The organism is Paenibacillus sp. FSL R7-0312, from assembly GCF_038004445.1.
In the GTDB taxonomy this organism is placed as follows: domain Bacteria; phylum Bacillota; class Bacilli; order Paenibacillales; family Paenibacillaceae; genus Paenibacillus_AQ.
Window position 1 is genome coordinate 4,206,706 of record NZ_JBBORE010000001.1, and the last position, 115,343, is coordinate 4,322,048.

The 115,343-nt window shown below is 51.4% G+C and carries 95 protein-coding genes and 3 pseudogenes; 79 read left to right on the forward strand and 19 right to left on the reverse strand.

Features of this window, described 5'->3' with window-relative positions; translation table 11 throughout:
- The first annotated feature begins 12 nt into the window (after nucleotides 1-12).
- Together MKX70_RS18375 and MKX70_RS18380 are read left to right on the forward strand one after the other, a co-directional pair.
- Nucleotides 13-1,998, forward strand: a complete 1,986-nt coding sequence (locus MKX70_RS18375) for a chemotaxis protein CheW (protein WP_445323709.1) — start codon at nucleotides 13-15, stop codon at nucleotides 1,996-1,998.
- Between the two features lie 79 nt (nucleotides 1,999-2,077).
- A complete protein-coding gene (locus MKX70_RS18380) occupies nucleotides 2,078-2,251 on the forward strand; it encodes a hypothetical protein (RefSeq protein ID WP_197072946.1) in 174 nt (57 codons plus the stop codon).
- Nucleotides 2,252-2,334: 83 nt separating this feature from the next.
- On the opposite strand, the gene MKX70_RS18385 is transcribed toward MKX70_RS18380, so the two are convergent.
- Nucleotides 2,335-2,703 carry a hypothetical protein gene (locus tag MKX70_RS18385; RefSeq protein WP_340784959.1) on the reverse strand — a complete coding sequence of 123 codons (369 nt, stop codon included), beginning with the start codon at nucleotides 2,701-2,703 and terminating at the stop codon, nucleotides 2,335-2,337.
- A 179-nt stretch (nucleotides 2,704-2,882) separates the two neighbouring features.
- On the opposite strand from MKX70_RS18385, the gene MKX70_RS18390 reads away from it, so the two are divergent.
- Nucleotides 2,883-3,098 (forward strand): hypothetical protein, encoded by a 216-nt coding sequence (locus MKX70_RS18390; protein ID WP_340840462.1) that lies wholly within the window; start codon nucleotides 2,883-2,885, stop codon nucleotides 3,096-3,098.
- Nucleotides 3,099-3,259: 161 nt separating this feature from the next.
- A complete protein-coding gene (locus MKX70_RS18395; RefSeq protein ID WP_042237423.1) occupies nucleotides 3,260-4,018 on the forward strand; it encodes a CPBP family intramembrane glutamic endopeptidase in 759 nt (252 codons plus the stop codon).
- Nucleotides 4,019-4,926: 908 nt separating this feature from the next.
- Here the strand turns inward: MKX70_RS18395 and MKX70_RS18400 are convergent.
- The 4 genes from MKX70_RS18400 to MKX70_RS18415 form a co-directional block, all read right to left on the reverse strand.
- Complete coding sequence (locus MKX70_RS18400) at nucleotides 4,927-5,883, reverse strand: serine hydrolase domain-containing protein (protein ID WP_340840463.1); 957 nt, start codon at nucleotides 5,881-5,883, stop codon at nucleotides 4,927-4,929.
- Between the two features lie 57 nt (nucleotides 5,884-5,940).
- A complete protein-coding gene (locus MKX70_RS18405; protein ID WP_231637681.1) occupies nucleotides 5,941-6,501 on the reverse strand; it encodes a hypothetical protein in 561 nt (186 codons plus the stop codon).
- Nucleotides 6,502-6,740: 239 nt separating this feature from the next.
- Nucleotides 6,741-7,733: an anti sigma factor C-terminal domain-containing protein gene (locus tag MKX70_RS18410; protein WP_340784964.1), complete on the reverse strand. Its 993-nt coding sequence runs from the start codon at nucleotides 7,731-7,733 to the stop codon at nucleotides 6,741-6,743.
- Nucleotides 7,734-8,228, reverse strand: a complete 495-nt coding sequence (locus MKX70_RS18415) for an RNA polymerase sigma factor (RefSeq protein ID WP_042237418.1) — start codon at nucleotides 8,226-8,228, stop codon at nucleotides 7,734-7,736.
- A gap of 164 nt (nucleotides 8,229-8,392) precedes the next feature.
- Between MKX70_RS18415 and MKX70_RS18420 the strand changes: the two genes are divergently transcribed.
- From MKX70_RS18420 to MKX70_RS18435, 4 genes are all read left to right on the forward strand, one after another.
- On the forward strand, nucleotides 8,393-8,974 hold the full coding sequence (locus MKX70_RS18420) for a GNAT family N-acetyltransferase (protein ID WP_042237416.1): 582 nt from the start codon (nucleotides 8,393-8,395) through the stop codon (nucleotides 8,972-8,974).
- Between the two features lie 146 nt (nucleotides 8,975-9,120).
- The gene (locus MKX70_RS18425; RefSeq protein ID WP_042237415.1) at nucleotides 9,121-9,678 is read left to right on the forward strand and encodes a polymer-forming cytoskeletal protein; all 558 of its coding nucleotides are present in this window, start codon (nucleotides 9,121-9,123) and stop codon (nucleotides 9,676-9,678) included.
- A gap of 169 nt (nucleotides 9,679-9,847) precedes the next feature.
- On the forward strand, nucleotides 9,848-10,528 hold the full coding sequence (locus MKX70_RS18430) for a hypothetical protein (protein ID WP_340784971.1): 681 nt from the start codon (nucleotides 9,848-9,850) through the stop codon (nucleotides 10,526-10,528).
- Nucleotides 10,518-12,278, forward strand: a complete 1,761-nt coding sequence (locus MKX70_RS18435) for a transposase (RefSeq protein ID WP_340840464.1) — start codon at nucleotides 10,518-10,520, stop codon at nucleotides 12,276-12,278. The genes MKX70_RS18430 and MKX70_RS18435 overlap by 11 nt, the downstream gene beginning before the upstream one ends.
- 303 nt (nucleotides 12,279-12,581) lie before the next feature.
- Here MKX70_RS18435 and MKX70_RS18440 read toward each other — a convergent pair whose 3' ends face one another.
- Genes MKX70_RS18440 through MKX70_RS18450 form a run of 3 tightly spaced genes read right to left on the reverse strand, consistent with a single transcriptional unit; the run spans nucleotide 12,582 to nucleotide 17,431 of the window.
- The gene (locus MKX70_RS18440; protein WP_340784973.1) at nucleotides 12,582-14,450 is read right to left on the reverse strand and encodes an ABC transporter ATP-binding protein; all 1,869 of its coding nucleotides are present in this window, start codon (nucleotides 14,448-14,450) and stop codon (nucleotides 12,582-12,584) included.
- Complete coding sequence (locus tag MKX70_RS18445; protein ID WP_340840465.1) at nucleotides 14,440-16,287, reverse strand: ABC transporter ATP-binding protein; 1,848 nt, start codon at nucleotides 16,285-16,287, stop codon at nucleotides 14,440-14,442. Before MKX70_RS18445 ends, MKX70_RS18440 begins: the two co-directional genes overlap by 11 nt.
- Nucleotides 16,288-16,306: 19 nt before the next feature.
- Nucleotides 16,307-17,431, reverse strand: coding sequence for an ArsR/SmtB family transcription factor (locus MKX70_RS18450; protein WP_042237410.1), 1,125 nt, complete (start codon nucleotides 17,429-17,431; stop codon nucleotides 16,307-16,309).
- Nucleotides 17,432-17,669: 238 nt separating this feature from the next.
- Here MKX70_RS18450 and MKX70_RS18455 point away from each other — a divergent pair, with 238 nt between their 5' ends.
- Nucleotides 17,670-18,935, forward strand: a complete 1,266-nt coding sequence (locus tag MKX70_RS18455; protein WP_340840466.1) for a DUF5050 domain-containing protein — start codon at nucleotides 17,670-17,672, stop codon at nucleotides 18,933-18,935.
- Nucleotides 18,936-19,114: 179 nt separating this feature from the next.
- Here MKX70_RS18455 and MKX70_RS18460 read toward each other — a convergent pair whose 3' ends face one another.
- Complete coding sequence (locus tag MKX70_RS18460) at nucleotides 19,115-19,888, reverse strand: AraC family transcriptional regulator (protein WP_340840467.1); 774 nt, start codon at nucleotides 19,886-19,888, stop codon at nucleotides 19,115-19,117.
- Between the two features lie 15 nt (nucleotides 19,889-19,903).
- A complete protein-coding gene (locus MKX70_RS18465; RefSeq protein WP_340784982.1) occupies nucleotides 19,904-20,485 on the reverse strand; it encodes a LysE family translocator in 582 nt (193 codons plus the stop codon).
- 159 nt (nucleotides 20,486-20,644) lie between these two features.
- Here MKX70_RS18465 and MKX70_RS18470 point away from each other — a divergent pair, with 159 nt between their 5' ends.
- Nucleotides 20,645-21,205, forward strand: a complete 561-nt coding sequence (locus MKX70_RS18470; RefSeq protein WP_340840468.1) for a hypothetical protein — start codon at nucleotides 20,645-20,647, stop codon at nucleotides 21,203-21,205.
- Between the two features lie 133 nt (nucleotides 21,206-21,338).
- On the opposite strand, the gene MKX70_RS18475 is transcribed toward MKX70_RS18470, so the two are convergent.
- Entirely contained in the window at nucleotides 21,339-22,217 is an 879-nt protein-coding gene (locus tag MKX70_RS18475) for a stalk domain-containing protein (RefSeq protein WP_340784986.1), read from the reverse strand.
- A 304-nt stretch (nucleotides 22,218-22,521) separates the two neighbouring features.
- On the opposite strand from MKX70_RS18475, the gene MKX70_RS18480 reads away from it, so the two are divergent.
- The gene (locus MKX70_RS18480) at nucleotides 22,522-22,971 is read left to right on the forward strand and encodes an HIT family protein (RefSeq protein WP_042237403.1); all 450 of its coding nucleotides are present in this window, start codon (nucleotides 22,522-22,524) and stop codon (nucleotides 22,969-22,971) included.
- 83 nt (nucleotides 22,972-23,054) lie between these two features.
- Here the strand turns inward: MKX70_RS18480 and MKX70_RS18485 are convergent, their stop codons facing one another.
- A complete protein-coding gene (locus MKX70_RS18485) occupies nucleotides 23,055-23,639 on the reverse strand; it encodes a TetR/AcrR family transcriptional regulator (RefSeq protein WP_042138394.1) in 585 nt (194 codons plus the stop codon).
- 160 nt (nucleotides 23,640-23,799) lie between these two features.
- On the opposite strand from MKX70_RS18485, the gene MKX70_RS18490 reads away from it, so the two are divergent.
- Together MKX70_RS18490 and MKX70_RS18495 are read left to right on the forward strand one after the other, a co-directional pair.
- A complete protein-coding gene (locus tag MKX70_RS18490) occupies nucleotides 23,800-24,540 on the forward strand; it encodes an SDR family oxidoreductase (RefSeq protein WP_340840469.1) in 741 nt (246 codons plus the stop codon).
- Nucleotides 24,541-24,716: 176 nt separating this feature from the next.
- Entirely contained in the window at nucleotides 24,717-25,163 is a 447-nt protein-coding gene (locus tag MKX70_RS18495) for a DUF1801 domain-containing protein (protein WP_340840470.1), read from the forward strand.
- Between the two features lie 59 nt (nucleotides 25,164-25,222).
- Here MKX70_RS18495 and MKX70_RS18500 read toward each other — a convergent pair whose 3' ends face one another.
- On the reverse strand, nucleotides 25,223-25,720 hold the full coding sequence (locus MKX70_RS18500) for a DUF5677 domain-containing protein (protein WP_042237398.1): 498 nt from the start codon (nucleotides 25,718-25,720) through the stop codon (nucleotides 25,223-25,225).
- Between the two features lie 184 nt (nucleotides 25,721-25,904).
- On the opposite strand from MKX70_RS18500, the gene MKX70_RS18505 reads away from it, so the two are divergent.
- The 26 genes and pseudogenes from MKX70_RS18505 to MKX70_RS18630 all read left to right on the forward strand — a co-directional run bounded on the left by MKX70_RS18505 (nucleotide 25,905) and on the right by MKX70_RS18630 (nucleotide 55,345).
- A complete protein-coding gene (locus MKX70_RS18505; RefSeq protein WP_042242829.1) occupies nucleotides 25,905-26,864 on the forward strand; it encodes a LacI family DNA-binding transcriptional regulator in 960 nt (319 codons plus the stop codon).
- A 92-nt stretch (nucleotides 26,865-26,956) separates the two neighbouring features.
- On the forward strand, nucleotides 26,957-27,565 hold the full coding sequence (locus tag MKX70_RS18510; protein WP_340785003.1) for a hypothetical protein: 609 nt from the start codon (nucleotides 26,957-26,959) through the stop codon (nucleotides 27,563-27,565).
- Between the two features lie 32 nt (nucleotides 27,566-27,597).
- Nucleotides 27,598-28,287, forward strand: coding sequence for a response regulator transcription factor (locus MKX70_RS18515; protein WP_340840471.1), 690 nt, complete (start codon nucleotides 27,598-27,600; stop codon nucleotides 28,285-28,287).
- Entirely contained in the window at nucleotides 28,284-29,288 is a 1,005-nt protein-coding gene (locus MKX70_RS18520) for a sensor histidine kinase (protein ID WP_340840472.1), read from the forward strand. Before MKX70_RS18515 ends, MKX70_RS18520 begins: the two co-directional genes overlap by 4 nt.
- Before the next feature lie 98 nt (nucleotides 29,289-29,386).
- Nucleotides 29,387-30,142 (forward strand): ABC transporter ATP-binding protein, encoded by a 756-nt coding sequence (locus tag MKX70_RS18525; protein WP_042237395.1) that lies wholly within the window; start codon nucleotides 29,387-29,389, stop codon nucleotides 30,140-30,142.
- Entirely contained in the window at nucleotides 30,139-32,085 is a 1,947-nt protein-coding gene (locus MKX70_RS18530; RefSeq protein WP_042237394.1) for an FtsX-like permease family protein, read from the forward strand. Before MKX70_RS18525 ends, MKX70_RS18530 begins: the two co-directional genes overlap by 4 nt.
- Nucleotides 32,086-32,676: 591 nt before the next feature.
- Nucleotides 32,677-36,783: an EndoU domain-containing protein gene (locus tag MKX70_RS18535; RefSeq protein ID WP_340840473.1), complete on the forward strand. Its 4,107-nt coding sequence runs from the start codon at nucleotides 32,677-32,679 to the stop codon at nucleotides 36,781-36,783.
- Nucleotides 36,784-36,796: 13 nt separating this feature from the next.
- Nucleotides 36,797-37,087, forward strand: coding sequence for a hypothetical protein (locus MKX70_RS18540; protein ID WP_042237393.1), 291 nt, complete (start codon nucleotides 36,797-36,799; stop codon nucleotides 37,085-37,087).
- A 686-nt stretch (nucleotides 37,088-37,773) separates the two neighbouring features.
- Nucleotides 37,774-38,301, forward strand: a pseudogene (locus tag MKX70_RS18545) (recombinase family protein); the annotation flags it as partial.
- Nucleotides 38,302-38,437: 136 nt separating this feature from the next.
- Nucleotides 38,438-38,728: pseudogene (locus MKX70_RS18550) on the forward strand (IS110 family transposase); the annotation flags it as partial.
- A 20-nt stretch (nucleotides 38,729-38,748) separates the two neighbouring features.
- On the forward strand, nucleotides 38,749-39,420 hold the full coding sequence (locus MKX70_RS18555) for a transposase (protein ID WP_340840474.1): 672 nt from the start codon (nucleotides 38,749-38,751) through the stop codon (nucleotides 39,418-39,420).
- A 132-nt stretch (nucleotides 39,421-39,552) separates the two neighbouring features.
- Nucleotides 39,553-39,921: pseudogene (locus MKX70_RS18560) on the forward strand (polymorphic toxin type 15 domain-containing protein); the annotation flags it as partial.
- An 85-nt stretch (nucleotides 39,922-40,006) separates the two neighbouring features.
- A complete protein-coding gene (locus MKX70_RS18565) occupies nucleotides 40,007-40,186 on the forward strand; it encodes a GAD-like domain-containing protein (RefSeq protein WP_340840475.1) in 180 nt (59 codons plus the stop codon).
- A 95-nt stretch (nucleotides 40,187-40,281) separates the two neighbouring features.
- Nucleotides 40,282-40,554 carry a T6SS immunity protein Tdi1 domain-containing protein gene (locus MKX70_RS18570; protein ID WP_340840476.1) on the forward strand — a complete coding sequence of 91 codons (273 nt, stop codon included), beginning with the start codon at nucleotides 40,282-40,284 and terminating at the stop codon, nucleotides 40,552-40,554.
- A 16-nt stretch (nucleotides 40,555-40,570) separates the two neighbouring features.
- Complete coding sequence (locus tag MKX70_RS18575; RefSeq protein ID WP_340840477.1) at nucleotides 40,571-40,765, forward strand: hypothetical protein; 195 nt, start codon at nucleotides 40,571-40,573, stop codon at nucleotides 40,763-40,765.
- A 31-nt stretch (nucleotides 40,766-40,796) separates the two neighbouring features.
- On the forward strand, nucleotides 40,797-40,952 hold the full coding sequence (locus MKX70_RS18580) for a hypothetical protein (protein WP_340840478.1): 156 nt from the start codon (nucleotides 40,797-40,799) through the stop codon (nucleotides 40,950-40,952).
- Nucleotides 40,953-41,246: 294 nt separating this feature from the next.
- Entirely contained in the window at nucleotides 41,247-41,987 is a 741-nt protein-coding gene (locus MKX70_RS18585) for an MOSC domain-containing protein (RefSeq protein WP_156123216.1), read from the forward strand.
- Nucleotides 41,988-42,100: 113 nt separating this feature from the next.
- Nucleotides 42,101-43,021, forward strand: a complete 921-nt coding sequence (locus MKX70_RS18590) for an ArsR/SmtB family transcription factor (RefSeq protein WP_340840479.1) — start codon at nucleotides 42,101-42,103, stop codon at nucleotides 43,019-43,021.
- A 146-nt stretch (nucleotides 43,022-43,167) separates the two neighbouring features.
- Nucleotides 43,168-44,937: a glycoside hydrolase family 2 protein gene (locus MKX70_RS18595; protein ID WP_340840480.1), complete on the forward strand. Its 1,770-nt coding sequence runs from the start codon at nucleotides 43,168-43,170 to the stop codon at nucleotides 44,935-44,937.
- Nucleotides 44,938-45,075: 138 nt separating this feature from the next.
- On the forward strand, nucleotides 45,076-46,719 hold the full coding sequence (locus tag MKX70_RS18600; protein WP_042237383.1) for a family 16 glycoside hydrolase: 1,644 nt from the start codon (nucleotides 45,076-45,078) through the stop codon (nucleotides 46,717-46,719).
- 622 nt (nucleotides 46,720-47,341) lie between these two features.
- A complete protein-coding gene (locus MKX70_RS18605) occupies nucleotides 47,342-48,652 on the forward strand; it encodes an ABC transporter substrate-binding protein (protein ID WP_340840481.1) in 1,311 nt (436 codons plus the stop codon).
- 97 nt (nucleotides 48,653-48,749) lie between these two features.
- Complete coding sequence (locus MKX70_RS18610) at nucleotides 48,750-49,673, forward strand: carbohydrate ABC transporter permease (protein WP_340840482.1); 924 nt, start codon at nucleotides 48,750-48,752, stop codon at nucleotides 49,671-49,673.
- A gap of 13 nt (nucleotides 49,674-49,686) precedes the next feature.
- Nucleotides 49,687-50,499 (forward strand): carbohydrate ABC transporter permease, encoded by an 813-nt coding sequence (locus tag MKX70_RS18615; protein WP_042138366.1) that lies wholly within the window; start codon nucleotides 49,687-49,689, stop codon nucleotides 50,497-50,499.
- A 105-nt stretch (nucleotides 50,500-50,604) separates the two neighbouring features.
- Nucleotides 50,605-52,392, forward strand: coding sequence for a cache domain-containing sensor histidine kinase (locus MKX70_RS18620; protein ID WP_340785041.1), 1,788 nt, complete (start codon nucleotides 50,605-50,607; stop codon nucleotides 52,390-52,392).
- A 1-nt stretch (nucleotide 52,393) separates the two neighbouring features.
- Nucleotides 52,394-53,995, forward strand: a complete 1,602-nt coding sequence (locus MKX70_RS18625; protein WP_042237379.1) for a response regulator — start codon at nucleotides 52,394-52,396, stop codon at nucleotides 53,993-53,995.
- Between the two features lie 78 nt (nucleotides 53,996-54,073).
- Nucleotides 54,074-55,345, forward strand: a complete 1,272-nt coding sequence (locus MKX70_RS18630) for an ABC transporter substrate-binding protein (protein ID WP_340840483.1) — start codon at nucleotides 54,074-54,076, stop codon at nucleotides 55,343-55,345.
- 30 nt (nucleotides 55,346-55,375) lie between these two features.
- Here the strand turns inward: MKX70_RS18630 and MKX70_RS18635 are convergent, their stop codons facing one another.
- Both MKX70_RS18635 and MKX70_RS18640 read right to left on the reverse strand, forming a co-directional pair.
- Nucleotides 55,376-56,173: a lipase family protein gene (locus MKX70_RS18635; RefSeq protein ID WP_340840484.1), complete on the reverse strand. Its 798-nt coding sequence runs from the start codon at nucleotides 56,171-56,173 to the stop codon at nucleotides 55,376-55,378.
- Between the two features lie 65 nt (nucleotides 56,174-56,238).
- Nucleotides 56,239-57,180 carry an SDR family oxidoreductase gene (locus MKX70_RS18640; RefSeq protein ID WP_340840485.1) on the reverse strand — a complete coding sequence of 314 codons (942 nt, stop codon included), beginning with the start codon at nucleotides 57,178-57,180 and terminating at the stop codon, nucleotides 56,239-56,241.
- A 164-nt stretch (nucleotides 57,181-57,344) separates the two neighbouring features.
- Here MKX70_RS18640 and MKX70_RS18645 point away from each other — a divergent pair, with 164 nt between their 5' ends.
- Both MKX70_RS18645 and MKX70_RS18650 read left to right on the forward strand, forming a co-directional pair.
- Entirely contained in the window at nucleotides 57,345-57,719 is a 375-nt protein-coding gene (locus tag MKX70_RS18645) for a MerR family transcriptional regulator (protein ID WP_039293820.1), read from the forward strand.
- Between the two features lie 108 nt (nucleotides 57,720-57,827).
- Nucleotides 57,828-58,703, forward strand: a complete 876-nt coding sequence (locus MKX70_RS18650; protein ID WP_052416544.1) for an alpha/beta fold hydrolase — start codon at nucleotides 57,828-57,830, stop codon at nucleotides 58,701-58,703.
- Between the two features lie 64 nt (nucleotides 58,704-58,767).
- On the opposite strand, the gene MKX70_RS18655 is transcribed toward MKX70_RS18650, so the two are convergent.
- Complete coding sequence (locus MKX70_RS18655) at nucleotides 58,768-60,648, reverse strand: LTA synthase family protein (protein ID WP_042237370.1); 1,881 nt, start codon at nucleotides 60,646-60,648, stop codon at nucleotides 58,768-58,770.
- 181 nt (nucleotides 60,649-60,829) lie between these two features.
- Between MKX70_RS18655 and MKX70_RS18660 the strand changes: the two genes are divergently transcribed.
- The 7 genes from MKX70_RS18660 (at nucleotide 60,830) to MKX70_RS18690 (ending at nucleotide 65,564) form a co-directional block, all read left to right on the forward strand.
- Nucleotides 60,830-61,084, forward strand: coding sequence for a hypothetical protein (locus MKX70_RS18660; protein ID WP_042237369.1), 255 nt, complete (start codon nucleotides 60,830-60,832; stop codon nucleotides 61,082-61,084).
- Entirely contained in the window at nucleotides 61,081-62,211 is a 1,131-nt protein-coding gene (locus MKX70_RS18665; protein WP_042237367.1) for an SGNH/GDSL hydrolase family protein, read from the forward strand. Before MKX70_RS18660 ends, MKX70_RS18665 begins: the two co-directional genes overlap by 4 nt.
- 656 nt (nucleotides 62,212-62,867) lie before the next feature.
- Complete coding sequence (locus MKX70_RS18670; RefSeq protein ID WP_340840486.1) at nucleotides 62,868-63,401, forward strand: TetR/AcrR family transcriptional regulator; 534 nt, start codon at nucleotides 62,868-62,870, stop codon at nucleotides 63,399-63,401.
- A 12-nt stretch (nucleotides 63,402-63,413) separates the two neighbouring features.
- On the forward strand, nucleotides 63,414-63,737 hold the full coding sequence (locus tag MKX70_RS18675; RefSeq protein WP_042138348.1) for a DMT family transporter: 324 nt from the start codon (nucleotides 63,414-63,416) through the stop codon (nucleotides 63,735-63,737).
- A 3-nt stretch (nucleotides 63,738-63,740) separates the two neighbouring features.
- Entirely contained in the window at nucleotides 63,741-64,094 is a 354-nt protein-coding gene (locus tag MKX70_RS18680) for a DMT family transporter (protein ID WP_042237363.1), read from the forward strand.
- Nucleotides 64,095-64,257: 163 nt separating this feature from the next.
- Nucleotides 64,258-65,001, forward strand: a complete 744-nt coding sequence (locus MKX70_RS18685) for an N-acetylmuramoyl-L-alanine amidase family protein (RefSeq protein ID WP_340840487.1) — start codon at nucleotides 64,258-64,260, stop codon at nucleotides 64,999-65,001.
- A 38-nt stretch (nucleotides 65,002-65,039) separates the two neighbouring features.
- Nucleotides 65,040-65,564 carry a DNA topology modulation protein gene (locus MKX70_RS18690; RefSeq protein ID WP_340840488.1) on the forward strand — a complete coding sequence of 175 codons (525 nt, stop codon included), beginning with the start codon at nucleotides 65,040-65,042 and terminating at the stop codon, nucleotides 65,562-65,564.
- Nucleotides 65,565-65,659: 95 nt separating this feature from the next.
- Here the strand turns inward: MKX70_RS18690 and MKX70_RS18695 are convergent, their stop codons facing one another.
- Complete coding sequence (locus MKX70_RS18695; protein ID WP_042237358.1) at nucleotides 65,660-66,193, reverse strand: CDP-alcohol phosphatidyltransferase family protein; 534 nt, start codon at nucleotides 66,191-66,193, stop codon at nucleotides 65,660-65,662.
- A gap of 240 nt (nucleotides 66,194-66,433) precedes the next feature.
- Here MKX70_RS18695 and MKX70_RS18700 point away from each other — a divergent pair, with 240 nt between their 5' ends.
- From MKX70_RS18700 to MKX70_RS18755, 12 genes are all read left to right on the forward strand, one after another.
- Nucleotides 66,434-66,736 carry a hypothetical protein gene (locus MKX70_RS18700; RefSeq protein ID WP_156123212.1) on the forward strand — a complete coding sequence of 101 codons (303 nt, stop codon included), beginning with the start codon at nucleotides 66,434-66,436 and terminating at the stop codon, nucleotides 66,734-66,736.
- 370 nt (nucleotides 66,737-67,106) lie between these two features.
- Nucleotides 67,107-69,275, forward strand: coding sequence for a peptidase domain-containing ABC transporter (locus tag MKX70_RS18705; protein WP_340840489.1), 2,169 nt, complete (start codon nucleotides 67,107-67,109; stop codon nucleotides 69,273-69,275).
- Nucleotide 69,276: 1 nt separating this feature from the next.
- Nucleotides 69,277-70,605, forward strand: a complete 1,329-nt coding sequence (locus MKX70_RS18710) for an HlyD family type I secretion periplasmic adaptor subunit (RefSeq protein ID WP_340840490.1) — start codon at nucleotides 69,277-69,279, stop codon at nucleotides 70,603-70,605.
- An 18-nt stretch (nucleotides 70,606-70,623) separates the two neighbouring features.
- Entirely contained in the window at nucleotides 70,624-73,479 is a 2,856-nt protein-coding gene (locus tag MKX70_RS18715; RefSeq protein ID WP_340840491.1) for a hypothetical protein, read from the forward strand.
- Between the two features lie 83 nt (nucleotides 73,480-73,562).
- Complete coding sequence (locus MKX70_RS18720) at nucleotides 73,563-74,012, forward strand: hypothetical protein (protein ID WP_340840492.1); 450 nt, start codon at nucleotides 73,563-73,565, stop codon at nucleotides 74,010-74,012.
- On the forward strand, nucleotides 74,009-91,399 hold the full coding sequence (locus tag MKX70_RS18725) for a calcium-binding protein (RefSeq protein ID WP_340840493.1): 17,391 nt from the start codon (nucleotides 74,009-74,011) through the stop codon (nucleotides 91,397-91,399). Before MKX70_RS18720 ends, MKX70_RS18725 begins: the two co-directional genes overlap by 4 nt.
- Before the next feature lie 804 nt (nucleotides 91,400-92,203).
- Nucleotides 92,204-93,085: an AraC family transcriptional regulator gene (locus MKX70_RS18730; RefSeq protein ID WP_042237349.1), complete on the forward strand. Its 882-nt coding sequence runs from the start codon at nucleotides 92,204-92,206 to the stop codon at nucleotides 93,083-93,085.
- 168 nt (nucleotides 93,086-93,253) lie between these two features.
- Nucleotides 93,254-94,096: a GNAT family N-acetyltransferase gene (locus MKX70_RS18735; RefSeq protein WP_042237347.1), complete on the forward strand. Its 843-nt coding sequence runs from the start codon at nucleotides 93,254-93,256 to the stop codon at nucleotides 94,094-94,096.
- Between the two features lie 95 nt (nucleotides 94,097-94,191).
- On the forward strand, nucleotides 94,192-94,716 hold the full coding sequence (locus MKX70_RS18740; RefSeq protein WP_042237345.1) for a hypothetical protein: 525 nt from the start codon (nucleotides 94,192-94,194) through the stop codon (nucleotides 94,714-94,716).
- Nucleotides 94,717-94,897: 181 nt separating this feature from the next.
- Nucleotides 94,898-95,929, forward strand: coding sequence for a daunorubicin resistance protein DrrA family ABC transporter ATP-binding protein (locus tag MKX70_RS18745; protein ID WP_042237344.1), 1,032 nt, complete (start codon nucleotides 94,898-94,900; stop codon nucleotides 95,927-95,929).
- Nucleotides 95,926-96,738, forward strand: a complete 813-nt coding sequence (locus tag MKX70_RS18750) for an ABC transporter permease (RefSeq protein WP_340840494.1) — start codon at nucleotides 95,926-95,928, stop codon at nucleotides 96,736-96,738. The genes MKX70_RS18745 and MKX70_RS18750 overlap by 4 nt, the downstream gene beginning before the upstream one ends.
- 992 nt (nucleotides 96,739-97,730) lie before the next feature.
- Complete coding sequence (locus MKX70_RS18755) at nucleotides 97,731-98,255, forward strand: GNAT family N-acetyltransferase (RefSeq protein ID WP_340840495.1); 525 nt, start codon at nucleotides 97,731-97,733, stop codon at nucleotides 98,253-98,255.
- Nucleotides 98,256-98,296: 41 nt separating this feature from the next.
- Here MKX70_RS18755 and MKX70_RS18760 read toward each other — a convergent pair whose 3' ends face one another.
- Nucleotides 98,297-99,274, reverse strand: a complete 978-nt coding sequence (locus MKX70_RS18760) for a biotin--[acetyl-CoA-carboxylase] ligase (RefSeq protein WP_340840496.1) — start codon at nucleotides 99,272-99,274, stop codon at nucleotides 98,297-98,299.
- 219 nt (nucleotides 99,275-99,493) lie between these two features.
- Here MKX70_RS18760 and MKX70_RS18765 point away from each other — a divergent pair, with 219 nt between their 5' ends.
- The 13 genes from MKX70_RS18765 to MKX70_RS18825 all read left to right on the forward strand — a co-directional run bounded on the left by MKX70_RS18765 (nucleotide 99,494) and on the right by MKX70_RS18825 (nucleotide 111,214).
- Nucleotides 99,494-100,045: a biotin transporter BioY gene (locus MKX70_RS18765; protein ID WP_340785089.1), complete on the forward strand. Its 552-nt coding sequence runs from the start codon at nucleotides 99,494-99,496 to the stop codon at nucleotides 100,043-100,045.
- Nucleotides 100,046-100,052: 7 nt separating this feature from the next.
- Nucleotides 100,053-101,543, forward strand: coding sequence for a class I adenylate-forming enzyme family protein (locus MKX70_RS18770; RefSeq protein ID WP_340785091.1), 1,491 nt, complete (start codon nucleotides 100,053-100,055; stop codon nucleotides 101,541-101,543).
- A complete protein-coding gene (locus MKX70_RS18775; RefSeq protein WP_042237329.1) occupies nucleotides 101,540-102,691 on the forward strand; it encodes a thiolase family protein in 1,152 nt (383 codons plus the stop codon). The genes MKX70_RS18770 and MKX70_RS18775 overlap by 4 nt, the downstream gene beginning before the upstream one ends.
- Nucleotides 102,688-103,068 carry an FAS1-like dehydratase domain-containing protein gene (locus tag MKX70_RS18780; RefSeq protein WP_042237327.1) on the forward strand — a complete coding sequence of 127 codons (381 nt, stop codon included), beginning with the start codon at nucleotides 102,688-102,690 and terminating at the stop codon, nucleotides 103,066-103,068. Before MKX70_RS18775 ends, MKX70_RS18780 begins: the two co-directional genes overlap by 4 nt.
- Nucleotides 103,065-103,418, forward strand: a complete 354-nt coding sequence (locus MKX70_RS18785) for a MaoC family dehydratase (RefSeq protein WP_042237325.1) — start codon at nucleotides 103,065-103,067, stop codon at nucleotides 103,416-103,418. Before MKX70_RS18780 ends, MKX70_RS18785 begins: the two co-directional genes overlap by 4 nt.
- Nucleotides 103,415-104,257 (forward strand): SDR family NAD(P)-dependent oxidoreductase, encoded by an 843-nt coding sequence (locus MKX70_RS18790; RefSeq protein ID WP_340785097.1) that lies wholly within the window; start codon nucleotides 103,415-103,417, stop codon nucleotides 104,255-104,257. The genes MKX70_RS18785 and MKX70_RS18790 overlap by 4 nt, the downstream gene beginning before the upstream one ends.
- Complete coding sequence (locus MKX70_RS18795; protein WP_340840497.1) at nucleotides 104,244-105,044, forward strand: ATP-binding cassette domain-containing protein; 801 nt, start codon at nucleotides 104,244-104,246, stop codon at nucleotides 105,042-105,044. The genes MKX70_RS18790 and MKX70_RS18795 overlap by 14 nt, the downstream gene beginning before the upstream one ends.
- A complete protein-coding gene (locus tag MKX70_RS18800) occupies nucleotides 105,029-105,889 on the forward strand; it encodes an ATP-binding cassette domain-containing protein (protein WP_340785101.1) in 861 nt (286 codons plus the stop codon). The genes MKX70_RS18795 and MKX70_RS18800 overlap by 16 nt, the downstream gene beginning before the upstream one ends.
- Nucleotides 105,879-106,667, forward strand: coding sequence for an energy-coupling factor transporter transmembrane component T family protein (locus tag MKX70_RS18805; protein ID WP_340785103.1), 789 nt, complete (start codon nucleotides 105,879-105,881; stop codon nucleotides 106,665-106,667). The genes MKX70_RS18800 and MKX70_RS18805 overlap by 11 nt, the downstream gene beginning before the upstream one ends.
- An 85-nt stretch (nucleotides 106,668-106,752) precedes the next feature.
- Nucleotides 106,753-107,664 (forward strand): aminoglycoside phosphotransferase family protein, encoded by a 912-nt coding sequence (locus MKX70_RS18810; protein ID WP_340785106.1) that lies wholly within the window; start codon nucleotides 106,753-106,755, stop codon nucleotides 107,662-107,664.
- Nucleotides 107,665-107,826: 162 nt separating this feature from the next.
- Complete coding sequence (locus MKX70_RS18815) at nucleotides 107,827-109,383, forward strand: ABC-F family ATP-binding cassette domain-containing protein (protein ID WP_042237318.1); 1,557 nt, start codon at nucleotides 107,827-107,829, stop codon at nucleotides 109,381-109,383.
- A gap of 114 nt (nucleotides 109,384-109,497) precedes the next feature.
- A complete protein-coding gene (locus MKX70_RS18820) occupies nucleotides 109,498-110,619 on the forward strand; it encodes a PTS transporter subunit EIIC (protein ID WP_340785109.1) in 1,122 nt (373 codons plus the stop codon).
- 97 nt (nucleotides 110,620-110,716) lie between these two features.
- Nucleotides 110,717-111,214: a YcxB family protein gene (locus MKX70_RS18825; protein WP_042237314.1), complete on the forward strand. Its 498-nt coding sequence runs from the start codon at nucleotides 110,717-110,719 to the stop codon at nucleotides 111,212-111,214.
- A 78-nt stretch (nucleotides 111,215-111,292) separates the two neighbouring features.
- On the opposite strand, the gene MKX70_RS18830 is transcribed toward MKX70_RS18825, so the two are convergent.
- On the reverse strand, nucleotides 111,293-111,664 hold the full coding sequence (locus MKX70_RS18830; RefSeq protein ID WP_042237312.1) for an iron chaperone: 372 nt from the start codon (nucleotides 111,662-111,664) through the stop codon (nucleotides 111,293-111,295).
- A gap of 202 nt (nucleotides 111,665-111,866) precedes the next feature.
- On the opposite strand from MKX70_RS18830, the gene MKX70_RS18835 reads away from it, so the two are divergent.
- From MKX70_RS18835 to MKX70_RS18860, 6 genes are all read left to right on the forward strand, one after another.
- Complete coding sequence (locus MKX70_RS18835) at nucleotides 111,867-112,331, forward strand: hypothetical protein (RefSeq protein WP_042237311.1); 465 nt, start codon at nucleotides 111,867-111,869, stop codon at nucleotides 112,329-112,331.
- Between the two features lie 46 nt (nucleotides 112,332-112,377).
- Nucleotides 112,378-112,827: a hypothetical protein gene (locus MKX70_RS18840; protein WP_042237308.1), complete on the forward strand. Its 450-nt coding sequence runs from the start codon at nucleotides 112,378-112,380 to the stop codon at nucleotides 112,825-112,827.
- Nucleotides 112,824-113,216 (forward strand): VOC family protein, encoded by a 393-nt coding sequence (locus tag MKX70_RS18845; protein WP_042237306.1) that lies wholly within the window; start codon nucleotides 112,824-112,826, stop codon nucleotides 113,214-113,216. Before MKX70_RS18840 ends, MKX70_RS18845 begins: the two co-directional genes overlap by 4 nt.
- Nucleotides 113,217-113,281: 65 nt before the next feature.
- The gene (locus MKX70_RS18850) at nucleotides 113,282-113,914 is read left to right on the forward strand and encodes a pyridoxamine 5'-phosphate oxidase family protein (RefSeq protein WP_042237303.1); all 633 of its coding nucleotides are present in this window, start codon (nucleotides 113,282-113,284) and stop codon (nucleotides 113,912-113,914) included.
- A gap of 21 nt (nucleotides 113,915-113,935) precedes the next feature.
- Nucleotides 113,936-114,559 carry a class I SAM-dependent methyltransferase gene (locus tag MKX70_RS18855; protein WP_042237302.1) on the forward strand — a complete coding sequence of 208 codons (624 nt, stop codon included), beginning with the start codon at nucleotides 113,936-113,938 and terminating at the stop codon, nucleotides 114,557-114,559.
- A 10-nt stretch (nucleotides 114,560-114,569) separates the two neighbouring features.
- The gene (locus tag MKX70_RS18860; protein WP_042237301.1) at nucleotides 114,570-115,211 is read left to right on the forward strand and encodes an HAD family hydrolase; all 642 of its coding nucleotides are present in this window, start codon (nucleotides 114,570-114,572) and stop codon (nucleotides 115,209-115,211) included.
- The last annotated feature ends 132 nt before the right edge of the window (nucleotides 115,212-115,343 follow it).

Genomic DNA, 115,343 nt, shown 5'->3' on the forward strand with positions numbered 1-115,343 from the left:
GAACAAGTAATGATGATGGAACTATCTGCCTACCGCGATATTTTCATAGAAGAGCTGAATGAGCAACTGGAGCGGATCGACCAATCCCTGCTCACGCTGGAGCATGCACCGGCACCTGAGCTAGTCCAGACAATATTCCGCGCAGCCCACACCATCAAGGGCTCAGCCTCAACCATGGGCTTCCGTGAAATGAGCGATCTGACGCATGAGGTTGAATATGCCCTTGAATGGGTCCGGGAGAAGAAACCGGAGATTACCGGAAAGCTGATTGATACGCTCTTCCGGGCGCTCGACGCCATGAAGCTGCTTCGCACCCAATATATCAGCGGCGGTGATTACGCCGACTGCAGCGCCGTCGTTGCGGAGATTAAGGCATTGATTAATATGCCGGATGAACCACAGCCGGTCCGGTTGCCCGTCTTAAGTCCGGCGGAGAGGCTCCTGGCCGAAGAAGCCGTGGTTGCCGGGTACTCGCTGCTGTCCGTTGCGGTAACGCTCAAAGAGGAGTGCCTGATGAAGGCGGCACGGCATTATATGCTGCTGCAGCGTATCGAAGATGTATGCGGTAAGGTCGTTGCTGTCGCGCTGTCGGCAGCAGCGGCCATCGGAGCAGATGAAGACTCGCGTTACATCCGGTTTGCTGTAGTGGCCGCTGCCGGCAAAGATATTCAGCAGATATCAGAACAGCTGGCGGGTGATTCTGACGTCCAGAGTATTGCCGTCACTCCATTCGTGCCCGGTCCCGAAACGGTTACTGGCGCGGCGGCGGTTGAACCGTCACTGGCGGGGCCTCCGTCTTCCCCGAACATGGAAAGGGGGAACAGTACCCAGCCGACGGTAAGGGTAAGTGTGGAACGTCTGGACCATCTGATGAATCTGGTAGGCGAACTGCTGATCGAGCAGACCTCGCTGGCCGATCTGAGTGCAGCCGGCCTGCGGAATGATCCGGCTAAGGTATTGCCGGGTATAGGCGGAGTGTCGGATCATATGGGCACTATTATCAAGGAGCTGCAGGAAGGTGTAATGAAGACCCGGATGCTTCCGATAGATCAATTGTTCAACCGGTTTCCGCGTCTGGTCCGGGATCTGGCCCATAAGCTGGGGAAGGAGATTGAACTCCTGATCCAGGGAGGCGAGACCGAGCTCGACCGGATGATTATCGAAGAGCTGAGTGATCCGTTGATCCATTTGATCCGCAACAGCACCGATCACGGGATTGAAAGTCCGGAAGCCCGCGTAGAACGCGGGAAATCCCCCAAGGGTATGATTACACTCACCTCTTTTCATGAGGAGAATCAGGTGGTTATCCGCCTGGAGGACGACGGGCAGGGCATAGATGCCGGCAGAATTAAAGCCTCCGCACTTAGCAAAGGCATCATCACTGAAGAACAGGCCGGGTTCTTAACGGCTCAAGAAGCCATCCACCTGATCTTTGAGCCCGGCTTCTCAACGGCTGCCGAAGTAAGTGAGGTGTCGGGCCGGGGGGTGGGGATGGATATCGTACGCAGCCAGATTGGACGGCTTAACGGCATCATTGATATCGAAACGGTACCGGGCCAAGGGACTGTGTTCATAATCCGTCTGCCGCTTACACTGGCCATCATTAAGGGGCTGCTGGTGAATGTATCCGGCCGGGTGCTGATCCTTCCCATGTATAATGTAGCGGAAATAGTGCGTATCGCCCCCGAAGACATTCAGATCATTCAAGGTGAACAGGCGATTATTAACCACGGGCGGATTGTGCCGCTTTCCTGGCTTCGAGACAAGCTGCATTACCCGCGGACCGAGCGCAGCTCCAAGACCATCCCGCTGGTGATTGTCCGGTCCGTGGACCGGATCGCCGCCTTTGCCGTCGATGAGATCATTGGTAATCAGGAGGTGGTCATTAAGTCGCTGGGTGTGTATTTGGGGACGATGAATCATCTCTCCGGGGCAACAATTCTGGGGAATGGGCGGGTTGCGCTGATTCTGGATGCCTCCTATCTGGTCAGCCATTAATTTCATTGCTGCAGGATTTGTATAGAAAACGCTGTAGTTGTGAAAAATATGGAAAGACGTACCAGAAAGGGGTGGAGAGTTGGATATTACGCTGGCTTCAGATGAAGTTATCAGTCGGATCAAGCAGCTTCAGTCTGGTGGAGGTACCGTAAACAAGAAACAGGTCAAGCAGCAGGATCCGGAGTTAATGCGCAGTGCGCTGCATTATTTTCCGAGCTGGGAACATGCCTTGAAGAACGCCGGATTGCTGTAATTGAATCAGATGCGCAAAAAACCGGAAGCTCCGCAGCACACTGCGATTCTTCCGGTTTTTTGCGTGCCGCCAGCTGAATAGGGTTACTTCTTGTGCGGTACAGCCTTGGGGCTCTTGATCTGCAGCTCGATGGCCTGCTGATTCAGCTGCAGCTCATCCATATAGGCTTTGACCTTCATTTGCAGCTTGTGCAGCATTAGGATATGCATATCATGAATACGGTCTTCGATACAGAATGCCGAACAAGCCAGATATCCATCTGTATAGGATTTGGTATCATCCACTACCGTATTCAATTTTTCTTTGTAAATCCGCTTTACAGGGCCGCTTTCGGGTTTGATTTCATAGTAGCGGTTCGTTTCCGTCAGCAGTCTCCAATGAGTGACATCGACATCATATTCATCCTTCTCCAGCTGGACGGTTACTTTAAAGATTTTAATAGGACTGTTCATGTTGAGCGAAACCTCCTGCAACCCCCATACGTATGTTCAATTCTCACTATAGGACTCAGAGATTATAGCATGCGTCAGCCGTATTTCCCACTGGAATATTAGGTAAAGTGATGTGATATATTGCAGTAGCTATTACAATGTAGGATATGACAATACGGTTATTTTAAGGAGAGATTGTATTGAAAGAGCTCATCATCGTAAACGGTACAATGGGCGTTGGCAAGAGTTCATCAGCACTCAGGCAGCGGATGCAGGAAGATCATAGAACGGAGGAGCAGATCAATCGGAGTCTGGAACGGATAAGAACTTATGCAGGAATGCATTCACATACGGTGGATACAAGTGAGATGGGGCTGGATGAAGCAGTTCTGCTGATTAAAAACAGATTGTTGTAGAAGGCGGCAAGTCAGCGGATGAATCCATTCATGTGTTCGCTAGTAGAGGAATGAGAACTGCAGTGAAAATTGTAGTATATTTCCAAGGGATCGTTTACAATAAATCCATTATTGTCCTTGGATGACAATGATGAAACCAACTACATAAAAGGAGATAAGAGATGAAGAACACCGCTGCCAAAGGACACCCTGTTATTTTCTCGCTGATGCTGGGAGTCGTCCTGACCTTTCTAGTTTCAGTAGCATCTGCAGTAGCATCCATTCAGGAGTTTGGAGACATGGGGATAAGGAATGCCCAGGCCTGTGCTTTCCTGGTTATGGCCATCATCGTTACTGTATATATGAAGCGGAAGGATTCCTCACTAGTGAGATTCGGCTTCCGCAAGCTTGACGCCAAGCAGGCCAAACCTGTGCTGTTCTACATCCCCCTGCTGATTCTTGCGGTAGCCCAGCCGGTTATGGCTGGAATCAATGTGAAGATGACGGCGGCTGAAGTGATCAGTATCGTGATCATGACGATGATTGTGGGGTATACTGAGGAATCCATTTTCCGGGGAATCATCAGAGATAAGCTGAAGCATAAGGGCCCTGTATTTTATATTATTTTCTCGTCCGTATTCTTTGGTGTTCTACATATGGTCAATGCGTTTGGCGGAAAAGATATCATAAGCACACTTCTCCAGGTTGCCAATGCACTGCTGCTGGGCTGCGTCCTCGCCTTACTGATTGAGGCAGGCAACAATATCATTCCGCTGATCGCCTTTCATTTCATTTATGATGCTCTGGCGATGGTCAGCAATGACAATGTGGAGAATGAGGTTCTGTTTGTGGGTATTCTGAATATCATGTACTTAATTTATGGTATCTATCTGTTAGTGGTCTTGACCCGGCGGAATGAAAATAATAGTCTGTCCATGTAAATAAACCGGCCGGCATTCTGAAATTTATCCCGAATGCCGGCCGGAAATCTGTTCAATGATAACGCATACATGACATGGATACAGCATGCGGGAGCAAATAATCTTTACAAAGAGTAATCGTTAGACATGGGCATTCTGCTCATAAAGAGTGGGGAATATCAAGGATAATGACGGGATATGCAGTTTTTTGAAGTTTTAAATTTTATCGATCCCAGTGTATAATGTAGACATCACCAAAGGAACCACAAGCAACAATATACAGGTGGTAACCACAGGTGATTGCCTCATTCCTAAATTTAGCAATGAATGAAGGAAAGGAGAGAATCCCGATGTACTAGCGTTAGCGAAGCGTGCCGGAATCGGCTGCTGATAGGGAAGGTGGATGATAACATCTTCTGGCAGATCGTGGGTATGCGGGAACCCAAGAGCAAATCTTTGAAGATGAACCAAAGCTATTCATTCAAGCAAGAGTAATCTTGCGGAAGAAAGAGCGTGATTCCGTTGAAAAAGGTTAGCGAAGCGTACTAAAACGATTCTTCACAGCAGGAAAAGCGTCCGTGAAAACGTTTTTCGTGAAATCGTGTACGCGGGAATCCACCCCATATGCAGGACATGGAGCAACACTCCGAATAGGAGCGAACGGGCAACACGGTAATATGAAATTAGAACAATCACCATGTCAGGGATATGGCTTTGTTACCAGGAGGAAATGATTGAAGTGAATACAGGAATTAACACATAAATCCCCGTGCCTCAAGCAATCAGGCAGCGGGGATTTATGCGTATATACATAAGCTGCTCCATTTCGCCCTTCCGGCTGAAATGGAGTTTTTTGAATTTCTTCAGCGTACAGGAAGAAGGCGGGGAGCTGCTTGGTTTCACCGGAGAGGCAGCTTATTTGCAAGCTGCTAAAGTCCGCTTGGATTCATAAGCTGCGGTGCGATATACTCGCCGAATACGTCAGGCGGCGGATTGTTGCGGCCCCGCATATTGTCCCGGGTCAGCACGACCACCGTCTCAAGCTCCGGCAGTACATATACAAACTGCCCTGCATAGCCCCGTGCATAATAATAATCCACCGCAGCAGACTCTCCGGTTCTGGTATCACCTGCTATTGAGTCTGTCCACCAGTGCCAGCCGTATCCGCCATGGCGGGGCGGCTCAGTCTGCATAGCGGGCTGTGCCGAACGTGCTACCCATTCGCTGGAAATAATCTGCGAATTCTCCCAGACTCCCTGCTGTAAATACAGCTGTCCGAAATTCAGCAGGCTGGCAGGCCCCAGTTTCAACCCGTATCCGCCCGTATGGATGCCTTGGGGATCACTCTCCCACTCATACTCCGTAATTCCGAGAGGTCCGAAGAGATATTGCTCGGCGAATCTTGCTGTGCTCATTCCTGAAGCCTGCACCACAATAGACGACAGTAATTGCGATATCCCTGAGTTGTACTCCATCCGGGTACCCGGTTCATCCGCAAGCGGCTGCTCCAGTACATAGTTCACCCAATGGGGGGAACGGGTCATCTTGGGGAAGGAATTCGCGCCGCCGAATTCGGTCCAGCGAAAGCCGGCAGACATGGTGAGCAGCTGTCCGATTGTAATTTGCTGCTTGCGTGTATCAGCGTCACGGCTGAGCTGCGGGAAGAATTCGCTGATAGGAGCCGAAGGACCGGAAAGCTGGCCTTGGTCCATCGCGATGCAGACCAGCGCGGAGAGTATGCTCTTGGTGCAGGAGTTGATCTTGGCAATCTCGGAAGAAGTGCACTGATCTCTATAATGTTCAAAGATCAGACGGCCCTGCTGCTGGATCAGACAGCTCCGCAGGTTCAGCGGCTCAAGGGAGTCGGAAAGTGCTGACAGGTTCATAGTTGTGTCCTTTCGTGAAACACACCCGGCCACCGTATGAACGGTGGCCGGGTGGTTCTAATGTAATCCGAAATGCGCCTCAATTCTGGACAGCATCTCTTCTTTGGTAGTATGGGCATTTCTTATATAGTGCTGCACGTGATGCTGTCTTGCCTGCTGCAGAGAACGATGTGTATTCTCAATGATACCATCCAGCGTCTCACGCTTAGCCCGTTCCGGATCGGATAGATCAGGGAAGAGATCCAGCATTCCCCGCAGATGATCACGGTTGAAGTAGTCCCTGCGGATCAGCTCGTCCTCCGCATACACATATACGATCCGCTCGTCACCAGCTATAGCCCGCAGAAATTCCGGTGCAATATCCGTGTCCACCACAATAGGCTTGGCATTACCCATCTGCAGCAGCTCGAGAATGATAAATTCTACGCTTTCTTCCGCAGCAGACACCAGCCACTGGTTCCTGTCGTTATCCGGTCCAAGGAAATACCATTCCCAGTCAACGAAATACCTGAGAATCGCCGGATGGTCCTGCGGATTAGCCAGCTGCTTATATTCAAACGAATGATCATCGGAAGAATAATAATTCATTCCCCACTTGGCGGATATCAATTCGGCCATGGTGCTTTTACCCCCGCACGGCCCTCCGCAAATCCAATACACATGCTTCAGATATTGTTTCAATAAACGGTCTGAAATTTTCAACTTTCATTCCCCCTGTAAATGATTACTGAAGAGCGGGGGATACTCTGATTCTGCTTGCATGAAATGTCCAGGTCGCCGGCATCTGCTTACACCACCTTTGAAGGATTCCTTTGTATTATCTCAGTCTGCTGTATAGATGTCCAATCCAAGGCAGCTTAGTCAGGAAGCGAGGTGGTATCAGAGACAACACCGAAGGTTGATCCTTTGATATAAGCCTGGTTCTGCAGAGCTTCCAGCTGTTTAGCGGTGCCGGTTACGACTGCGCCAATGATTGTGATATCCTCCGGCTCCAGAATATCATTATCCCCGGCCAGGCTCTGATGAACCTGATCTGCTTCCCAGGTGAAGTTCCTGCCGTGCTTGCGCAGCTGCTCGACACTGTTAATGAAGGAGTCCACACCGCCGTAAGGAGCGAACTGCTCGCCGTGAAATCCGTAGATAATCATCGAATCAGCCGCGATGGTTTGCCGCGTTTCCTTCAGGTATTTTTTATAAGAGGGGGTATATGCATCCGTCCAGAACCAGACAGGCTGCACCCCGGCAGGGATAAGCTTCCGGGTCTCTTCCAGCGTATAGGCTTGGTCAAAAGACAAAGCCAGCTCCACAAGTGTATCGTCTTCCAGCTGCTTCAGCAGACTGATGCTGTCCTCGTACGTTTCATAAGCGATCTCCGGATGGTAAAAGATCATTTCCCGGTCCCCTGTGGCAGAGTTGTAACGGTGTGTGGATGCTGTGCTCAGCTGTTCCGGCAGAGAAATCGCTCCGAATGCGCCATACCTGCCGGTGGAGCGGCCCAGCAGATTATAGGATTCCTCGATGGGCTGCCAGATATAAGGCTTATTTCCCAGCCATTTGTAAGTCTGATTGTAGGTTTCGCCGCCAAAGCTATCTAATTTCACCGACTGGTTGCTGATGTGCACATTGGGGGCGCTGATCTCATTTTTCCAGAGAATCTCTGATTGTACCTTGCTGCCCTGATACAGCCTCAAATGGTAGAGGCCATACCAGATAACGGCGAGAATAATGGGGGTTACGATAACAATGATGCCAATGGTCTTCAGGGTGGAGCGGAGTCTGGCTTTGTGAATGAGCTGCTGAGCCTGCTTCCCTCCGAAAATAAACTGGTCCTGTTCTTGATTCTGTTCCATTTATTGACCCTCCCTATAGTGTTTGATGAATTGGTTTTTGGCGCGCGTAACATGAGTCTTGAGCGTATTCTCATTCATACCGTACAGGGATGAGAGCTCCTTGTAGGTCAGGTTCAGCTCATATTTGAGAATCAGCAGCTCCTGATGCTGCTCAGAGAGCAGAGACAGTGTGTCGCGGATATTCTGTGCGGTTTCCCGCCTCAGCAGCTGAATCTCCGGCAGATGGGTCAAAGAAAGAAGCTGAATGTCGTCAACATCGACCGTGGGATGGCGTTTATCTTTCCTCTTAAGATCATAGAATTGATTAGTCGCTACCCGGAACATCCAGCCCATGACTTGTTTCGGGCCGATGCCATCCTGATAGATTAAGTATTTATAACAGGTGTCCTGAACGATATCTTCAGCATCCTCGCGGGCGAGTCCGCGTTTTCTCAAGTACCGGTATAGCAAAGTTCCGGCTTGCTGCAGAAAGTGATGAATGGTTTCTTTGGCCATGTCCTGCCCCCTTCCCCTATACAACGCTAAGCTCCGTGAAAAGTTTACAGCAGCCGTTACATCCAGTATTCCTTAATTATAAATGTTCACTACCGGCAACCGCCTCACCTATTCAGTTAATATAATATCAGTATGTAAAATATTAGCTGCATCGGAGGGTATCTATGTATCAGGATAAGGAATTGGTGATTCGGCCCATAGCTGAAGGGGATCTGTTCAGACTGTGGGAGCTCTCACATAAAGAGGAAGCACCGGAGTGGAAGAAATGGGATGCGCCTTACTACGAACACAAGCGGATTCCGTGGGAAGAGTATTATGGGAACAGAGCGGAGATTGTTGGATGCGGAAATAATTGGGTAATAGAAGTAGAGGGCGAGGTTATAGGCGACGTCAGTTACTATTGGGAGCATAAGCCATCCTTATGGCTGGAAATGGGCATTATCATCTATGATCCGGCATATTGGAGCAGTGGTTACGGGACAAAAGCTCTCAGGCTATGGATCGGTCATCTGTTCAATGCTTATCCGCTGGTCCGTGTAGGCTATACCACATGGTCCGGGAATGTGCGGATGATTAGGACCGGGGTGAAATTAGGCATGACGATGGAAGCAAGACTCCGGAAATGCCGGTACTACGACGGGCAATTCTATGATTCTATTCGAATGGGACTGCTTAGAGAGGAGTGGGAGGCCTTAGAATTGAAAGGATCAGCCGCTGAAGGTTCGCGTACAAAATTAGACAAATAAGCATGAAATGCCTGCATTTTGCACGATATGAAACAATCAAAATGCTTGTTTGTGAAAAAAGACACAAATTCGTGAAAACTATCACTTTGTTATCATAAAATTTTAATATATAATAAAGTTAATTAAAAGAAACAGGGGGAATAAAAATGAAATTATTCAAAGTTTTAGTAGTAGCAGGGGTATCCGCAGCATTGTTGTCGGGTTGTGGATCGAATAATAATGCAGCTAATGATGCAGGGGCAGCAGCAACTACAGCTCCAGCCACAGAGCAGACTGATGCAAAAAGCACGGCTTCGATCGTTAACCAGGCAGATGCCTTCACTGCTGCTGTAAGCGAAAGCGGCAACTGGATTATAGCGGTTCTGAACGATCTGACCGTGGACAAGGATGTTGTTGTAGCCGGTGAATTCCATGACAAAGGCGATGCAAGTGCAGCAATCTATCGTAAGCTTGCCCTGTATGCACAAGATGCAGACCACAAGGTTACAGCTACCTATACTCTGACAGCACCTAAAGTAACTGTGCAGAGCGAGAACTTCCGCGTTCAAGGCGGTACAATCAAAGGTGACGTATATGTAGAAGCTAACGGATTCAACCTGTACAAAGATGCTACCATCGACGGCAACCTGTACTATGCAAGTGAAGATGTGAAGGCTACTGCTGTGATCGAAGGCAAAGTAACCGGAGCAAATGAAGTTAAATAATTCAATCCTAATACAGCAGCTACATTAGTATATTGTATTGCAAACAGCCTGTAGACAGGCCCTCTGGGGCTGGCTCTATGGGCTTTTTTGTATTCTGTCCGGAAATATTCTATAGTATTATGGAAGGTATTGTAAGCGTAAACACATGGGACAGGGGATGCAATTATTCATGAAGAATAGCCGGAGATTGGGGATGGCTGCCGGAGTGATTCTAGTTTCCGTAGCCGTACTCTATTTACTTTTGTATATGTATGAAAGACCTGGCGGATGGTCTGACCAGCGGATGTCCCGCTTACTCGGAATGGAGCAGACCCTCCAAATTCCACTTGGCAAAAGTCCGGAAGAAGCTGTCCGGCTGTTCCGCGGCTCCGACTCGATGACAGTAATTCATCAGGAGCCTGCAGCCAGAGGGGAGCTGGTATTTCTTACCCGGGCGGGCCAGCAAGATAGCAATAATCTTCAAGTAGAGTATGTCCGCAAAACCTGGCTCGGATGGAAGTGGGTATGGGGAGGCGGCTACGGAATGGGCGGAGATCCGGACAGCTCTGCATTAAACTATATGTGTTTTCCTGAACTGGAGCATATTTCGACTCCATTTCCCATGGTGATCGGAGAAGTTCTGAACCCGTCCATTCAGCATATTACAGTCGAGCAGAAGGAGGCAGGGACGGATAAATCTGAGGCGAAGCTTATTAAAGTCGGATCAGACCGGACGATTTGGTTCGCTTTTCAGCCGGCTACGGCGGGTGTCCCGTTTGAGATTGAAGGACTTGATGAAGCGGAGGGAATGATTGCATCCAAAATAATAACAGACGCAAGAGACAGCGGAGCGATTCCGCTTGGTAAATGAAAATAAAAGTGTGGGGGCACTCTCACCCCCTTCGATGATGGAAGTGTTGCACAAAGTACAACAATTTCCTTGTAATATCAGCCGTAATCGCAAATTGTTGTACGAAATGCAGTATTCCTCCGTCATCAAGCCGATAAATGGGATAATTGTTGTATTTCAGAGTCAATTTCATAATTCCAAACCCTTGCTGGGACTGTTTTTTTTAGGCATAAAAAAAGGAGTACCTCCCCAAGTTCTCGAAGATATAGGCGACCAAACCAACACCCGAGAACGAAAAGAGGTAATCCCTATCTATTCCATTCGACAAGAAGAACTGTTTTCCTTCAAGGAATTGTTCCTGATGCGCCCGGAAGATAAATACAGCCAAATCTTTGAACACTTAGATCTCGCCAAGGTTCTGCACGTTCTTCGGAAAAAGAACAACCGGGGCCGGCCCGAACAACTGAATGTACCTGCCATGATCTATTCCTTGCTCATCGCTAAAATGGAGAACATCGAGTTTGTTTCTTCCCTGGTCTGGCGTCTTACCCATAGCGAAGAGTTTCGGGCGCAGTGCCGATTTACCGGCTCCGATAATATCCCGAGCGAATCTTCGTATTCCCGTTTGATTCATGCGCTGGAGCACACGGGGATGCTTGAAAAACTGCAGGATACCTTGGTGACCTCTGCCCTAGAAGAAGGCTTTGTAACCGGCACACATATTGCCGTGGATTCCTCCATGGTCGAGGCTTGGGATTGCCAATTTAGCGAATCGGCCGCCAAGCGCCGTGCGGCTCGCCGAGGGCAAAAGCCAAATGAGGCTCCAGGAGCCCAGCAACTTCAGTTCAAACTTCCCGAGCCTGAGCCTGAGGCGGCTGTGAACGAACCACCGAAGAAACCCGTCTACGACAAGCGTGGACGTCCAACGAATGCGGCAAGGGAACGCCGGCGTCAGGAACAGGAAGCATATGACCAAAGTCTCGGACCGTTTCAGAAAACCATTGAAGCGATGTTACCTTACACGTATGACGAACTGCTGGCCGCGCTGCCCCGGCATGCCGCGCGTTGTGACAAGAAAAATACGAAGGGTCGAATGACGAGCTACTACGGTTTCAAGGCGAATCTGCTCGTCGATACGGACTGCCAGTATATCTTGAGCGGCCTCTTTAGTTCGGCGAATCTGAATGACCAGCGCATGGCCGTTATTCTTCTCAAAGGCCTGCCCCTGAAGTTTCCCACACTGAAGGTAAAGCATATCTTGGGCGACAAAGGGTACGACTGCGCGTCTATCTACCAGTTGATTCATTCGTTAGGTGCCTATCCGGCGATTCCCATGATTCACCGCAAAGATCCGCCCGAGGGAATGAACGTGGACTACACGCCGGTATGCTCCCAAGGACATGCCTACCGCTACGACAGTTTTGATGCCAAGTACGAAACGCTGAAGTATACCCAGCCGAGCGAGTGCAAAGGCTGCCCACTACTGGGTTCCGGATGCCAAAAGGTGTTTAAAATCCGCATCCAAACGGATTTGCGTAAGCATACCTATCCCGCAAGAGGGAGCGAAAGCTTTACAGAGCTGTACAAAAAGCGTACGGCAGTGGAACGTGTTTTTGCCTATCTCAAAGAGTATTTTGGCATGAAACGCACACGTCACCGCGGCGTACGGGCAAGTGTCGATTTCCAGCTCAGTACACTAGCTTACAATCTTAGTAAGTTTGCATTGGACAAGTTGAACAAACAGTTGAGCAAATCCCAGCAAGTAGCCTAATTTTCTAAAAAATGACCTCAGATCTGGGGCCGAGTCTAACTATTCAGCAAACTGAATTATGAAATTGACTCTTTCATACAACATTCCGCCCAAATACCCAGTTATCAATGATCCCGAGTTGCAAAACGTACAACATTTCTCTATTGGCCTATTGATGAAGGTGAGCTTACTTAAGAATCTTTATTATAAGTTGCCTGATAAGTTGCCTGAAAAGAGGACGAAGACTCCGGCGCCGTGCGGACACGGACTGCCAGGGTCTTCGTCTGTATTTGTGATCTATTCCCAAGGATAACTAATGTTATGTTATGCCGGTAATACTGAAGTAAGGGATTTCGCATAGGATGCGGATTCCAATTCTTCAGCCGGTGATGTTCTAAACTGTAAATGATACAGCTCCGCATAGAGCCCATCCTGTTCAATGAGCGCATCATGTGTGCCTTCTTCAACAATTCTCCCATGATCCAGAACAATGATCCGCGAAGCCTCCCTTACCGTTGAGAGCCTGTGGGCAATCACGAGGGTGGTCCGGTCTTTCATCAGCAGATCAAGCGATTGCTGAACCAGCCGTTCGGACTCGTTGTCGAGTGCTGAAGTAGCTTCATCCAGCAGCAGGAGCGGCGCATTACGCAGAAAAGCTCTGGCGATGGCGAGGCGCTGCCGTTGACCGCCTGATAAAGTAGAGCCGTGTTCACCGATCTGCGTGTCGTATCCTTCAGGCAGCCGCATAATAAATTCATCTGCACCTGCCAGGCGGGCAGCTTCCCGGATTTCTTCATCGCTGGCATGTTCAGCACTGAACGCGATATTATCCCGGATGCTGCCGGAGAACAGGTAAGGATTCTGCGGTACATAGGAGATCCTCCGGCGCGCCGCCTCAAGGTGATCATGTACACCATAACCGCACACGGTAATACTGCCGGCCTCCGGTTCATAGAGTCCGCAGCACAACCGTACAAGTGTCGTCTTGCCCGAGCCGCTGGGGCCGACAACGGCAACCGTCTCGCCATGCTTCAGCTCAAGACGGATCCCGCTCAGACAGCTTCCCTCCCTGGACTGGGGTCCCTCGAAGCTGTAGTGCAGCCCCTGTATGCTTAGTGCAGCAGCTTCCGCCAAGGCGGTTGCTTCAGCGGCGGCTACCGCTGCGGATACGGCAGTATCCTGTCCAATGCCAGATGCTGCCCCTTCCCGGGGAGCATCAAGAATCTCAAATACACGGTCAGCCGCCCCGAGTGATTCCTGTACCCCGCCCCAAGTCTGCGACATGTGGACGAATGGCCACTGAACACGTCCCATCAGGATGATGAAGGCAAGCACTTCACCCGCCGAGGTCTCACCCCGCAGCGCTGACCTGGCAATAAGGATAGCGCAGCTGATCATTACAACATTATTAATGAATGCAGAAGAATGCCAGAGCAGCGCGTTCAGCAGCGTTTTTTGCTTCTGCAGCCGGTTCAGCTGCTCGCGTTCAGCTGCATACCTGCCCAGCAGCGTATTCTCCAGTGAAAATGAACGGATAACCTTCATCCCCTGGAGGGTCTCCTGCAGGATTCCCCGCAGCAAGGCTTCCTGGGCATAGATTTGTGTGTACAGCTTGCGCAGTCTGCGGTCAAAGAAACGCCCGGACAGAAAGACAACGGGGCCCGTTCCAAGTGCAAGGAGTGCAAGCCAGACATCCATACTGGCCAAATACAGAAATGCAACCAGGCAGAGCAGAAGATTATAACCCAGATCGTAGACCAGACTGCTAATCATCCCCATGGCCGCTCCGGCATCCTTGGTATTCCGGGAGGTCAAATCTCCGGAATGCATGGCTTCCAGCTGGCGGTAAGTCAGCCGGTGGCTGGCATCAAACAGCTTCGTCCGGAAATCCCAGGCCATCCGGCTGTGTACGGTGAAGCGGAGATAATGCTGCAGCATAAGACAGAGAATAATCAGGAAGCAGGCCAGCGAACAAATTAGGGTTATCCGTGTCAGGGACTGCATATTGGTACTGTTAATTGTATCAATGAAAACCTGCTGAACCGTAGCAAATCCGACATCCAGGGCAAGCCTGGCCATTAGCAGCACTATGGCTGCCAGAAAGCCGATCTGGTATGGCTTGACATAAGGAAGCAGCCGCTGGAGGGCTTCCCGGAGCCGGATTCGGCCGGATGAAGATGATTTAGTATTCATTTTGCAGTCCTCCTCCGGCAGCAGCCTCTGTCTGAATGCCCGCCTGGGCCATAGCATGATATTTGCCTTGCAGTGCCATTAACTCCATATGGGTCCCTTGTTCAACAATTGCTCCGGCCTCCATGAAGTAGATATGATCAGCGTACTTAATAGTTGAGAGCCGGTGGGCGACTACAACCGTTGTCCGGTTCGTCATCAGGGCCTTCAAGGCCTGCTGGACAATCTCCTCATTATGGCTGTCAAGCGCAGCCGTAGGTTCATCCAGCAGCAGCAGTCCCGGCTCGCGGACGAATGCCCGGGCAATGGAGAGCCGCTGGCGTTCACCTCCCGACAACGTAAGCCCTCTTTCTCCGATGACCGTCTCATACTGCTGTGGAGTCTGCATAATGAAATCGTGGATGCCTGCATTCTGTGCGGCAGCGATCACCTCTTCACGGGAGGCTTCCTGCCGCCCCCAGGCAATATTCTCGTATAGTGTTCCTGAGAATAGATAAGGCTCCTGCGATACATAGGCGATACGGCTGCGCCAGCTACGCGGCGGAATGGTTTGTAAGGGCATACTGCCATGATGAATGCTTCCTCCGTCAGGCACATAAGCGGCAAGCATTAGCTGAAGAATTGTGCTCTTGCCGCTCCCGCTGGCTCCGGCGAAAGCGGTAACCTTACCTGGCTCAATCCGCAGCTGAGTTTCAGTTAATACCTTCGTTTGTCCGTACCCGAAGCTGACATTGTTGAATATGAGCGGCTCCTGTCCGGCAAGTGGCAGATTAACGGTATCCCATGCTTCAGCCAGATGCCCTGCGGTACCGGGATTAGCAGGGCTGATGCCTTCTTCGGTTAAATCCATGATTTCAAATAAACGCTTCCCCTGTGCCAGCGAAGCCTGCAGTTCTGTCCACAGGTTGGCAAGCCGCGATACCGGATTCGAAATTTGTTCAAAGCAAATGAGAAAAGCAGCAACGGCGCCTACATCAATCCGCCCTCCAATTACAAGATAGCCGCCGTAGGAGAGTACATACAGCAATCCGCCCAGAATAACGGCCAACGGCATATTGTAACCTACAGCCTCTATCCGTGAGACCGGCAGGTGGACTGTGTTAAATTGCCGGACTCTGCTGGTGAATTGCCCGAGTAGACGGGGAGCAAGGGAGAAGGCGCGCACCACCTCAGCGCCTTGTATCGAATCCTGAACGAATGCCTGTTGAGCGCTCTCAATGCTCTGGCGCTGTTCATTCATGGTGCGGAGCCGTGAGGTGAAGGGGAGCATAACCAGAGGAACCAGTGCACAGATGATGACTGTCCCCAGTGTCAGAGCAAATTGCAGAGACAGCAGATAAGTGAGCAGAAATGTGATTTGCAGCAGATTGCTGATCAGGTCAATCGTCTTCCGGTTTATTCCCTGCTGTGCGGCTGGAGCGGAGTCATTCATCCGGCTGATCAGATCGGCGGAATGATAACGGTCCAGATCCTTCATCTGAACATTCAGTAATCTTGTCAGCATGGAGATCTGAACCTTAGAGGTGGATTTGATCTCCAGCAGCCCTGAGAGATATGTATTCAGAAAGTGGACTCCGGCATCCGTAATGACGATGACAGCAGCGAAGGTCATTCCCGCTGTAAGACCGGACGTATTGTGGTTAGTTGCCGCATTGATAATCCGCCGCAGCGACTCAGCCAGACCTACAGTTGTGAGTGAGATAACCGCTGCCAGAACACAAAGAATGATGTACCAGCCTGTATAGGGTTTGCCGAGCTTCAGCAACCGGATAAATGTATTCTGGGCAGCGGCGGGCTGTTCATTCAGCGGCGTTGCCCCGGTATTCGTGATCCCGTTCAAGTGGACCCCTCCCGAGCTATCAATTTATGAAATGGTCTTTGTCCAGCATAACTTTAGCCGTCAAGGCCAGCAGACTGCGCAAAGTATCGGTTCTAAGTACATAATACAGCCGGTGATCCATCCGCTGGATGTCCAGCAAATCCAGGAAGAACAGGAAATTGGAATGATATTTCACAGCAGCAGGTGTAATACCGAGGGCTTCGGCAATTTCCTGGCCATAGTGTGGACGCTGCTTCAATAACATCAGGAAGTCCAGCCGCCGTTTATCCGAGAAGGTTTTGAGGAATAATTCAGTTTTCTCCCTGTCTGCTGCAGGTCCATATACCCGGTCATTATGTACGCCGAAAATGACCCAGCCGACCTGTCCGGCATCCGTATGGAACTGTAAGAAGCTGTTGTTGACCTGAGAGACAAAGCTGACATGGAAAGTGGTCGGGATGTCGAACAGTGAAGGCTCATTCTTGTGGACTTCACGAATGAAAACCTCCGGATTGCTGAGGAACTGGGCCTCATACTTGCGGGAGGCCTGCTCGGAAAGCTCGCGGATCCGTTCTTTCCAGTGAACAAATACATCCTGGTTGAATTGACGCAAAAGCTGCAGATACCGCAGCTTGGTCTCCTCAGGATGAGCAAGACATTCAAGCAGCGGCGCATGAGCTTCTGCAACCTCCGGCTGGGGTTTTGTATTGGACACCAATTCTGTAAGCGCCGCAAGATCCTTTTTAACAATCTCCCAATCGTTGCCTTTCAATAATGCCTCCATATTATCGTTGTAGACGCCGTAGACCATCTCTGAAACGATATGCTCCGCAGAGCTGTTCTCCAGCCGGTTGATCAACTCCTCTGCAGTCAGCGTTTCCCGGTGAGTGAAGACCGATTCGAATAAGGGGAAATCCAGGGCATTATGAAAGAAGTCATACCGGAAGAAAAACATCAGCTCACGGGTGAAGTGAGGTGACAATAATCTGCGTGCATCATCGAAGTAGGTTCCCAGCAGCTCATCGGTTTCGATTTTGTAATCCTTGGCCAACTCCGCCACCTGGTCTTCACATGCAAGCATTGCCATGGAAACCACAAGCTCGACAGCTTCGTTGTACTCAAAACGGATATTCTTCAGTAAGGTCTCCTGCAAAGTATCCTTCATAAGGTCCTCCAGTTCAGCATTTAAATTTGATATTAAATATTGGGTTGAATATCACAACATTTAATGACGACTTAATGTTAAAATAAACCATATGCTAGAAATTGTAAAGTGAATATTGTGTGTGCGGACGCTAATCTACCGGATGGAGATTTATTGATATTGTGGAAGAATGATGAACGGAGGTGTAGAATACATAGGAGCTGTCCGTTCAGAAATAAATAACTGAGAGGTGTTCTCCTTGAGGAAATGGATCATTATTGCCCCGCTGCTCTTTAGCTTAACGGGTATGGCAACAAGCTTCGCAGCTCCGGCGGATCAGCCGGCGGTTACAGTTACAGTCAATGGTAAGCTGGTGAATTTCGATGTACAGCCTGTGAATGATCAAGGTACGGTATATGTTCCCCTCCGCTTCGTGGCGGATGAACTGGGCGGGATGATTGTTCCGGGGAATAATAAAGCAATCCTAATTTCCAAAGGAACCATTACACTGAGTATAACGGCGGGGTCTACCGCAGCCTACAAGAACCAGCAGCCCTTCACACTGGCAGCTGCTCCGAGGCTGGTGAATGGAAGGATGCTGGTGCCGCTCCGGGTGCTTTCTGAGGTTTTTGAAGCCTCGGTTACTTATGCAGACGGGCAGGTCGCGATCACACAGGAAGAATCCGTACAACCCGCAGGTCCTGGTGTAATGGGGAATTCGATAGGCAATCTGAACAATTGGGGCTTGTATGCGGCCGACAATGAATGGGTCTATTTCAATAATCCGCTAGACTCGGGGAGACTCTATAAACAGAAGAAGGACGGTACTGAACTTCAGAAGCTTAGCGATGACGAATTTGCGGCTTATATTAATCTTGTAGGCGGAAAGCTGTATTATACGGGCGACAACAACAAGCTGTTCAGCATGAATACGGACGGGTCGGCGCGGACGATGATTCGAGATTTTGCCGTCGGGAAGAACCTCGTGTCGGTTGTTGATGACTGGATCTACTTCACGCAGGGGAACTCGTCGATGAATAAGCCGCTCTACCGGATGAAGACCGACGGCAGCTCCAGAACGGTGCTTGAACAGTACGGGGTATCCAGCCTGGCGGTGTATGGCGGCAAGATCTACTATACGATTGACTTCAGCAAGCTGTTTGTTATGGACCTTGACGGCAGCCGCAAGAAGAAGCTGCTGGATGGCGGATACATCACTAATATAGTGATGAAAGACGATATTATGTACCTCAATTTCAAAGAGCATTTATATACGATGAATATAGATGGAACCGGATTAACCCAAATTTCCGCTTTGAATGGCAGAGAGATGAATCTTAGCGGAAACTATTTGTACTTCAGCAATTACTCCGAGTACAGCAAGAAGCTGTTCCGGCTCAATCTTAGCGATTATACCAGCGAGAAGCAGGGCGATGACAAGACCTTATATATCCATATCGTGGATAACAAGCTGTATTATATGAATGCAACAACCAACCGTTTCGTAGAAGTTGACATCGAATAGAGGGAGGGATGATTCGAGACAAGGCATGAGGGCCAACGTTACCCGCATTACGGGCGGTTTCTGAGCCTTGAGCAGGACCGTCTGGTGGATAAGGTGCTGGCACCAGAGTAATAGAGTGGATTCCGCAGCATAAGAAGTAGATAAAGGTACAGAGCTATGCTGGCGCAGAAGAATATGGATTAAGCCAGCTGTGACATGTATTCATAGGCTGTAAGGCCGAAGACACTTTTGAAATGCCGGTTCAGGTGAGTCAGGTCTGTGAAGCCGTATTCGGCTACTGCGGAATAGATATCCTTGTTCTTCTCGATCGATTGTCTGGCATGTTCAACCTTGCAGTTCAGGAAGAATTGGTAAGGCGAGATGCCTGTATGTGATTTGAACTCGCGGATGAACTGATATTTGGACAGGCCTAACTCCTGTGAGATGTGATCAAGCTTAAGCACTTGGCCGAGGCTGTAGTACATCATTTCCTTGGCTTGTTGAACAAAGGCATTATCGGTCCGCATGGCGGCTTCGATTTCGGTATGGGCGGCCAGATGGGCCAGCTGAAGCAGCAATTCACTGCAAAGTGCGTTGTCAGCGCCGTTCTGGACCGCTTGGTTCAAGGAATAGACGGATTTTGCCAGTTCCCTGTCATAGACGATAGGCGAGGTGAACCGCAGCTCCTGCTTGCCCAGAATCTCTGCAAACTTGGCCGGCTTAATATAGAGCATGACATAATCAATACCTGCTCTATCATAGGAATTGCCGTCGTGGTACTGTTCGGGGTTAAACAACATGACACCGCCCGGATGGGAGGAGTGCAGGCTGCCAGCCAGATGATATTGCTGGATACCGCGCAGTGTTACGCCCAGGGCATATTCTTCGTGACAATGCTTTTTGTAAGTGAAATCCGTCATGCTGGCCGATAAGGCGAGAATCTCTGCAGACTTTCTATAATTGAATTGTTCCACCTTAATCACCGCCCTCTATAAAATTCCGGATACCATTACAGCAGAGTATACTAGAAAAAGTGCCATGATACTATTCATCACCCGCTGATGCCGCTGCAGAAAGCTCTTGAATATGGAGCCGAATACGACCCAGGTAGTGAATGCCAGAAAACCGATCACAGTAATTACCAGAACGAAGATGAAGGCTGCTGCGGGTGAACTATAATAAGGCATAACATAACCCGGGATAACGGTCAGCGTGAACAGCAGCACCTTCGGATTGGCGAATTGCATCAGCAGCCCGGAGACGAAGCCGGAGGAGTGGCGGGAATTGTCCTCGGTACGGCCCATCCTGTAGACCTGGTAAGCCAGGTAGAGCATGTACAAGCTGCCGATGATCTGCATGACGCCGAGAATATGCGGGATGATGTTCGCAAGCATGCGGTTCAGCAGGGTGGAGGCGGCAAGCAGCAGTCCAAACGCCAGAGTGGCTCCGCCGACGTATCCCATTGTTTTTTTGGCCCCGTGATGCTGCACGGAAGATAGAATCACAATATTGGTAGGGCCGGGTGTGAAGGTTACCACAATACAATAGATGATGAAAGAAACGATATTCATGATGGCCTCCAGGTGAAGTAGTCACATGAATATACACCCGGCAGGGAAATGGCTATAGTACATTATTGCAGCTTCCCGCGTGGGAGGCATTGTAATCCGGAGCTCCTGTATACTAGTCAGTGCAAACTTGGCGGCTTGCGTTAAAGGGGGAGAACACAGATGACTTTATTTTATTATATTGCCGCTGACCGTGAGCTTCCTACCGGCTCCTTCGGACAGCGGGGGACCATGATGAAGCTCAAGGATTATTTGATGCAGAATGATCCTGCTGCTCTGGACAAATATCCAGTGAAGGGTATGAGGGAGAGAGGTACGCTGGAAGGGAAAATGATTGAGGTCTTTGAGACGGCGGAGGATGCTGCCGGTCTGTATGTATACGGCCCGCTGACACAGGAGGAATCGTCGCATCTGTTCAAGAAACCTCTGGTCTATCAGGTGAATCCTGAAGGGGGAGGCTTCCAAATGTTCCCCGTAGTGGCTGAGCCCTATCCCGGTGCTTCTGTAACAGGCAGGAAATGCGTTGCGGAGTTATTCCGTTATCTGCAGGATAACCTGCTTCCTGGTGAGCAATTCGAGCTGTATTCCTGCTTTGCAGATGATACAGGACGATTCGGGCAGCTGCCCCGCAAGGAGCTTAACCGGCAGATCAGCCTCTCCGTGTTCCAGGCGGAGCCGGATTTCGAATGGAAGAATCGCCAGTTCATCGTTGTCAGCGAATAAGAGCGAGCTATTTAGACATTCATTTGGTGCGGCATCATCCTCCAAACTTTTGAGAAGCTCTATTTCTTTTGGGTATATCCAAAAAAGGTGTGCAAGCCATCATGGGCCCGCACACCTTCTATTCATTTGGAAGTTAGATATTGACTGCTACAAGATAATAAGTGTTCGTTTCTTTATCCATATCAAATTCAAAAAAGACACTGAATGAAGATATGAAGAAACCGGGTAATTCTACTTTGTAGCACAATGTAGTAGAGGTTGAATATTTTTCAGACCAGGTTGTGTCTAATTTCACATCACTAAGTGTGGCACTCTTTAAAATGCCCGCATATTTCGTAATAACTGCACTTTCATTCAATTTTACTACCCCGGAGATCGATTTAGCTGCATTGTCCTTCGATGTTTTTTTGTAGCCCATGTCGTAGTCATTTAAATCGTCAATCACATATTTATCGATTAAAGCATTATAGCTTGAGTTGGATCCGGAAGTTAAGGCATTTCCGTAAGCTTGGATAAAAGCTAATGCTACAGATTTGTTGTTTTCGCCTACTGCAGTGAGATCATGATTATAAGGCAGGGTGAGCAGTCCACTTGGAAGGCTGCTTGACTGAGAGGCAGGGGCGGTAGCTGCTGGAGCAGTTGTTACTGGTACATTGGTGACTGGTGTAGTCGTAGCTGATGATGAATCATTATAAGGTTCTCCGGCGTTGGCACTTCCAGTAGTTGTAATGGCGACGGTTTTAGTACCTGCATTCCAAAGAACGGATGCATTCATTGCTTCACCGACTGCCTTGGCAGGAAGGTAGGTTGAACCATTGTATACTAGAGGGGAGAGTTTATTTCCATTTGCATCTTTAGGAGTCCACGAAACGCCATTCACAGTAAACTTAATAGTACTATTAAGGTAAGCTTGTACTAACGAAACCCCGTCTGCAGCGTAAACCCCTACAGCCCCGCATAACAACCCGGTAGCCAAAATGGAAGAGATAAATACTTTTTTTGTAATATTCATACTAAATAATTCCTCCTACTCACTATATGATATTTGTCCTATGTATTAAAATCTCAATAATATATTTATTTTCCTTTCTAAGGAATTTATATTGCTTTAGTATTATCGACATCTGTAATGTTATTATTTAGGGGATTTCATAAATAATTATTGCTATACAGAGTCAACTTAAGAATCTGACTTGTTGCATGGACCATGCCCTGCTCCGAAAGAGGTTTGTCTATCGGCTGGCCATCATTTTTAAGTTCAGCTTATATAAGTGGTGATAATGGACTGTTACTTATCTTATGGGAGGTTTCACAATATGGAAGAATGTTTGATTTGCAGCCGCATTAATATGATCAAAGATGGCACGAATAAGTACTTTGTAGCCGAGCTCGAGACAGGGTATGTGGTACTTGGAGACCATCAATATTTCGAAGGCTACACTTTATTTTTGGGTAAGGAACATAAACGCGAGCTGCATGAACTGGACAGCGGCTACAAACAGAAATTTCTGGTCGAAATGAGCATCGCAGCAGAAGCGGTGTATAAGGCATTCAAGCCGTACAAATTAAATTATGAGCTGCTGGGAAACGGCGATTCGCATATGCACTGGCATATTTTCCCGAGACAGCTGACAGAACCGAATCCGGCACATCCCGTCTGGTTGACACCCAGAGAAACGATGTATTCAGACAGCTGCAGACCCAGTGAGGAGAGACTGGCCGAATTGAAGCAGGCATTATTAACCGAACTCAATAAGTTAATCTAATTCAGCGTACCTAGTGGTTAACCCGGAAGCCCTGATCCCCGGCTGCGAATCCCGCATCTTTCCTAAGTGGAAGGGGTGCGGGATTATTGATGTCCCCTATACATTGTATTACCCTCAAACAAGCTCCGCACCTGCTGCGCCATCTCTTCCGGAGCATGCGGCATCCGGTTCTGAATCCACCACTCTACAGTGCCCACGAAGGCCGAGGCCATGAAATGGGCAATGAGCTGCTTATCCATTCCTTCAGGAACAGACTTCTCCATCTCCAGCTTATGAATTACATTCGCCGAGACAATCTCCAGCAGGCGTTCACGGAAGATTGTGGTTCTCTGGTTGGCAAGCATAGCGGAGAAGAACAGGAAGTTCTGTTCGAAATAGAGAAATACCGGCTTCATTTCGCTGATGAGTCCAACATCTCCGTCCGGAGTGCGGGTCATATTGCAGGATAGGAACATTCTGCCCAGGTGATCCTCGATGCATCTGTTGAGCAGATCATATTTGTCGGTGTAGTGCAGATAGACGGTCCCCCGGTTTACATTTGCCCGTTCCGCGATATCGTTAATCGTGATTTGTTCCAGCTCCTTCTCCCCAAAAAGCTCCAGAAAAGCTCTGTTAATCGCTTCTCTTGTTCTCAGAATCCGTCTGTCTGTCTTGATTCCGGTACCCATGATGATGAACCTCCTTCAGTTAATGAACACATGGCCTGCGCATGTTGCATATAGGACATTTCCGCTTACATTAGCGATTGAATTGCCATCTCATCTCTATATAATAATAATCAACACCAGTCAGATAATCAACACAAGTTGAATAAAGGAGAGGTCACACGTGGAAAATAAACCATCCAAAGTAATCATCATTACGGGAGCTTCAAGCGGTATAGGCGAAGCTGCAGCCCGGCTGCTGGCTCAAACCGGCGCAAAGCTCGTCTTGGCAGCCAGAAGAACCGAGCGCCTGCAGACCATCGTCAGTGAAATTGTGCAGGAAGGCGGTAATGCCGTTTATCTGCAGACCGATGTAACTTCTGCGGAGGAGCTGGAGAAGCTGGCAAGGTTCGCCCTGCAGCAATACGGACGGATCGATGTACTGGTGAATAATGCCGGGGTAATGCCCGCATCCATGCTGCAGGAGCTGAAGGTACATGAATGGGATCAGATGATCGATGTCAATATCAAAGGCGTACTGTATGGCATCGCAGCCGTTCTGCCGATTATGAGGGAGCAGCAGTCGGGGCATATCATCAACCTGTCCTCAGTAGCAGGTTATAGCGTAAGTCCGTCATCAGCGGTATACAGCGCCACCAAATATGCCGTCCGCGCCATCTCCGAGGGATTAAGGCAGGAAGAATCCCCTGCCTCACATATCCGCTCGACCATTATCTCGCCGGGGATGACGGATACAGAGCTGACCCACACGATCAGCAGTCCGGAAATCCGGGCAATTGCGGGCCAGATGAATAGCATGGCAATATCTCCTTACAGTATTGCCAGAGCGATCGTATATGCGATTAATGAACCTGGGGATACGAGTGTGAATGAGATTGTGATCAGACCGACGATCCTGCCTTAAGGCTGCGCTGAGACAATCAGTAGAGCCGGCCCGTGGGGGAATGATACAAGCAGCGCAGCTCCTGTTAGCGGGAGGCGCTGCTTTTTGCTATATTTACAGGGTGAGTTCTATAAAGGAATTATTGGGTGTGAAGCGAATTGTTTCAGGGTAACCATTATGAAAGGGTGAGTCTAACCATGGCCTCAAGCTCTAAAGTACCCGCAGCTGGGCGCAGCAAGACCGTGAAACTGACCGGACCGGAACAGGTATCCCTATTTCTGAAGGAGCTGGAGCATCCGCTTAAAGATGAGATCGAAGAAGTGCGGAAGATAATCCTGAGTGCGGATGAAGACATCACGGAGCAGATAAAGTGGAACGCGCCGAGTTTCTGCTACAACCAGCAAGACCGTGTAACCATGAACTTGCAGGGGAAAGGCTTCTTCCGGCTGATCTTCCATACCGGTGCGAAGGTGAAGGAGGAGGCTACAACGGTACCCTTGTTCACGGATACTTCCGGACTGCTGGAGTGGATCACGGGAGATAGGGCCGTTGTGAAGATTACGGATAGTACGGATTTGGAGTTCAAGCGGGCGGAATTGCCTGCACTAGTCGCCAGATGGATGAAAGAGACTGTTCAAAGCTGACTACACTTCTTGTACGGACATACAGAGGGAAATGTGAACATCGACAATCTTTTTTTATCTTATCTATTCCGGCAGGTTTCCAGCATCAGGGCTGTCAGCTCACAGGATTTCGCCAGCACATCACCGGCTTCTAGCGGGCTGGAGCAGCCGGAAAGAGGGTGTTCAATGACAGGTAGCCACTCCTGCATATTGGTTTCGTCTGCCATCAGCGGAATGTCGAAATCAAACGGCCGGGAAGCTGCGGCGGTGTCATCCAAATAGCGCACAGCCCTTTCATCGGGCTGGAGCAGAATGAATTTCAAGGTAATCGTATATTCGAGCATCAGGCGCAGTATGCAATAAGCCTCATGGCAGAAACCTGAGTTCAGCAGCAGGCGTTCTGCCAGCAATGACGTATGGAATTTGGTCATCAGCTCAAGCGAAACAAGAGACCCCATAGTCTGCGGAAAAGGGTGCCCGATCAGCTGCGCACCCATGAATCCAGCCAGAGCCTCATATGTATTCCATAATTCCCGGTGGTGATTCTTTGGATCAGCTCCGTCATCCTCGTTGTACATCTTCTACTCACCTCTTTTACAATACTTAGCCCGGATTAAGCCTTATTACAGAACCACTGTAATTTATGAAACGCCTTCCATGTCAAATGCTTTATTTGTGGTCTGAATGTAACGCATTCCGGCGGTTTGAGGTAAAATTAAGAGGAGTACAGGCTGTATGCAGCAAGCATGGGAAGGTGGAATTATGGCGAATATCAAAGATATTGCGAAGCTGGCCGGAGTCTCGGTCACAACGGTATCCCGTGTTCTTAACGGTCATCCTTATGTAAGCAAGGCGAAGAGGGAAGCCGTTCTGCAGGCCATGGAGACGGCTGATTATGAACGTAATATTAATGCAGTCCATCTAAGCAGGGGCAGGACGAACCTGATTGGGGTGGTCGTTCCCTATATCACGCGGCCGTATTTCGGGATGGTCGTTGAAGGAATAGCGGATGAGGCTATCAAGGATAATTATAAGCTGGTGCTGATTCAGTCCAACTATGAAGTGGAGCGGGAGCTGGATGCACTGATGATGCTGAAGCTGAAACAAATTGATGCGCTGATTATCTGTTCGCGGACCTGCAGCTGGGAGATTGTTGACGAGTATACGCAGTACGGGCCTATTATTGTGCTGGAGGATGGCAGGGGACATCATGTGTCATCCATATTTATGGATCATTATCAGAGCTTCACCCGTGCGCTTACCTATTTGAGGGGCAAAGGCCATGACAAGGTCGGCTATTGCCTGGCCAGACAGTCCAGTCCTAACAGCAATTTAAGAGAGGCGGCCTACCGGGACTTCTATATGAACCGGAATGAAGCCTATAACCATGACTATATGTTCTATGATTGTGTACAGCTGGAAGACGGGGAATGGATTATGCAGCGGATTCTGAAGATGGACGACCCTCCAACTGCCCTGCTGGTTACCAGTGATCAGGTGGCGGCGGGAATTCTGTCCTTTTGCCGGGAGAATGGGATAGAGGTGCCGGGTCAGCTTGCCATTGTAGGGTTCGACAATCAGCCGATCGCCAGAATGATGCACATCACGACCTTCGAGATACCGCTGGTGGAGATCGGCCGGAGGGCTTTGCTGCAGGCGGTGGACGGGGGCCAGGCCCATGAAGAGATTCAATTGAACATGATTGAGCGGCAGACCGTATGAGTGAAGGCTACAACTTGCCCAAGCCTTTGTCAATTCATCAATGTGAAGTATAATTATCCAATAATTACAATTTCCAGCGGGGAGTAATGGGGATGAAGAGACTTAAGATGATGACAAGTGTGCTGGCGGTCATATGTGCTGCGGGTTTGCTGGCAGGCTGCAAGAATGAGGGGAATACCGTTAATAATGCTGCGGGTGAAACTGCCGGTCATACAGTTGCCCAGATGCTGGATATGAGAGGTTTCTATACAGGGTTCACAGGACTGCCCGGAGATTATACAATGATGGATGCCGCAGCCCGCGGTTATGTGGTTAAGCACAATTTAGAGGTGGTTGCAGGCGGGGCAGTATGGGACCGGTTTGTTAAAGCGTCTGCGCAAGGTTTGGATAACGGGATTCGGCTGGCCGCTTTTTATGACAATGAAGAGGGCATTTCTTCTTCTTATTCTGACTTATTCTTTCAAGGTGGCAAATATTGTATATTTGAGAGTGCTAATGAGAGCGGTGAACCAGCACCCTTTTCTTATTTATTAACCTTGAGGGGCAAATCCGGAAATCCTTCAAGAGACACAACAGTTACTTTATTGACGAATGACAGCACGTTAACCTTCGACAAGTATATGACGGCGCTGTACTCCAGTAACTCTGAGGTTATCAAAAGTGTTTTGCCGAATCAGCTAATCAGTTTCCAATTGGATTAATGAATAGCATTATTACAGAAGGAGAGTCTCTATTGTTTAAAATTATGCTGATTGAAGACGACATCACCCTGTTCGGGGAGATTAAGGAAAGACTGTCCCAGTGGTCGTATGAGGTATACGGAATCACGAATTTCGGCAAGGTCCTGCAGGAATTTACGGAGGTGAAGCCGGATCTGGTGGTGATTGATATTCAGCTGCCGCAGTTCGACGGATTCCACTGGTGCCGGATTCTGCGGTCTCACTCCAACGTGCCGATTATCTTCCTCTCCTCCCGCGATCATCCGAGTGATATGGTGATGTCCATGCAGCTGGGAGCGGATGACTTCATTCAGAAGCCGTTTCACTTCGAAGTGCTGATTGCCAAAATCCAGGCCACACTCCGCCGGGTCTACAATTATAACTCCGAACGTACAGAGCTAAAGACCTGGCGCGGGGCGGCGATTGAATTCGTGAAGAATACGGTAACTAACAGCCAGGGAGCGGCTCTTCTGACCAAGAACGAGATGCTGATCCTGAAAATACTCATCGAACGCAAAGATCAGATTGTGGACCGCGAAGAGATGATTAAGAGCTTATGGGACAATGAGCATTTCGTGAGTGACAATACCCTGACCGTAAATGTAAACCGGCTGCGCAAAAAGCTCGAACCGCTGGGACTGGATTCATTCATTGAGACCAAGGTCGGGCAAGGGTATATGGCGACCGAAGAGGCGGCAGAATGATAAGGAAATACATAACCGAGAAGCGGAGCTGGCTGCTGCTGCTTGCCGCCTTGCAGCTGATCATTATTTTCGTGGCCTATGTTGATTCTGCCATTCCCCTGCTGCCAGTGCTGTACATTGTGCTGCTGAATACACTGCTCTGTCTGGGCTTCGTATTTCTGCGGTATTCCAAGGAGACGAGGTTCTACAGAAGCCTGGAAGCCTGGGATCAGATCTATGACCTTCATGCTGTGATGGAGCCCGGCAGTCCGCTGGAGTGGATCGTCCATGAGGCGGTTATCGCCCAGACTGACAGGTACAAGCGGGAATCCTCCGTCAATTACCACCTGCTGGAGTCTGAGAAGGATGAGCTGCTGTCCTGGATTCATGAGGTCAAAACACCACTCACTGCCATGCAGCTGATGATTGAGCGGCTGCCGGATGAAACCCTGCAAAGACAGCTGATGTACGAATGGCTGCGGATTCATCATCTGCTCGACCAGCAGCTTCATCAGAAACGGATTCCTTTCATGCGCAATGATCTGTTCATTGAGAATGTAAGACTGGAGCCGATTCTGAATCAGGAGATCCGGGCGCTGAAATCATGGTGTATCTCCAAAGGAATCGGATTTGATGTAGACCTTGAGGTGGAAGACGTGCTGACCGACGGTAAATGGCTGGTCTTCATGCTCAGACAGCTGCTGACGAATGCGGTGAAATACAGCGCAGCCTCGGATATCCTGATCAGGAGCGGTGAAACGGACGGTCATATCGTGCTTACCATCGAAGACAGCGGCCAGGGCATTGATCCCAGGGATCTGCCGCGGATTTATGACAAAGGCTTCACGTCATCGCGCGAGCGTCAGGATAGCGCAGCCACCGGTATGGGCCTCTATCTGACCCGGCAGGTGGCGGAGCCGCTGCTGATTAGCATTCATGCAGCATCCGTACCCGGGGAAGGGAGTATATTTACGCTGACTTTCCCCCGGGAGAACGACTTTCAGAGAGTGACTGGCATGTGACAATAATGTCACATGCTTCTTCACATTGTTCGGCGAAGCGCAGGAAAAGGAGCATCAGCCCGCTTATGATAGATCTATAGAAAAGGAGTGGGTTACAGATGATTATCATGCAGGCTAACAAAATCCATAAAACCTATGGCAACAAATTTAATAAGCAGGAAGTATTAAAGGGAATCGATCTTCAGGTAAATAAAGGTGAGTTCGTGGGGATCATGGGTCCTTCCGGTTCCGGCAAAACGACACTGCTGAATGTCCTGTCCTCCATCGACCGGGTGAGCCAGGGGACCATTGAGATTGAGGGCAAGATGTTCACGGGAATGAAGGAGAAGCAGCTGGCGGAGTTCCGCAAATCTCATCTCGGGTTTATTTTTCAGGACTACAATCTGCTGGATACGCTGACCGTGAAGGAGAATGTGATGCTGCCGCTCTCCATCACAGGCATGTCCAAGAAAGAGGCGCATCAGAAATTCGAGCAGGTGTCCGGCGAGCTGGGAATCTATGAGCTGAAGGACAAATATCCGGCGGAAATCTCCGGCGGGCAGAAGCAGCGTACGTCGGCAGCGCGGGCGTTTGTGCATGATCCTAGTATTATTTTTGCCGATGAGCCTACGGGCGCACTGGATTCCAAATCAGCTTCCGACCTGCTGAACAAGCTCTCTGCTATGAACAGTAAACGTGAGGCCACTATAGTGATGGTCACGCATGATGCGGCTGCCGCAAGCTATTGCACCCGGGTGGTGTTCATCCGTGACGGGCAAATTTACACCCAGCTGAATAAAGGCGATGAATCACGGCAGTCCTTCTTCAACGATATTATCAATACTCAAGGGGTGCTTGGCGGTGCTGCCGAGTGAGCCTGAATTACATCATCCTGCGCAATTTGAAGAAGAATATTAAAAACTATTATCTGTACGTCTTCGCGCTTATTTTCAGTGTTGCTCTATATTTCTCGTTCGTAACGCTGCAATTTGATCCGGCAATGGACGAGGTTGGTGCTTCGATCAAAGGCGGTGCAGCTATCGGAGCCTCTTCTGTCCTGCTGATTGCTATTGTCGCCATTTTCCTGCTCTATGCGAATACGATTTTCATCAAGCGGCGCAGTAAGGAGATCGGGCTGTTCCAGCTGATTGGGCTGACGAAGGGGAAGATCTTCACGCTGCTGAGTGCGGAGAATCTGATTCTGTATTTCGGGTCCATGTTTATCGGTATTGGTGCAGGGTTCATCATGTCCCGGCTGGTTCTGATGATTCTGTTTAAAATTCTAGCCATCCAGAATCTAGCCAAGCTGCGGTTCTCCCCGGAGGCGCTGGAGCGGACGATTCTGGTGTTTGCCGCCGTGTATGTGCTGATTATGATCATGAACTACACCTTCATCAAAGCGCAAAGTATCCTGTCCCTCTTCAAGGCGACATCCACGACCCAGCAGCGTATCCGTAAAATGCCGCTGTGGGAAATTGTTATGGGACTGCTCGGCATTGCCTGCATCGGCGGTGGATATTATATTTCCAGCCAGCTGTTTGGCGGGAAATATACAGATATGACTGAGCTTATGATCGCGATGATCGTGATCCTGGCACTGGTCATCATCGGTACTTATCTATTCTATAAAGGTTCGGTAAGCTTTATTTTTAATATGATCCGTAAGAGCAAGAAAGGTTACCTGTCAATCAATGAGGTGCTGTCACTCTCATCGATTATGTTCCGCATGAAGTCAAATGCCCTGCTGCTTACCATTATTACGACGGTGTCCGCACTCGCGATCGGCCTGTTGTCACTGAGCTACATTTCTTATTATTCGGTGGAAACCTCAGCAAGGGAAAGCTCGCCGCATGATTTCGGCTTTATCCGGCAGGAGGCTGAGGCTAAGTTCCTTCAGGCACTGGATAAGGAGAAGATAGGTTATGAAGTGCTGGAGATTCCTAACATCGCAGTCTTTCTAAATGTTGAGGATATTATTGAGAGATATAATTTTAAGGAAGACGCATTAACGAACATCACTGCTACCGTAATCAGTGACAGCAGCTTGAAGGGAATGGATTTGCACCCGGGTGAGGTACTGATGACGGGTTACAACAATACGCTCAAAAGCATGGTAACCTTTAAAGACAGTGGTGAAATCGGGTTTATTACCAAAGACAGCACCATCACGCAGCAGCTCACCGGTTTATCTGACAAATCTGTCCTTCCTTATTATTATGGCGCCGGGCTAATGGGAGTGGTTGTGGTCGATGATACGGTCTTTACTGAACTGGTTAAGCATAAAGATCCGAAAGCTCAGAGGAAAACATCGGACAGCGATTTATATTACGGGATTAATCTGACCGATCAATCACAGGCCAAACAGGCCCATGAGATCTATCTGGACCAGAAGCCGGAATTTCCGAGCTTCTCGCAATATGAATTTGAGCTCAACCAACGGACCAGCATGGGCTTAATTATGTTCATTGTCGGGTTCCTCGGTTTGACCTTCCTGATCACCTCCGGCTGTATTCTCTATTTCAAGCAGATGGATGAAGGCGAGGAGGAGAAGGACGGATATACCATTCTGCGCAAGCTGGGCTTCACTCAGGGAGATCTGCTGCGCGGCATCCAGTTCAAGCAGCTGTTCAATTTCGGCATTCCGCTGGTTGTCGGTCTCTGCCACAGCTACTTCGCGGTAAAGTCGGGCTGGTTCCTGTTCGGTACGGAAATGCTTACTCCGATGTTTGTGGTTATGGCGGTCTATACCGTGCTGTATTCAATCTTCGGCCTGCTGTCCGTGCTGTATTACAAGCGCGTGATCCGGGAATCATTATAAAGACATAGAATACAAAGGGATAGCTAGAAGGCACTGTCATTAAGTTAAGGCAGAGGGCCAATATTTAAGAAAAAGAGCAGGTTATGTAAAAAATAGCCTGCTCTTTTTTGCGTGGAATAATAGAAAGAAACGCTGACAGCCCACACTTTTATGCCCAGTCTTGTCTTTGTGCTTACCTAGTACAGCATCAGATTTAAACTAGTGAAAACCACTTTGGTAAATCGCTTGCTGAGGGTTTGCAGTAACCCGATTACGGGATACGCCGTATGCTTAAGTGCACGTTGTACAACTAAAAGATAAGATTCCCAACCTACGATTCGGCCTTGGTTCTCACCCATTTGGGCAAATTTAGTTGTATAGAATACAGTTAAAAGACGCAAGCCTACCTTTTCGCTATTTTTAATTGTACAGTTTACAACTATTACTGAAATTCCACTTGGAACTCAGTCCATCATTTGCTGCAGGGTTGAATGAATTCACTTCTTTAGTTCTGATGCTGTACTAGTAATAAATTAATTCACCCAAAAGGCTGTAATTCAACCCCTGAAATTGCCATTACTTGTATACGGAATATTCAGGGAGTGACCCTCAATGCCTAGCAAGATTGCTGTACACAAGCCGGCAGAGCCGCAGGCCGGGACGAGAAAGAGTTCTGCACAAGTCCCACTAGCTGACAAAGCGGCATTGAAGCCGCAGCTGCGAACGCCCCTTGAGCTCAAACAGCTAACCAACCGTCTGTTAACAGCCCCTGAAACAGTGACCTCCGGTGAGTTCACGATGCTCACTAGTGCCATTGGCCTGCGGAGTGCTCTTATGCTGCTTGACCAAGGTAACCGGAACAAGGGGAAGGCAGAGCCCCGCCCGAAAGCTGAAACAAACAACCGAAACACACTAGGCCTCAAAAGAGCTGCTGAAGGCAAGCCATTGCCGCTTGCAGAAAAACCGGCTCCGGCCCGGGCTATCCATGCCACCAGAAAAACCTCTCAGCTTGAAGCCGGGCAGCAGCGGGAGTCAGAGGAGAAGCCTGCGATAGTTAAAGCCGAAGCGAAATCGGAAAGAAAAGCGGAGCCTGCCGTAAATGCCCAGCAAGAAGTTGAATCGAAACCTCAGGCGAAAGTGAGGTCCGGTGCGAAGCCGGAAGGCAAAACGGAAGCGAAGACGGACAAGAAGTCCGCAGCCATACCAGCTGCACCCGGACAGAGATCCGCTGCAACAAGTCCGATGACTGCCGGTCAACCGGTGCAAGCCTCAAAAGCACCTGCCAAAGCACCTGCCAAAGCTCCGGTTGTACATATTAAAGGTGATAATCCGGGCAGCGTGATCCAGCAGCTCGGCAGCATTGCTCCGGCAGAAATTACTCAGGCTTACACCCAGGCGGTGGGTGTCTCCGGTGAGGCACTGGGGCAGCAAAGACAGCAGGCTGAGAAGGTGCTTCCTGCCATTCCGACTCCCACCGGCATCGCGCCCGGCAAAGCTGCCGATCCTTCGAAGCGGACAGGGGCAGATCCGGTGCCTGCTTTCGAGCTGCCTGCTTTTCAGAGCGGCAAGCAAGGCGGCAATGCGTCAGCGGAGATGAACAGCTTTCCCCAAATCTCAGAGGAAGCTGATCCGGACCGGATGATGGAGGAAGCAAGCAGGTATGCAGCGAATCCGCCGGAGATTGGCCTGACAGGTGAAGCCGATCCTTCTCAGGTAGAGAGCTTTCAGGCAGAGGCCAAGCAGCATATGCAGACTGTACAGGCTTCTGAGCTGGAGCAGACCCGGCAGGATTTCGGGGAGGACCGGATTCAGCCTAAGCCGGACCCTGGCATTCTCCGGTCTGGGCATGCTATCCGCTCCGTGGCGCCGCCAGCTTTTCAGGTGAAATCCAACGGTGTAATCCCGCCCGATGTTGCCGGCTACCTCAACCCTCATCTGGAGGGCCCGCTCCAGGCCTACATGCAGAATAGTCAGGCGGAGTATCAGAAAGGCAAAGAACCGTTTGACAGTGGACTCACTACTGCCCAAAGCGATACGAAGGCAGAAGTGGAACGGCTGAAAACCGAAGCATCCGAGAAGCAGCGAAACGAGCAGACTGCGGCCAAGGCGGAGGTCTCGGGGTATCGGACCCAGTGGCAGGAAGAGATCAAGACCACCAGCGGGGAGTACGACCGCGAAGCAGGGGCAGCCGCTGCAGAGAAGAATAAGGAAATTACCGGGATCAGGGAGGAGAAGGAAGGCGAGGTCAAGCGCAAGCTGTCTGATGCCGAAACCGAATCCCGGCAGGAATACAAGAACACGAAGACCCAGGCAGAGGAGAAGCAAAAGCAAGGCGAGGCTGAGGGCGAACAAAAGAAAAAAGCCAAAAACCCCTGGGAATGGATCAAGGAAAAGGGCAAGCAGCTCGGCGAGGCTATCCAAAAAGGCATGAACTTCCTCTTCACCCAGCTGCGCAAGGCCGTCAAAACCATTTTCGATAAAGTGAGGCAAGCGGTTGTAGGGCTGATTGAAGCAGGCCGGAAGCTGATTGTCAGCGCCATTAAAGGCTTCGGGAACGTGCTGAAGGGAATTGCCAATACAATATTCGCCCGTTTTCCGGGCATTGCCAAGAAGATCAACGGCTGGATCGACCGTGCGGTGAACAAGGCGGTTCAAGCCGTCAATACTGCCGCAAGCGGCTTGAAGAAGGGGGTCAGCGCCGCCCTGGATTTCATGGGGAAAACGGTGGATAAGCTGTTCGCTGGTGTCCAGTCGCTGTATAACGGCATCTTCTCGGGAATCGGGAAATTCCTAAGCGGTGAGTTCAAAATAAATTTCGGCAAGGCTCTGGAGGTTGCCCAGATTGCTGCGGAGATTGCCGCCGCTTTTGCTACGGGTGGAGGCAGCGTTCTGGTGCAAATTGTCACTTGGCTGACCTCGACCCTCCCTAAGCTTCTGCGTCAGGCAAACACAGTCATGACTGTGGTCAACACCCTGCGGAATTTCAAAGTGCAGAATCTGAAGCAGTTCCTGAATCCGGCGGGATTGGGCGGCTTTCTGGTCAAGGGGCTGTTCGGTGAACTTCAGCCTTTGCAGACGGCCGAGGGAGATGACAAGGAGAAGGACAAGGATGGGGGCAAGGCCCCGAAAGGCGGAAGCCAGGAAAAAGGGCTGATGAAGGTGCTGCAGCTTCTTCAGGGCGTGTTCGAAATTCTGCAAAAGACAGTCGGCAAGGTTGCCGGCGCGATTAACAAGGCACTGCCGGTGATCAACATCTCGGGCAAGTCGTGGTTCAACCCGTTCAGCATGGTGTATGCCGGTATGGTTCAGGGTCTGGAGGTAATGAAGAACCCTGCCGAGGCTCTGAGTGAGGGGGCGGGCAAGCTGAAGGAAGCGGCTGGAGGCTTGTTCAAGGGAATTCGTGAGAAGGTAACCGAGGCCGCAGGCGGCATTAAAGCAAAGGTCCAGCTGCTCGGAAAACCGGCCCAGCTGATGTCAGTCTTGGCTAACAAAGGTGTCGATATGGTACTGAATTTTATCATCACCAATCCGCCGTCAGCACTGATTAAGGCCGTATTCAAAGGGATGGAAGCCGTGTCGGGCCAATCACTGGTTGACCTGATCCGCCAGCATATTCCGTTCGCAGACAAGCTGATTAACAAAATTGCCGCGTCCAGCCCGGTCCAGGGCCTGCTGCAGCCGCTTCAGGAGCCTGTGGAAAAGGTAGGCGGATTGATCGACGAAGCCACGGAAGGAGCAACGGGGCTTGTGGATGAAGCCCAGTCGCAGACCAATCAGGTATTCGGCAACGGCACGAAGCTGATGGCCAATCTGTCCGGGATCACCGGCGGTGCAGGCAAAGACAGCTCAGGCAAAAACAGCTCAGGCAAAAAAGAAGAACCCAAAGCCGGCGGAAAAGCGGGCGCTGCCAAAAAAGAGACCACCGGTGACTTCCTCGGCACCGTCAAGGGAGGCGTGCATACCCGCCTGTTAGCCCTCGGCAAGCAGCTTTTGAAGTCAGGGGTTGATCTTGCGGCGGCTGGTGCCAGCAAGCTCAAGAACGCCATTGCCGGTCTGCTGGTCAAGTTCAAAATCGGCCAGGAAAGCCACCAGCTCTGGGTCGAGAAGCGCGGCAGCGGGCATGTAGTGATGATGGCTAGTGAGAATAAACGACCCGTACCCAAAATTATAGAGGGATTTACGACACGGATAGGGAATTTAGACAAGGTTAAAGTTGGAAATAAAGATTCTAAAATTCACGAGCGAATCAAGCAATTAAAAGAACACAATACCAAGATAGAAGCAACACCACGAGAAAAACTAGTGAATTCAGATCTTGAAACTATCGCGCCTGTGATCAGTGAGGTTGAACAGTATTTGGAGCAAAAAGAGGGTGGGGCTGAGGGGACGGGTAATTCTCTAACAAAAATTGATAACTATGTTGATTTAACTGGTCACAGAAAAGACCATATTCTTAATCGACATAGAGCAGGAGCAGGAAAGCCTGAGAAAACAGAGTTCCCTGCTAGTTGGAGTGATGATAGAATTTTGCATCAGGTTTCTGACGTGGCTTCTGACCCTAATGCAATAAGAGGCGTTGGTAAGTATGACTCTCCTTATGCCATTGGTGTGCGTGATGGCATTGAAATTCGTGTTGATTTTTATCCAAACAATCATAAATATGCAGGTCAAATATCGACAGCATACCCTACTAATGTCCCTGCAAACCCATCCAAGTAAGTGAGGTGTTTCTATGCATGAAGAACTGGAAAATAGCTTAATTGAACTTATTAAAATGTCGGAGAGCGTACTTTCTTCAGATGATTTAGAAGGTGTTCTGCACTACCTTGAACATGGAGAGTACGAAATGTCGTTTGAAGGATTGGTAATAGAATTCTACTCGACTGATAAGTACCCGACCAACTTTAATTTCGAGCAGTGGAAGAAACTGGCGGTGTCATTTGGATTAGATAAAGAGTCGGTATTTGACGAAAACTTTTGGGACAAATTTATTAAGTGGGGGAGCGCATACTCCCATAAATGACGATGCTAACATACAGAACCTTGATTGGCTTCATGCCTTTCAAGGTTTCTTCTTTTGAAGGGGGTGGGTGACGAATGAACCTACCATTAAATGAATAACACATATAACCCATGTGATACCCGTGTAAAGATTTTGTCATTCCGGTTGTACGCACGCAAAGGCTTGAATTTTATACCCTAAGTAACGCTATTCCGTTACATCTATTAGGTTGATTATGGTCAGATACCACCATGATTGACCTGTTTTTTGTTATCTTCGTTTTCTTGCGGTTTTTTCAAATCAATCGCAACTTTGCGAATAGATACCCCGATGGATATAGTGTCGAGAGCATCGCAACTAATTCATAGGATACCCCGACAACTATATTGTCAGGACTTAACTGAACATTTAACAACGGGAAGGTCATGTGTTAAAGGCTAGCCACCTGCCCTCTAATTAAGCCCGAAATTCATGAAAAAATTCGGGAGGGGGCGGCACATGAAAGGGGGCGCTTTATCCATCGACCGTATTGTCATTGACTTTACAGTCGTATATTGGGACTTCTTCAATGAGTTCCATAAACGCATCTGTCACTATTACGGGGTCAGGATGACGGTGGGGAAAAGAGGATTTAATACCGTATCAGAATCAATACGGGAGAACACTTCCTGCATATCTCCTACAAGTTAGTCTTTGCTCCGAAAACCAACACAAGCCGTTTGTGGCGGTCTGACATTGTGAAAGTGTTGGTACATCGTGAGTTTAAGAAGCATGGGGTGGACGTTCGGAGCATTGAACAGCCAACCTATAGTATTTACAAGAAAGACCCGAACGACTTCTTAATTAACGGATTAATGGAACTGCTTGACCAGTATCAACGGCTCGAAATCGCCCTCAAGCTAGGCAGGGGGCGGTATAAGAAGGCGGAGCAGGGGGGCTATGCCGGAGGGAGAGCCACCTTCGGCTACAAGGCAAAGAAAGGTCAGAAGTACATCCAAATGGACGAGAAGCAAGCAATAACCGTCCGCAGAGTATTTCAGCTAAAGGAAGAACATCCGGCATGGTCATTGACCCAAATTGCAGAAGCGATGAATGAAGAAGGCTTTACTACGCAACAAGGCAGACTGTTTACGAAAGTGCAAATCAAAAGAATCTTGGACAAACGTGATTTTTATAACGGCACATACCGCTATGGAAATATAGAAGCTGATGGCTTGCATGAAGCCATACTGTGACAAGTATTGAGTGGTGAGGCTTGCATCCCGTTGCGAACCGAAAGGTTAACGCTTGAACTGAGGTTGCCCCCATTCTTTACCCATCACGACAACTAACAATCCGTACACAGGGGTGATTTCTTTTATGCACTAAAAAATGCGTCATGTTTTCGTTGGTTTAGACCTGCATAAAGCCCACCATACAGCAGTTATCATCGACTGTTGGAATAAACGGCTTGGCGAAATCCAAATCGAGAATAAGCCATCTGCCTTTGACGAGTTGATGAAGTTCGTCAAGAAGCATACGCCAAAAGGAATGACCCCTGTCTATGGATTAGAGGATACGGGCGGCAATGGCAGAGCGTTAGCCGTTCACCTTGTTGAGAAGAAACAAATCGTCAAGGAAGTTAACTCCGCTCTATCCTACAATGAACGTAAAAGCTACGCTACGACCCAAAAGAGCGATAGTTGGGATGCGTACTGCATCGCCAAAGTGTCGCTTCCAGGCTTGATGAACTGCCTGATGCGAATCCGCAGGATATGTATTGGACAATCGGGCAACTGGTGGCAAGGCGGAACGCTATTGTCAAACATGCCGCTACGGTCAAGAACCAACTTCATCAGCAGTTAAGCTATCACTATCCATCTTACAAGAAATTCTTCTGTGATATTGACGGGAAAGCCGCTCTTGCCTTTTGGGAAAAGTACCCTGCTCCGTATCACTTGGAATCGGTGGGGGCGGAGGAACTAGCGGCATACCTCCGCAAAGCAAGCCATAACACCTGTTCTACCCGTAAAGCAGAGGAAATCTTGGAACTGGTGAAGAAAGACGGAGAAACAAAGCGAAACTACCAAGCATCAAGAGACTTTCTTGTTGTAAATATGGTACAGGACATGAAGGGGAGCAGAGAACTGATTAAAGAGACAGAAGCACAGCTACGTCAGGTACTGTCTGAGACAGATTACAAACTGGATTCGATGGACGGTATTAGCACCGTTACAGCGGCGGAACTGATTGCTGAAATCGGAGATATTCGCCGCTTCTCTAGTGCTGATAAGCTAGCCCGTTTTGCCGGAATCGCTCCTGTCCGCTTTAGTTCGGGCGGCAACTCTATTAGAGCGTCAGGCAAGCTGATATAATGGTGGTAATTGGAAGGACCAGTTGCCACCTTCTTTATTCCCCAGTTTAAGATTACAACTTAGGGGACGGGTGATGTTCTAAGGCTTCCTGAAACTGAAGTTAAGTTTAACCAGAATGTAAAGCATGATTCTGCTGAATTTACAAGGCAACTGAAAGCTCAGGAACAGGGCATGAACAAACTTACGGTTTACGATTATTTGAAAAATAGACAAAAATATATAGACGAAGGCAGAGCATTAGAAGGTGATTTAGCTCAACAAGCCGCTAGAGAACAAGCGCATACTGACAAAGTTATAGAATTAAGAGAAAAGGGACTAACTTCTGAAGCAGCTGAGAAAGAAGCGTCGAAATGGATGGATACTCAAGCTGTTCTTCACAATCCTGATCAAATAGCAGGAGGAAATGCTTCGTCAATTGGTGGAATGGGTGACAGAAGAGTAAATTCATCATTGGGCGCACAATGGAAGTATAGAATTGATGCTGTTGATGAGCAAATTTAAAAGGCTGCTGTGGGAATGTCCGAAGCCCAGAAGAAGACTAGATATATAAATGTAAAATTAACACAGTAAATTGGAGGTTATGTAGATGATCAATATTTTTTCAAGTGACTTTATCCCATATGGCGAAATTCAAGCTAGTACTATAGAAAAATATCGAGGCAAAGTACCAATTGATTTATTGAATATATGGGATAAATTTGGAAAGGGTAGTATTAAAAATGGTTATTTAAAATTAATAGACCCAGATGATTTTGTGGATTTGTAAATATCTCGTATTTCCGAAGTGAAGTTTCTATTCCGATATTTACGACGTCTATGTGTGATATTATTACATTTGAGGAAAATAAATATTTAAGATTAGTGAAATACAGAAAAGGAAACTTTTCAATAATTCCTACAAGTTTTAATTTGTTTTTTTCTGATTTGTTGGATGAGGCTTTTTGCAGCAGGCATCTGGATTGGACTCCATATGGAGAAGCTGTAGATAAACTAGGGATACCTACTTATGATGATGGTTTTGGCTATGTTCCTTTACTGGGCATGGGTGGATTGGAAGAAGAAGGGTATTTACAAAAAGTAAGGATTTTCGAACATATTCAAATGATTACTGAACTGATGGGAGCAATTGAATAATGACGGCAGAGATTGAGTGATCGTAAAGGATAGGGGAACAGGAGAAATCTATGAGAAGCTTGTCAGCAAAGAACTTCATCATGCCAATGGAAATCGTGGGATTCCCGGGTTTGATGAGCCGATAAATCTTCGAGAAGTATGGCCATGGGATCATGAAGAACTTTTACCGCCAGGAAGAAAAATTAATTATGATTTTATTAGGTTTAAATAATATTTTATTGATAAAGCTGGAGGCGACATAAATGAGTGAATATGTAGATGATTTTACATCGGAGATACCTTTGGATAAAATGGAAATCTTATTACAGTTGGGAAAAGAGTATTCTTTTGATCCTCTTTCTTGTATAGAAAGTGAAAAATACTTTATGGGTTCAAAATCCAGATTGGCAATTCAATAATGATAGACCCATGATATTTGTTGGACAGCTAGAAAAAAAGTATGATCAACAAAACCTTCAGCATGCTTATATATTTTATGTATTTTGGGATAGAGAAAGCGGCCTAACAAAAACCACTATTCAGTAAAAATTAAAATTATACGATATAGACTTTATTATTCAAACACGAGTTCTAATTCTTGATGGTACACCGGATGTGATAAACTTATTCATGATGACAGGAAATGTGCCGGTGTTTGTCGAATCGGAGAATAGTCAGAGCTTCAAATTATAGACAGATGAGGTGCAGACATAGTGTCCATTACAGTTGGTGAAATTACGGCGATTAACCGCTATCCGGTCAAATCCTTTGCGGGCGAAGAGCTGGAAGCGTGTCAGATAGAATCTTACGGGGTGCAGGGGGACCGGTATTGTGCTTTTTATGATATGACGAAGAAGGATTGGTGGCAGTATGTTACAGCCAGAAAGCTCCCCAATATGCTTAGTTATCAAGCGCAATTTATCCACGGGGATATCCGGGTGACGGCGGCTGACGGCAGAGTCTTCGGCTGGGATACGGATCTGCTGAATGAAATCCAGAGCCTGACCTCCACGCCAATTACGATGTCTGAGTTCAAAGCCCCTCACCCGGAGGCTAAACACCCGCAGCTGTTATCTGTGGACGGGGCCAGTATCCTGCTCGTGACCGATAAGAGCCTGAAGAAGCTGGAGGCGTTATGGGGCAAGCCGGTTGATCAGCGCCGTTTCCGGGGTAACTTTGTCGTGGAAGTAAGTGAGGATTCGCCCGGGGAAGAGGCGTGGCTCGGCCGGCGTTTATCGATAGGCGGTGCGGAGCTGCAGGTGGACAGCTATTGTGAACGCTGTGTTATGATTACGACGGACCCTGATACGCTGGAGCGGGACAGCTCGCTGCTCAAACAAGTGAATAAGGAGCTTAATCTGAACTTTGGCGTATATGCTTCTGTAATCCGGACCGGGGAGATCCGGTTGGGTGATCCGGTGGTTTTGCTGCCGGAAGCGTCCGCAGCGGAGTGAGTTTGTTAAGTTGACGCTTTTTATACAACAATTTTCGCTTTGGGCTGATTTATTGAGGGGAATGTTGAAGTTAATATGACAGCAAAGCGGTGATCGATATTCTGGAATTATCCATGGAACATCCTGATGAACTGGTTAGAGTGACGCATGCGCTGTCTACGGAGCTTAGACTAAGAATGCTGGAGCTGCTCAACAGCCGGAGAATGAATGTAATGGAATTAGCCGAGGCGCTGGAGATACCGGTGTCTACTGCGGCCTCGAATGTGAAGGTGCTGGAGCAGGCGGGGCTGATTGAGACTGAGCTGCTGCCGGCTTCGCGCGGCTCCATGAAGGTCTGCAGCCGCATCTATGATGATATCAAGATCATCATTAATGTCCCTGATCGCCGCGCACAGGCGGACCAAGGAGACTATTGCTACGAAATCGAGATGCCGATTGGCAATTTCACAGCCTGTGAAGTGGCGCCTACCTGCGGCATGGTCAGTGAGGCAGGGCCGATTATTGTGGAGGACTCACCGGCGGGCTTTTTCCATCCGGACCGTGTTCATGCCCAGCTGCTCTGGCTGCGTAAGGGGTATCTCGAATACCGCTATCCGCTGGAGATTCCGCAGGGGGCAGCGGTCGGCCTGATCCAGTTCTCGATGGAGATCTGCTCCGAGGCGCCAAATTATGAGAATGACTGGCCTTCGGATATTACCTTGTGGATCAACAATGTGGAGGTTGGCACCTGGACCTCGCCCGGCGACTTCGGCGGCAGACGAGGGAAGCTGAATCCTTCCTGGTGGATTGATACGGGTACCCAGTTCGGCTCGCTCAAGACCTGGAGCGTAGACAATACCCGCAGCACGATCGACCACCAAGAGTTATCCGCCGTCAATCTGAGCCAGCTGAAGCTTACAGAGCAGAACCATGTGGATCTGCGGCTGGGTGTGAAGGAGAATGCGGTCTTCAAGGGCGGAATGAATCTGTTCGGGCGGAAGTTCGGCGATTATGAGCAGGATCTGGTGATGAAGATCTTTTATACCGTCAAGTGACGGACCAGCGAAGAACCTGATGCCTTAGGCGCAGGTTCTTTTTGCTGTACAATCGGTGATTGACATTTCAGCAGATTCTGCAATAATTAATACATATTTATTGTAATTAAACAAAAATATTGTTCTTAAGGAGCGTGTGCAATACAATGGCAACTGAGCATTATATTAAGGATTATCCGCGTCCGCAGTTCGTCCGTAAGGAATGGCAGAGCTTAAACGGGGAATGGAGCTTCCGGTTTGACGATGGCAACGTTGGTGAACGGGAGCGGTGGAATGAGCAGCTGAACGGGGATTTGAAAATTCAGGTGCCTTTTACGTATGAGACGAAGGCCAGCGGAATCGGCGAGACGACCTTTCATCCTTATGTATGGTATGAGCGGGAACTGCAGCTACCTGCGGACTTGAACGGTAAGCGGGTGATGCTCAACTTCCAGGCGGTGGATTATACCGCCAAGGTGTGGGTTAACGGCAGCTATGCCGGAGGTCATCAAGGCGGCTATGCGGCCTTTTCGCTGGATATTACGGATTATGTGAATACGGATGCGGGAGCGGCCAACCGGCTGGTCGTCAAAGCGGAAGACAGCCAGAGCTGTACTCAGCCGCGGGGCAAGCAGCGCTGGGTGGATGAGAATTTCGAGTGCTTCTATGTGCAGACAACGGGGATCTGGCAAAGTGTGTGGGTAGAGTATGTGTCGCCCTCTTATCTCAAGGCTGTCAAAATCACTCCGGATCTCGATAACCGCTCTGTCCGTTTCGAATATCAGACACAGGCAGCGGACGACAATCTCCGCCTGGAGACTAAGATCAGCACGGGGCAGAAGACATTTAAGCAGGTCTCGCTCCATGTAGATAGGACCTGGCTGCAGCTGGATGTGGAGCTGACTCACGAAGCGAATGGACCGTGGAAGCTGCAGTCCTGGTCACCTGCTGCGCCGACCCTGTACGAAGTAGAATTTATTCTCTACAAAGATAATCAGGTCATTGACCGGGTATATTCCTATTTCGGACTCCGCAAAATTGCAATCGAACAAGGCAAGGTGCTGCTTAACAATACACCGGTGTATCAGCGCCTCATTCTGGATCAGGGCTACTGGCCGGAGAGCCATCTGACCCCGCCGTCCGAAGAAGCGCTGATTGCCGATATCGACGCGATTCTGGCGATGGGCTACAACGGTGTGCGCAAGCATATGAAGATCGAGGATGCCAGGTTCCTGTACTGGTGCGATGTAAAGGGGCTGCTGGTCTGGTCGGAGATGGCGGCGACCTTTGAGTTCAACGATGAGGCAGTGGAGAACTTCACGAACGAATGGACGGAGATTGTCCGGCAGCAGTATAATCATCCTTCGATTATCACCTGGGTGCCTTTTAACGAATCTTGGGGCATTCCGCAGGTCTACACGAACAAGCTGCAGCAGAAATTCACCGAGGGGATCTATCACCTGACCAAATCCATCGATCCGAATCGTCCGGTCATTGTGAATGACGGCTGGGAGCATACCATCAGCGACATCATCACCCTGCATGATTATGAAGAGAGCGGAGATGTCTTGCTTGAGCGTTATGCAGACTCCACCAACATTCTTGGCAGGGCATCCTCATTCAACACCTGGAAATATGCCATGGCTCAGGGCTATGAATACCGCGGCCAGCCGGTGATAGTTAGCGAATTCGGGGGCATTGCCTTTGATTCCGGCGAAGGCTGGGGGTATGGAGAGCAGGTAAGCAGCACCGATGCCTTCATTGAGCGGTTCAGCAAGATTACGCAGGCCATCAAGGACACCCCTTATATTTGCGGATACTGCTATACGCAGATTACGGATGTCCAGCAAGAAGTGAACGGGCTGCTTACTGCGGACCGGACACCGAAGATTCCGCTGGAAGTGATCCGGAAGGCCAATTTGCAGCTGAAGGAATAATCGTAACATTGGTACCCAAAAAACGGTGAATTATCGGTTCAATGACAAGAGAAAGCCCTTTAGAATCTTCAGTGAAAGCACTTACATGTAGGTGCGGTCAACAGGTTTCATAATTGAAGATGAAGAGGAGGGGCTTATTTGTTAAAAAAACTATTCACCTCGCTGTCGGCTTCCCTGTGTCTGCTTCTGATCCTTACCGCCATTCCGGCATTTGCCGCGAATGGCCCGGTGGTGTGGGGTACCTCATCCACGATTACCGATATTAACACCTTCACCGATGCGGGTACTGATGCCCGCGGGCTCAGACCCGGAACCTTCGGGGCGGAATATGCCCGGATGATCAAGCTGGCGAACGGGGATTGGCTGGCGGTCGCCGCTATCTACGATAACAACGGCTATACCAAGGTCTCCTGGGGCGGCACCCGGCTGCAAGTCTTCCGCAGCACAGACAACTGCCGCACCTGGTCGCTAATGTCCACCCTGTGGGAAGACGGCCGTGACCTCGACAACGGGCAGTTCGTGCAGCTGGCCAATGGCGATATTCTGCTGGCCATGCGCTCGGTCCGCTGGCAGGAGTCGTATAAGCTCAGAGTGTATAAGAGTGTGAATGGAGGCGCGAATTGGAGCTTCCTGAGTACAATTGATGAGAACAACGGCACCGCTGGTTCCCTGGGGAACCCGGATAAAGGGGTATATGAGCCGCATATGCAGCTGCTGAATGACGGCTCGGTAGCTGTCATGTATGCGAGTGAGAAGCATGTGACCGAGAACCCTTCCTACAGCCAGATCATCTCCGAGAAAATCTCTACCAACGGCGGAGCCAGCTGGGGGAATGAGCTTTATGTGGCCTGGGACCCGTCTAACGCCGGGGCACGTCCGGGGATGCCGGTCTGGAGCAAGATGACGAACGGACAGTATATTGTCGCCTTTGAGGTGTGCGGAACGCAGAACTGCCGGATTTTCACCAAAAAAAGTACAGATGGCAAGACGTGGTCCAGCGGTATCGGCACCCAGGTATCGACCAATCAGCAGGGCGGGCCATATCTGCTCTCCTTAACCGACGGCCGATTGCTGCTCAGCTCCAACTCCAATGTATTGTCTCTAAGTAACGATTACGGGACAACATGGGTGGACAACGATGTTCCCGCGTTCGGGAATTCGTGGTGGACGGCGATGTACCAGACCGGGGTGAATGAGATTGCTTTTGTGGATTCGGTCGAGCGGAGTGTTGGCGGGCATAATGTGCAGGTCCGGTTCGGCACACTCAGCGGTGCATACAGCAATGATTTTGCGGCGAATGACAACGGATGGGTTCGTTATGGGGGAACCTGGGCCGTGAGCGGCGGAGCCTATAACCTCAGTTCGGTCAATGCGGACAAATCCGTGCTTACCCCGTATCCATCTAAAATGAACTATACGCTGGAAGGCGACATCAGGCTGAATAATGCCGGCCAGGGCAGTCTGGTCTTCAATCTGACGGGTCCGGGTACCGGTGCAGATTCACAAAAAGGCTATGCTGCGGGCATTGACTCCGCCGGCGAGGTCTGGCTGGGACGCTTCAACAACAACTGGACCCCGCTCCAGACAGTGGCTACACCCATTGCGGTAAACAGCTGGTATCATATGAAGGTGGTTGTGGGCAGCGGCAATATCAAGGTATATGTTGGTGATATGGCTGTGCCTAAGATTAACCTGAATGACGCGTTGTATACCTCGGGCACCATCGGGGTGCGGGGCGGCTTCAATAACAGCGTAAGCTTCGATAATATAACAGTGAACTAATCTGCGATTCCTTTCTGGAGCCCTTCGGGGCTCTTTTTTATTGATCCAAATGCAATCTACGTAGTTGGATTTTCTCCACTTGCTTATGAACGGAGGCGCCCTTGCCGGGCAACAGGTGGATAAACAGCACTTAATAGGCCGGGAATAATTCACAGTAGGGTGAAGGCATGTAATTAAATGACGTTTATCCATCTAATTACCTCAAAACCGCCAAAACCTTCGAATTAAGATACATTTATCCAACTGCTATGCAGAGCCAGAGCCAGAGTCGGAGTAGGAGCCAGAGTCGGAGTCGGAGTCGGAGTCGGAGTCAGAGCCAGAGCCGGAGCCAGGTCCGAGAGATGTGGCAGATGCGAGGATGATCGCCATTTCCAGCAGTTGCTAATTTCAATGGGGACTGGAAGTCCCGTTTCCGCACCTTACGATTCTCCACCCTCCTTAAGATCGTCTACCTTTGCGTCAGCCCCGCGCCAATAACATCTGTCGTTTGTTCACCAAGGAGCAGCGGTTTGTCGGTTCAACAGTTGCCTCATCCCCTGTAGAGTGAGAGATAAGAAAGCCCTTACATGAATGTATGAGAGGGCTCTCGCACACAAACTTTTTTGACGAGAGGGTTGTTCAAATGAGGATGAATAAGAAGTTCACAGGTTTGGTAACGGCCGGGCTGACACTGGCCCTGATTCTGCCGGGTTGCTCATCCGGAAACAAAGAGAACGGTGAGCCTGCCAAGGCGAATGAACCGGCAAAGACAGAGAGTGCAGGCGGCAGTCCGGTAGAGATATCGTTCTGGAACATGTTCGGCGGCGGGGAAGGGGAATTCGTAGACCAGATTATCAAGGATTTCAATGACTCGCAGAAAGAGGTGACCGTGAAGCCGCTCCGCCTCGAATCCAATGAGTATTACGCGAAGCTTAGCACGGCGCTGTCTTCCTCCAAAGGCCCGGATATTGCCATTGCCCATGTGGACCGGATCTCCCCGTTCGTGAAGGCACAGCAGATTGTACCTGTAGATGAGCTGGCGTCCAAGGTCGGATTTGACCTGAAGGAGATCTCTGATTCCAACATGCAGAGTGTGTCCTACGAGGGTAAGCCTTACGCTGTCCCGCTGGATACCCACTTCCATATGTTCTACTACAATAAGGACATTCTGCAGAAGGCGGATCTGCTGAATGAGGACGGCACCCCTAAGCTGGGTGAAATGACACCGGCGGGCTTCGAGAAGACGCTGGCGGATATTCAAGCCAAAGTGCCGGATGTGCAGGCGATGGCTGTGAATACCCCCTATTTCCAAGAGCCGTTCCTCAATCTCTATTATGAAGCCGGCGGGGATATTCTAAATTCGGAGTTGACCAAAGCCAGCATCAACAATCCGCAGGCGCTGGATGTTCTGAAATTCTATCTGGACGTCTTCAACAATAAATATGCCGATCTCAATGACAAAACGCCGTGGGATACCTTCCATAACGGCAAAGCTGCTTTCTGGTTCGGCGGTGTATGGGAAGCGGGGCTGCTCCTCGGGGATGAATCCCTGCATATCGGCGCAATGCCGCTTCCTCCGATCTTTGGCAGCCAGACACACTGGGCCAGCTCCCATACGCTTGTAATTCCGTCCTATGTCACTCCTGAGAAGCAGGAGGCGGCAGCCAAGTTTATGAAGTATTTCTCTGAAATAGGCGGAGAAACCTGGGGCCAGGCGGGTCATGTGCCTGCGAACAGCAAAGTAACTACCAGCGATGCTTACAAGAGTCTGCCATACCGCAGCGAATTCATCGAGGCGCAGAAGACTGTGAAATTTGCCCCGCCGACAGATAAGTATACCACCATCATTACCACTATCTCCGAAGAGCTGCAGAACATCATCTTCGGCAGCGAGAGTCCGGAAGACGGGCTTGCGAAGCTGGAGAAACAGATTAACGAAGTGCTGGAGAACTAGCTCCCTCTGCAGGAAAGGTACGGCCCCCGCCGCCGTAAGGGCGGGTGGCCAGTCCTTCCAGCCCATGCGCAAACTTAATTGAAGGAGAGAATAACCGATGGAGCGGAGTGTAATAGAGAATAAAGCGGCAACGCCTCTTCGCAGGAGAGAGCCCATACATCTACTGAAGGAAATAAAAGCTATTTTTTATCTGGTCCCCTTTCTGGTACCGTTTACAGTGTTCTACTTGTGGCCAGTAATCAACGGAGCCTGGATGAGCCTGCATGTCTGGGGCATTCAGGGGATGCAGAAGTATGTTGCATTGGCTAACTATAAGAAAATCTTAGAGAATCCGGATTTCTATTCGTATTTGTGGAACTCATTCTATTTTGTGCTGCTGTGCGCACCAACCGTACTGGTACTTGGACTGGTGCTCGCGCTGATCATCAATCAGAGAATTTGGGTACGGACCCTGATCCGCTCCGTATTCTTCCTGCCGTATGTCCTGTCCGTCTCAGTGGTCAGCTTCATCTGGCTGAAGCTGTTCGACGCAAAGAACGGTCCGGTGAATGCTGTATTGCATGTACTTGGCATGAACACGGATATCAACTGGCTCACGGACCACAGGTTCGTGTGGTGGGCGATTACCATAGCGACAGACTGGTGGAGCGTCGGGTTTGTGATGGTGCTGTTTCTGGCAGGGCTGCAGGAAATCCCTACCGATCATTATGAAGCTGCGAAGATCGATGGCGCGAATGCCTGGCAGAGATTCTGGAGCATTACACTGCCGGGGCTGTCCAGTGTGATGAAGATCCAGATCTTTTATCAGATTATCAACTGCCTCAAGCTGTTCGGACAGGTGCAGATTATGACCGGCGGCGGGCCGGGAGATTCCACTAATACCATGATCCGCTATATTTATGTCACGGGGTTTAAGAAGGATATGTTCGGCCTGGCCGCAGCGCAATCGATGATCTTCTGCTTCATTATGCTGCTGATCGCCGTGGTTCAATTCAAAATCACAGACCGCAAAGACGGATAGGAGGGAGACGTTCATGAAGAAGCTTGCTTTAAATATTGCTGCTGTTCTGCTTGCGCTGCTGTTTGTTTTTCCGCTGATCTGGATGTTCCTCACCTCCCTGAAGCCTGACGGTGTGAACGTATATACGCTGGCTGATTGGGTGAATTGGTCAGATCTGAATACCGATAACTATGTCAAAGTCATCCGGGACTCGCAAATTCTGCATTGGACGTGGAACAGTCTGGTCATAGGTGTCCTCACCACCGTTATTTCTATTCTGCTCAGCTCGCTGGCGGCATTCTCCTTCTCGAAGCTGCCTTTCCGGACACGGGGAATATTCTATGTGCTGATCGTTTCGGGTCTGCTGATTCCGACAGAAGCTATACTGATTCCGCTCTATGAAACTGCGCTGCATCTGCAGCTGATTGATAACATCTGGGCGATTATCCTGCCCGGGCTGACCAACCCGATCGGCATTCTGCTGCTGAAGCAATTCATGGACGGGGTACCCAGGGATTATATTGAAGCCGCGCAGATTGACGGCAGCCGCAGCTTCCGGTTATGGTGGAGTATCTGTCTGCCGCTTACGCGCTCAGCCATGGTCTCTGTGGGAATCTTCTTCTTCATCCTCTCCTGGAATAACTTCCTGTGGCCTTATCTGGCGATTACCTCAGAAGAGAATATGATTCTTTCGGCAGGGCTGCCCACCTTTTTGTCGAATAATAACATGTCGCTCAATCTGATTATGACGGCAAGTGCCATTGCAGCAATACCGACGATCCTGGTGTTCATTCTTTTACAGCGGCATATTGTCCAGGGCGTGGCGATGTCCGGTGTCAAAGGTTAATTCTTAAACGGGGAAAGGATAGTGGGCATGCTTACATCTCCTGAGAGTTCTGCCAGGCACATGCGGCTCCGCTTGATATCCTGGATCAAAATTATAAAGAGCAGCATGCGCTATAAGTGGATGCTGCTTCTTGTTCTCTTCTCCTTGACACCGCTGGTGGTCATGGGGATTATTTCATTTTCGATCTCCAAATCAACGATCAACCACAAAGTAACCGAATATTCCGAGCATCTGCTGTACCAGACCGCCGATAATCTGGATACCCGGCTGGGGGTGTACAAGGACATGATGATGCAGGTGCTGAACAACAACGAGATCGTAGGCATGCTGCGGACCCTTGATCGGACAGACGCGGCCAGTTATGATGTGGATAGTCTGTCGCTGACCACGAAGCTGTCTACGATTGTGGCGATCAATCAGGATGTGCAGTCCATTTCTTTTGTATCCGGCAAGCATTATATTAAGGGAATCTACCGCTGGAACAAGCGCACGCCCTCCGAGGTAGAGCCGTTCCTGCAGACGCTTGAGGGCGGCAGCAACTTCCGCTGGTATCCGACCCGCTACGGGACCTATGTAGACAGTCTGAATTCGCAGAGTACCCATGTCTTCTCGGTAGCCAAGCAATTGTACAAAATATCCGATGACAGTCCGCTGGGGATTGTGGCTGTCCTGGATATCCGGGAGGATGTCATTAAGGAGCTGGTCTCGAAGGCGGTAAGCAACAACCGGGACCTGCAAAGCTTCGTGATGGACGGCCGCGGCATGCTGGTCTCCTACCCGGACAGCGGACTGATTGGCAGAAGTGTGACTGAGGTGCTGGGTGAGGCGGGTTACGAGAAGCTCATAGGCTCCGGCCCTGAGGAGACGAGATTTCCACTCACGTACAAGGGCGACAGCCTGATTGTGAATGCTAAGAAGCTGCACACCAATGACTGGGTGGTTGTGAATGTGATTTCCAAGGCGGCGCTGTACCAGGATTCGAACCGTCTGCTGCAGATTTTCATCTTCGTCGGGCTGCTCTGCATTGTCTTCTCGGTCATTGCTGCACTGGTGCTGGCGAATTCCATTACGAATCCGATTCTGAAGATGATCCGTCTGATGCGGCAGGTGATGTCCGGCGAGCTCAGCGTCCGCTATAAAGCCAAAAGCCGGCATGACGAAATCGATATTCTCGGCGATAATTTCAACTACATGGTTGTGCGGATCGACGAGCTTTTGAAAGCGGTATATCTGGAGCAGGATCAGAAACGGATGGCGGAGCTCAAGGCATTGCAGGCGCAGATTAACCCGCATTTTCTCTACAACACGCTGGATATTATTAAATGGACGGCCTTGATTCAAAAAGCCAACAACGCGGCAGAGATGGTCAGCTTATTGTCACGCCTGCTGCGGATCAGTCTGGGCAAAGGGGAAGAGACGGTTACGGTGGAAGAGGAAATCGAGCATGTGCAGTGTTATCTGGGGATTCAAAAGTTCCGCTTCAACTTCAATATTGAGACCGTGGTTGAGATGGACGATGAAGTCCGCCACCTGCGGACACCCAAGCTGATACTGCAGCCGATTGTGGAGAACGCGATTATCCATGCTTTTGGAGAGATGGAGTCCGGCGGGAGCATCCGTATATCGTGCAGCAAAGCGCCGGGCAATCTGGTATGGTTCGAAGTAGCGGACAACGGGAAGGGGATAGACCCGGCGCTTGCGCGTAGTCTGCTGGCCGGGCAAGCGCAAGAGGAGGAGAAATCGGGTGGCATTGGACTGGCCAATGTGGATGAACGGATTAAGCTGATTTGCGGAAAAATGTACGGCATTGAGATTCACAGTGAGCCTGGTACAGGAACGTCAATACGAATCAAGCTGCCACTCATGACAGAAGATATAAGGGGGAACCGCTGAGATGCACCGGGTCATTATCGTAGAAGATGAATTTATCGTAAGATATGGAATCCGGTCGATGATTAATTGGGAGTCCATCGGGATGGAGGTCATAGGCGAAGCGTCGAACGGCAGGGAAGCGCTCGAGGTGATGGCAGCCGGGCTGCCGGATATTCTGATTACCGATATGAAAATGCCTGTAATGGACGGCATCGAGCTAATCGCCGAGGTACGGAAGCTCTCACCGGATATCAGGATTATTATCCTTAGCAACCTCGAAGATTTCCAGTATGCCAAGGAAGCGATCAGACATAGTGTATCCGAGTATATGATCAAATCGGATATGATGCCGCGTGACTTTGAACTGGTGCTGCTTAAATTGAAGGAAAGCCTGGAGGCGGTGCAGAAGAACGTGCCCGTCTCTTCCCCGGCTGCTTACCCGGAGCAGGTGCATAAGGAGAATTTCCTGCTGGAGCTCATGGAGCGGGGGGCGGTTCAGGGGCAGATAGACAAAAGTAGACTCGCACAGGCGGGACTTGCGGATTCACGGCCGCTATATTTGCTCCATATTAGCCTGGGCAGCAGTGCTGAGCCGGGGTATGGGCAAGGACAGAGCGTGATCCGCAGGCTGCTGGAGCAGATTTGGGTTGAGCGTACCCTCGGGTATGAGATGTTCCCGGACAGACAGGGGGAGCTTAATATTATAGTAACCACAGAGCTTAACTCAGAGCCTGCAGGGTTTGCCTGGTTAGACTTCGTGCGCCGCTGTAGTGAAGAGCTTATCTGCCGCTTATCGGCCCAATCTAGCTGGACTGCAACGATTGGTCTTAGCGGAGTGAACGGGCAGTGGGCAGAGCTGAAGAATGCTTATGTCCAGGCCGTGGAAGCTGCCGGGCAGAAGCTGTTTATGGGAAGCGGGCGTGTTCTGGTTCACGGCAGCGAAGAACTGAAGGCGCAAGTACCTCCGCTTGAGGCACTTCAGATCAGCAGCCGCCAGATCCAGTCTATGGTGTACGCCTTCCAGACCAGAGAGCTGGAGGAGTATCTGAATCAGCTGTTCGGGCAGCTGGCTGTGCGCCGGGATGCGGATCTCGTGCAGATTATCTCCCTAGAGCTGCTGATGATCTTAACAACCTTGTGGCCCGATGTATCCAGGGATGCAGAACAGGTTCTGGAGCTCAAGAAGCAGTACTTCGACGAGCTGTCGATGCTGGAAACGCTTGAACAGAGCCGGCTATGGTTCATGCAGGCCTTCGAAACGCTGGTAGAGCATATGATAGAGATGTATAACAGCGACCGGAACAGCATTATCAAGGCAACCCAGTATATTCAGCAGTACTATGATCAGGAAATTACGCTGCAGTCGATCAGCCGGCTTGTACACCTAAGCAAGAATTATTTCGCCAACCTGTTCAGGAAGGAAGTAGGCGAGAGCTTCCTGGAGTATCTGACCCGGATCAGGATTGAAAAGGCCAAGATTCTGCTTACCGGAGAACTGAAGGCTGGAGATGTCGGTACCTTGGTCGGGATTCAGGACCCGAAATATTTCTCCAAAGTGTTCAAGAAGATCACCGGTGTCTCTCCGTCGGAATATCGCGTGCTGGTCCGTAAGAGCGGCCAATGAGGGCTGGGATGGTGGAATTTAGTGCAAACGCTTACAAATTATGACTGAAGTGAGCCTGTTCCGGAAAGGGGGAGTGAGATGAAAACCATGGGCCGTATGCTGCCCGTTCTGCTGCTGTATCTGTTCCTGCTGCCGGGCTGTGCAGAGCTCTCTTCCGGGAATCAGAGTACCCTGGAGAGCACAGCGCCTGTCGAGGTGTCGTTCTGGAATCCGTTCGGAGGCGGCGAAGGTGAATTCGTTGAGAGGATTATCAAAGATTATAATGCTTCCCAGAGTGATGTGTTTGTGAAGCAGCTCAGACTTGAATCAAACGAATATTATGCCAGGCTGAGCACTGCTCTGTCCTTCGGCAAAGGGCCTGATGTAGCCGTCGTCCATGCGGACCGGTTGTCGCCGTTCATCAAGGCGGGGCAAATTGTACCGTTGAATGCTCTGGCTGAGCAGGACGGATTCCAGTGGAGTGAAATCGGTGAACAGAACCTGCAGAGCGTCAGCTACAGCGGACAATATTATGCGGTCCCGCTCGATACGCATTTTCACATGCTCTATTACAACAAGCATATATTGGCCAAGGCCGGATTGCTTACGCCATCTGGAACACCGAAGCTCGAAGAGAATACTCCCTCAGGATTCATCCGTATGCTGCGACAGATCGCTGCGCGGGTTCCGGGAGTACAGCCGATGGCGGTCAACACTCCTTATTTCCAGGAATCGTTCCTGGATCTGTATTATGAGGCAGGCGGAGAGCTGTTTAGTCCCGATATGAAACATGCAGCGGTCGATAATGAGAAGTCGGTGAAGGTCCTCAGCTTCTACCAGCAGCTGTTCGAAGAGGGATTAAGTGATCTGAACGATAATACACCTTGGGACTCCTTCTATAACGGCCAGGCCGGACTGTGGTTCGGCGGAGTATGGGAAGCGGGCCATCATCTGGGCAATGATGACCTTGATATTGGTATTATGTCTCTCCCGCCGATCTTCGGCAGCGCCGCCCACTGGGGAAGCTCACATACGCTGGTTGTTCCGGCTTACGTCAGCGAAGAGGAGCAGGAAGGCGCGATGGACTTCATGAAGTATTTCTCAGAGGTGGGCGGACATATCTGGGGGGAGGCGGGTCATGTCCCGGCCAATCTTGATATCGCAGAGAGCCGGACTTACCGGGAGCTGCCTTACCGCGAGCTGTTCATCCAGTCGAGGGATCAGGTGAAGTTCGCCCCGCAAACCGATAAATACGCGGCACTGTTCACTGCAATGTCGGAGGAACTGCAGAATATTATCCGCCACCGGATTCCGCCGGAAGCAGGACTGAAAGTGCTGGAGAAAAGCCTGAATCAAATTTTGGCGAATTGATTAACAATATGCAGGGGTTCCCCACGGTGATCAGGTAATCAATTCAAGCACCGGACAGAAACCGGGATTCGTGGAGCATAACATTGCTGTGAATTCCGGTCGTTGCTTCGACAGTACAGCGAAGTAGCTTCTTAGCACATGATTGAGCTCAACCGTGCCATTCTGGAAAGATAATGAGTACAGCGTCTGCACATGGGTGTAATAGTATTTTTTCTCATGCCGGGGCAGCTTGTAGATGGTAGGTGGAACGTAGGTGGCGACATCAAAAAGATTGGCATAACGGAAGCTGCTGCGGACATAGCTGCTGAAAGCTTTGGCAAATGCAGGGTCACCCGCACGCGGAGATCCGTACGTATACAGGCGGGGAGACTTGTAGGCTGAATTAGCAGCAATATCTATAGCACATAAGGTTGCTAGTGCCCCGCCGAGGCTGTGGCCTGTAACGTATACCGTTTTCTCTGGTGACAAGGTGCCGAGTATGGAGAGGATTTCCTCTCTTGCCGACGAATAAATATCTGTGAAGCCTCTGTGCGTCAGGCAGTCTTCCTTAATATATTTGAACTTCTTTTGCGCAGCATTCATGTTGGAGAGCCAATTGGTGGTTGAGCTGCTTCCGCGCCAGGCAATAATGATCTCCTGCGGAGATTCCAGAATGAAGCCAAAGGGCTCGGAGATCCCGCCCATGGATCTCGCCCGTAAATTATGCACGACCGAGAAGTCCGCCGGAACCACGAACGAACCATCCGCATGTTCAAATTGTGCATAGGTCTGTCCGCAGACGGCAGCCAGAAAGATGGCCCATTCCTGTTCATTCCGCATGTTACCCATCCCGCATCCCGCCCTTCTTTCTATCTGTGTATGATCAGCAGGCGGGATTGGTGCCTATGGAACCTTTATGAATTCGCGATTGCGTCGAAATCCACATGCGTCAATTGTTTGGATACTTCCCACAGTCTGGCTGCCACAGCGGCATCCAGCCCCTGCGGAGCGATCTTGCCGGGCTTTGGCAAGCCCCTTGTTTCTGAGAGTCTGCCGGGACCATAATAAGTTCCGGACTTCGCGTCCGGCGATGTCGCGGCGAACAGAGTTGGAAGTGCGCCTTGCGCAGCCGGCTGGAACAAGATCGGCCCCAGGAACCTGCGTAGAATCCCCGCTGTGCTGTTCGGCCCGGCCCCATTAAGAAGCAGGTCCGTGCGTGAAACACCCGGATGAACCGGAAGGCTCAATAGGCCCCAGCCCGATGCGTCACTGCGCCGCTGCAGCTCCAGTGCGAACATGATCATGGCAATTTTTGATTGCGCATAAGCTTCCATGGCATGATAACGGCGTTCAAATTGCAGGTCGTCAAAATGGATTGAGCCGCTCCGGTGGGCAACACTGCCCAGGCTTATTACACGCGGTTTATTTCCTTTGCGCAGTAAAGGCATCAGATGTGCAGTCAACGCGAAATGTCCAAGGTAATTCGTACCGAATTGAAGCTCAAAGCCATCTTTCGTGATTTTGCGGGTAGGCGGTGTCATCACCCCTGCATTATTGATTAACAGATCAAGACTGTGCCACCCCTTATTCATCCTTGCGCCGAACGCCTGTACCGACTCTAGGCTGGCAAGATCCAGCTCTTCAAAACGGATATTGGCTGAGGTAACACTGCTGCGGATTTTTTTCACCGACTCCGCTCCTTTTGCGGCATTGCGGCCAGCGAGTATGACTTCTGCCCCGTTTTTTGCCAGCTCCAGCGCCGTTTCGTAGCCGATGCCTCCTGTGCCGGTGACGATGGCTGAGCGGCCCCGCTGTGAGGGGATATTTGAAGCTGTCCATTTAGGGAATTTTTCCATCTTCTCTTTCTCTCCTTTGTCTGTATCTATGGCCCATACCATAATGCTTAACATCCGGCGTCTGAATTGTAAGTTGACCAGCCGTTCGATATACTTAATGTTAATACTTAGAGGCTTATCGAAGTCAAGCAGTCTTTAAAATACCTATTTCGAGGTGAAAGAGGATGTACAGTATCAATGAAGTAGCTGCGATTTGCGAGGTGACTGCGCATACGCTCCGCTTTTACGATAAGGAGGGGTTATTGCCCTTTGTGGGACGAAACGGGGCGGGAAACCGCATATTTTCTGATGGCGATTTATCACTAGTCAAAGTGATTTGCTGCCTGAAAAACACCGGAATGCCTATTAAAGATATCAAGAAATACATCGAATTGATTATGGAAGGCGATTCGACCAAGGAAACACGGCGCAGCATTATGATCGAGCACCGTAAGGAAGTACTGCGGCAGATGGATGAATTGAAGAAAAATCTGAACATTATTGATTTGAAGGTTGCTCTCTATGACACCAATAATTACGATTTGCTACGGGAGATATAACTGCTGGTAGTTAGAGTTATCTCTAAGTGTTGATAGCCAAAACAATACATACATAAGAAGATTTCAGCCGCTATCAGTAATTTCATACATAGCTTGGAGGTTTGAATTTTGATCGAGGAACGTATTTCATTAGGACAGCTAGCGATAAACGTCAGGTATTCTTTAAATGGTAAGCCTATTATTCTATTTCTACATTTCAGCGGCGGAAATTTGAACATGTGGGAGGGCATTCTCCCGCAGTTCCAGCAGGACTACAGCATCATTGCTCCCGATCTCCGGGGACATGGTAAGTCGGACAAACCGGAAACCGGCTATCATATCGATGAGATGGCGGAGGATATGTACAGGCTGCTGCAGCATCTGCAGGTAGATAAGTGCCATATCGTCGGCAGCTCGATGGGAGCTGAGGTTGGTCTCAGTCTGGCGGCGGCGCATCCGGAGAGGGTATTGTCTCTGGTCTGCGAAGGTGCACTTAATAATGAATTCGGCGAATATGGAATATTCAATGGTACCGCGGAAGAAATAACGCAGAGAAAAGAACAGCTTCGTGCAGAATTGGGTGAGCGGGAGGAACGGATGTTCAACAGCATAGAGGAGTATGTTTCCGAACAACGGGCGGAGCTGACAAAGGAGGGGCTATGGAATCCATATTTCTCCGCCTTCTATGAGAACAGCCTGCAGCAGCTGCCAGACGGTAAATATACCTATTGTTATTTAAATCGTGTCCGGACCGAATATATCGTAAAGTACTGGGATCTGTCGTTTGAGCAGTATTATCATAAAATAGAGTGTCCCGTACTATTCCTTCCCAGCGAAGAAGAGTGGGGTGACGAGTCCATCCGACGCAGTCTAGACGCTTTCGCAGGGCTGTTGGACAGCTACGAAATCACGCGCATTCCTGACTCCCTTCATGCTTATGTCTGGATGCAGCTGCCGATTCCGGCAGGCCAGGCCGTGAAGGATTTCCTGAACAAGCAGCTGTGATCACTGATAAAGAGCCCGGTTCTGGAGAAGCTTCTCCAGGACCAGGCTCTATTTTTGTTAGCTTTTAATCAGAGCTGCTCTCATCCTTAACTTCACGGTCCGGCAGTTGTGTAACATAACTGTCCGACATCCTCAGAAGCTCAAGTGCCCGGGTGAATTCATCCTCTGTCGATTGCAGGAGCTCCGTCCCGTCACCGGATAATGTATAATGCTGGCCGTCCTCGAACCCGCTGCCGGATAAGAAGAGCTCTTCGTTATTAACGAAGGAACCTGTAGGCAGATAATAGCGCTGCGGCAGCAGATTATAATGGGTCTGATTCAACAGATCCTGTCCAAAATGAATATGATAGTCCAGCGGTACACCGAGTAAATTCGCTACAGTAGGGAGAATGTCAACCTGTCCGCCTAGCTGCTCCTTCACACTTGGAGACGTAATGCCGGTAGCTGAAATGATGAGCGGGATATTAATCAGATCGCGTTCATTATATTCATGCCCCAGAATTTCCTCCATTAAGACTTTATCATCATCCTTGAGCGAGAAAATAGGAAGTCCCCGGTGATCGCCATAAAGCACAACCACACTGTTATCCCATACCCCGCTGCTTTTGAGTTCGTCCATAAATTGACCCAGTGCATAATCCGCATAGTTCTCGGCCCGGATATAGTTTCCAACGAGTGTACCTTCATAACGTTCCGGCAAGGTCATCTTGTATTTGCTCTCTGGAATGGTGAATGGATTATGCGATGACATCGAGATCACATGTGAATAGAAGGGCTGTTCACTTTGGTCCATCCGGGCCAGCTCTGCAGATGTTTTGTTGTACAGGACTTCATCCGATGAACCATAGAAGACAAGATCCTCTTCACCGAAGTAAGCCTTATCATAATATCGGTTGAAGCCAAGTGCATTGTACAGCTCTCCGCGGTTCCAGAAATCGACTTCATTCGTATGGAAGGTTGCGGTATCGTAACCTTGGGCCTGCAGCAGCTTCGGCAAGCTGGGCAGATCTTTCGGTGCATACATTTCCGTCGCCGGACCATCCGGCGGAACATAGAAGGAAGTATTTACGATGAATTCGGCATCCGATGTGTTACCTTGACCCACCTGCTGAAAGAAACGGGGGAAGTAGTAGCTTTCGGAGGCAAGCTTGTTCAAATTAGGTGTGATTTCCGTTCCGTCAATTGAAAGGTTGATCAGAAAGTTCTGGAAAGATTCCATTTGCAGGATGATCAGATTCTTACCCTTGGCGGCCCCGTACAGAACCGGATTCGCTAGGCTCTGAATGCCTTTGGTTTTATCGATGCCTGCCTGTGAGATCTCCGCTTGATCAATCTGCTCTTCCTCCGGTTCACCCAGCAGGGCATAAGCTTCATAATTGAGAATCCCCATTTGTTCGGCTTTGACATTCTCGTTCATACTTGCCTTGTTCGGAAAAATATTCATCAAACACATAACAAGTGAAACACAGAACAAGGCAGCGACCGCCTTGCGGTTACTGGGACGGGACATCGAGTGCTTCCAAGCCAGCGCCTTCTTGCGTCTGAGCATAACCAGGCTGATAATAATAATGTCTACGAAAATAAGCATATATTGAGGGTGCACGACGGCGAATATACTTTTCTTGACGGCTCCCACCTGCTTGACCTGGCCGAAGACCTGAGAAGTAGCAATAATGCCAAAATGATTATGATAGACAATCAGAGAGAAGAATAAAACGGTAATGAGCAGATTGACGAGCATATAGATGGCAATTTTCCGCTTCGTGGCGAACCATTCGATGAGGCAGAACAGCAGCAGCACAAAAGGAATCTCTTTCAGCCATGTGGTCCAGGTCGGCCCGTCTTCGAACAGGTAATACCAGGCGAAATAGCTTTTAACTAGCATAATTAGGGAGAAGAATAGAATCGATCTTTTACTTAGCGAGCGTGATTCCTTAAACGGCATTGCGTATGCGCATCCTTTTCTATTTAATCTTTTCATTTTATTACATGGGAGAGTTCAAAATCAACTAGATTTGAGGCAGCGGAATTGAAAATAAAGATGTAAATCAGCAGCTTTTACGTTATCCTCATATAAGCGATCCGAAAAAACAGTAAAGAACTTAATCAGTGCAGGAGGAACATAGATGTCAAAAGAATTCTCACGGCAATATACCGAAAGTGTGAAGCTGGAATTATTGAACAGACTCGGACTGAAGCAGGTCTACTTCAAAGGGCAGCAAGGTGATGATCTGCTGTATGAGGCAACCGGATTTGAACGCGGCACGGCGCATAAATTCTGTGTCCGGACGAAGAAGGGAACCATCGACGAGTGGGTAGGCGGCAAATGGATGAAGGTCCGCAGCTTCACGATTGCTACTAGGCGGGAGGGATCAGAATGAGTGGGGACGCCCATTTACAGGTACAGCGGCTGGCTGAGATAGAGCATTTGAAGATTCATGGCAGAACGACAGGCGACCTGGACCCGGTTACGTTATTCTGGACGGGAAGTGCCATCGAGCTGAATGTCCAGGCTTCCGGGCTGTGGATTGAGGTGGAATCCGGTTATGACCAATACGAATCATGGATCAGTATCTTGATCAACTCCGTTCCGGTCAGCAGACAGATGTTGAATGCCGGAAGGCACTGGATCTGTGTATTCCGGGGGATGAACCCTGACACGGTGAAGAATATCCGGATTGTAAAAGAGGTCCAGGCGATGAGCGGCGACCCGGGCTGCTATTTGCAGTTCCATGCGGTCCGCACAGATGGGGAGTTCCTGCCGGTTGAAGCGAAGCCCTACCGGCTTGAGTTCATTGGTGATAGCATCACTTCAGGTGAAGGCGTTATCGGAGCCCGGGAAGAACTGGACTGGATACCGGCCTGGTTCAGCGGAGTGCATAATTATACGGCTATGACAGCAGACGCAGTTCAGGCAGAATACCGGGTGATCTCGCAGAGCGGCTGGGGTGTGCTCACCAGCTGGGATAACAATCCGAAGGGTAATCTTCCAGATATCTACGAACAGGTCTGCGGCCTGCTTACCGGAGCCCATAATGAAGCATTGGGAGCACATAAGGTGAATGATTTCGGGTCCTGGCAGCCCGATGTGGTGGTCGTTAATCTTGGCACCAACGATGACGGTGCATTTCATTCTCCGGAATGGGAAGATGAAGGTACGGGACAGAGATATAAGCAGCGGCTGAAGGAAGACGGCAGTTATCATGAAGACGATCTGTCAGCTTTTGAGGCGGCAGTGGTGAATTTCCTGGGCAAGCTGAGACGGTATAACAACACTGCCCATATTCTCTGGGTGTATGGCATGCTGGGCATTCCGCTGATGCCGGCGATTTATCGTGCTGTGGATGCTTATAGGAAGGCCACGGGCGATAAGAAAGTGTCAGTGTTTCAATTGCCGGATATGACGGACGAAACGGCGGGAGCAAGAACCCATCCGGGATTACTGGCCCATCAGCAGACTGCTCAAGAGTTAAGCGGCTATATTAAGGGATTGTTATCAGGACTATAGGCAGGCCGATAATCAAGTTCTTATTAATAGTGCGGGAATAATGGTTAAGTGACGCTCATCAACGGATGGGCGTTTTTTGCTGTGTCAGGCGTGCCCGGAATTTATGATATTCGTCTGTTGGGGATAGGTTTCATTGGAATTTAGAGCAAAGCCTTCTCCGTCAGAAGGATGAATGTGTTCTTATAGGAGTCCCTCTGATCCCGCCGAAAGCGGGCGGTATGAGCGAATCCAAGGGATAAATCCCTCTAAATAGCGGGCGGGAGGCGTAAATGAGGGGCAGAAGTGCCCCTGAATCCGCCAAAAGCGGGCGGGAGGCGGGAATGAGGAGTAGAACTGCCCCTGAATCCGCCAAAAGCGGGCGGGAGGCGGGAATGAGGGGCAGAAGTGCCCCTGAATCCGCCAAAAGCGGGCGGGAGGCGGGAATGAGGAGCAGTATTGCATTGCGCTTAATTTCCCCGGGGAACTGTACAGAGGGAGCTGTCAGAAGAAGTCTGAGGGGAGTAAGTGGTGGCCTAATATCTCCTAAGTTACACAGGCCGGATAAGCTGCATAATGCATACACCCCAGTTGGATTCTTCCGCCGGGCGACGTTGTTCTTGTTAATTAATTGACATTAAAACCGTCCGGACGGTATAGTAAATGCAGAGGTGATTCACTTGAACAGTAATTCCAAACGTAGTCTGATTCTGGCGGCCGCTTCAAACGTCGTGAAGCATCAAGGAATTGAGAAGCTTACGCTTGAAGTAGTAGCCGCCGAAGCAGGGGTTAGCAAAGGCGGTCTGCTGCATCATTTTCCGAATAAGGACGCCTTAATTCAAAGCATGGTGTCAGGGATAACGAATGACTTCATAGCAGATGTTCAGAATAGGGCAGCCCGGGATACACGGGATCAAGGGAAATGGAGCCGGGCCTATCTGAAGTCCACCGTTGAAGCAGATAAGGAAGAGCAGGGCATGAACGTAGCGCTTAACGCAGCGCTTTTTAATAACGGGGATCTGCTGGAAGAGCTTCGTGAACAGTACTCGGTCTGGCAGCAGAACATGGAGAACGATGGACTTGATCCGGTGATCTCCTCGATTGTCCGGCTGGCTGTAGACGGCCTGTGGTTATCGGAGGTATTTGGAATCGGTGAAATCAGCGGTGAAATGCGGGACAAGGTCGTCAGCAAATTGCTGGAGATGATTAATTAGGAGGCAACCCAAGTGAATTCTTATGTATTATTGTCGTTAGCTATTGTGAGTGAGGTCTTCGGCAGCTCCATGCTTAAGGCATCGAACGGGTTCAAAAGACTGCTTCCATCCATTGCGGTGGTCGCCGGCATGGGGCTGGCGTTCTTCAATCTGTCACTCGCGCTGAAGGAGATCCCCCTCGGGACGGCTTATGCCATCTGGTCGGGTGTGGGAACGGCGTTAACCGCATTGGTTGGCGTACTGGTCTATAAAGAAAGTCTGAATGTCAAAAAAGTAGCAGGACTGCTCCTCATCATTGGCGGTGTGGTGCTCCTGAAGCTTTCAACGGAGGGTTGAACTGTGAAAAGTTATCTTGCACTAAGTATTGCCATCCTCTCGGAAATCTTTGGCACGACAATGCTCAAGCTCTCCGACGGATTCAGCAGTGTGCTGCCGTCTATCGGGGTAGTGATTGGAATGGGTGTGGCCTTTTACAGCTTGTCCATTAGTCTCCGAACCATACCGTTAAGCCTGGCTTATGCCATCTGGTCAGGTGTGGGAACGGCGCTGACTGCACTCATCGGTATCCTGATCTGGAAGGATCCCTTCAACCTGCTCACCGGCATTAGTCTGCTTACCATTATCGGGGGGCTCGTCTTGCTGAATTCCTCTAGTCATGCCGGGCAGGCAGCAGAGCATACACCCGCCAAATAGCATAGAAATAACACAAGACTGATTGGAGCCATGACATAGGCCTCCATCAGTTTTTTTGTGAAGATATGAATCCATAGGTGAGATTAGGTCTTGCCTATCCAGCCTCCGGTATGCTGAAATGGAAGGGGATACGAATTGAAGTGGGCGATAAGGAGAGACCGGAATGAGGAAGATGTACATTATAGCTGCCGTATGGCTCAGTCTGCTACTGCTTGCGGCATGCAGTGATGGCGTCAGTAACGGTTCAGGCGGGAATAGCGCAGACTCAAGTCTGGCTGCGCCTCCGGCGGCGGGTAATCGGGCATTTCATGAACCAGATCGTACAAGCGGGCCTGGAAGCAGTGATCCAGTGTATTCCGGACCTGTGTACAAGGTTGTAATCGATCCGGGTCATGGCGGTGAAGACCCTGGTGCGACTTCTGTGAGCGGACGGTTTGAGAAGGAGTTCAACCTCAGCGTATCACAGGCAATAGCAGCGAAGCTGGCGGATGATCCGCAGCTTCAGATTGAGCTTACCCGGACCGGGGATGCTTTCATATCCACGCATGAGCTGTACCGGCCGGAGTTCGCGAATGACCTCCCGGCAGATTTATTTATCTCCATCCATGGTAATACCTATGAGGATGCATCGGCATCGGGTACGGAGTCCTTTTATTATCATGACGAATCACTGGCTTTTGCCGAAACTATACATAAGCATATCATTCAAGCCACGGGTCTCAACGACCGCGGAGTTAAGGTTGCAAACTTTTTTGTCCTGCGCGAGACGGAGATGCCTGCCGTGCTGCTGGAACTGGGATATTTAACGAACCCCGGCGATGAGGCGAAGATGTGGACCTCAGCGTTTCAGGAAGGAGTTGCCTCTGCGATCGTGGATGGAATTAGAGACTATTTGCAGTTGGATTGAAGGGATAGCAGTTATGTCATATTGAATAAGGAGAACTTATGAACCGGATTCTAATTCTCGGATCAGGAGGATCGGGCAAATCCACCTTGGCACGGCAGCTCGGCGGTCTGCTCCATCTTCCGGTTGTGCATCTGGACGCCCTTTTCTGGAACCCGGACTGGATTCCCATGCCGGATGAGGAGTGGGACGGGCTAGTCCGGCAATATACGGAGCAAGAGCAGTGGATTATAGACGGCAATTATTCAAAGACCATGGATATGAGGATCAGGCGTGCGGATGTCATCATTTTTCTGGATCTGCCCAGGCTCTTATGCATGTACCGGATTGTGAAGCGGCGTCTGATGTACCATAACCAGACCAGACCCGATATGAACGAAGGCTGTCCGGAGAAGCTCGACTTTGCGTTTGTGAAATGGGTCTGGAGCTACAAGACACGAAGCCGCGACAACACCATTGCGAGACTCCGGCAGGCCGGCGCTCATCAGCAAGTCATCACCGTTACCTCCAGACGACAGGTCAAGGCGTTAATCAGGAGCTTTGCGGATGCCGGACCGGTAGGCTAAGTATTCTTGTTGTGCAGGACTATAGAAGAATGGGGAGTGTTACCGGAGAGCCCGTTGTGTGTGTTATGGGTTCTTTGGGGTGTATCTACTGAGGATTAACGCCGCCGATACAGCCCCTTTCGGTCCAGCTGCAGCTGGCTTGAGCTCAGAAGAATGATGAATTCCTCCACAGCGGATATGGTAGCTACGGTGCATACAACAGCAGTCCAGACTCCTTGATGAATATACGGAAGCAGCAGAGGTGTGATAAATAACAGGAGTCCGGCGAGTTTGTTGCCATAGGTATGAATGCTCCCGTAGGTCCGGAATTTGCGCAGCGCGGTCAGCATGGAGGCACCACGGATTAAGGCGATCAGCATGATCCAGAGGAGAACCCCGGGTGTAAGTCCAAGGAACGGATACAATGTATATAATGCAGCGCCTACCAGCGTCATGTCGGCCAGGGAGTCAAGCTTGGCGCCGAGGCTGCTGATTGTTCCGGTTTTTCTGGCAATCGGCCCGTCCAGCATATCTGTGATTCCGCACAGGATATAGACAATAGTGAAGCCCGCGCCCAGCGGCTCAAGCCAGAACAGCAGGAGTGCCAGCAAGGTCCGGCTGAGCGTTATGCAGTTGGGTACAAGCTTCATTTTCAGCCTCCGTCCTTCTGCTGGGAGAATTGCTTTTATATATTATCTATGCTTTATTATTGTCGGTGGACAAGAACAAAGTCCCATAAGAATTCGAAGCACGACTTTTCTGTTTTAAGGGACCAAGTTCTTGTCCTGAGCAAAGGACAAGAACTTGGTCTCTTTGTGGAAATGGACAAGAACATGCTACTATTGCCAATTCGATTAACATCTAATTATTAACTCATTTGGGCTCCAGGTATGAGAACGGTAATCAAACAGGGAATCCATCTTTTGGAAAATTCAAATAGTAAAGTATCTCAACTAAAAAATTTAGAGTTGGGCATAGAACTGACTTTTTTATTTGAGGAAAGTAAAGGGAATTCTCAAGTACGTTCATATTGTTCAACTTTAATGACGCGCATCAGCAACTTAATTGCCACTTACTCTAAATCTATATTTGATAATGACGAATATAAAATTGGTTATCCATCTGATACTTTACTTCCATCTAAAACATGGGGGAGAACTAACAACTCAATCGATTTAGAACTTGAATTTTAATGATTATTTTCTCGGATTAACAGATGATCCCAAACTAAAGGAAAAAAACTGAGTACTTAACTATCTGTTGATAATCAGAGAGCAGTGCAAACAGCTCGTAAAAGTGGAGGAGAAGGTAAGAAGGATCGCTGATTGGGGACTCGAGCACGAATTTGATCAGCTTATATCCTTTATTTGAATACTAAATGTTGATACGAAAGGCGCTCCTTTCCATCTGGAATAAGCGCTTTTTTTGTACTGTGAATAATTTGAAAAAATTATTTCTAAATACATATTTCGACATTACGTTTCCAGTTTATGTGATATTATTTGTCTAAATGTATCTTTAAATTACATAAGCTTTTCCAATAAAAACAAGGGATGTTGGACGATGGGGATAACCGCTGAAGTACACGAGGAGGACAAGCGTAAGGAAGGAGAGCCGGAGGTTCCGGTTTTGGATACTGGCCTGCAGTGTTTGATCCTGATCGCCAACTATCACAATGTTTCGGCCGACTACGATCAGATACGGCATTCCCTGGCCATTGACTGTGAAGGCATGAACACGCTGCAGATGCTGCAAGCAGCCAAGGAGCTGGGGTTTAAAGCCAAGAAGGCCGAAGTAAAGCTCGAACGGCTGCGGAAGCTTCCATTACCGGCTGCACTGCGCAAGAAAGAGAGCGGATATGTTGTACTCGCCAAGGTTAATGAGTCGGAGTTTTTAATTCTGGACCCGTTGATCGGTATACCGTCCAACCTGAGTGCAAATGAGCTGGCTGGTATGTGGAGCGGAGAGCTCATCTTGTTTGCGCCTCAATTCAAATCGGAGCACAGCGAGGCATTCGGCATTAAGTGGTTTTTGCCGGCGTTGTGGAAGCACAAGAAGATTTTGGCCGAAGTTCTGATTGCTTCGTTGTTCCTGCAGCTGTTCGGGCTTGTTTCACCGATGATAACCCAGGTCATCATCGATAAAGTGCTGGCACATCACGGGCTGTCAACGCTTAATGTTCTGGCCATCGGACTGCTGGTTATCATCGTGTTTGAACTGATCCTGAGCATCAGCCGGAACTATGTGTTTACCCATACGACCAGCAGGGTGGACATTACGCTCAGCTCAAAGCTATTCAGCCATCTGTTTCGACTTCCGCTATCTTATTTCGAGAATCGCAGAACGGGAGCCACAATCGCCCGGGTCCGTGAGCTTGAGAATATCCGGCAGTTCCTGACCGGCTCGCCGTTTACGGCGGTGCTCGACGTGTTGTTTATTGCGGTATATATCGCCGTCATGTTTGCCTACAGTACCCGGCTAACCTTTATCGTACTCGGCACGCTTCCGTTTTTTGCACTTCTTTCTATCATCTTTACCCCTTTGCTCCGCAGCAGGCTCGAAGAGAAATTCCAGCGCGGATCGGAATCCCAGTCCTATCTAGTAGAGGCCGTATCCGGCATACAGACGATCAAGTCGTTTGCTTTAGAGCCGATTTCCCAAAAAAAGTGGGAAGGCCTGCTTGCGAATTACACGCGTTCCAGCTTCAAACTGCTTATTTTGTCGGGCACGGCCGGCTCGCTCGCCCAATTTATTCAGAAGATTTCCAATCTCGCCATCCTGTTTTACGGAACCCATCTGGTACTAGCCGGAACGATCACAGTCGGGCAACTGATCGCCTTTCAAATGCTGGCCGGGCGGGTCAGCGATCCCGTACTACGCCTGGTCCAGATGTGGCAGGACTTCCAGCAGACGGGCATATCGATTGATAAATTAAAGGATATATTTCTCGTCAAACCAGAGCCCACCATTTCCGCGTCCAAGACCCGGCTGCCGCGCATCCGCGGACAGATTCAGTTCGAATCGGTAACGTTCCGCTATAAAGTGGACGGGCCAGAAATCGTGCGCAAATTGTCTTTCGCCATACCGCCCGGTACGGTCGTCGGCATTGTCGGGCGCAGCGGCTCGGGCAAAAGTACGGTATCCAAGCTGATCCAACGCCTGTATGTTCCGGAATCGGGCAAAATTCTGATCGACGGGGTTGATATCTCCCTGGCCGATCCCTCGTGGCTGCGGCGTCAGATCGGAGTCGTGCTCCAGGAAAACTACCTGTTCAGTGGGAGTATCCGCGAAAATATCGCGCTTAACAATCCGTCGGCTAATATTCAGGACATCGTACGCGTCGCCCGCCTAGCAGGTGCGCATGACTTTATTATCGAAATGCCGGAAGGCTACGATACCCTGGTCGGAGAACGCGGGGAAGGTTTGTCTGGCGGCCAAAGGCAGCGGATCGCCATTGCACGGGCACTGCTCGGCAATCCCAGAATTCTTATCTTTGATGAAGCGACCTCAGCGCTGGACTATGAGTCCGAGCGGATCATTCAGAACAATCTGCAAAAAATCTGCGAAGGCCGGACCGTCATCATTATCGCCCACCGGCTATCTACGCTGAGAACCGCCAGCCGCATTATGGTTATGGACAAAGGAAATCTCATTGAAGCGGGGGCGCATGAAGCGTTACTAGCCAAAAAAGGGTTGTATCACTATCTCTATAATCAGCAGGAGAGGGAATAACATGTTCGGATTAAAAAAGGATCGTCTAGAGTATGAATTTCTGCCTGCCGCGCTCGAAATCGAGGAAACGCCGCCTTCTCCTTTAGGCAGATGGCTTATTTGGCTGATCGTCGTCCTATTTCTCCTTATCTTGTCCTGGTCTTATTTGGGGAAGGTAGATGAGGTAGCGACGGCTAGAGGCAAAGTCATTCCCGACGGTAGAACAAAGGTACTTCAGCCGCTGGAAGGCGGCACGATCAAGGCTGTGCTCGTGAAAGAAGGGGAGCATGTGTCGGAGGGCCAGGTTTTGGTAGAGCTGGATTCTACCACCTCCACGGCCGACATCCAGGAGCTGGACAAGCAGATTTACGTCGCCAGGCTGCAAAAGGCGATGCTGGAGGCGGAGCTTAAAGGCGCAGCGTTCAAGGGTCTTGAAGAGGAGAACCTGGATCCGTCCGTGAATACCGCGGAAATACTGGGCATGCAAATGCAGCTCCGCGAGGCACGCGACGAGGAATTCAGTAGCGGCAGGAAGGAAGCAGAGCTCCAGGTTTCTCAGACCGAGCAGGAGCTGGAGCTTGAGAAGGCCGCCCTGGAGCTGGCTAACAAGGATTACGCGCTGGCAGCGATGAAGGCTGAGGGCAGCGCCGAAGAGGGGTTTGAGGATAGCGCCAGCCTTCTTCAAGCCGACAATGATCTGAATAAAGCCAAGCTGCAAATCTCTTCGCAGGAGACAAAAGTGCAAAAAGCGGAAAATGCGCTTGCGGAAGCGAAGCAAAACGTTGTTTCGCTTGAAGAGCGGCATAAACGCACCATTCTGGACGAGCTGGTCGAAACCGAGAAAACGCTGTACAGCCTGGAATCCGAGCTTACTAAGGCTAATAAGAGATACGAGCTCCAGCAGCTGACCTCTCCGGTGGACGGCACAGTGCATGGCCTGTCTTCCTATACGATCGGCGGGGTCGTAACGAGCGCCCAGGATGTAATATCCATCGTTCCAGACGATACTCCTCTTATCGTCGAAGCGACTATTGCCAACCAGGATATCGGCTTTATCAAGAAAGGCCAGGAAGCTAATCTGAAGGTGGATACGTTTCCTTTTCAAAAATACGGGTACCTGCAGGGGGAAATTACCTATGTCAGCCCGGACGCCTTCGAGGATGAGAAGCTCGGTCCCGTCTTTAAAGCGAAGCTGAAAGTGGTTTCAGACACTACTTCAAGCGGAAGCTTCATCCGGATGACGCCAGGGATGTCGGTCACAGTTGAAGCCAAGACCGGCAAACGGCGGATCATCGACTTTTTCCTGTCCCCTCTCAAGAAGGCGATGGACGAGAGCTTTACCTTAAGATGACGGCAAAGGAGCAACTCCATGAGAAGAACTGTAGCTGTAGGAATAGTCATTGTGTTCATTGTTAGTCTGACGGCAATTCTTGGCGCGCCCGGACGCAGTCTGGCCCAAAGTACGGACGTTACATCCAAATCCATCGGCAAAGTTTATGTGACCAAGAGCAGCTATGTGGAGTTCCTGGACCCGCACCTGACCCAATGGGGCAAAAATAATGTGCTCACTTTCAAGGTCCGTTTGTTTAACGGAGGACAGTCGGTCATCGATCTGCTGCGTTATGGCATCACCGTCTCCACGGCAGCCGGCGGCTCCAGCAACGCGTTAAGACAGCAGGATGAAGGCGGTACCACCAAAGTGCTTCCGCAGGCGGGGAAGGACTATGTCTTTTACGCGGTTGTACCGAACACTGCGGCGCTAGAGGGGATCCGGCTGGGCGTCAAGGAGTGGAACATCGATTACCCCGGGTTCAGCAAAACCACAGGCAGTGTCAAGATTCCCGCCGGATACGCCGACACGGTGCCTGCGGGTTCCGCAAGACTCAGTCAAATGCAGGGCAATCAAGTTCGGCTCTCAGCCGCAGAGTTCTATACATATGAAACGGCCGGCGAGGAAATTTATACTGTAACCTTCGCCGCTGAAAGCCGGGGGAATCAGCCGGTCAAGCTTCCGGAATACAGCTTTTGGCTTCAAGCTGGCTCGGGCGAGCTGTATCCGTTGGAAGCGGGGACAGACAACAAAGACGAACTGAACCCAAAAGCGAAACGGGTATACGATCTCCATGCCTCCCTGCCGAAAACCGCCCGCTCCTCCAGCTTCAAGCTGCTTGCAGGCGCAAAGGAGGAGGAGATGAATCTGATCACGGACGTCTTCGCGCTCCTACCGGCCAAGGCCTGGAACAAGCTTGCCGCTGTCAATCAGAAAGCTTATTATATCCGGCCGGATGAGGCGCAGCTGTCTATTGCGGCAGAGCCTCTTTACTTCGCGGAGTCCGATTTGCCACAGATGAAGGCTGGAACAGAGATTGTGCTTAAAAATATTGGCAAGCAGGCCATCAAAGCGCCTGTCTTGGGATATTTTCTGGAGATTGACGGGTTGTATTACCCCTTGTCTCTGGAAGGCTCAGGCCCGCCTGCAACAATGGGAGCTCTTGAGCAGCTTACCGCCGTCGTATCGGCCGACATTCCGAAATCGTTAAAATCCCGGAGTATGCGGCTGATGGTTACAAAGTCGCTAGGGAAGTCTGACGATCCGGTCTACAGGCCACTGTTGAAGCTGCCGCTGGAGAAATCGGAAGACGCCGAACATGCCAAGACTTTAACGATTGCGAAGAGCGCAACAAAGGACGGAACTCCCTATACCCTTAATCTGGGCAACGTTATGGGTTATACCGAGGGAGGAACCAGAGTGATTCAGGGCACGCTGACCCTTGCCAACACAGGAGTGAACAGCATTAAACTGCCGGAATTCCGGGTGATGGGAATTACCGGGCAGAAATATAAATATGAAGGCAAATTGGCGGAGGGCGAGGGGGACGGTCGGTTGTCTCCACAGGCGACGATGCGCCGGGTTATTAAGATCGAAGTGCCTCTTAACGTAAATTTAACGGGTTTTCAGATCGTCATAGAGGAGCCGATCCGGCAGGAAGGCGGCGAATTGTACCGCTCCGTTGCCAATTTTACCTTGCCTGATTTGGAGAATACACAGTTGGCGGGCTCCGGATGGGTTTATTTCTCGAACGGCTCCGGAGATTTCAAAATCCGCAGGACCTCAACGCTTCGCCTGCCCGCGAACGGTAAAGATGCTCTTGTGAGCGAATTTGAATTATACAGCGGCGGATATGCCGCCGTCCCGCTTCCAGAATTTCAGGCAACCTATTATATCGACGGCGCAGCTGTGAAGGCGGAAGCATTTGTCCTGGACAAAGTGCTCGGCGCTTCTCCGGACCGCCCGGTGTCGGTGCAGGTCGTAGCGACCATTCCTTATTCGACAGCGGGGGGCGAAATGACCGTGCTGCTGGGGCGCAGTGAAGACAATCAGAACTCCAATGTCGCCCAGTTCGCTATTCCCAAGGCCGACAGCCTGAAATCCTATCGGGAGGGCGATACGTATACGCTGGACATTACCGGCGGAGAGTCAGAAATTCAGCTGTACCAGGTGCTGGTGTACCCGGGGGCAGCCGAGGATATGATTGAAATCGAGCTGGTTCAGCGGAATCTGAATAAACGGAGTACGGTAAGCAATCCGTTAACAGGGTATCTGGAGACGGCGGACGGCATGTACTATCCTCTGGAATACGAGAGCGGCTCGGGTGCCGCCATCAAGTACGGAGGTGCGGCGATTCAAACATTGTCCGGCAAAGTGCCTAAAGGGACAAGGCCCGAGACATTGAAGCTGCTGCTGGGGGTGCCGGTAAACGGCAACGGAATTGTTGAATCCGGCGCACGTGCCGAGGCTTATGTAAAGCCGGCTATATATTCATTAATGGAAGAAAGGAAGTCGGGAAATAACGGTCTTGCGAACCTGAATGCGGGGCCTTATTCCTTGACTCTATCGAATGTTGCCGCCAAATGGACGTCAACCTACAGCGGAGCGATTGAATTCAACGCCCGGCTGTTCCGGGATACGGCATTTGACGATTTTGACGGTAAACATAAAATTGTTATCCGGGTTGAGAACGGCGGGGAGGTGATCACGCAGAGAGAGTTCGGGTTGAATACGGATGACGACAACAGCTTTACTTTGACAAACGGCAAATTTCAGGTCGACGGCATTTCTACCGGAAATGCCGGCCCCTTGGTCCAGTTCAAGGTATACTTGAGCTACAAGGGCGGGCTGAAATTGCTGAGTACGCAAACCGCTGCGCTCCCCGCGGCTCCATGAGTCCGGCGGCGGACGCTTACAGCAGGGTTAGACCGGCAAGGGGAAGGCATCGCCAAATGAAATGTACAAGGGAGAGATGATCAGTGGCATTCATTAATGAAAAAATACCTGCAGCCGACCGAGAATGGTTTAATTCCTTCCAACTCAAAGATCCGTTTACCCGTAAACCGCTGGAATCACGGTCTTGGACGATCGATCGTGAGCGGAACGCTTTCCTGGTCGGATTGGGCGGACAAGGCGATTATGAATCCGACGTCCCGATGTATTATGCGCTTGTCTGGAAGGGAAATGTCATCTGCATGGATACGTACAGCACCGGTACGGGCAATGTGAGCTCGGGAATCGAAATGTTCTGGAAGATCACTAAAATTGAAGCGCCCGGAAATCTGCTCCAGGATCACGAACAATTGGTTGATTTGATTAAAGAATCGTTGGACGCCAAAGGATTTGCCGGCAGAAGAGATTGCGTTACCGGTGTCCATTTCGATTACATCGCAACACCCGGCTTTGCGATGGGAGGCGTCAAGCAATGACGACCAAGTTCGATATTATCGACGATATCGAGTCATGGCGCTCCAGGCACGGCATACCGGAGAACGCCGAACTGACCCGTGCGCAAAAGGTGCAGCTCGCCCAGGATATCCAGGCGAGTGTAGGAAAGATTTCTTTCAAGGTGCCTGAAGGCGGGAATATTATTCCCTACAATGGATGGATTGGCGATACTCCCGCATGGCAGATCGCCGATGCGGTTTCGAACAGTAGCGGAGGCACGCTGTATTATATCAGCGATACGGAAGCCGGAGAGCTATTGAATAATGCGGAATTCAAAGCCGCAGTACAACAGGCGTCCGGCAGCCCGGAGCTCGCCGGTGAAATGCTCAACGGCTACAAAGTGAACGGCGTCCGCACTCCGTTTGGCTATGAAGGGGTGCTTTCCCTTAATGATTTTGTTTCCAGGGAGGTTATGCTCGCCAATGCCCACGGCAATGTAATCACATTAACGTCGGGCTCGACGCCGGACAGCGTCTGGACGCTGACGGAGCTGCGTACCCTGCTGGATATGCCACAGGTCAACAGCATTGACGGTATCCCTAAGGAGGATTTGTTAAAGGCCAAGGATTGGTTCATGAAAGAGCTTGGCTACTCCGAAGCCAAGGCGCTGGATGGCTTGAGAGAAGCGATATCTTATAAATCAAGTGCCAATATGTCCTTGATTGATGTGTATAGGGGACCGCAGACGATTGTGGTAGATCCCAAAGGTGAGGCTGTCGTTAAGCCAGGCGAAATTCTGGGGGTTGATGTCGCCAGACTGACGGGAGGGTCTACCCGCGTTCCCGAGGGAACCGCCAGCGTCCAGTCGCTGAGCCAAATGGAAGGACGATTGTCCCAGGCTGAATTGAACGCCAAATATCCGAGGCTGGCCGAAATTTCTGAGAGTATAAAGGGATCGAACAATTCAGTTGCCGCCAGAACGACCGAGATCGTCCAGTACATGGACCGGACTCTTGTGGAAACGCCGGGCGTCAGCACGAGTTCTACTCTGGCCGATGCCGCCCGCTATACCCGTGTGAGAGGGGGAGCGCTGAAGGCTCTGGGCATCGTTGGCGGCGTAATGCTCGCCGTGGATGCTGTCAATATGATCGGCGATGCAAGCGCGGCATATGCGTCCGGCGATACGGAACTAGGCAATACAATTATCCGCGACTGGACGTTGGAAACGGCGGGAGGGCTAGTGACCTCACAGTTGTTTATGGAAGCCGTTGCGCCTATAGCGCTGGCGCTCGGAGCGACAGGGGGACCGGTTGGCATCGCCGCGGGACTCTTGCTGGAGGTTGGGGCGGGCATCGTAGGCTGGATTGTCGGAAGCGAGCTCGGACACGGCCTTAGCGACCTGATTGGAAGCATCTTCGGTCTGTTCCAGAACGCCGAAGCAATGACCTCTTGCCCGCTCGTGCTCGATCTGGACGGAGACGGAGTGGAAACGACAACGATCCAGAACGGTATTGCTTTTGACCATGACAACAACAGCTTTGCCGAGAAATCGGCTTGGGTCGGCAAGGACGACGGTCTGCTGGTCCGGGACTTAAACGGTAACGGCCGGATCGACAGCGGGCAGGAATTGTTCGGCAACAACACGCTTTTGTCAGGTGGGAACAAGGCTGCCAATGGATTTTCGGCGCTGGCCGATCTTGACGATAACCATGACGGTAAAATCGACGCCGCCGATGCCGTATTTAGCCAGCTGAACATCTGGAGGGACCTGGACGGGGACGGCATAACGGACGCCGGAGAGCTGGTATCTCTCCAGGACGCCGGCGTGGCCTCTATTTTTACAGGCTACAGCTCAGGCACTTTTGTCGATGCCCAGGGCAACGAACATAAGCAGACCGGAACGTATACCCGGACCGACGGAACGACTGCAGCCGTGAGTGACGTCTGGTTCAAGACCGACAAGGTGAACTCCACCTCCACGCAGCTGCTGCCGGTTACGTCCGAAATCGCGGCATTGCCGGATTTAAAGGGATTCGGTAACGTCAATAGTCTGCACCAGGCGATGCTTAGGGACACTACCGGACATCTCAAAGCATTGGTGATGCGATTTGCAGCTGAACCGGACATAAACTTCCGCAAACAACTGTCAGTCGACATTATTTATGCCTGGACCGGGGTCGAGACCATCAATCCGAATCAGCGTGGAGGTAATATCGATGCCCGGAAGCTGGAGGCGCTAGAGAAGCTTTTTGGAAAGAAATATCAGGAAGCCACGAACGGACAGGGCGGCAACCCGATAACAAACGCGGCGGCTCTGCTTTCGGATACTTTCAATCAACTGGCAGGCACGGTGTATTCCCAATTGACGGCGCAGACCCGATTGAAGGAATTTTACAGCAGGCTTACCTTGGCCTGGGATGCGACGACGGAAAGCGTAAAATTTGATTTGTCGGGGATCGCAATCGATATTATGAATGTGATGTCCACAGATGAACAGGCGGGCAAGGCGAAGCTTAACGAGGTGGCGGCCAGCATTCATCAATTGGAACTGACGGATTATGTCAACATTGAAAGCTTCCGCAAGACGTTTGCGGCCAAGGGACCAGAGTATGCGCTAATTATCGATATAGCCGGGAGATCCGAAGTGCTCGGCTCGCGGGAGAACGACACCTTTACCGGAACAAACATGGATGAGGTGTTCTGGGGACTGGAAGGCGACGATACCATTTCCGGGGGCGGCGGCAAAGACTTCCTGTTCGGCGACAGAGGGAACGATACCCTTTTTGGCGGTGAGTTGAATGACAAGCTTGTGGGGGGGACCGGTGATGATCGCTTAAACGGCGGCAACGGCGACGATGTGCTGGACGGTGGAGCCGGAAATGACGTGATGTACGGCGGTGACAGCAGCGACACCTCCAATAACCGGGGCAACGGCAACGATACGTACCTCTTTGGCCGGGGCTATGGCCAGGATACGATTGTCGATTATGACGCCACGGCGTACAACGCGGATCTTGTTACGCTGGACGAATCCGTGCAGCCGGGGGATGTAAAGCTGCGGCGCAGCGGCAACCATCTGGAGTTATCCGTTATCGGTACCGATGATAAGCTGACCATATGGAATTATTTCGACGCCAACGGCAGCTATGTAGTGGAAACGGTACACTTCTCCGAAGGAACGGTTTGGAACACGGATTATATCCGGCAAGCTGTATTAAGTGTGGACGGAACCGAATCCAGTGAGAGCCTTTCCGGTTATGAGGGCAATGACAGCATTTACGGTTATGGCGGCGAAGATACCTTGACCGGAGCGGCGGGCGCCGATCTGCTGTACGGGGGTTATGGGGACGATCGGCTATATGGCAACGATGGCGGGGACCACTTGGAAGGCGAAGGGGGAGGCGACGTTCTGTACGGCGGAGCCGGAGTCGATGTGCTGGACGGCGGCAGTGGCAACGATACGCTGTACGGCGGCGACAGCAGCGATACCTCCTACAACCGAAGCAACGGCAACGATACGTATCTGTTCGGGCGGGGCTACGGTCAAGACACGATTATCGACTATGACGGTACGGAGGGGAATGCCGACGTCATCCGGTTTGCAGCCGACGTGAAGCCGAGCGACGTTACCGTGCGGCGCAGCGGCACAAATCTGGAGCTGATGATTAACGGCACGAGCGACAAGCTGACAGTGTCCAGCTTCTTCGATGCCAGCGGCAAATATGTCGTGGAATCGGCGGTGTTTACCGACGGGACCGTTTGGGACACGGACGCGCTTCAGACGGCGGCGCTGAACATCGACGGCAGCGAAGCCAGTGAGACGCTGTCCGGGTATGAGACGAACGACACGCTGCGGGGTTATGGCGGCGACGACCGTTTGTACGGTGGAGCCGGGGACGATGTGCTGGACGGGGGTACGGGCAACGACACCTTGTATGGCGGAGATAACAGTGATTCGGCAGCCCGCTTTAACGGAAACGACATATACCTGTTCGGTCGGGGCTCCGGCCAGGACACGATTGTCGACTACGACGGCACGGAAGGCAACGCGGACGTGATCCGGTTTGCGGCCGACGTGAAGCCGGGAGACGTTACCGTGCGGCGCAGCGGCACAAGTCTGGAGCTGCTGATTAATGGCACAAGCGACAAACTGACGGTGTCGAGCTTCTTCGACGCCAGCGGCCGGTACGTCGTGGAGTCAGCTGTGTTTGCCGACGGGACCGTATGGGACGAAGCGGCGCTTCGGACGGCTGCGCTGAACATCGACGGCAGCGAATCCGGCGAAACGTTGTCCGGGTATGAGACGAACGATACGCTGCAGGGTTATGGCGGCGACGACCGTCTGTACGGTGGAGCCGGGGATGATGTGCTGGACGGCGGCGCAGGCAACGATACGTTGTACGGTGGCGATCCATATGACACGTCATATACGCGTGCCAACGGCAACGACACGTACCTGTTCGGCCGTGGTTACGGTCAGGACACGATTGTCGACTACGACGGTACGGCGGGCAACACGGACGTGATCCGGTTTGTAGCCGACGTGAAGCCGGACGATATCACCGTGCGGCGGAGCGGCAGCAGCCTGGAACTGCTGATTAACGACACAAGCGACAAGCTGACGGTGTCGAACTATTTTGAGACAAGCGGCAAATATATCGTGGAATCGGTCCAATTCGCCGACGGCACGGTGTGGAATGAGGCCGCGGTGCGGGCGGCGGTGCGCAACATCACGGGCGGCGAGGCGAGCGAATCGCTGACCGGCTACGAGGACAACGACATCCTGCTCGGATACGGCGGAGACGACACGCTGAGCGGCGGTGCCGGGGACGATGTGCTGGACGGCGGCAACGGCAACGATACCCTGTATGGCAACGCCGGCAATGACCGGCTGCAGGGCGGTCAAGGAGCGGATATGCTGCAGGGCGGCCTTGGAGACGACGTGCAGGACGGCGGCGCGGGCAACGATACGTTGTATGGCGGCGACAGCAGCGATACGTACTATACACGCGCCAATGGAAACGACACGTATCTGTTCGGTCGGAACTCCGGTCAGGATACGATCGTTGACTATGACGGCACGGCAGGCAATGCCGACGTCATTCGGTTCGCGGCCGACGTGAAACCGGGCGACGTTACTGTGCGGCGGAACGGCAGCAGTCTGGAGCTGCTGATTAACGGCACGAGCGACAAGCTGACGGTGGCGAGCTTCTTTGACGCCAGCGGCCGGTACGTCGTGGAGTCGGCGGTATTCGCTGACGGGACCGTATGGGACGAAGCGGCGCTTCGGACGGCGGCACTGAACGTTGACGGCAGTGAAGTCGGCGAAACATTGTCCGGGTATGACACGAACGACACGCTGCGGGGGTACGGCGGCGATGACCGCTTGAACGGCGGTGCGGGCGACGACGTGCTGGACGGCGGCGCAGGCAACGACACGTTGTACGGTGGCGATCCATATGACACGTCATATACGCGCGCCAACGGCAACGACACGTACCTATTCGGCCGGGGCTATGGTCAGGACACGATTGTCGACTACGACGGCACGGCGGGCAACACGGACGTGATCCAGTTTGCGGCCGACGTGAATCCGGGTGACATCACCGTGCGGAGGAGCGGCAGCAGCCTGGAGTTGCTGATTAACGGCACGAACGACAAGCTGACGGTCGCGAACTATTTTGAGACAAGCGGCAAATATGTCGTGGAATTGGTTCAATTTGCTGATGGTACGGTGTGGAATGAGGCTGCAGTACGGGCGGCGGCGCGTAACGTCAAGGGCAGCGAAGCCAGCGAATCGTTGACCGGGTACGAGGACAACGACATCCTGCTCGGGTACGGCGGCGACGACACGCTGAGCGGCGGCGACGGGGACGATGTGCTAGACGGAGGCAACGGCAACGATACCCTGTATGGCAACGCCGGCAATGACCGGCTGCAGGGCGGTCAAGGAACGGACATGCTGCAGGGCGGAGCCGGGGATGACGTGCTGGACGGAGGCGCAGGCAACGATACGTTGTATGGCGGCGACAGCAGCGATACGTACTATACACGTGCCAATGGCAACGATACGTATCTGTTCGGCCGTGGCTCCGGTCAGGACACGATTATTGACTATGACGGCACGGCAGGCAACGCGGACATGATCCGGTTCGCGGTGGATGTGAAGCCGGGCGACGTTACGGTGCGGCGCAGCGGTACGAATCTGGAGTTGCAGATCAACGGCACAAGCGACAAGCTGACGGTATCGAGCTTCTTCGACGCCAGCGTCCGGTATGTGGTGGAGTCGGCGGTATTCGCCGACGGGACCGTATGGGACGAAGCCGCGCTTCGGACGGCGGCACTGAACGTTGACGGCAGTGAAGTCGGCGAAACACTGTCCGGGTATGAGACGAATGACACGCTGCGGGGGGATGGCGGCGATGACCGTCTGTATGGCGGGGCCGGGGACGATGTGCTGGACGGCGGTGCGGGCAACGACACGTTGTACGGTGGCGATCCATATGACACGTCATATACGCGCGCCAACGGCAACGACACGTACCTGTTCGGCCGGGGTTACGGTCAGGATACGATTCTTGATTACGATGGTTCGGAGGGGAATGCCGACGTGATCCGGTTTGCGGCCGACGTGAAGCCAAGCGACGTTACTGTGCGGCGGAGCGGCAGCAGCCTGGAGCTGCTGATTAACGGCACGAGCGACAAACTGACGGTCGCGAACTATTTTGAACCTAGCGGCAAATATATCGTGGAATCGGTCCAGTTCGCCGACGGCACGGTGTGGAATGAGGCCGTAGTTCGGGCGGCTTCGCGTAATGTCACGGGCAGCGAGGCGAGCGAATCGCTCACCGGGTACGAGGACAACGACATCCTGCTCGGTTATGGCGGAGACGACACGCTAAGCGGCGGCGACGGGGACGATGTGCTAGACGGAGGCAACGGCAACGATACCCTGTATGGCAACGCCGGCAATGACCGGCTGCTGGGCGGCCAAGGAGTGGATATGCTGCAGGGCGGAGCCGGGGACGACGTGCTGGACGGAGGCGCAGGCAACGATACGTTGTATGGCGGCGACAGCAGCGATACGTACTATACGCGTGCCAATGGCAACGATACGTATCTGTTCGGCCGTGGCTCCGGTCAGGACACGATTATTGACTATGACGGCACGGAGGGCAACGCGGACGTCATCCGGTTTGCGACTGACGTGAAGCCAAGCGACGTTACTGTGCGGCGGAGCGGCAGCAGTCTGGAGCTGCAGATCAACGGCACAAGCGACAAGCTGACGGTGTCGGGCTTCTTCGACGCCAGCGCCCGGTATGTCGTGGAGTCGGCGGTGTTCGCCGACGGGACCGTATGGGACGAAGCGGCGCTTCGGACGGCGGCGCTGAATATCGACGGTAGCGAAGCCAGCGAGACGCTGTCCGGGTATGACACGAACGACAAGCTGCGGGGGCACGGCGGGGACGACCGTCTGTATGGCGGGGCCGGGGACGACGTGCTGGACGGCGGCGGAGGGAACGACACGTTGTACGGTGGCGATCCATATGACACGTCATACACGCGTGCTAACGGGAACGATACGTATCTGTTCGGCCGGGGCTATGGTCAGGACACGATTGTCGACTACGACGGCACGGCGGGCAACACGGACGTGATCCAATTTGCGGCCGACGTGAAGCCGTACGACATCACCGTGCGGCGGAGCGGCAGCAGCCTGGAGCTGCTGATTAACGGCACGAACGATAAGCTGACGGTCTCGAACTATTTTGAGCCAAGCGGCAAATACGTTGTAGAATCGGTTCAGTTTGCCGACGGCACGGTGTGGGACAGTGCCTTTATTGGGACGCATCTTTCAACAAGTCCGGCCAATGGAACGGGGTTGACTCTCTCCGGCACGTCTAATAACGATCAACTGACAGGCGGTGCTGATCAGGATGTGATCAGCGGCGGGGCTGGAGATGATGTGCTGGACGGAGGCGCAGGCAACGATATGCTGTACGGCGGCGATCGATACGATACCTCGTACTCTCGCGCCAACGGCAACGACACGTACCTGTTCGGCCGCGGTTACGGTCAGGACACGATAGTCGACTACGACGGCACGGCGGGTAACACGGACGTGATCCGGTTTGCGGCCGACGTGAAGCCGGACGATATCACCGTGCGGCGGAGCGGCAGCAGCCTGGAACTGCTGATTAACGGCACGAGCGATAAGCTGACGGTCGCGAACTATTTTGAGCCAAGCGGCAAATATATCGTGGAATCGGTTCAATTCGCCGACGGCACGGTGTGGAATGAGGCCGCGGTGCGGGCGGCGGCGCGTAACGTCAAGGGCAGCGAAGCCAGCGAATCGTTGACCGGGTACGAGGACAACGACATCCTGCTCGGTTACGGCGGCGACGACACGCTGAGCGGCGGCGACGGGGACGATGTGCTAGACGGAGGCAACGGCAACGATACCCTGTATGGCAACGCCGGCAATGACCGGCTGCTGGGCGGCCAAGGAGTGGATATGCTGCAGGGCGGAGCCGGGGATGACGTGCTGGACGGAGGCGCGGGCAACGATACGTTGTATGGCGGCGACAGCAGCGATACGTACTATACGCGTGCCAATGGCAACGATACGTATCTGTTCGGCCGAGGCTCCGGTCAGGACACGATTATTGACTATGACGGCACGGCAGGCAATGCCGACGTCATTCGGTTCGCGGCCGACGTGAAACCGGGCGACGTTACCGTGCGACGGAACGGCAGCAGTCTGGAGCTGCTGATTAACGGCACGAGCGACAAGCTGACGGTGGCGAGCTTCTTTGACGCCAGCGGCCGGTACGTCGTGGAGTCGGCGGTATTCGCTGACGGGACCGTATGGGACGAAGCGGCGCTTCGGACGGCGGCACTGAACGTTGACGGCAGTGAAGTCGGCGAAACATTGTCCGGGTATGACACGAACGACACGCTGCGGGGGTACGGCGGCGATGACCGCTTGAACGGCGGTGCGGGCGACGACGTGCTGGACGGCGGCGCAGGCAACGACACGTTGTACGGTGGCGATCCATATGACACGTCATATACGCGCGCCAACGGCAACGACACGTACCTATTCGGCCGGGGCTATGGTCAGGACACGATTGTCGACTACGACGGCACGGCGGGCAACACGGACGTGATCCAGTTTGCGGCCGACGTGAATCCGGGTGACATCACCGTGCGGAGGAGCGGCAGCAGCCTGGAGTTGCTGATTAACGGCACGAACGACAAGCTGACGGTCGCGAACTATTTTGAGACAAGCGGCAAATATGTCGTGGAATTGGTTCAATTTGCTGATGGTACGGTGTGGAATGAGGCTGCAGTACGGGCGGCGGCGCGTAACGTCAAGGGCAGCGAAGCCAGCGAATCGTTGACCGGGTACGAGGACAACGACATCCTGCTCGGGTACGGCGGCGACGACACGCTGAGCGGCGGCGACGGGGACGATGTGCTAGACGGAGGCAACGGCAACGATACCCTGTATGGCAACGCCGGCAATGACCGGCTGCAGGGCGGTCAAGGAGCGGACATGCTGCAGGGCGGAGCCGGGGATGACGTGCTGGACGGAGGCGCAGGCAATGATACGTTGTATGGCGGCGACAGCAGCGATACGTACTATACACGCGCCAATGGAAACGACACGTATCTGTTCGGTCGGAACTCCGGTCAGGATACGATCGTTGACTATGACGGCACGGCAGGCAATGCCGACGTCATTCGGTTCGCGGCCGACGTGAAACCGGGCGACGTTACTGTGCGGCGGAACGGCAGCAGTCTGGAGCTGCTGATTAACGGCACGAGCGACAAGCTGACGGTGGCGAGCTTCTTTGACGCCAGCGGCCGGTACGTCGTGGAGTCGGCGGTATTCGCTGACGGGACCGTATGGGACGAAGCGGCGCTACGGACGGCGGCACTAAATATCGACGGCAGCGACGCCAGTGAAACGCTGTCCGGGTATGAGACGAATGACACGCTGCGGGGGGATGGCGGCGACGACCGTTTGTACGGCAGCGCGGGAGACGATGTGCTGGACGGCGGTGCGGGGAGCGATACCTTGTATGGCGGCGACAGCAGCGACACGTCGTATACGCGGGCCAACGGGAACGATACGTATCTGTTCGGACGTGGCTTCGGTCAGGATACGATCGTTGATTACGATGGCACGGCGGGTAACACGGACGTGATCCGGTTTTCTGCCGAAGTGAAGCCGGACGATATCACCGTGCGGCGGAGCGGCAGCAGCCTGGAGCTGCTGATTAACAGCACGAACGATAAGCTGACAGTCTCGAACTATTTTGAGCCAAGCGGCAAATATATCGTGGAATCGGTCCAATTCGCCGACGGCACGGTGTGGAATGAGGCCGCGGTGCGGGCGGCGGCGCGTAACGTCACGGGCAGCGAGGCGAGCGAATCGCTGACCGGGTACGAGGACAACGACATCCTGCTCGGTTACGGCGGAGACGACACGCTGAGCGGCGGTGCCGGGGACGATGTGCTGGACGGCGGCAACGGCAATGACACCTTGTATGGCAACGCCGGCAATGACCGGCTGCTGGGTGGCCAAGGCGGAGATACGCTGCAGGGCGGCCTTGGAGACGACGTGCAGGACGGCGGCGCGGGCAACGATACACTGTACGGCGGTGATAATAGTGATTCGGCCACCCGCTTTAACGGCAATGACACGTACTTGTTCGGGCGGGGCTCCGGGCAGGATACGATTATAGACTACGATGGCACGGAGGGCAATGCCGATGTCATTCGGTTCGCGGCCGACGTGAAACCGGGCGACGTTACCGTGCGGCGGAGCGGCAGCAGTCTGGAGCTGCTGATTAACGGCACGAGCGACAAGCTGACGGTGGCGAGCTTCTTTGACGCCAGCGGCCGGTACGTCGTGGAGTCGGCGGTATTCGCCGACGGGACCGTATGGGACGAAGCGGCGCTTCGGACGGCGGCACTGAATATCGACGGCAGCGACGCCAGTGAAACGCTGTCCGGGTATGAGACGAACGACACGCTGCGGGGGTACGGCGGCGATGACCGCTTGAACGGCGGTGCGGGCGACGACATGCTGGACGGCGGTGCGGGCAACGACACGTTGTACGGTGGCGATCCATATGACACGTCATATACGCGCGCCAACGGCAACGACACGTACCTGTTCGGCCGGGGCTATGGTCAGGACACGATTGTCGACTACGACGGCACGGCGGGTAACACGGACGTGATCCAGTTTGCGGCCGACGTGAAGCCGGGCGACATTACTGTGCGGCGGAGCGGCAGCAGCCTGGAACTGCTGATTAACGGCACGAGCGATAAGCTGACGGTCGCGAACTATTTTGAGCCAAGCGGCAAATATATCGTGGAATCGGTTCAATTCGCCGACGGCACGGTGTGGAATGAGGCTGCAGTACGGGCGGCGGCGCGTAACGTCAAGGGCAGCGAAGCCAGCGAATCGTTGACCGGGTACGAGGACAACGACATCCTGCTCGGTTACGGCGGCGACGACACGCTGAGCGGCGGCGACGGGGACGATGTGCTAGACGGAGGCAACGGCAACGATACCCTGTATGGCAACGCCGGCAATGACCGGCTGCAGGGCGGTCAAGGAACGGACATGCTGCAGGGCGGAGCCGGGGATGACGTGCTGGACGGAGGCGCAGGCAACGATACGTTGTATGGCGGCGACAGCAGCGATACGTACTATACGCGTGCCAATGGCAACGACACATACCTGTTCGGTCGGGGCTCCGGCCAGGACACGATTGTCGACTACGACGGCACGGAAGGCAACGCTGACGTGATCCGGTTTGCGGCCGACGTGAAGCCGGGAGACGTTACCGTGCGGCGCAGCGGTACGAATCTGGAGTTGCAGATCAACGGCACAAGCGACAAGCTGACGGTGGCGAGCTTCTTCGACGCCAGCGGCCGGTATGTGGTGGAGTCGGCGGTATTCGCCGACGGGACCGTATGGGACGAAGCCGCGCTTCGGACGGCGGCACTGAACGTTGACGGCAGTGAAGTCGGCGAAACACTGTCCGGGTATGAGACGAATGACACGCTGCGGGGGGATGGCGGCGATGACCGTCTGTATGGCGGGGCCGGGGACGATGTGCTGGACGGCGGTGCGGGCAACGACACGTTGTACGGTGGCGATCCATATGACACGTCATATACGCGCGCCAACGGCAACGACACGTACCTGTTCGGCCGGGGTTACGGTCAGGATACGATTCTTGATTACGATGGTTCGGAGGGGAATGCCGACGTGATCCGGTTTGCGGCCGACGTGAAGCCAAGCGACGTTACTGTGCGGCGGAGCGGCAGCAGCCTGGAGCTGCTGATTAACGGCACGAGCGACAAACTGACGGTCGCGAACTATTTTGAACCTAGCGGCAAATATATCGTGGAATCGGTCCAGTTCGCCGACGGCACGGTGTGGAATGAGGCCGTAGTTCGGGCGGCGGTGCGCAACGTCACGGGCAGCCAGGCGAGCGAATCGCTGACTGGGTACGAGGACAACGACATCCTGCTCGGTTTCGGCGGAGACGATACGCTGAGTGGCGGCGCAGGGAACGATGAGTTGAACGGCGGCGACGGCGCCGACAAACTGTACGGCAACGAAGGTAACGACCGCTTGAACGGAGACGACGGCAGCGATGCTATGTATGGCGGAGCCGGCGATGATGTGCTAGACGGCGGAGACGGGAATGACACGCTGTACGGCGGGGATCAGTACGACACGTCCTATACCCGGTCCAACGGCAATGATACGTACCTTTTTGGCCGAGGCTCAGGTCAGGACATGATCATTGACTATGACGGCACGGAGGGCAATGAAGACGTTATTCAATTTGCGGCAGGCGTGTTGGCAAGCGACGTAACGCTGCGGCGCAATGGCAGCAATCTGGAACTGCTGATTAACGGCACGGCTGACAAACTTACGGTGTTGAACTACTTTGAAGCGGGCGGCAAATACAAAGTTGAGTCCATCCGCTTCGCTGACGGCACGGTTTGGAACGGATCTCACATCAGTACGGCGGCGCTGCTGATTCAGGGCGGCGAAGCCGGCGAGACGCTGAACGGTTATGAAGGCGACGACACCTTGTTTGGATTCGGCGGCAACGACGCCTTGTCCGGGGCAGCAGGCTCAGACAGTCTGTACGGCGGCGACGGCCGGGATACGCTGTACGGCAATGAAGGGGATGACCGTCTGTATGGTGAAGACGGCAACGATGTCTTGTACGGCGGCTCGGGCAATGACGTGCTGGACGGAGGTGCAGGTAACGACACCTTGTCCGGCGGTGATCAATACGATACATCCTATACGCGCGTCAACGGGAACGATACGTACCTGTTTGGCCGTGGCTCCGGCCAAGATACGATTTTCGACTACGACGGTACAGAGGGCAACTCGGACGTCATCTCTTTGACCGGCGGTCTGCTCCCAGGCGATGTATTACTTCGCCGCAGCGGAAGTAACCTGGAACTGCTCATTACCGGTACCAGTGACAAGCTGACGGTATCGAATTATTTTGAAGCCAGCGGGAAATACGTGGTGGAAACAATTCAGTTTGCCGATGGAACCGAGTGGGACAGTTCATTTGTGCGGCAAGCGGTACTGAACATCACCGGCAGCGAGAGCAATGATACGTTAAACGGCTACGAAGGCGACGATTCGATCTACGGAAATGGCGGCGATGATATCCTGTCCGGCGCAGGAGGCAACGACAAGCTGTACGGGGGCGCAGGTGCGGACCTGATCTACGGCAATGACGGAGCCGACTTGCTGTACGGCGGAGCCGAAGGGGACAAGCTGTACGGCGGCGCAAGCGATGACGTCCTGGATGGAGGCGCAGGCAATGATACGCTGTACGGCGGCGACGCCAGCGATACTTCCTATGCACGCGCAAATGGCGATGATACTTATTTGTTTGGCCGGGGTTCAGGGCAGGATACTATTATCGATTATGACGGTACGGAAGGCAACACCGACAGGGTGCAGCTTGCAGCCAGTTTGTCTCCGGATAACATAACGCTGCGCCGTACCGGCAATCATCTGGAAATCCGAATTAACCAGACCAGCGACAAGCTGACGGTATCGGATTATTTCAGCCCCGGAGGAAAGTATAGGGTTGAAGAAATATGGTTTGCCGACGGAACGGTGTGGGATTTCGATTATGTGAACAATGCCGTTCTTAGCATTCTCGGAAGCGATGAGAGCGAAACGCTGAATGGCAATGACACCAATGATATCATCTACGGCATGGGCGGTGACGATACCATAAACGCCCAGGGAGGCGACGATACGGTTTACGGCGGGACCGGCAATGATATTTTGAACGGAATGGCCGGAAACGACACGCTGGACAGTGGCGAAGGCAACGATACGCTGTACGGCGGAGCGGGCAACGACGTGCTGGACGGCGGGGCGGGGGACGATTATCTGCAGGGAAATAACGATTCACCGTCATATTCGTACAGCGGCAATGACACGTATGTGTTCGGCAAAGGCTACGGTCAGGACCGGATTTACGATTACGACACTACCGCCGGAAATGCGGACACCATTCAAATGCTGGTCAACCCTTCCGACATCGAGGTGCTGCAAAAAGACGGTCATTTGTCGCTCCGGATTATAGAAACCGGCGATCAGCTGACGGTCCAGTATTACTTCAATAGCAGCGCGTACCAGATCGAGCGGGTGACGTTTGCTGACGGCTCTGTCTGGGGTAAAGCCGAGCTTGAGGCGAATATGCTCACTAAGGGAACGGATGCTGACGATACGCTGTACGGAATGAATGATTATAATGACAGCATGTACGGGTTCGGCGGAAACGATACGCTGTACGGCTACAGCGGCGACGATACTATGAACGGCGGCGAGGGCAACGACACGTTGTACGGCGGAGCCGGAGACGATGTGCTGGACGGCGGGGCGGGGGATGATTATCTGCAGGGCAACAACGATTCCTCGTCATATTCGTACAGCGGCAACGATACCTACGTCTTCGGCAAAGGGTACGGCCAGGACCGCATTTACGATTACGACAGCAGCACCAATACGGACACTATCCATATGCTGGTTAACCCTTCCGACATCGAGGTGCTGCAAAAAGATGGTCATCTGTCGCTTCGTATTATGGAAACCGGCGATCAGCTGACAATCCAGTATTATTTCAACAGCAGCGCGTACCAGATCGAGCGGGTGACATTCGCCGACGGCACAGTCTGGGGCAAGGCCGAGCTTGAAGCCAGTGTGCTGACCAAAGGAACGGAAGAGACCGATACGCTTTTTGGAATGAATGATTATAATGACAGCATGTACGGGTTCGGCGGCAACGACACGCTGTACGGCTATAGCGGCGACGATACTATGAACGGCGGCGAGGGCAACGACACGTTGTATGGCGGAGCCGGAGACGACGTGCTGGACGGCGGGGCGGGGGACGATTATCTGCAGGGCAACAACGATTCCTCCTCATATTCGTACAGTGGTAACGATACCTACGTCTTCGGCAAAGGGTACGGCCAGGACCGCATTTACGATTACGACAGCAGCAGCACCAATACGGACACTATCCAAATGTTGGTCAACCCTTCCGACATCGAAGTGCTGCAAAAAGACGGTCATCTGTCGCTCCGGATTATCGAAACCGGTGATCAGCTGACGGTCCAGTATTACTTCAACAGCAGCGCGTACCAGATTGAGCGGGTGACGTTTGCCGATGGCACGGTCTGGGGCAAGGCCGAGCTTGAAGCCAGTGTGCTCACCAAAGGAACGGAAGAGACCGATACGCTTTATGGAATGAATGATTTTAATGACAGCATGTACGGGTTCGGCGGCAACGATACGCTGTACGGCTACAGCGGCGACGATACTATGAACGGAGGCGCCGGCAACGACACGTTGTACGGCGGAGCCGGAGACGACGTGCTGGACGGCGGGGCGGGGGACGATTATCTGCAGGGCAACAACGATTCCTCCTCATATTCGTACAGTGGCAACGATACCTACGTCTTCGGCAAAGGGTACGGCCAGGACCGCATTAACGATTACGACAGCAGCAGCACCAATACGGACACTATCCAAATGTTGGTCAACCCTTCCGACATCGAAGTGCTGCAAAAAGACGGTCATCTGTCGCTACGGATTATGGAAACCGGCGATCAGCTGACAATCCAGTATTACTTCAACAGCAGCGCGTACCAGATCGAGCGGGTGACGTTCGCCGACGGCACGGTCTGGGGCAAGGCCGAGCTTGAAGCGAATGTGCTGACCAAAGGAACAGATGAGGGCGATACCCTTTCCGGGATCAGCGGCCTTAACGATCATATGCACGGGTATGCCGGCAACGATATGCTGTACGGCTACAGCGGCAACGACTATATGTACGGCGGCGCCGGTAACGACACACTGTACGGCGGAGCGGGCAACGACGTGCTGGACGGTGGAGCGGGGGACGATTACCTTCAGGGCAACAACGACTCCTCGTCGTATTCGTACAGCGGCAGCGACACTTACGTATTCGGCAGAGGGTACGGCCAGGACCGCATTTACGATTACGACACCAGCAGCACCAATAAGGACACCATTCAAATGCTGGTTAACCCTTCCGATATCGAGGTGCTGCAAAAAGATGGTCATCTGTCGCTTCGTATTATAGAAACCGGCGATCAGCTGACAATCCAGTATTACTTCAACAGCAGCGCGTACCAGATTGAGCGGGTGACGTTCGCCGACGGCACGGTTTGGGGTAAGGCCGAGCTTGAAGCGAATGTGCTGACCAAAGGAACGGATGAGGGCGATACCCTTTCCGGAATCAGCGGTCTTAACGATCATATGTACGGGTATGCCGGAAACGATACGCTGTACGGCTACAGCGGCAACGACTATATGTACGGCGACGCCGGTAACGACACACTGTATGGCGGAGCGGGCAACGACGTGCTGGACGGAGGAGCGGGGGACGATTACCTTCAGGGCAACAACGACTCCTCGTCGTATTCGTACAGCGGCAGCGATACTTACGTATTCGGCAGAGGCTACGGCCAGGACCGTATTTATGACTATGAAACGAAAACGAATACGGACATTGTCAAGTTGCTGGTGGACAGCGATGAGGTGATTTTTTCGAAAAATGCGAGTGACTTGGTGGTTCAGATTAACGGCAGTGAAGATAAGGCAACCGTGAGCAATTGGTATACGAGCGCCGCATACCAGACAGAGCTGTTTATGGCCCAGGATGGAACGCGGATCAAGAATACACAGATTGAGCAGCTCATTCAAGCGATGGCGACCTATTCCTCTTCCACCGGAACCAGCTGGTCCCAAGCGATGAACGAACAAAGAACCGATGCGCAGCAAATTCTGGCTCAGTATTGGACTGCGGACAAGTAAAACGGCTTTATTATAAGTGATGGTGCAGCAGAGCGCCTCTACCAACCGGCTTGCCGGAACCCGTAGAGGCGCTTTCAAATTTTCATAGGTGGAGCTGCTGGCGCCGCTGTACAGTCTGGTCAAAAGAGAGGCAACGTAAAGTGGATGACGGGCAAGCAACAGACATGACATAGGACTGTTTAAAAACGTCCATTATTGGTCACCGTATGTTTAGAGCCCAGTTGGTTCGGCGCTTAAAATAATAAGTGATATAGATAAAACCTCATTAAGCAGTATAATGCAGAACAGTTTTCAAATTTCTTAAGGAACAGATGAATCTGTAAACTATAAAAACGGCAGGATGGGTATTAAGAAATCTAAATATTGTTACTTGAACTAGCAGTTGAGGACAAGAACATGGTTCGATTAGCTATTAGGTGAATATCTAAATATAAAGCACTTGTAGTTAAAGCCTCCATAAGTACAATGATAAATGCCCGTTTTCCATCCAATAAATAAATAAATTTATATAGCTTAGTATAGATTTTTACAAGGAATGAAATAGAGCGTTATGTTCTTAATGTTTATTCATCAAAAGTAGGGACTGAGAATAAAGGGACTGACCGATATATACTAGGAAACACTTTATTGAAAGAGATCTATTATGGTAAAACGTCAATGATCGGATTGTCTTCAAATTCAACTATATATCACGGCAGAATTATTGCAGCGTCCTGGGGGAGTACCCGTCAATCTGGTGCAGGAACTGTCGGAACCGCTCTCTGTATAGATGTTAATCTGATTGTGAGGAAAGGGTGATAAACGATGAACCTGCTCGAAAATATGAACGCAGCACTCTTCTATATTGAAGAGAATCTGGAGGGTGAGGTGGATGTCAGGGAGGCAGCGAGGCGGGCGTTATGCTCGGAGTATCATTTCACGCGGATGTTCTCCTTCCTGGCAGGTATTCCGCTGTCGGAATATATCCGCCGCAGACGTCTCACACTGGCCGCATTCAAACTACAGGGCAGCCAGCAGCGGATTATTGATCTGGCCCTGGAATTTGGTTATAGTTCACCAGATGCCTTCACCAAGGCTTTCCAGCTGGTTCACGGCGTGACGCCGTCGGAAGCAAGAAGTGCAGGGACACCGCTGAAGGCCTTTCCTCGGATGACTTTTCAATTAACGATCAGAGGAGGCAGTGAAATGAATTATCGTATGGAAGAGAAAGCGGCTTTTAGCATCGTCGGACTGAAGAAAAGGGTGCCTATTCAGTTCAACGGAGTGAATCCGGAAATCGCGGCAATGTGGCAGAGTCTCAATATGGAGATCATTACAGAACTGAAGCAGCTGTCCAACATCGTTCCTGCGGGGATGATCAGCGCATCGGTGAATTTCTCCGAAGGGCGGATGGCGGAACGGGGGGAGCTCGATCATTATATTGGTGTAGCTACCACGCTGGACTGCCCTCTATCCTATGCGAGACTTGAAGTCCCTGCGTCTACATGGGCTGTATTTGAAGCGGTGGGGCCGTTTCCGGATACGCTCCAGAATATCTGGGGCCGGATTTATTCCGAATGGTTCCCTTCTTCCAATTACGAGCAGGTCGAAGGGCCGGAAATCCTATGGAATGAGAGCAAGGATACAACCTCGCCAGCGTACAGAAGTGAAATATGGATACCTGTGCAGGAAGCGAAACGTCCTTAAATGCCCCGATATTCTTGTAATGGGCAGATTTACCTGTCAAAATGAATCGTGTCCGGAACGGATGCAGCATGGGCTGGCGGTATACAGAAATCTGTGGCCGGCAGCCCTTATTGCTAAGAGAACTACAGTTATACATAACCAGGACATTTGCTGAGAGGAAGGATAACAATGATAGAATTACTGACGAGTGATTACAGCAGAATCAGGCATCTCCTGAAACATAAAGACGGTGAATTTAAGTTTGTATTTGTCGGAGGCGTTATAGATCTTAACCAGCCTGGTAAAATATTTGTGAATAATATAGACCATCCGACTGCCGGAATCGTCACCAGCCGCGGGGGAAAGTATTATCTGTTCGGTGAAGAAGACGATCAACTGTTCAATCGCAGCTTGTTAGATTTCTTAGCCGATCCGGCCAATCATGCGAATTATTATGACCTGTATTTGTCGTCCCGACACTGGCTGACGGTGGTTAAAGGTCCGCTGAAAGATAATACAGTAGAGCTGAGCAGAACTCATTACATCATGAGTGACAATGCAGCAGACTCTGGGGCATCCCAGGAACAAGCTGGGGAATTCGTGCTGACACGAATGGATGAGCAGCTTTTTGAGCGGTATATTCAGGAGATGGATGATTCCTACCGCTTGCTGTGGGATTCCGCAGAGACCTATCTTGAGAAGGCTTACGGTTTCAGCTATTCGAATGAAGCTGGCTTTGTAAGCGTTTGTAACACCTTTTATCTCGGCGGAGGGTATATCGAACCGGACATCATTACACATCAGGATTACCGGAATCAAGGTTTGGCGTTTAGACTGTGTCAGGAGTTCATTGAGCTTGGCCGCATGCGGAACTTAACAACATATTGGGATTGTGACTCTGGCAATCATGCATCTAACCATCTGGCCGTTAAGTTAGGTTTGGCGAAAGTGGGCGAAATCCCCATTCTATGGTGGCATGAGAATAAGGAAGCCGTCGCGAAGTATTTAGCCAGCTATAACTATACTACATAACCTGTTCTGCACTAATTGGCAATCGTCCCGTTGAACAACCATGTATGATTCAGTTCTAATGATTCTGTAAAGGTTTCTATGTGGAGGTGAGCAATGTGCAACGAGTACGCTTATTCCTGCTGGCAGTGCTGCTTATAGCGGGCTGTAACATGAATAATGAAGTAGAGCCAGCACCAGAGCAGCAGGAAATGCCGGAAGAAATGCCCGTGGATTTCGATTTTCTCGTTCGATACGGCTATGGTGAAGTCACCAAAAATGAGATTAATACCTACAGTGATACCGTGGCAAAAGATCTGATTGTGAACGGGACAGCTACGGCGAATATTACTTTGACCGGAGATGAAATGCGCAGCATCTATGATCAAATGAGAGAAATCAACATCATGGGGAGCCTGGAACTGGTGCCTGCCAGTCATAATTGTGCCACAACCCCTTATCAGGAGGACAGCTGGCAAGTCACTGTAGACGGAGTCACCCGGAATTTAACCTGGTCTGATGAAAATTGTGAACTCACGGACGATTCCAGGCAGCTGTTGGAGCTGCGGACCTTCATAGAGGACATCGTAGCCGGTAAGGATGCGTACAAAGAATTGCCCGAAGCTGAAGGCGGCTATGATTAAAAATACGGATTAAACGGCATACGTCTGCAAGCGTACTTCTCCAGTCCGATCCCATGGGATCGGATTTTTGTTTTAATAGAACTTGGGAAAAGCAAACTGGCGGATGAATGATAAGTTTATATTCAGTTTAAAAAAGTCGGTTACCATCCTATTACATTCAGTTGTCTAGGAGGAGTAAAGAATGAGTCAAGTACAACAAACGCAAACAGCGCGGCACAAGAGCAGCTATGCCATCGAGGCGCAGGGGCTGGTCAAAACGTATGGCAGCAACCGTGCAGTTGATGGTGTGGATCTCAAGGTAGGCACAGGAATGATCTACGGGGTGCTGGGTCCAAACGGGGCGGGGAAGACAACAGTAATCCGCATGCTGGCCACCTTATTGCGGCCTGACGCAGGTTCGGCGCGTATCTTCGGACATGATGTGGCAAAAGAACCGCAGATCGTGCGTCAGTTAATCGGGGTAACGGGCCAATATGCATCGGTGGATGAGTCACTCAGCGCTACAGAGAATCTGGTTATCTTCTCCAGATTGCTCGGACTGGGACGCAGCGAGTCGCGGAACAAGGCGGAAGAGCTGCTGGAGGAATTCGGTTTGACTGAAGCAGCCAAGCGTCCTTTGAAAAATTTCTCCGGCGGAATGCGCCGGCGGCTGGATCTGGCAGCAAGTCTCATTGCGCAGCCGCCGCTCATTTTCCTGGATGAGCCGACCACCGGCCTTGATCCGCGTACACGCAATCAGATGTGGGATACGATCCGGCGGCTCGTGAATACTGGGTCAACCGTCTTGTTAACCACGCAGTATCTGGAAGAGGCAGATCAGCTTGCTGACCGGATTGCGGTGATTGACACCGGCAAAGTGGTCGCTGAAGGCACCGTGGATGAATTGAAGGGCTCTGTCGGCAATTCATCGCTGCATCTGAAGGTAGTGAACCCGCAGGATCTGGGGAATGCCCGCCGGATTATCGAGCAGGTACTGGAGGTGCGGTCCAATATATCGGCAGAAGCCGCCAAAATCATGGCTCCGATGGGCAACGTGGACCGGGTGACCGACCTGCTGCTTGCCCTCCGCGAGGCAGGTATCCCGCTGCTTGAGATGAGCGTGCAGAAGCCAACGCTTGACGAGGTGTTCCTGACCCTGACCGGCCATGGCGTGAAGGAAGAGGCCGGGCTTGCCTCTGATTCAGCGAAGAATAAGGAGAGTGTACTGGCATGAGTACTTTAATCAAACCCGGGGTCGAACGGAAATTGAAGAATCATACGGGCATCGGCCAGGCCGTGCGCAATTCACTAACAATGGCCTATAGAGGGCTGCTCAAAATCCGGCGCACGCCGGAACAATTGTTTGACGTCACGTTCCAGCCGATCATTTTCACCTTGATGTTCACTTATATCTTCGGCGGAGCAATTGCGGGTGATGTGGCAAGTTATTTGCCGGTCATCATCCCCGGGATCTTAGTGCAGACTGTAATTACGACCTCTGTCGTTACCGGTGTCCAGCTGCGGGAGGATATGGAAAAGGGGGTGTTTGACCGGTTCAAATCACTGCCGATCGCGCGGATTGCTCCTCTGGCGGGAGCGCTGCTCGCGGATACCATCCGTTATACCATTGCAACGGTGCTTACATTCGTCATGGGTTATATTATGGGCTTGCGGCCTGAAGGCGGCCTAGGGAATGTTGCGCTCGCAGCGCTTCTCGTCATCGGATGCTCATGGGCGATCAGCTGGATCTTTGCCTTCTTCGGCGTGATTGCCCGCACAGCCTCCAGTGTGCAGGGGATCTCGATGATCGTGCTGTTCCCGCTCACCTTCCTCTCAAATGCATTCGTGCCGGTGGACACTATGCCGAACTGGCTTCAGTGGTTCGTAAATATTAACCCGATCTCCCATCTGGTCACTGCAGTCCGTGATCTGATTAATCACGGCACAGTTGGCAGCGATCTGGTCTTCTCCCTCATCGGCGCCGCTGTGATTGTTGCCATTTTCGCTCCTATTACGGTGCGCGCATATATGCGCCGGACGTAAGCAGGCTTGACAAAAAGATGCTAACAGGTGTAGGAATACATCAGGTTAGCGTCTTTTTTATCGTTTAGGAAATTATGGATTTCGTCTGTTGTGGATAAGGAGTGTATAAAGATGGGGATAAGGGTTGCTTGAATCATCCGTAGGATGATGTGGATCGATCAAAGAAACAACTCCCCTGAGGCGGCCGAAATCGGCTGCATTCCGGAAGGAAGAGCAACCGTTTGGAAGCCGCAGGAGGTCAGCTACAGGGTGAAATCCAAGGAATCCTCCCTGGGATGGGGCGGAGGGTGGCTGAAGGATAGCCATGAGGAGGAGCGCACCCTGATTTCACCGGAAGCAGGCCGAAAAAGTAAATGGGGAGCATAGAATGTATGCGAAAAACCGAACACAGTGTGCGGCTGTGAAGGCCACCGGGTCAAATGTATGCGAAAAACCGAACACAATGTGCTGGAGCGAAGGTCATCGGGCCTAATGTATGCGAAAAACCGAACACAATGTGCTGGCGCGAAGGCCATCGGCCAAATGTATGCGGAAAACCGAACACAATAGAAAGGAGAGCATTCATACTCCTCATGACTCGCGGGAAGCCGTCAGAAAGCAGACGGAGGATGAAAAGTGAGACACCGCTTAAGAGTGGCATAAGGCGACGAAATCTGGTTAAATAATTCAGGTTCGCAGGTCTTAGCGCTTCACGCAGATGTCTTAATCTACCTGGTGTTCTTCTTCCTGCTATTCGCCATTTGCATTAGTGTGCTGAGGATTATTTCGAGAAATAAATGGGCAATAATTGGACTGCTGCTTAATCTGTCCGTGTTAGTACTGCATTTCCTTGTATTCAAGGAATGGGTTTGCTGGCTCTATTAATGTGAGCATGAACGATAACCCTGTACAGTTTATGTATAACGAAACTATCCATTAATCTGGAAATCCTTGCATGATAAGATGAACCTGAGATCATTTAGACCGAAGGAAGAGATGGAGGTTCACACGATATGTATCTGCAAAAAGAGAACCTGATCATTCGGGATGCAACTGCAGCTGATGCACAGCTGTTATGCAACTGGTGGAACGACGGGGAGGTTATGGCGCATGCCGGCTACCCTAATGGAATAGGTACTACTGAACATGAGGTGCTAGCCAAACTGCAGACCGGCACAGCCCCTGAACGGAAGGGGCGTCTGATACTGGAGATCGATGGTGTTCCTGCGGGAGAGATGAGTTACAGTGCAGCTGATGATCACGTAGCTGAAATTGGCATCAAAATCTGTGATTCCACCCAGCAAAACAAAGGGGCAGGAACCCGGTTTTTAGCCATGCTGATCCGTTATTTATTCGAGGTGCGGGGATATCACACAATCATTCTTGATACCAACGTTAAGAACACCAGAGCACAGCATGTTTATGAGAAACTCGGCTTCAGGAAACTTGCGGTGCGTAATCATGCTTGGACCGATCAGCTTGGAGAATGGCAGACCTGCATCGATTATGAGCTAACGGAGGCCGAGTGGAGAGAATGAATAGTCGAAGGTTTACGATAACGTGTGGTTACAGCCGAGACCTAGATTTTAATACTGACTTCTCCGCTTGACAGATACTCCTCGTCACCATTCACATATCTGACTTTCAGACGGCAGTCGTCATCGATGTCAATGGCTGTCGCCTCCCGTTGTTGATTATCCTTCATCACCGTTACGGGTGTGCCAAGGGACATCAGGCGTTGTCTATAACCGGAGAGAAACCGTCTGTCCGTTAAATGCTCGTAGAATTCCATGAAATGGTTTAGCACCTCAGCCACGAGCCGGCAGCGGAGATCATCATAATGATTGCTCTTTGCAAATACAGATGTGGCAATCCCGCCAAGCCCGTCAGGAAAGCCGTCCGCCGGTAGGGCTACATTGATGCCAATGCCGAGAACCGCATAATCCAGCCTGCCGTTCTCCAGGGACACGGAAGCTTCGGTGAGAATTCCGCTCACCTTTTTGCCGTCCATGAATACGTCATTGACCCACTTAATCTGCGTGTCTTTACCGGATACGGTCTCGATGGCAAGGGCAACAGCGACGGCAGCTGAAGTCGTCAGAAGAGTGGCTTCTGCAGCGGATAGCTTGGGGCGCAGCAGGATGCTCATGTAGATGCCCGTTCCCCGTGGTGAAAAGAAGGGCCGGCCATTCCTCCCTCGTCCGGCAGTCTGCTCCTCGGAGAGGATGACCTTTCCTTCCGCCTCACCATTTGCGGCCAGGATTTTTGCAGCTTCGTTCGTCGAAGGGATTGTCTTGTAAACTTCAAGGCGCAGCTTCTGACCTTGCGGATTTAAGTATTTTGAAATTGCCCCGGCGGACAAGATATCCGTCAATGGGGATAAAGAATATCCCTTATTGGTTACAGCCTGTATGGAATAACCGTCCGTCTGCAACGATTTGATGGCTTTCCAGACTGCACTGCGTGTTACGGATAACTGCCCTGCAATCTCCTCGCCGGAGATATATCCGCCTTTGTTGCGGTCCAGCAAGGATAGAATTTGTTCTTTAACTGTCATGGGAATAACCCTCCAGGAATATAACGTTCCGATCAATCCTCTTCGATTATATTAACATGCTTAGATAACAATAGGAAAACGAAGGTGTTATTTCACTCAATTGTGAACCTAAAAAATATAATTGGTTTACAATAGAATGAGTCTCCATTATAATTCAGCGTATTGGCTGTATTCATTAACCAGTACAACCTATATTTCATCCACCTGGAGGTCAATAGCTTGAAGACGAAAGAACTTGTGTATGCCGCATTATTCGCAGCACTCATCGCGGTGCTCGGCATGATTCCGCCTTTGCCCCTTGGCTTCATTCCTGTTCCGGTCACTGCCCAGACGCTTGGCGTCATGCTTGCCGGCTGTTTTCTGGGTAGCCGGATAGGTACCCTCAGCCTAGTTATTTTTATTATCCTCATTGCCCTAGGGTTGCCAGTGCTGACCGGCGGACGCGGCGGGCTGACGGTGCTGGTTGGACCGTCTGCAGGATACATATTCAGCTGGCCGCTTGCAGCAGCCGTCATTGGCTGGTGTTCCGAGAAAATCTGGCCGAAGGTCAGCATGTGGAAGCTGTTAGCCATCAACCTGATCTTTGGTGTACTGCTGGTGAATCTGATAGGCGCACCTGTTATGGCTCTGCTGACGGATACGCCGGTCTGGGCCGGACTTATCGGCGCGACGGCCTTCCTTCCGGGTGACATCATCAAGGCTGTACTTGCAGCCGTCATCACGATGCAGCTGAAAGCCGTCAGCCCGATTGAAGAACAAGCGGAGGTGTGAGGAATCCATGAATCTGGTACAGCACATTCTGGAACGCGGCCAGGCCTGCCCTTCCCGTACCGCGATCTCGGACGGGCGGGAAGATCGTACATACGCCCAGCTTATGAAGCGGGTGCAACAGGTTTCAACCGGTTTGAAGCATGGCAGATACAGGGAGCGGAACATCGCCATCCTGTCCGGAAACCGTATGGAGTTCGCCGAGTTTGTTCTTGGTGCCATTTATGCGGGATGTGTTCCCGTGCTGCTGGACCCCAAATGGCCTCCTGAAGAACTGAATAAGGTTATCCGGCAGTGTGAGCCCGGGCTCATCGCTTGTGAAGAGCACCACGCAGCTGATTTCGCAGAACGTTATGCAGAAATTCCGCAGGTGTACTTCGGCGGGAAGCAGACAGACCGGAGCTATGGCCCGTGGCTGGCTGGCTTCGAGCCGGATGCCGCAGCAGCGGAGAACCCCGAACTCCTGTTCATCGGATATACGTCAGGCACCACCGGTCTGCCTAAAGGGTACATGCGGACGCATCTGTCCTGGTTAAGAAGCCTTGAGGCGACAGAGAAGGCATTCCAGCTGAACAGTATGAAGCATGTACTTGCGCCTGGGCCGTTCGTGCACTCCCTGTCGCTGTTCGCCTTGATGCAGTCCCTGTATAGTATGGCAACCTTTCATCTGCTCCCGGAATTCGATGCTGCGGTCGTCCTTAAGCTCTGCTCCCGTGAACAGGATATGACTCTGTTCGTTGTGCCTGCGATGATTGACGCATTGGTCCGGCTGGCTGCTGTAACCCCCGCGCGGATATCCATGCAGGCCTTAATCAGCTCCGGCGGCAAGTGGCCGGGGACCTCCAAACAAAGCTGCCGCGAGCTATTCCAAGGGACGAAGCTCTATGAATATTACGGGTCCTCCGAGGCCAGCTACATCAGCTATCTGGAGATAACCGGGGAGGAGGAGCCGGATTCCTTAGGCAAGCTGTTCGGCGGCGTGCAGATTTCCATCCGCGACGGGCAGTTTCGCGAGCTTCCTCCGGGTACGATTGGTGAGCTGTATATCCGGAGCGAAATGATGTTCACCGGGTATCATCTGCTGCCTGAAGAGACGGCAAATGTGTTTCGCGAGGGCTGGCTGCGAACGGGGGATTACGTGCTCCTTGATCAGGACAGGCAATTGCATTTGGCTGGCCGCGCCGGCAACATGATCAAAAGCGGGGGACTTAAGGTCTTCCCCGAAGAAGTGGAGGCTGTGCTGCTTCGTCATCCGGCGATCCGCGATGCGATGGTATTCGGGTTGCCGGATGATCGGTGGGGAGAGCAGGTAACGGCACTGATTGAGTGGAACGGGGAACTGCGTCTTAGTCCGGATCAGCTCAGGGATTACTGTCGCCTATATCTTGCAGGCTATAAGGTACCCCAGCAGTTCATTACTGTCGGCCGATTCATATATACCAGCAGCGGAAAAATAGCACGGCAGCGGATGAAGGACGATGTGAGCGGAGGGAGGCTATGAATGAGGCCGTTCTTGTCATGGCCAGGCGTACACCTGTCGGGAAAATCGGCGGGCAGTTAAGCCTGCTTGAACCGGAGCAGCTGCTTGCCCCACTGATCCGCCTCCTCGTTACCGAAGCACAGCTGCCGCCGGAATGGATTGATGATGTCATCATAGGCAATGTAGTGGGTCCGGGCGGGAATATTGCCCGCAAGTCTGTGCTTGAAGCAGGGCTGCCGGTCACAGTTCCGGGAGTCACGGTCGACCGCCAATGCGGCTCAGGGCTTGAAGCCATCATCATGGCAGCACGCCTCATTCAGAGCGGTGCCGGAGAGATATTCCTGGCAGGCGGAGTCGAAAGTGCAAGCCGGGCACCCTGGAAAATGTTCAGACCGCACACGCTGAGCGGCACGCCAACCCTGTACACACGCGCGCCGTTCACGCCCGTTGCTTACGGAGATCCTGATATGGGGCTTGCTGCAGAGCATGTAGCGTCCAAATACGGGATTACCCGGGAGGCGCAGGATCTGTATGCGCTTGAGAGCCACCAAAAGGCAGTCCGCGCCAAGCGTACAGGCAGATATGCACCGGAGCTTGTACCGCTTCAAGCTAACGGATTCCGGATTACAGAGGATGAATGTCCAAGGCCGGATACAAGCCTGGGGAAGCTGGGCAGCCTGCCGCCGGTTTTTGCGGCGAATGGCACCGTGACTGCCGGGAATGCCTGCCCCGTTAATGATGGCGCCGCTCTGGTGCTCATGATGTCGCGTGAAAAATGCAAACGGCTTAACCTAAAGCCCATCCTCCGTTTTGTAGACTCGCAGGCTGCCGGGGTGGACCCCCGGTATCCGGGGATCGGACCGGTCCCGGCGGTCCGGAAACTGCTGGGCCGCCAGCGGCTGGCAGTCGGCGATCTGGATATCGTTGAATTTAATGAAGCTTTTGCCGCCCAGGTACTGGCCTCCTTGCAGGAGCTTCAGCTTCCTCCGGGTAAGGTCAATCCCGGCGGCGGTGCATTGGCTCTGGGCCATCCTTACGGAGCCTCCGGTGCGATCCTGATGACGCGTCTATATTCGGAGATGCTGCAGACCCCTTACAGACGGGGGCTGGCTACGCTTGGCATTGGCGGCGGAATGGGGCTGGCTGTTCTGGTAGAGGCGGTCCTATGAACCGGATCTGCTTTCAGGTTCAGCTCATGGCGGACAATATTCTGCAATATGCTGACAGCATAGCTTCGCCCGTACAGCGAATAAAAGGAGCAGTGATTGCTCCTTCCACCATGCCGGTAACGTTCTGGAGTATAGAGGATGTCCCCTGGCTCCACGGGAAGGGAACAATGATTCACGGAACGCAGCAGTTAACCTGTCATGCACCGCTGCTGGCGGGTATGAATCTGGCTTGTGAGCTATCCTTGCTGGCCGTGGAGCACAAAAACGGCAGAGGCGGCCTGCTGACGCTATATACCCTTTCACTGGTCTGCTATCACCGGGGCAGCCTCATTGCTGAAGCTGAAACGGTCTTGATCGGGAGAGGAGAAATGATATGAGAATCAGGATCTCTGAGCCAGCCATCCGGCAATATGCCTCTGTGACCGGGGATGAGGCAGCTATTCATTTGGATGCCGAAGCCGCAAAGACAGCGGGTTATGAGGCCCCCATAGCCCATGGAATGTACATCATGGGGCTGGCGCAGTCTCTATATATGAAAGAACACCGTTCTCAGTGGATACAAGCTTTTACGATGAGATTTGAAAAACCGTGTGTCCAAGGCACATGCGTAGACTTCCGGTATCACAGTTGTAATCAGGATCAGATTCAGGTAACGGTGATATCGGACCATGAAGATATCATCGCCAAAGGCTCTTTTAGCGTTGCAGAGGGGATCGCGGATACATGAAGACGGTATTGGTTACCGGGGCAGCCCGGGGGATTGGGCGCAGTATAGCTATTGAGCTGGGCCGCTGCGGTTATAAAGTAGCCGTAAATGGTTTACATGCCGGGAGTATTAAGCAAGTCGTTGAGGACATCCGGCGGGCAGGCGGCTCAGCGGAGGGATTCTGTGCCAATGTCGCCGATCCCGCTGCCGTTACGGCAATGATGGATGAAGTGAGCAGCAAGATGGGGGCTTTGGATATTGTTATTCATAACGCGGGCATCCTTCATGACCGCAAATGCGAGTTCATGACGGACCGGGAATGGCAGAGTGTTCTGGCGGTTCATCTGAACGGGGCTTTCTACTGCATCCAGCGGGCATTGGCTCATCTGAACCGGCATGGAGGCGATATTCTGCTGATGACCTCCACCGCAGGACTCGCCGGATCGGCGGGACAGGTCAATTACAGTGCTGCTAAGGCGGGACTTCTCGGGATGGTATGGACGCTTGCCGATGAGCTGAAGTCCAGACGGATCAGGGTCAATGGCGTTGCTCCTGCGGCCTTAACCGATATGACCCGGCCGGTGGTTCAACATCTGACGGACAAATATGCACAGCGTAATGAGCCGCTCCCGGAGGCCTGGAAGCTGGGCGAAGCTGAGGACGTGGCCCGGTTCGTCCGTGCGCTTCTGGATCAGCCGGACCCTGAGCTGACGGGCAGGGTGTTCGGCGTTAACGGGCAGCAGATTACACCGTGGGAGAAACCACGGCCGCTGGCTTCAGTGACTGCTGCGCCGGAGGATTTTTTTGAATTTGAATGTTGGAAGCGGCGGAGGGAGTGTGAGGCAGATGCTTGCTTTTGATCAGGTCGAGTATTATTACCGGATGGGGAAGCCCATTCTTCGCCAGCTAAGCTTCAAGATCCGCCAGGGCGAATTCATTTCCATTATTGGAGGGAACGGAAGCGGGAAGTCCACGCTTGCCAAGTTAATGAACGGGCTCCTTCAGCCAAGAGGGGGACAAGTCCGGCTAGGGCTTTTGAATACACGGAATCCTGATGACCTTGGGAAGATCCGGGAGCGGGCCGGTCTGGTTTTTCAGAATCCTGATGATCAATTCATCACCACCTCTGTCATGGATGAAGTGATCTTCGGACTGGAGAATCTGCGCGTGCCGGGAGATGAAATGGCTCATCGGGCGACTAAGGCTCTGGAAGCGGTTCATATGGAAGACTATATGGAAGCTATGCCGCATCAATTGTCGGGCGGTCAGAAGCAGCGGGTAGCGGTGGCTGCCGTTGCGGCGATGGAACCCTCTATTATGATTTTTGATGAAGCGGCTTCCATGCTGGACCCGCAGGGGAGAATAGATATTCGGGATCTTATGCACACCCTTCACCGGCAGGGCAAGACCATCATTCAGATCACGCATGATATGGAAGAGATACTTTCATCTGAGCGAGTTCTGCTATTAAGCAATGGAGAAATGGCTTTCGACGGATCACCGTCCGCCTTATTCAGCGATGTATCTGTTTCGGAACACCAGCTGGCACTGCCTTTTGCGTTAAGACTTCACCAAGCGCTTGGGTTGGATGCCCCCTTAAGCGCGGACTGGAAGGAGACGGTCTCCGCCTTATGGTCTACGGGTTAAATAACATAAGTGTAAAGTTAGACGGTGAAGATATACTCCATTCGGTCTGCTGTACCCTTCAGGAGGGGAAATGGATTTCGGTGATTGGCCATACCGGGGCTGGAAAGTCCACCTTCGCCAAAGTCATTAAAGGGCTGATTCCTTATTATAGAGGTGAATATACGCATAACCGGCAGCCTCTGCCGAGGGATGGTAAAGGAAAGCTGAAGGTCATTCCGCAGATCGGTTATGTGTTTCAATATCCGGAGCAGCAGATGTTTGAAACAACGGTTCATAAAGAGCTGGCCTTTGCTCCAGCCATGAAGGGGGAATCTCCAGAGAAGGTGGACAAAGCCATCAAGACGGTTATGGAGCAGCTGGGACTCCCCGCAGAGCTGCTTCAGGAGAAGCCGTTCCAGCTTAGCGGGGGGCTTAAGCGGCTTGTCGCCATCGCCTCTGTGCTGATTGCGGAGCCGGAGCTGCTGATTCTGGATGAACCGACCGCCGGACTTGACCCCGTACGCAGGACAGCGCTGCTGAAGCAGCTTAAGGTATGGCAGAGGGCAAAGGACCGGACGGTGCTATGCATCTCTCATCAGCTCGAGGAGGTAGCCGAATATTCGGACGAGGTGATGATCTTCGAGCGGGGACGCTTATTGGCCCACTTGGAAGCGGATGAGTTGTTCCTGAAGCATGCAGTGCTGCTGGAGCAAGCCGGACTGCCTTTGCCGGAGCCTATTCAGCTCTTACACTTGTTTGAAGCGCTGTCCGGACAGAAGCTTGAGCCGGAGAGTTGCAGGGAAGAAGATATTATGCAGCTTGCGCGGACCGTCTGGCAGTCAAGAGGGCTTCGGAATGAAGGATAACATCCTGCTGGGCCAGTATATCCCTTCAGGCTCGGTGCTCCACCGGCTTGACCCCCGGACGAAGCTGTTAAGCGTTCTGACGTTCACGTTTTGCTGCCTCTCTCTTCATAATGTTGGCGGATATGCTGTGGCGACAGTCTTTGCGGGAAGTCAGCTGCTGCTGTCCAGAGTTCCGGTGCGGATGTTTCTTAGGGGATTACAACCGGTGGTGCTCATCTTATCCTTTACTTTTGTGTACCATCTCTTCCATACCCCAGGAACGCCGCTCTGGCCGGGCTCGGCCGTTAAGGTGACAGGAGCAGGGATAGAGAACGGCATCTTCGTGATCTGGCGCATACTATTGCTGGTTTCCCTTGCTTCGCTGCTGACATTGACGACCAAACCGCTGGATCTGGCCAAAGGATTGGAGCAGCTGTTCAAGCCTCTATCCCGCTGGGGGGTTCCTGTAGAGGCTATCGCCCTGATGCTAGTGCTTGCCGTCCGTTTCATCCCTACAATTGTGCAAGAGCTGGACCGGATTATGCTGGCGCAAAGAGCGAGGGGATATGAGATCATGGCGGTCAAGGGCTATAAGCGGATACTTGCTTATTTGACGCTAGTGGTTCCGTTACTCCTGTCTACGGTTCAGCGGGCAGAACAGCTGGCGATGACGATTGATGCAAGGGCTTACGGGACCGGAAAGGGCCGCACTTTTTATAGAGAGCTGAGATTATCGCCGATGGATTACATAGCCGGGGGAGTCACGCTTGCTTATGTGCTGCTGCTTCTTTACCTGTAGTATGGGAAAATGAGCTATAGTACAGTTGCAGATTATGCAGCAGAGAGTGGTATCAAACGATTTCACTGAGAGGAGCCATTGCGGCATGTTTACAATCCCGGATACTTTTACTAAAAGAATGCATGAACTCTACGGTATGCAAGGCGAAGCATGGTCGGAGGCGCTGCCCAGTTTAATTGCCGACTGCGCTAACCGCTTCGGCTTTAGTCCGGAAACTCCCTTTTCCAATTTATCCTATAACTTTGTACTCCGGGCAAAGCTAAGTGACGGGAAGCCGGCAGTGCTAAAATCCTCCTTCCTGAAGGACGAGCTTTCCAGGGAAGTTAGTGTGCTGCGTGCCTATGAGGGCCGGGGGGCGATTCGTGTACTGGATGCTGACGAGGATTGGGGGATGGCTCTGCTGGAGGGAGCGGACCCTGGGACACCGTTGTCGGCGATTACGGATGATGCGATGGCGACGGATATCTTTTGCCAAGTATTTCACCGCCTTCATCTTCCTGTGCCAACGGGTAGTGTATACCCTTCTATGAAGCAGTACTTCGCGGCAATAGAGCGATACCGTGAGCGGTTCGACGATGGGAACGCTGCAGCGCCACTGCCTGAGAGTTGGGTGGAGAATGCCGAAGAGTGTCTGGTATATCTCATTATGACCACGACAGAGAATCTCCTGCTGCATGGAGATCTTCATCATGACAACATCCTCCGACAAGGTGAAAAGCAATGGGTAGTTATTGATCCCAAAGGCATCATCGGTGACATTCATTTTGATACTATCCAGTATCTGCTGAACTATATGGATCGGGGTGGTGATCGCGAGCAGGTACTAAGGGGCCGGATTGCGCTTATGGCCGACCGCCTTGGCTTGGACCCTCGCAGAATCGCGATGTGGGGTGTGGTACGGGGCGTGCTTGAGGCATGCTGGACGATTGAAGGTGGAGGAACAGATTGGCACAGAGGCATCCAGTTAACAGAGCTTTTCGCCAAATGCCTGGATTGAGCCAAGAACTATGCGAAAGTCACAGGAGAGCGTAAGGCGTAAGCAGACACTAACCCCCGCGTTAGTGTTTTTTCTGCTTTTTTTGCAAACCTTCTGGAGTTGTGGCGCTTTAGCCTTTATAATATGACGAGAATATAGAATAAAGGAAAAGGTGTTAATTTCATGAGCATATTAAATGTAGAAAAGCTTAGTCACGGGTTCGGAGACCGGGCCATATTCACCGATGTATCCTTCCGCCTGCTGAAGGGTGAGCATATCGGTCTGATCGGTGCCAATGGTGAAGGTAAATCGACCTTCATGAATATCATTACCGGCAAGCTGCAGCCGGACGAAGGCAAGGTGGAATGGGCGAAGCGTATGCGCGCCGGTTATCTGGACCAGCATGCGGTCCTGCAGCAGGGACAATCCATCCGTGATGTGCTGCGCGGAGCCTTCCAATATCTGTTCGATATGGAACAAGAGATGAACGATATGTACGGCAAGATGGGCGAGGTCTCCCCGGAGGAGCTGGAGCAGCTGCTGGAGGATGTCGGCACGATTCAGGACATGCTGACCAGCCAGGATTTCTATATGATCGACGCCAAAATCGATGAAACCGCCCGCGGGCTTGGACTTACCGACATCGGTCTGGACAAAGACGTTAACGATCTCAGCGGCGGTCAACGGACCAAGGTCCTGCTGGCCAAGCTGCTGCTGGAGAAGCCTGATATTCTGCTGCTGGATGAGCCTACGAACTATCTGGATGAACAGCATATCAACTGGCTGAAGCGTTACCTGCTGGATTACGAGAATGCGTTCATTCTCATTTCGCATGATATTCCTTTCCTGAACAGCGTCATCAACCTGATCTACCATATGGAGAATCAGTCGCTGTCGCGTTACGTGGGCGATTACGAGTATTTCCAGCAGGTGTACGAGGCGAAGAAGTCCCAGCTGGAGTCCGCCTTCAAACGCCAGCAGCAGGAAATCGCGGATCTGAAGGATTTCGTGGCCCGGAACAAGGCCAGCGTAGCTACCCGGAATATGGCGATGTCCCGGCAGAAGAAGCTGGATAAGATGGATGTCATCGAGATTGCCAAAGAGAAGCCGAAGCCGCAATTTAATTTCAAGCAGGGCCGGACTTCCGGCAAGGTGATTTTTGAAGCCAAGGATCTGGTAATCGGCTACGATTCTCCATTGTCCAGACCTCTTGATCTGAGCATGGAGCGGGGACAAAAAATAGCTCTCGTCGGTGCGAACGGGATCGGTAAAACGACGCTGCTGCGCAGCATTCTCGGTCAGATTCAGGCCATTTCAGGCTCGGTCAGACTCGGTGATCTGCTGGAGATCGGCTATTTCGAACAGGAAATGAAGGAATCGAATTACAACACCTGTATTGAAGAGATCTGGAACGAGTTCCCATCCTACTCCCAATTTGAGATCCGGGCGGCACTGGCCAAATGCGGCCTGACGACCAAGCATATCGAGAGCAAGATTGCGGTCTTAAGCGGCGGCGAGAAAGCCAAAGTACGTTTGTGCAAGCTGATCAACCGTGATAGCAACCTGCTTGTACTGGATGAGCCTACCAACCATCTCGATGTAGATGCCAAGGAGGAGCTGCAGCGTGCGCTCAAAGCTTATAAAGGCAGCATCCTGCTGATTTCCCATGAACCTGAGTTCTACCGAGATATCGTGACGGATATCTGGAACTGCGAATCGTGGACGACAAAAGTATTCTAAAGAGCCGGCAATCATGCTGGTCTAACGGTGACCCGTAAGAGGACAGCTTTGAACAAAGTGACACTCTTACGGGTCATTTATGTCGGAATTCAAGTATAGCTGCAGGAGGATCATATGAAAGTACATAATGAGTCAACAGCTGTGAAGCAGTCCAAAAGGAATGTGGTCAATGTCATCATTGACGGCATTTCGGGAATCTTTCTTCCCATTGTTAATATTCTGAGTGCTGCGGGCATTATGAAAGGTTTGCTCGCCGGCGCCGTTGCGCTGGAGATCATCAGTAAAGCGGAAGGCACATATATGGTGCTTAATGCGATGGCGGACAGTCTGTTCTACTACCTTCCGCTGCTGCTTGCCTTTACAGCCGCCCGCAAATTCGGGGCCAACCCCTTTACTGCCGTTGTGATTGCCGGAGTACTGGTGTACCCGAGCCTGACCACGCTGTTTGACAACCAGGAAATCATACATTTTCTCGGCATGAGTATTACTCCCGTTAACTATCCGTCGAGCGCCATTCCGATCATCCTTGCGGTAGGCCTCTTAGTGTATGTAGAACGCTTCTGCGTTAAAATATTGCCTGAGGTGATCCGGGAGTTCTTCACACCGTTGATCTCGATTGTAACGGTGTCCGCCGTGACATTGCTGGTGTTCGGTCCCATTGGTTCACTTGCCGGAGACGCGCTGGCTGAAGGATACCGCTCTGTATACGACCTCAGTTCGGTCGGGGCGGGAATGGTGCTTGGCGCGATTATTCAGCCGATGGTTATCTTCGGATTGCACTGGAGTCTGGTGCCGCTGGCAATCAACAATATCAGCGTACATGGCTCAGATACAATCCTCGCGCTGATGGGACCAGCCGCCTTCGCGCAGGCAGGAGCAGCGCTCGCCGTGTTCATCAAAGCCAAGGACAAGAAGTTCAAAACCTTATGTTTGTCCGCGTCTATTTCAGCCTTGTTCGGAGTTACCGAGCCCGCGATGTTTGGGGTGAACCTGCCCTTGCGCAAGCCGATGGTCATTGTCTGCTGTGCGGGTGCGATCGGGGGCGGAATGGTCGGCCTGTCCGGCTCGTCCGCGATTTCTTTCGCTTTTCCGGGTCTGGCGACTTTGCCTGCTTATCTGGGAGACGGGTTTGGCGGTTTTCTTATTGCCTGTACGACCGGTTTTCTTATCGCACTGATTGCGACGCTCTTTGTGAAGCTGGGGCCAGAACCTGTGGTGGATCAGGGCGCCAAGTAGAATGAAGAGGATGGCGGGCAGTTTCTCCGCTATGGGTTTCGTGTAATGAATGCTATACTACTAGAGGTTATTAAGTGAACAGATAAAGGGTGGCAAGATGGAGAAAATTAGCTTTCATTACGGAAAACATATTCAAAAGGTTGCGCGGGCACTATATTTCCATTCGTGGAAATCCATACTCTCCATTGGGATTCAAGCGGTGTTTGTAGCCGTTTGTATGATTCTATATGTTAAGAACGAATCGATCATACTCCTCGGGATATCGATAACCCTTGTGCTTACGATCGCGATGTCGATGGTTATGCGTACCTTACTGTTACCAAAGATCCTGTCGGCAGATACAAGGTACAACAAGGAATTCGAATATCTGTTTGATGCAGAAGGGATTAACTTCAGTCCGGAAGAAGATCAGGCCATCATGAAATGGGGCTCCTTCACCCGGGTGTGGGAGAATAAAGGCTATTACTTACTGTTCCATGGTCAGCAGGAATACTGGTTCATAGCTAAGCAATCGTTCGAGGATGCAGCGCAAGAGAATAAATTCAGAGCTTATGTATCAGATCACCGTAAGATTGTCACTGGAGTTATCCTGTAAAATGATATGTCATACGATGGACGTGCTATCCTGCACGTCCTTTTTTCTTGGCTGATCCCAGTGTTTCATCCATGCCTTCTATGCCCGCCAAAAAGTTGTACAGTCAGCCTTATCCGCAATATTGTACTCGATCATGTGTCGGAGTAGGGTGAAGTCAACAGGACTCGTCCATTTCATACGCACCAGCAGCTTGGTGTGATCTAAGCCAGCCTGCTTAATGGCATCGGCAAAATGATCCATGCCCGCCTTCTCGGGAGCAACGGCCATATGCGCTTTGGATACACTGAAGCCGATAATATAGGTTCCGTGGTCGGTGAACATCGGCTGGTTCCAGGCAATTTTCGGCGTCAATTGGGGGAATTCCTGAATCACCCAGGCAAGTACCTCTTCCGTAGCGGCCCGGTGTACCGGATTATCAATCTTCGCTAAATACTGTGCAAACTCTTCCATGCTTGTCCCTCCTGATCTGTAATCACTCTCATGCGATCTATCTTATAGTTTCGTACCCGGTTAGTCAAAAAAATGAATACGCAAATTAAGGGATTCGCCTATCCGTCAAAGAATGTTACCACAGACTGCTGCATACCATCTTTTACCTGTATTATAATAAGAATCCAATAGGTCTTTATTATGAACAAAGTGGGGGAAGTGAATGGAAAGGATGATCACACATCAAGGCAAACGTCCTGCTGAAATTATGGCTACGATAGGTACGAGTATTCTGATGTTATGCTGGATATGGTTCATGCTGCAAGCCAATAAATCTACCCGATTAGAACTAATCATGGCCTTCCTCGTCATTGGGGTAGCAGTAACCATCATTGGGATATTAATTTATCGCTTGTTGACATTTAGCAGAGCGTTCGTCATTGAGATTAAACCTGAAGTCCTTCAGATCAAGAATACTGAGATAGAAGCGGGCAAGGTTAAGAAGATTTTTATCAAAGGATACTTTAAGCCTGTAATCGCGGTTAAGCCCAAGGCTAATTTGCTGGTGCCGTACAAGTACTGTTTCTGTTTCGCTGACAAGGAAGATCAGGGGATAAAGGATCTGAAGGATTGGGCAGAACAACATCAGATTAAAGTGTTGCATAAACGGTTTACGCGATGGCTGTAATTAGGGCATCACAACTAATCGAATATAAATAGAAAGGATCATTCAGATGAACCTGCAATTAGTTCCTCTAAGAATTCCTATAGGTTGGACAATAAAATGGAATGTGTTTACCGAAGTATCACCGGAAGACTTCACAGATGAAGAACATGAACACCGCTGGGAATATAATGAGGATTTATTCCAATTTGTAAACTACAATAGGAAAAAGATATTAGACCTCGGTTGGTATCCTGAATTTCAGCCAAACGGGCAGTACAGGCTATTATTAATACATAAAAGTGATGATGAAGAGCAACAATTCGCTGATTGGGCTAACCCATTAGAAGTTTTTAATTCAAGAAATATAGATGAAGTGAAGTTAAAGATTGAAGAAATATTATTGAAGGTCACTAGAGGAGAAATGCGACAAAAAGGAAAAATTCAGGAGGTTACGACCTCTCCATTTCAGGATGTTTTATTATTTTCAAACGAAGCCCGAAAGGAGCCACTGATATGAATGTAACCGGATTTAGCCATATTACGCTAAATGTTCGCAACCTGCAGACATCCCTGGAATTCTACCATGGCATTCTAGGTATGACCCTAAGACACCGTGGCAGGTCGGATGCTTATCTGGAGTGGGGAAGTGCCTGGGTCTGCCTGGTTGAACGGGCGGATGCTGAGGAACACACTGACGGATTCGCCGGTATGGACCATGTGGCTTTTTATATCGCAGAGAACGATTTCAAGGAAGCTATGGGCATCCTGCATCACAACAATGTATCAATTGTAAGAGGCCCGATACAGCGTGGAGTAGGCTGGTCCGTTAATTTCTTGGACCCGGATGGAATCCAGTTAGAGCTGCATACTTCAACCCTCGATGAACGGATGGAGATCTGGCGCTGAGGAACGTTTCGGGTATATGATTGTAAAATATATCTTAGAAGCCAAACCAGAATCGAGGACGCTAGATGAATAATCCTTTTACAGAAATTCTGACTTCAGAAGCTGAGCTTAGAGAACTCCTGGGTTATCCCAGTGAAGTGGTGAAGCGCAAATCGATCCATCATCTGGATCATAATTGCCGCAATTTTATCGCTATGTCACCGCTGTTATTCCTGTCTACTGCAGATGAACACGGCTCTTGCGATGTATCTCCACGCGGGGATGCACCTGGATCGGTAGTAGTGCTGGATGACGGTCATTTGGTGATACCGGAGCGGCCGGGCAACCGCAGATTTGATTCATTGCGAAATATCCTCGCTAACCCCAATGTTGGCCTAATCTTTATCATCCCGGGACTTGAAGAGACCCTGCGGATTAACGGTCAAGCTTTCGTGATCAGAGACGAGCATATTCTGGATAGGATGAAGGCCCGGGATAAACGGCCTGCCTTGGGAATTGGAGTGAAGGTGGAGGAATGCTATATGCATTGTGCCAAGGCTTTTAAAAGATCACAGCTATGGGACAGCGGCTCCTGGCCCGCAGAGGCCTCGCTTCCGTCTGCTCCGGCGATTATAGCGGATCATGTGAATTCTGCCGAGTTTACTGTGGAAGTAGTCCGGCAAGGCATACAGGAGAGCTACGAGAAACGACTTTATTAATGAATGGAGTGACCGGTGCAGATGGATAAGCAGAAGCTGATCCGTATTTTTGATAAACAGGCCACAGACTATGCCCGCAAAAGAGAAGATCCCAAACAGCAACGCTGGCGCCGGAATCTTATAAGTCATGCCAAGGGGGATGTGCTTGAGCTGGCAGTGGGGGCGGGGGCTAACTTCCCTTACTATCCCAGGGAGGTCAGGATTACTGCAGCGGATTTCAGCAGCGCAATGCTTGAGAAGGCGCGGCAGGCAGCAGGACATTACCACGTGAACGCCAGTTTTGTATGTGCAGATATGGAAGAAATGAGCTTCCCCGGGCAAACCTTCGATACTATTGTTTCTACGTTATCTTGTTGCAGCTATCAGAATCCCCTGGAGATGCTGAAGAAGATTAACCGCTGGTGTAAGCCGGACGGGACTATCCTGCTGTTGGAGCATGGGATCAGTTCTAACTTCATGGTGTCAACGCTGCAACGGACACTGAATCCGCTGCTGTACCGTGTCTATGGATGCCATCACACCCGGGATATTATTGGACTGGTCCGGGAGTCCGGGATGCAGATCAGTAAGGTAGAGAGCTACTCGCTGAATATGATTCATCTGATATGGGCCCGGCCGCAGCAGCAACTACGAACTGAACGTTAGGAGAAGTGGAATGGACAGCATTATTTTTGATCTGGATGGCACGTTATGGGATTCTTCGGATGCAGTAGTGGTGGGATGGAATAGTGTGCTCAGCAATTACCAAGGTGTCGTAAGCGCAGTAACCAAGGAAGATTTACAGGGAATCATGGGTCTGCAGGTAGATGAGGCTGGCCGGAAGCTGTTCCCGAATATAGATGAGGACACCCGGCAAAGAATTCTCAGAGAATGCTGTGAAGTAGAGTGTCTTTGTCTGGCCAAGCAAGGCGGAAGGTTGTATGAAGGGCTGGAAGAAGTGCTTCAGGCATTATCTGCAAAATATATGCTGTTCATCGTGAGCAACTGCCAGGCGGGTTATATTGAGGCTTTTTATGAATACCATCAGCTGCAGAAGTATTTCACAGATTACGAGAATCCGGGCAGAACCGGACTATCCAAGGGCGAGAATATCAGGCTGGTTATGGAGCGAAATCACTTAAGCAGTCCTGTCTATGTGGGCGATACGGAGGGAGATATGAAGGCGGCGGGGATTGCCGGGATTCCTTTTGTGTACGCAAGTTACGGATTTGGCGAAGTGAGCAGGTATGATCTTGTGATTGATCGTCTGGATGGGTTATTGGCGTTGTTTGATATCGCTACAGGAGATGAAGAATGAAATTCACATACATGCTGAATAGTATAGGCTGGGCAGAATCCTCTCTTGAAATTGAGCACAATGAAGTCTATATGGAACCTTCTTATCTGTCAGAGCCGTTAATAGATCTAGTACAATCTGTTGAACTTCTTG

Bases quoted from the DNA above. Each gene is read 5' to 3' on its own strand.
- MKX70_RS18375 (WP_445323709.1), top strand. From the start codon at position 13: ATGATGGAACTATCTGCCTACCGCGATATTTTCATAGAAGAGCTGAAT.
- MKX70_RS18385 (WP_340784959.1), bottom strand. From the start codon at position 2,703: ATGAACAGTCCTATTAAAATCTTTAAAGTAACCGTCCAGCTGGAGAAG.
- MKX70_RS18395 (WP_042237423.1), top strand. From the start codon at position 3,260: ATGAAGAACACCGCTGCCAAAGGACACCCTGTTATTTTCTCGCTGATG.
- MKX70_RS18400 (WP_340840463.1), bottom strand. From the start codon at position 5,883: ATGAACCTGTCAGCACTTTCCGACTCCCTTGAGCCGCTGAACCTGCGG.
- MKX70_RS18405 (WP_231637681.1), bottom strand. From the start codon at position 6,501: ATGGCCGAATTGATATCCGCCAAGTGGGGAATGAATTATTATTCTTCC.
- MKX70_RS18410 (WP_340784964.1), bottom strand. From the start codon at position 7,733: ATGGAACAGAATCAAGAACAGGACCAGTTTATTTTCGGAGGGAAGCAG.
- MKX70_RS18415 (WP_042237418.1), bottom strand. From the start codon at position 8,228: ATGGCCAAAGAAACCATTCATCACTTTCTGCAGCAAGCCGGAACTTTG.
- MKX70_RS18420 (WP_042237416.1), top strand. From the start codon at position 8,393: ATGTATCAGGATAAGGAATTGGTGATTCGGCCCATAGCTGAAGGGGAT.
- MKX70_RS18425 (WP_042237415.1), top strand. From the start codon at position 9,121: ATGAAATTATTCAAAGTTTTAGTAGTAGCAGGGGTATCCGCAGCATTG.
- MKX70_RS18430 (WP_340784971.1), top strand. From the start codon at position 9,848: ATGAAGAATAGCCGGAGATTGGGGATGGCTGCCGGAGTGATTCTAGTT.
- MKX70_RS18440 (WP_340784973.1), bottom strand. From the start codon at position 14,450: ATGAATACTAAATCATCTTCATCCGGCCGAATCCGGCTCCGGGAAGCC.
- MKX70_RS18450 (WP_042237410.1), bottom strand. From the start codon at position 17,431: ATGAAGGATACTTTGCAGGAGACCTTACTGAAGAATATCCGTTTTGAG.
- MKX70_RS18465 (WP_340784982.1), bottom strand. From the start codon at position 20,485: ATGAATATCGTTTCTTTCATCATCTATTGTATTGTGGTAACCTTCACA.
- MKX70_RS18470 (WP_340840468.1), top strand. From the start codon at position 20,645: ATGACTTTATTTTATTATATTGCCGCTGACCGTGAGCTTCCTACCGGC.
- MKX70_RS18475 (WP_340784986.1), bottom strand. From the start codon at position 22,217: ATGAATATTACAAAAAAAGTATTTATCTCTTCCATTTTGGCTACCGGG.
- MKX70_RS18480 (WP_042237403.1), top strand. From the start codon at position 22,522: ATGGAAGAATGTTTGATTTGCAGCCGCATTAATATGATCAAAGATGGC.
- MKX70_RS18485 (WP_042138394.1), bottom strand. From the start codon at position 23,639: ATGGGTACCGGAATCAAGACAGACAGACGGATTCTGAGAACAAGAGAA.
- MKX70_RS18495 (WP_340840470.1), top strand. From the start codon at position 24,717: ATGGCCTCAAGCTCTAAAGTACCCGCAGCTGGGCGCAGCAAGACCGTG.
- MKX70_RS18500 (WP_042237398.1), bottom strand. From the start codon at position 25,720: ATGTACAACGAGGATGACGGAGCTGATCCAAAGAATCACCACCGGGAA.
- MKX70_RS18505 (WP_042242829.1), top strand. From the start codon at position 25,905: ATGGCGAATATCAAAGATATTGCGAAGCTGGCCGGAGTCTCGGTCACA.
- MKX70_RS18510 (WP_340785003.1), top strand. From the start codon at position 26,957: ATGAAGAGACTTAAGATGATGACAAGTGTGCTGGCGGTCATATGTGCT.
- MKX70_RS18520 (WP_340840472.1), top strand. From the start codon at position 28,284: ATGATAAGGAAATACATAACCGAGAAGCGGAGCTGGCTGCTGCTGCTT.
- MKX70_RS18525 (WP_042237395.1), top strand. From the start codon at position 29,387: ATGATTATCATGCAGGCTAACAAAATCCATAAAACCTATGGCAACAAA.
- MKX70_RS18535 (WP_340840473.1), top strand. From the start codon at position 32,677: ATGCCTAGCAAGATTGCTGTACACAAGCCGGCAGAGCCGCAGGCCGGG.
- MKX70_RS18540 (WP_042237393.1), top strand. From the start codon at position 36,797: ATGCATGAAGAACTGGAAAATAGCTTAATTGAACTTATTAAAATGTCG.
- MKX70_RS18565 (WP_340840475.1), top strand. From the start codon at position 40,007: ATGATCAATATTTTTTCAAGTGACTTTATCCCATATGGCGAAATTCAA.
- MKX70_RS18580 (WP_340840478.1), top strand. From the start codon at position 40,797: ATGAGTGAATATGTAGATGATTTTACATCGGAGATACCTTTGGATAAA.
- MKX70_RS18590 (WP_340840479.1), top strand. From the start codon at position 42,101: ATGGAACATCCTGATGAACTGGTTAGAGTGACGCATGCGCTGTCTACG.
- MKX70_RS18595 (WP_340840480.1), top strand. From the start codon at position 43,168: ATGGCAACTGAGCATTATATTAAGGATTATCCGCGTCCGCAGTTCGTC.
- MKX70_RS18605 (WP_340840481.1), top strand. From the start codon at position 47,342: ATGAGGATGAATAAGAAGTTCACAGGTTTGGTAACGGCCGGGCTGACA.
- MKX70_RS18610 (WP_340840482.1), top strand. From the start codon at position 48,750: ATGGAGCGGAGTGTAATAGAGAATAAAGCGGCAACGCCTCTTCGCAGG.
- MKX70_RS18615 (WP_042138366.1), top strand. From the start codon at position 49,687: ATGAAGAAGCTTGCTTTAAATATTGCTGCTGTTCTGCTTGCGCTGCTG.
- MKX70_RS18620 (WP_340785041.1), top strand. From the start codon at position 50,605: ATGCGCTATAAGTGGATGCTGCTTCTTGTTCTCTTCTCCTTGACACCG.
- MKX70_RS18625 (WP_042237379.1), top strand. From the start codon at position 52,394: ATGCACCGGGTCATTATCGTAGAAGATGAATTTATCGTAAGATATGGA.
- MKX70_RS18630 (WP_340840483.1), top strand. From the start codon at position 54,074: ATGAAAACCATGGGCCGTATGCTGCCCGTTCTGCTGCTGTATCTGTTC.
- MKX70_RS18635 (WP_340840484.1), bottom strand. From the start codon at position 56,173: ATGGGTAACATGCGGAATGAACAGGAATGGGCCATCTTTCTGGCTGCC.
- MKX70_RS18640 (WP_340840485.1), bottom strand. From the start codon at position 57,180: ATGGAAAAATTCCCTAAATGGACAGCTTCAAATATCCCCTCACAGCGG.
- MKX70_RS18645 (WP_039293820.1), top strand. From the start codon at position 57,345: ATGTACAGTATCAATGAAGTAGCTGCGATTTGCGAGGTGACTGCGCAT.
- MKX70_RS18655 (WP_042237370.1), bottom strand. From the start codon at position 60,648: ATGCCGTTTAAGGAATCACGCTCGCTAAGTAAAAGATCGATTCTATTC.
- MKX70_RS18660 (WP_042237369.1), top strand. From the start codon at position 60,830: ATGTCAAAAGAATTCTCACGGCAATATACCGAAAGTGTGAAGCTGGAA.
- MKX70_RS18665 (WP_042237367.1), top strand. From the start codon at position 61,081: ATGAGTGGGGACGCCCATTTACAGGTACAGCGGCTGGCTGAGATAGAG.
- MKX70_RS18685 (WP_340840487.1), top strand. From the start codon at position 64,258: ATGAGGAAGATGTACATTATAGCTGCCGTATGGCTCAGTCTGCTACTG.
- MKX70_RS18690 (WP_340840488.1), top strand. From the start codon at position 65,040: ATGAACCGGATTCTAATTCTCGGATCAGGAGGATCGGGCAAATCCACC.
- MKX70_RS18695 (WP_042237358.1), bottom strand. From the start codon at position 66,193: ATGAAGCTTGTACCCAACTGCATAACGCTCAGCCGGACCTTGCTGGCA.
- MKX70_RS18700 (WP_156123212.1), top strand. From the start codon at position 66,434: ATGAGAACGGTAATCAAACAGGGAATCCATCTTTTGGAAAATTCAAAT.
- MKX70_RS18705 (WP_340840489.1), top strand. From the start codon at position 67,107: ATGGGGATAACCGCTGAAGTACACGAGGAGGACAAGCGTAAGGAAGGA.
- MKX70_RS18710 (WP_340840490.1), top strand. From the start codon at position 69,277: ATGTTCGGATTAAAAAAGGATCGTCTAGAGTATGAATTTCTGCCTGCC.
- MKX70_RS18715 (WP_340840491.1), top strand. From the start codon at position 70,624: ATGAGAAGAACTGTAGCTGTAGGAATAGTCATTGTGTTCATTGTTAGT.
- MKX70_RS18725 (WP_340840493.1), top strand. From the start codon at position 74,009: ATGACGACCAAGTTCGATATTATCGACGATATCGAGTCATGGCGCTCC.
- MKX70_RS18730 (WP_042237349.1), top strand. From the start codon at position 92,204: ATGAACCTGCTCGAAAATATGAACGCAGCACTCTTCTATATTGAAGAG.
- MKX70_RS18735 (WP_042237347.1), top strand. From the start codon at position 93,254: ATGATAGAATTACTGACGAGTGATTACAGCAGAATCAGGCATCTCCTG.
- MKX70_RS18745 (WP_042237344.1), top strand. From the start codon at position 94,898: ATGAGTCAAGTACAACAAACGCAAACAGCGCGGCACAAGAGCAGCTAT.
- MKX70_RS18750 (WP_340840494.1), top strand. From the start codon at position 95,926: ATGAGTACTTTAATCAAACCCGGGGTCGAACGGAAATTGAAGAATCAT.
- MKX70_RS18755 (WP_340840495.1), top strand. From the start codon at position 97,731: ATGTATCTGCAAAAAGAGAACCTGATCATTCGGGATGCAACTGCAGCT.
- MKX70_RS18760 (WP_340840496.1), bottom strand. From the start codon at position 99,274: ATGACAGTTAAAGAACAAATTCTATCCTTGCTGGACCGCAACAAAGGC.
- MKX70_RS18770 (WP_340785091.1), top strand. From the start codon at position 100,053: ATGAATCTGGTACAGCACATTCTGGAACGCGGCCAGGCCTGCCCTTCC.
- MKX70_RS18775 (WP_042237329.1), top strand. From the start codon at position 101,540: ATGAATGAGGCCGTTCTTGTCATGGCCAGGCGTACACCTGTCGGGAAA.
- MKX70_RS18780 (WP_042237327.1), top strand. From the start codon at position 102,688: ATGAACCGGATCTGCTTTCAGGTTCAGCTCATGGCGGACAATATTCTG.
- MKX70_RS18785 (WP_042237325.1), top strand. From the start codon at position 103,065: ATGAGAATCAGGATCTCTGAGCCAGCCATCCGGCAATATGCCTCTGTG.
- MKX70_RS18790 (WP_340785097.1), top strand. From the start codon at position 103,415: ATGAAGACGGTATTGGTTACCGGGGCAGCCCGGGGGATTGGGCGCAGT.
- MKX70_RS18795 (WP_340840497.1), top strand. From the start codon at position 104,244: ATGCTTGCTTTTGATCAGGTCGAGTATTATTACCGGATGGGGAAGCCC.
- MKX70_RS18800 (WP_340785101.1), top strand. From the start codon at position 105,029: ATGGTCTACGGGTTAAATAACATAAGTGTAAAGTTAGACGGTGAAGAT.
- MKX70_RS18805 (WP_340785103.1), top strand. From the start codon at position 105,879: ATGAAGGATAACATCCTGCTGGGCCAGTATATCCCTTCAGGCTCGGTG.
- MKX70_RS18810 (WP_340785106.1), top strand. From the start codon at position 106,753: ATGTTTACAATCCCGGATACTTTTACTAAAAGAATGCATGAACTCTAC.
- MKX70_RS18815 (WP_042237318.1), top strand. From the start codon at position 107,827: ATGAGCATATTAAATGTAGAAAAGCTTAGTCACGGGTTCGGAGACCGG.
- MKX70_RS18820 (WP_340785109.1), top strand. From the start codon at position 109,498: ATGAAAGTACATAATGAGTCAACAGCTGTGAAGCAGTCCAAAAGGAAT.
- MKX70_RS18825 (WP_042237314.1), top strand. From the start codon at position 110,717: ATGGAGAAAATTAGCTTTCATTACGGAAAACATATTCAAAAGGTTGCG.
- MKX70_RS18830 (WP_042237312.1), bottom strand. From the start codon at position 111,664: ATGGAAGAGTTTGCACAGTATTTAGCGAAGATTGATAATCCGGTACAC.
- MKX70_RS18835 (WP_042237311.1), top strand. From the start codon at position 111,867: ATGGAAAGGATGATCACACATCAAGGCAAACGTCCTGCTGAAATTATG.
- MKX70_RS18840 (WP_042237308.1), top strand. From the start codon at position 112,378: ATGAACCTGCAATTAGTTCCTCTAAGAATTCCTATAGGTTGGACAATA.
- MKX70_RS18845 (WP_042237306.1), top strand. From the start codon at position 112,824: ATGAATGTAACCGGATTTAGCCATATTACGCTAAATGTTCGCAACCTG.
- MKX70_RS18850 (WP_042237303.1), top strand. From the start codon at position 113,282: ATGAATAATCCTTTTACAGAAATTCTGACTTCAGAAGCTGAGCTTAGA.
- MKX70_RS18855 (WP_042237302.1), top strand. From the start codon at position 113,936: ATGGATAAGCAGAAGCTGATCCGTATTTTTGATAAACAGGCCACAGAC.
- MKX70_RS18860 (WP_042237301.1), top strand. From the start codon at position 114,570: ATGGACAGCATTATTTTTGATCTGGATGGCACGTTATGGGATTCTTCG.